Origin of the sequence: Alteromonas nitratireducens, assembly GCF_040812025.1 — a bacterium.
GTDB classification, from domain to species: Bacteria; Pseudomonadota; Gammaproteobacteria; order Enterobacterales; family Alteromonadaceae; genus Alteromonas; species Alteromonas nitratireducens.
Map to the genome: position 1 here is coordinate 1 of NZ_JBFNPK010000010.1, position 115,343 is coordinate 115,343.

The window sequence follows — 115,343 nt, forward strand, 5'->3', positions numbered from 1 at the left end:
GTCTGTCGCGATTTATAATGAGAAAAGGCCGCATCTGGCCCTAAAATACAAAACGCCCGATGAAGTTCACCGGGCGCTTTAAACTGAAATAAGTGTCAACTTATATCAGGACTAGTCACAGTGTGATATCCGGCACCGACCGTGTCGGTGCTGATGCTCAGCGCGTTGCGATTCGCCTCTGGGCACCAACACAAACAAGGCCTTGCAGAAATGCAGGGCCTTTTTTTTCTGCCACCGACAAGTCGGTGCCAGTGCCTGGCGCGTTACAATTCCGCCTCTGGGCACCATTCTTAAAAGCCTCGCATCTGCGGGGCTTTTTTGATTCCAGTGTGATATCCGGCACCGACCGTGTCGGTGCTGATGCTCAGCGCGTTGCGATTCGCCTCTGGGCACCATTCTTAACAGCCTCGCACTTGTGGGGATTTTTGGATTCCGATGTGCTACCCCAATGCACAGGCTGTAATTACCGCCTTTAACAACCATTTGTAGCGGGAAATGTTGTCAAAAACCTTGCCCGGTTTGTAGGAATTATGCTCAACTGTTCGTTGCATTACAGGAGCCATAGGGAGCGTGCATTTTGCTATCGTTGTACCGGCTGAGCGCGGTTTCTTCCCGCGCTTCAGCGCTAATCACTGCAATATTTTCTCTGTTTTCTTTTACCGGCATGGCGGAAACGGCCGATATTGCGGTATTCGATGATCACGAAAAGTATGTCGAAGCGGCGTCAGGCTATGGCGTGTCATGGCAGCTTCTGGCGCTGGCAGCTAAACAGCAGGGGATTGAGCTGCAGACACAGCCGTCCAGTTGGGATGCGGCACTAAAGCGCGTAAAGGCAAAAAAGACAGACCTGGTGTTTGCCGCATTCAAAACGGCCGACCGTGCCGTATGGGCTGCGTTTAGTCTGCCGCTCTACAAAGAAGGCTCTGCTATATTCGCGCGACCGGATAACCCGGTGCAGCGTATTGAAGACATTGATGTACAAACCAGCACAATTGGTGTGTCGTCCGCATCGGTACAGGAAATGCTGGCACAGGAACTCGGCTTTAAGAATATTTATGGCTCGCGCGCCAGAATGCGCCTGTACACCCTGCTACAAAACGAGCGTCTGGACTACCTGCTGTTCGGACAGTCCATTCTGAGCTATTACTGTCTTAACTATACCAAAGAGAAAAACCGTCATTGCATGAAGCAGATTGGCGAGCCTCTCCAGTCGGCCAGAATTCATGTGCTGACCGATAAAACCAATCAGCGTGCGACGCAGTTGCTGGTGCGGTTAAACGCCGGACTGCAGGCCATCAAAAACACGCCTGAGGCGCGTGCTGTGTTTGAACAGTATGGTTTGGATGCGTCTGAACACCAGCAGTGGATAGCCGCACTGGGCGAATAAACCAAAACACAGCAGACCTGTTGCCTGTGATTAGGAGTGTTATCAGGCTGGCAGACACGCTAGACTTGCCTGAAGATTTCTCACTATCATCGTATTTCAGGACAGACCATGGGACAAAGCAGTTGGGTTAACCAGGCCATTAAGAAGATTGAAGCTGACTATAATCGCTCTGCAGACACCCATCTTATTCCTGTCATGTTGCCCGGCACACCGGATATCCAGCTTTACCTGAAAGATGAGTCCACCCATCCGACCGGCAGCCTGAAACATCGTCTGGCCCGTTCACTATTTCTGTACGCACTGTGTAACGGCAATATCCAGCAGGATACCCCGATTATCGAGGCGTCATCAGGCAGTACCGCCATTTCTGAAGCGTATTTTGCTAAGCTGCTGGGACTGCGGTTTATTGCGGTGATCCCACAGGGTACATCGCAGCAAAAGATTGATCAGATCGGGTTTTATGGCGGCGAATGTCACTTCGTTGAAAATGGCAGTATTTATGAGGAAGCCAGTCAGCTGGCGGCAAGTCTGAACGGCCATTATATGGACCAGTTTACGTTTGCTGAGCGGGCCACCGACTGGCGCGGCAACAATAATATTGCCGAGTCCATTTTCATGCAGATGGAAAAAGAGCCTAACCCAGAGCCGGCCTGGATTGTGACCAGCGCAGGCACCGGCGGCACCTCCGCCACGCTGGGACGCTATATCAATTTTAAAGGCTACGCGACAAAGTTGTGTGTTGCCGATCCCTCGCATTCGGTTTTTTACGACTACTATCAGAGCGGCGATAAGTCACTCACTATCAGCACGCCGTCAGCAATAGAAGGTATTGGTCGCCCCAGGGTCGAGCCGTCGTTTGTGCGTTCGGTTATCGATCACATGATGCGGGTGCCGGACGAAGCGGCATTTGCGACCATTGATTTTCTCCAGTCAATCCTTAACCGTAAATGCGGGCCGTCAACCGGCACCAATGTATTCGCCGCGCTGCAGCTGATATCACAAATGCAGGTTGCGGGAGAAACCGGCAGCGTGGTGACGATGATTTGCGATGCCGGTGAGCGCTATCGCGACACCTGTTATAACCCGCAATGGCTGGCCCGTCACCATGACTGTGACGCCATCAGGCAATACCGCGAGCAGCTCTTAGCGTTTTATCAGACAGGCCGGTTTGGTTAAGCCGGCGGGCAGAGGGGTTTACCCCACCAGGTTGCGCCTTCAACAGCTTTGATCACGCTGCCATTGTTAATAAGCAGGGCATCATGACGAAATCCCGTATAACGACCAAACATATTCTGGGTGTTCACAGTTGTACACACCAGATAGCCGTAGTAGATACCATCCAGTTCATTACCTAACCAGTAGCGTGTTGGTTTGTGAATGGCATTGTACTGTGTGGCGTCTTTCTTGCCGGTACTGTCGTCATAAAACGCTTTGACAATCTGTTCGTAGTTTTCCGGGTACGGGCCGTAATCGGCCTGATCAATCTGCTCATTAGTGGGCAGGGTGGTGCAGGCGGTCAGTGCCATCGCCAACACAAAGAACATTACGCGGGTCAGTGACAAATCAAGGCTCCTCTTTTTTGCTGTCTCGCCGGGTACGCCAGATTACGTATCCGGGATTCATTCGTGAGTATAAATCACGGCAACGTAAAATCCCTGTCAGCCTGCTATTCTGATCTTATGCACTGGTGCTTTGTTACAATCATCAGGTGCACGGACAGTCAGAGGTAGCACTATGAAATTCAGAATTTTACTTGCTCTTGTCGGCACCGTACTGCTTTCTCCGGTGCATGCCAATGAGGGATTTTCTCCCACAGCTGCGGGGTGTAAAGGCGTTGCGAAAGAGCTCAAGCGGGTATCTGACGAGATGAGCGCAACCAAATCAAGCATTCAGCGCGAGTGGCTGAAGCGCCAGCATGATGCCCTGAAATCGAAAAGGGATACCTGCCGGGCAAGCGGATTATCTGTCGATTAAGTGATTTGCCAGTGCCGTCAGGCTCGTGACCGACAGTGTTGGCGCGGGCCCGAGCGGATAAGGCATTTTTCCCTCGCGTTCGACAAACGCGGTTAGCATACCCACGGCTGCCGCACCGCACAAATCCCACCCATGTGCCGCTACCATCATTGCGGCTGATGCGTCAGTCTGGTGTTTATTCAACACCCATTGATAGGCTTCAGGAAACGGTTTGAAGAAGCCCGTTTGTTCTACGCTGACTACATCATCAAAATAATCAGTGAGCTTTGCATTACTCAGTTGCAGGCGCAACCCGCTAGCCGACGAGTTGGAGAACGCAATTAGCCTGAAACCTGCTGCTCGTAATGCGCGTAATGCATCAGGGACATCCGGGTGTGGCGGCAAAGACGTCATGGGACCGCTCAACACATCCCTGGCCTGTGCCTCAGATATCGCAACACCCTGTGCATGTGCCACCATTTGAAGCGCGGCTACGCCAATCGTCAAAAAATCATGTTGCTGGTGAGTCACGGTATCGACCATAGAGTGATGGAGCAGCGTTGAAAACCATAGCGGCACCTGTTTTTCATCACCGTTCAGTACACTGGCAATATGCGGTGTCAGGGCGCCAATATCCAGTAGCGTCTCATTAATATCAAAAACAAGGACTTGCGGTACTTTTTTTATCATAGGGGCTGGTCTGACAAACGAACACGTAATGAGTATCGGTGGCGGGGCTGAAATGGATCAGGTTGGCGGATCACTCGGATCAAAGATCCAGATAACACTTAACAACGCAATTTTAGACGTTATACTACGCCCCCGACCTGAGCCCCCTCGCTCGTCCGTGTTTCAGACACGTCAAAATACAAGCTAAAAATTTACCAGACGGAGAAAACCCATGAGCCGAACGTCGCACTTCATGCGATTCGCTGTACCTGCACGCCTGTCTGCGCTAAGCGCAACAATCGCTGCGTTGATGATGCCCGCAGTCACATTCGCCCAGGCCCCTGCAGATGAAGATGCAGCGACGAAAGATGTCGAAAAAGTGCTGGTGACTGCACGTAAGCGCACAGAAAGCATTTATGAAACGCCTACCGCGGTATCTTCTATTGGTGAAGGCCTGATTGAAGACACCAACGTGACTAACCTGGACGATGTAGGCAAATACGTGCCTAACCTAAACATCAGCCGTTACGGCGTGGGTAATACGGGTCATGCCTCTGTTTTCATTCGTGGTATTGGTCTGCAGGACCACATCATTACCACTGATCCCGGTGTCGGTGTGTATCTGGACGGTGTTTATCTGGGCCGTCAGATGGGCGCTAACATGTCGCTGCCAAATATACAGCGCGTAGAAGTACTGCGTGGCCCACAGGGAACGCTGTATGGCCGTAATACCCTGGGTGGTGCGGTTAACATCATCACTAAGCAGCCTGGCGATCAGGATATAGCAACGGTATCAGCTAAAGCCGGTACCCGTGGCCGTCTGGCGACCGATTTGTACGTCAACAGTGACGTCACCGACGACTTCAGCGTTTCTGCATCTGGTTCATTCAAACGCCGTGATGGTGTGGGTGAAGCGGTTAATCTTGAAAACCCTGAAAAAGAAATTGGTGAAGAGCGCGAATACAGCGGCCGTGTTGCCATGAAATATCAGGCGCGCGACGACCTGTCTTTCACTTTCGCGGCAGACTTCGTCGATAACGAGTCAGGCCAGTCACCTTATACCATCGAGTTCACGCCGAATGGTCCGACCGAATTCAGCATTGATAACGGTGAGTTCTATCTGCTGACGCCTGACCTGATTCCTGCTGATCCTGACGATCTTGGCACAACCGTGGCCGGTATTGAGTCAACCTCGTACTCAGGCTGGGGCGCTGCGTTTACAGCACTGTGGTCAGCAAACCGCAATATTGACGTGAAATTCATTGCCAGCAAGCGTTCAAGCGAATACGAAGGTGGCCTGGATGATGATGCGTCTCCGCTGAATCTGTCAGAGTTCCCGGAAACCGGTGAAGCTGACCAGACATCGTATGAGCTGCAGATCAACGGGACCTATGACAAGGTAGATTTTGTTTCTGGTCTGTATTACTTCAATGAAGACGGCAGCACCAATTCAGGTCCGTGGGTATTCAGTCCGTTTAACACCGCAGGTGGCTTCCTGAACGATGGTGTGACGCCAGTGACTGACGTATGTGGCTTCTGTGGCAGCTATGGCTATTTCGACCTGAATCAGGAAACCGATGCCTATGCAATTTACGGTAACCTGTCTTACGCACTGACTGATCGCTTAAATGTGGGCGGTGGCCTGCGTTATTCTCGTGATGAGAAAAAAGCAGATGCGCTGTTCCCGTCATTTGGTGGCGAACGTGCCTACCGCGAGGCAGAATTCAGTGAAGTGACCTGGGATGTGAATGCTGCCTACAAACTGGATAACGACCTTAACGTGTATGCCAGCGTGCAGAAGGGTTATCAGACTGGTGGCTTCCCTCCGCGTCCGTTTGGTGGTGCTGCGCAGTTTGTGTCATTTGACGAAACCACGGCAATTAACTACGAACTGGGTCTGAAAGGCCAGCTGGGCGACCGCGTGTCGTTCATGGCGGCGCTGTTCCATACCCGCTACACCGATCTGGCTCTGCCGTATTCTAACCCGCAGGCGGGTGGCGGCTTCGTGACCATCGTTGAAAACGCAGGTGAATCACGTGCGCAGGGTATTGAGCTGGAAAGCACCATTAACGTGACCGACAACTTTGTGGTCCGTTCTGCGTTTGGTTACCTGGATGCGGAAATCACCGACGTCGATGAGAACGTGGTAGGTATTGGTGAAGGCGATTCACCGGCGCTGACGCCAGAGTGGACCGTGATGATTGCACCAACCTACTACGTAGAACTGTCAAATGGCGGACTGATGTCATTCAGCGCAGACTACTCATACCGCAGTGAAATGCAGGGGCAGTCAACGTACAACCCATACGAGATGATTGACTCACGTGAACTGTTTGGCTTCAACATTTCCTATGAGCCAGCGGCGGGCGACTGGTCGCTGAGCCTGTACGGTAAGAACGTGCTGAACGAAATCTATGATCAGGGCCGTCTGGCTCAGAACGGTTACGTGGGTATTGTTCGCAGTAACGACCGTAGCGAATTTGGCCTGCGCTACACCAAAACCTTCGACCTGTATTAATCTAACGGGTTGATAATAAACAAAAACGGAGGCTATATGCCTCCGTTTTTTTTTGTTTTGATCAGTCTCAAACCGGTGAGATTACTCCCACGAGAACGGGCCGTAATCCGGAAATGTCACGTCCTCACCCCCAAAGAGCATGGCAGTACGAAGCTGGTGAATATCTTTTTGTAACTGCGTTCTGAAGCCTTTCACTTCTTTCCAGGTGTCAATAAACGGGCCCTCGCGCTCGCCGGCTTCGTAGGCTGCCAGCATCGGACCAAGATGCGCATAGCCTGCGTGCAGCCGCGTTATCTGCTTTTCGGTGAAGGCATCAAGTGGTGCGAGCGCCTGGCGTTGCGCTTCACTCAGCGCTTCACCGTGCTTGTCAGCGTGCGCCGTGAAATACGCGGTATAGTCTGTCAGCGGAATGCTGTCAGCACTTCCCCACCTGGCAATACTGTCATAATTTACCAGCGTACCGGTGTCAGGGTCGACAATCAGTACAGTAGGCGTCGCAAAATACGTGGGGTAGCCGAAGCGCGTGGTGACATCGCGGCGATCTTCCAGATAAGCCACATCAACAAACAGGGTCTCATAGTGCGCATTAAGCACGGTTTGCATCGCGGGGGAGGCAAATTTCTCTGCCAGTCCGGTACTGTCATGACACCAGTTTGCGCCAAGCACAATCATGGCGTGGTGGTTGTTCGCCTTCGCGGTGTCCAGCAGGGCATCAATATCCTGCTGCACGGTTGCGCTCGGCTCATAAGATGCGGGCTCAGCAGGCGCAGCTGTTGTGTGCGTGGCGGTACAGCCGGTGATCGACACCAGGGTAATAAAAATCAGAGGCAGAAGCTGTGAAACGTAAACGTTATTTCTCATGAATGGTCAGTGCTATTGTAAGGATAGTCGCCTTACCTTAGCGAAGATGTGCGGCAATTTCACCAGGAAGCTGTAAAATTGCGCACTGACTACTGTGGAATATAAAACTGCCCTAACATACGCTTCAGTTCCCCCGAGGCGCGCATTGTCATCAGCGCCTGGTTTATCTTGTTAAAGGCGCCTTGGTAGTCGGCGTGGCAGGTCACCGCATCTTTTATTGTTAACAAATCCCATTGTTCGTCATAGTTGTGTACCGGTGAGCCCGCTTTCTCATAAGCCAGCAGCGCATCAGGCAGGTAGATAATGGCATGGGTCGCATGGTGGTTCATCACCGCCCTCAGGTTTTCCACTTCACTTTTCACACGGATCACCCCGGCAGCGCGTGCCAGGATGTGTTTGATTTCCTGATTTTCAGGCACACCGCTGACAATGCTGATAGCAAAGTCAGGCTTTACCTCATCTGCGCTGGTTAATACCGGCATTCCCTGTGCTGAAACCAGTTTGGCTTTTGCCACATTAATAGGCACGGACGTCAGCAGGTCATAACGGCTTTCTACTTCGTCAGGAAAGTCGAACGTGTCGATACCCGGGGCATAACAGGCATAGGTTTTGTTCAGAAAACCTCGCTTCGCCCTGCGCATGGGGATCACAAGTAGTTCGAATTCGTCCTGCAGGCCGGTGTCATCAATGACTTTGGACAGAATGTCATAGTAAGCGCCGAAGGATGTCGGAAAATTTTTTTCATCAATCGGGATGGTGTGAAACAGTGAGGTCAGCTCTGCCGCTGCAATCACGTGTTTAGCCGCATGGCCTGGCAGCGCGGTAAACACCATTAAGGTTGTAAGCAGCAGGCTTTTGTAAAACGTCATAGTGTCGTGTGCGAAACGTTATCGTGTCTGTTAACCCTAGCACAGGAATTGAACGCGTTGGGACAAACAGAAATAAAAACGCCCGGCAAAGCCGGGCGACAACACAGGGGTAGTGTGTTTAATAGAACAGGTACGACACGCTCAGTTTCATGCTGCGAGGCATAATATAACGACCGTTTGGTGCATCAGGGTTACGCGGGTCGCCCTCGGTAATACCTTGCTCGTCGGTCACGTTATCTACTGAGAACTGCAGACGCAGTGCATCGGTAGGCTCAACGGTCAGACCGAGGTCGAGCTTCTCGTAGCCCGGCAGTACCACCGTATTTTCGTTGTTCCCAAAACGGTCATCGACGGCAGAGAAGGTCGCGTACACGGTTGAGTACATGCCGCCAGCCATTTCAAATGAATAGCTTGGCGTCATCCGCACCTGCCAGCCTGGCTGACGCTGTGCTTCGTTACCTTCATTCGTCGGGCTTTCGGTAATTTCTGTTTCCTGCAGTGTGGCATTGACCGACAACGAGAAGCCTGAGTCGTGGTCATAACGACCATCCAGCTCAATACCATAGGCTTCGTTAGTCAGGATCTCGGCCGGTGCGCCGGGACGACGAACAAACGTGTCACCTTTAACCTCATTGGTAAATGCGGTAGCAAAGAACTGAATACCGTCATTCATGTATTTATAACCCAGCTCGCCCTGCGTGACTTCTTTGATCAGCGAATTGCCACCGGTGTACGCACCGAAGTTGTCGCGGAAGTCATCAAAGTAAGGCATTTTGTAGCCGCGGTTCATGCGCACGAACACACCACTGTAATCATCCAGTGCGTAGTTCGCCCCCAGCGTCCATGATGTTTTGGTCTCGTCGTAATCAACCGCTTTGGTGATGTTGCCATCGAGGCCTTCATCAACGGTGTAGGTAACTTCATGGTTTTCACGGCGAAGACCCGCGTCAATGCTGAGATCGTCCGTGGCATACCAGGTCGCGGTGGTATAAAGCGCCGTAGTCTGTGCGTCGCCAACCGAGTTGATATCATAGTTCCAGGTACAGCTGTCGGCGTTATCGTTACAATCGATGCCGGTCAGCGCCTCGCCACCCTGCTGCAGAACGTGATACGCCTGGTTACCGATACTCCACCAGTCTTCGGCTTTGGTGGATGCGGTATACAGACCGAATGACACATCGAAGGTATCAAAGCGCTTCGATACCGCAAGGTCATTGGTAAATGACTCAATGTCTTTTAACACTACCCAGCGACCAATTTGCTGAACAGGCGTATTGGCGTCGTACTCTGTGCCGGTGACTGAACCAGTCGCCGTCAGGCCGTTATCTGCTACAGCACCTACGGTAGTCGCGGCCCCTTCCGGTACCAGACCGAAGGTATTGGCTTCACCCTTGGTCAGGTTGAAGCGGTCAATCAGTTTCCAGTCATCGGCCAGGTCCAGCTTCAGGCTACCGCCGCTGACGTGGCCATCCCAGCCACGGCCATTGCCAAAGTCGAAGCTTTCTGTTGTACCGTCCGGGCCATAGGCAATGCTGGCCTGACGGTTCAGCGGACCAATCTGAGTAAAGTTGGCGTCAACACCTTCCACGTTCAGCGGTGTCGGCAGATACCAGGTACCGTGATCATCGGTCTGGCGGGTGTACAGGTTCAGCTCACCACGGTCGAAAATCTTGGTGATATTGACAGTAAACTGGTTACCTTCTTCCGAGTTGAAGCCGGCTTCACGAATACCCTCAGAACTTTTGATGTAGCCACCAACCATGTAATACAAATCATCAGCCAGGGCACCACTTAGCACAAGGTCGACCCGGTTAAGCCCGTAGTCTGACACGGTGTACTTGGCTAGTGCTTCGGTAGACTCACCACCACGCTTCAGGCGGAAGTTGGTTGTCAGGCCTGGTTGGCCGTTACTGACAATCGGGTTTGGACCGCCACGCAGACCTTCTACCATTTCGATGGTTTCATCGATGCGGAACATTTGCGAGTTTTCCAGGAACGACAGAGTGGGGGCCGGATAGATGGGTGAGCCTTCCAGTGAGATGGTCAGAAACGGCGCATCACCACCGCCCGGGAAACCCCGCACAAATACGTTGGCGCCAGACTCACCACCTGAGCTTTCTACCCAGACACCCGGAATGGCTTTAAACAGGTCGGCCGTTGACTTAGGGGCCAGTTTCTCAATGTCGCTGGCATCAATGTTGGTTACCGCAAAGCTGGCGTCGATTTTACGGATGCCCGCGCCGCCCGGGGTACCACTGACAATAATGACTTCCGCGTTTTCGGCCGCTTTTTGCTTGGCAGCCGTGTCGTCATCCTGTGCAACGACATTTCCGGCCAGTGCCATCGACACCGCCGTAGCAAGTAAACCTCTTGAGAACAACGTATTCATGGTGTGCTCCTGACTAAGTTAGGGTTTCGTTGTTAACAGGATGAGCGGTATTGGTTAATTTTTTGTCACTCATCCAGGGAGTGGGAGCAAAAATAGATCGGCTTGCAATCGATTGCAAGGATAAAATGCAATCGATTGCAAAATTTTTATTTCAATCTGTTAATGAGCATTTACAATTGAACAGGCGCGCCGGAATAACCGGACATAATGCACGCGACGATAGGAACCACGCCGCGAAGCAGATATAGTGAAAAGAAAAAGACGATGGCATTACCATGGCAAATAACGAATCCCGGCTGACGCTGGCAAAGCTGGCCGAACTGGCTGGTGTATCGGCCTCGACCGCCTCCCGGGCACTGAAGGATAACCCGCTGATCAAGCAGGAAACCCGTGACCGTGTACAGGCACTGGCACGACAGCATAACTTCAGTATTAACGCTGCAGCCAGCCGGCTGCGCACACGCAAAACACACGTGATTGCAGTTATCCTGAATCTGATCGAGCACACCGAGCAGAGCATTACCGATCCGTTTTTATTAAAAATTGTGGGCGATCTGAACAAAGCCCTCAACGCCCGCGGTTATGAATTGTTGCTATCAAATTCCTTTATGGCCACTGACGACTGGGCAAACTACTTTATCAGCAGTCAGCGAGCTGACGGCATGATTGTGGTGGGGCAGGGCAAGTCGACCGAAAAAATAGATGCTGCAGCCGACGCCGGCGTGCCGCTGGTGGTCTGGGGCGAACCCAAAACGCCGGCCCGTTACCCTATTATTGGCGGCGACAACCTGTTTGGCGGCCACGAAAGTACCTGGTATCTGCTCAATCATGGCTGCAAAAACATTCTCTTTCTGGGCGACCCAGAACATGCTGAGATGCGTCAGCGCCATCAGGGCTACTGCAATGCGCTGAAAGAAAAGGGCATTACCCCTGATCCGTCGCTCACCGCCTCTATCGATATCACCTCAAAAGCCGCATACGACTATATCAACCAGCACATTCGCGAACATGGCCTGAACTTCGACGGTATTGTCTGCGTGAGTGACATGGTGGCGCTGGGCGCCCTGAAGGCGCTAAAAGAGCGCTATGTTGGCATTCCTCAGGATGTCAGCATTATCGGCTATGACGACATTGCGCTGGCCGAACTGATGCATCCGTCACTCACTACCGTGCGCCAGAATACCCAGCAGGCGGCAGAAATGATGGTGAACGAGCTCATCAAACAACTGGATGGCCAGAGCGGCGCCTCGCAGGTTGTCGATACTCAGCTGATTGTTCGCCGTTCAACTGCCGAATAGTACACCGCTGGCGAAATTAACTTTTTCGGCGCTTGACCAGACGAAGCGGAGGTGTGTGGATCCAGGGGACGCCGTGAACCCCTCCATGGGGGCTCCGCCGCCGCATACATGCGGCGGAGGCCCCTGGATCCACACACCTCCACTCCGTCTGGTCGCCCGATAACCTTTAATTGATATTTTGCAAACGATTGCATTTGCTCTGGTTGGTGGCTAGACTCAGCGCATTAGGTTAACGGAGTGTTATAAAGCGCATGTCCAGATTGCTGATTATTGGTGCCATTGCGGCCAGTTATTTTGTGTTTGCCATACTGCTTAACAGTGTGGGCACGGTTATTTTGCAATCCATTACCAGTTTTGAGGTAACCAAGCCGCAGGCCAGTACGCTGGAGGGCTTTAAAGATCTGTCGATTGCGCTGGTGTCATTTCTGGTGGCTTCCTTCATACCGCGTGTCGGGTACAAACTGGCCATGCTCAGCGGGCTGGCGCTGGTTGGCGTGCTGTGTGCGGTTACACCGGGCATTGGTGCATTCTGGACAATGAAACTGCTGTTTGCCGGTGTAGGCACTGCCTTTGCACTGGTTAAAGTCTCGGTGTACGCCATCATTGGTCAGCTTTCTCACGACACACGTTCCCACTCCTCACTGATGAACATCATCGAAGGTATTTTTATGGTCGGCGTGCTGTCCGGCTACTGGGTGTTTGCCGCCTTTATCGATGAAAACAACGCGGCTTCTCTGACCTGGCTGAATGTGTACTACCTGCTGGCCGCGCTGGTCGGCGTGACCTTTCTGCTGGTGTTAGCCGCACCGGTTGATAAACCTGTACGTGCCAAAGGGCAGGCTTCCGGCGAATTCATGGCCATGCTGAAACTGGCGTACCAGCCGCTGGTGCTCATCTTTATTTTGTCGGTGTTTATGTACGTGCTGATCGAACAGGGCATTGGCTCGTGGCTGCCCACCTTTAACCGCGAGGTGCTGGGATTACCGGTCAATGTCAGTATTCAGATGACCAGTATTTTCGCGGTCTCGCTGGCGGTCGGGCGTCTGGCGGCAGGCGGAATTCTGGCGCGCATGCACTGGTATCCGTTTCTGATGATTTGTCTGACGATGATGGCGGCGGTCATCCTGCTAAGCTTACCTTTGGCCGAAAATGTCGAAGGCCAGGCAATTACCTCCTGGCTGGATGCGCCACTGGCCGCTTTCCTGATTCCGCTAATCGGACTGATGATGGCACCGATTTACCCGGTCATTAATTCTGTGATGCTCAGTGCCTTACCAAAAATACAGCATGCGCCAATGACCGGACTGATTGTGGTGTTTTCGGCGCTGGGTGGCACGACCGGCTCTATCATTACCGGCTTTGTGTTTGACGCCATGGGCGGACAGCGGGCGTTTTACCTTTCGCTGCTCCCGATTGCGCTGATTATGGTGACGTTATTTTTCTTTAAACGCACTGCGGCAACAGTGCGCCAACAGGAGGCAGTGTAATGGCGAGGACCACGCAGTCAACGTGGCAGGATGTGCTGGCGTTTTTTGAAAGCAGACTGTTTCGTGATGTGCAGATGGCGAACCTGTTTCCTGACAGTAAAACCTTTGCGGACGCAATTGCCAGCGCACCGTTTGATGTTCTGTGTCAGCGTTATGAGGCGCAGGCCGATGAGCCGGGCTTTTCATTGCAGGCGTTTGTTGATGAATACTTTTCTCTGCCTGCACCGGCAGAAGCCACATCACCGGTAAAGGCTGCCAGTGTTGATGACTATATTCGGGAGATGTGGGACGTGTTACGGCGCGAACCCGACGTACCGCAGTACGACAGTCTGATCCCGCTGCAACACCCGTATCTGGTGCCGGGCGGACGCTTTCGCGAAATTTATTACTGGGACAGCTATTTTACCGCCACCGGTCTGATAGCCGACGGCCACAGCGATGTGGTTATTAGCCTGTTTGAGAACTTTCTCGATATTCAGGCGCAGGTAGGCTGTATCCCCAACGGAAACCGCGCGTACTACCATACCCGCAGTCAGCCGCCGGTGTTGGTGCTGATGTTCGAGCTTATCCGTGACCAGTTAACTGACGCGCAGCGTCAGCGTGCTATAGCAGGGCTCAAAGCAGAGCATGCGTTCTGGATGGATGGCGCGGACAGCACCTCGCATCAGCACCCGGCGGCGCAGCGCGTAGTCAGATTACCCGACGGCAGCCTGTTAAATCGCTACTACGATACCGACCCAACGCCACGGCCTGAATCTTACCGTGAGGATGTGCATGAAATGCAGGGGCTGTCTGACGAGGCGGCACAGCAAAGACTGACTGACATTCGTGCTGCCTGTGAGTCGGGCTGGGATTTCAGCTCGCGCTGGCTGGCCGACCCTCAGATGCTGTCATCCATCCGTACCACGGCACTGGTGCCGGTTGACTTAAACTGCCTGCTTTATCACCTTGAAGTGCGCCTTAGCGAATTAAGTGACGATGCCCGTGAGCGTGACCGTTACCATCACGCTGCGCAGGCTCGTCTGCGTGCCATTAACCATTATCTTTATGACGCCAAACACGGTTTCTATTTTGATTATCATTATCCGAGTGCGTCGCAGACACCTGTTTGGTCGCTGGCTGCGGTAGTGCCGTTATTTACCGGTCTGGCAGATCAGCAGCAGGCTGATGCCGTGGCGGAGCATATCGAAACAAAATTCTTGCAGCCCGGCGGACTGGTAACCACGCTGAATACCACCTCGCAGCAGTGGGATTCACCCAATGGCTGGGCGCCCCTGCAGTGGTTCGCAGCAAAAGGTCTCTCCCGCTATGGTCAGGCGTCACTGGCGAACACCATTGCAACGCGCTGGGTTAATCAGGTTAACGACTATTACACGGCGCACGGTGTGGTGCTGGAAAAATACAATGTGTGCGATCGTCTGGCGCGCGCTGGCGGCGGCGAATATGAAGTACAGCTTGGCTTTGGGTGGACGAACGGGGTATATCGCGCGTTCAGGCAGGGCTTAGCAGCGGTGTAGAAAAGTACGGTCGCAGCAGCGTGGCTGCGACCGGTCAGGTTTACTTGGCTTTACCCTGGTTGGCCACGGCTTCCATCATGGCTTTAATTTTTTCCGGGTCGCCAAGGTACTCCTTGGAGATGGGACGTAAGTCTTTGTCCAGTTCATACACCAGCGGCACGCCGGTTGGAATATTCAGGCTCAGCACTTCGTCTTCAGACATGCCGTCGAGGTATTTCACCAGTGCGCGCAGGCTGTTGCCGTGCGCGGCAATGATAATCTGCTTGCCACTCTGAATGTTCGGGCGGATCACGTCATGCCAGTATGGCAATACCCGTTCAATGGTCAGTTTCAGGCTCTCACCACGCGGCAGAATGGCCGGATCAACGTGGCTGTAGCGAGGGTCGTGGCCCGGGAAGTGTTCCGAGTCTTCGTCTACGAACGGTGGCGGTACGTCAAAGCTACGGCGCCAGATTTTTACCTGCTCATCACCGTGCTTGGCGGCGGTTTCGGCCTTATCCAGCCCGGTCAGGCCACCATAGTGACGCTCGTTCAGACGCCAGTGACGCTCTACCGGCAGATAATGCTGACCCATTTCTTCCAACGCGATGTTCAGGGTTTTAATAGCGCGCAGCAACACTGACGTATACGCCATATCAAACGAGAAGCCTGCCTCTTTTAACAGTTCTCCGGCCATTTTTGCCTGGGCAATGCCCGTCTCTGTTAAATCAACGTCATGCCAGCCGGTGAAGCGGTTTTCTTTATTCCACTGGCTCTCTCCGTGACGAATGAGTACAAGTTTATACATAGTTAAATACCTGTTGGCGTTGGTTAAAGTACAGCGGCTGTTACCGCCGATGAAATCAAGGCAGGTATCATCCTTGATCCTTAGCTAAAAATCCAGCAGCGAAGCCGGTTTACATGCGCTGTTAAACGCCCCTCTCAGACGGCAACTGTGTGAAATTTGAGTGTTTTGTCGGTGTACACTGTTTAGCCAAAGATGAACTTTTTTTCAGTTTTGCGCCGTATAACCCTTACGAACCTGTGGGCAACGCCGTAAGTTCCATCGCCCATGGCAATGACTAACAGCAAAACCAAAGGTGAGCGCGTGAAATATCAATCATTTTCAGAGCTTAACGTCGGTAACAAGGTCTATAAAGCCATTAGTTTCGACACTGTCAGCGGCACTTACCCGCTCGACAGACTGCCTTTCTGTATCAAAATTCTGCTTGAAAACCTGCTTCGTCATGAGCACGAAGAATTTGTCAGCAGCGACGACATAGAGCACATCGCCCGCTGGGATACCAGCGACGACAGTCAGCACGAAATTTCATTCGTGCCTGCCCGGGTTATTCTGCAGGACTTTACCGGTGTCCCGGCCATTGTCGATTTGGCGGCCATGCGTGATGCGGTTAATGCCCTCGGCGGTGACGCCCAGGCGATCAATCCGCTTAATCCCGTAGAACTGGTGATTGACCACTCAGTGATGGTGGATTACTTCGGTGAGGATGACTCGTTTGAGAAAAATACTGATGTAGAAATTGAGCGGAATAAAGAGCGTTATCAGTTTCTTAAGTGGGGGCAATCGAGCTTCGATAACTTTAAAGTGGTGCCGCCAGGTCGCGGTATTGTTCACCAGGTTAACCTGGAGTACCTGGCCCGCTGTGCCTTCACCAAACAGGAAGACGACGGCACCTACGTTTACCCCGATACGCTGGTAGGTACCGATTCTCATACCACCATGATTAATGGTCTGGGGATCCTCGGCTGGGGTGTGGGTGGTATTGAAGCCGAAGCCGCCATGCTTGGCCAGCCTGTGACTATGCTGCTGCCAAAAGTAGTGGGTTTCCGCCTGTCCGGCGAACTGCCTGCCGGAGTAACCGCAACCGACATGGTACTGACCATCACGGAACAACTGCGCAAACACGGCGTGGTGGGTAAGTTTGTTGAATTTTATGGGCCGGGTCTGAAACACCTGACAACAGCAGACCGTGCCACCATTGCCAATATGGCGCCAGAATACGGTGCAACCTGCGGTATCTTCCCGATTGATGACGTAGCACTGGATTATCTGAAACTCACAGGTCGCAGTGATGAGCAGATTGCGCTGGTGGAAGCCTATGCCAAACAGGCCAGCCTGTGGCATGACGATACCTGCAAAGATGCCGAGTATCATGAAACCCTGGAACTCGATCTAAGTAATGTGGTGCCTTCACTGGCCGGACCCAAGCGTCCGCAGGACCGCATTGCCCTTGACCGTGCGGCCGCGGCTTTCAATGAATGGCACAGTTCACAAATTGATGTGACGGTGCTTGATGAAGAAACCAAATTTGTTGCCGAAGGCGGACCGATGCCAGAGGTAAACGAAACCCACGAGTCGTTTGTGGAATTTCAGGGTGAGAAATTTAACCTGAAAGATGGCGCCATTGTGATCGCCGCCATTACCAGTTGTACCAATACCTCGAACCCCTCGGTGCTGGTCGGCGCGGGGCTGGTCGCGAAAAAAGCCGTAGAACTTGGACTTGCACGTAAGCCGTGGGTAAAAACTTCGCTGGCGCCCGGTTCACAGGTGGTCACTCAGTATCTGGAAGACGCCGGTCTGATGGAACCGCTGAAAAAGCTGGGCTTTAATCTGGTGGGGTATGGCTGTACTACCTGTATTGGTAATTCAGGCCCGCTGCCGGATGAGATCAGTGACGCGATTCGCAAAGCGAAGCTGACGGTGACCTCGGTGTTGTCAGGTAACCGCAACTTTGAAGGGCGAATTCATCCGGACGTTGCCGCCAACTACCTGGCGTCTCCGCCACTGGTGGTCGCCTATGCGCTGGCGGGCAACATGAAAGTAGACATTACCAAAGATCCTATCGGCACCGGCAAAGACGGTAACCCGGTCTACTTAAAAGACATCTGGCCGACTGAGGAAGAAATTCAGTCACTGGTGCAGGAATTTGTTTCAGGCGACCTGTTTAAAGAGAAGTATGCCGATGTGTTTAAAGGTAACGATATCTGGAACGCACTGGATGTCAGCGCAACATCGGTATATGACTGGCCATCGTCTACCTACATCAAACATCCGCCGTTCTTTAAGGATATGGGCAAAACGCCTGACCCGGTCGCGGCAATTGAAAACGCGCGCTGTCTGGTGAAGGTGGGCGACTCTATTACCACTGACCACATTTCACCGGCAGGTGCCATTGCCAAAGACAGTCCGGCTGGCGAATACCTGCAGGAGCAGGGCGTGGCACCCGCAGATTTCAACTCGTACGGCTCACGCCGGGGTAACCATGAAGTGATGATGCGGGGCACCTTTGCCAATGTGCGTCTGCAAAACCAGCTCGCACCCGGCACCAAGGGCAGCGCGACAACACATTTCCCCAGCGGGGACAGCATGTCTATTTACCATGCGGCCATGCGCTATAAGGAAGAAGGTGTGCCGGCAGTGGTGATAGGGGGTAAGGAATACGGTACCGGTTCAAGCCGCGACTGGGCAGCAAAAGGCCCTGCGCTAATGGGCGTGCGCGCGGTCATGGCCGAAAGCTATGAGCGTATTCACCGCAGTAACCTGATAGGCATGGGCATTTTGCCATTGCAGTTTAAAGACGGTGACAGCGCTGAGTCGCTCGGCATAAAAGGGGATGAAACCTTTTCCATTGATAAAATTGAGAAGGGACAGAAGGAGGTCGATGTGACGATTACGTCTGATGACGGCAAATCGCAGTCGGTTAGCATGGACATCCGTATCGACACCGCCAACGAGTTTACCTACTTTGAACACGGCGGCATCCTGCATTATGTGGTACGTGAGTACCTCAAAAAAGGCTGATGCGGACTTAAGTACTGACGTAAAGGGGGAGTCGCTCCCCCTTTTCATTCCCCGCCATCCCCTTATTTACACTGCCTGCACGGACAGGTTTTGTTTTTGAAACAAAAAATCGCTACAACAAATCGCGCGGTCTCCTTATAGTAGGAAAAACATGGGCACGTCTGTTCTGTTTGCACTCATTGTTTTGATGCGGACAAAGGCGCAGGCGTCGTTGCTACTGTATATATAAGGGAATGTGTTAATGGAAATAAATCAACTGCTCGATTACCTCCTGTCTTTTCAGACTATCCTGCTGATATTAATCATTATTGGCATTAAGTCGTCGGTAAAATTTGTGCCGCAAAACCGCGCCTGGCTGGTTGAGCGATTCGGTAAGTACACCCGAACGCTGGAGGCGGGGATTAATTTTATTGTGCCGTTTATCGACCGCGTCGCCGCCGATCGTTCACTAAAAGAGCAGGCCGGCGATGTGCCGGAGCAGTCGGTTATCACCAAAGACAACATTACCCTGCTGGTGGACGGCGTACTGTATTTCCGCGTCATTGACCCTTACAAAGCGACCTACGGTGTAGAAGACTATATTTTTGCCGTCACGCAGCTTGCGCAAACCACCATGCGTAGTGAACTGGGTAAAATAGACCTGGATAAAACCTTTGAAGAGCGCGATTCGCTGAATGCCAGTATTGTCAATTCGCTGAATGAAGCTGCAACGCCCTGGGGTGTGCAGGTACTGCGTTACGAGCTCAAAGATATTAAGCCACCGGTCAGCGTACTGGACGCGATGGAACAGCAAATGAAGGCCGAGCGTCTTAAGCGTGCGCAGATCCTGGAGTCTGAAGGTGATAAGCAATCCGCCATTAACCGTGCCGAGGGTGACAAACAAGCGCGCGTGCTGTCGGCCGAAGCGCAGAAACAGGAACAAATTTTAAAAGCCGAGGGTGAGGCGCAGGCCATTACCCGTGTTGCAGAAGCCGAGGCTACGGCACTGGAAACCGTTGGCCGCGCGGCTGCTTCAGCGGAAGGCCAGAAAGCGGTGCAGTTTGATCTGGCTAAAGGTGCTATTGAAGCCAAGCAAAATATTGCCAAAGAATCGTCGGTCGTACTGCTGCCTGACGGTGCCACAGAAATTGGTAATGTGGTTGCCCAGGCCATGACAATCGCAAACACCATTGGAGGTAAGGCAAGCTGATGGAAAATATGCTGAATAGCCTGCCTCACATGATTTTAGGGGTGGGGCTGATCCTGCTGATCATAGAGTTGTTGCTGGGTTTTACCACCATTGTGCTGCTGACACTGGGCTTGTCCTGTTTGATTACGTCAGGGTTAATGTATGCCGGTTTTCTGGACGAAGAATTACTCCACGCCTTTTTGTCGGTGGCTATTCTCGACACCATTCTGATGGTAGTGCTATGGCGACCAATGAAAAACCTGCAGACCGACCGAGCGCCCAATGAAGTAAAATCTGACTGGATAGGCACTACGTTTGATTTGGACGAGGCCGTTGCGCCGGGTCAGCCCGGATCCACCAAGTTCTCAGGCGTTACCTGGAAGGTGAAAGCCAGCACGCCTATCGCGGCCGGTGAAACGGTGTGCATCACCAAGGTGGAAGTAGGCATTCTGCACGTAGAAAAGGCTGGATAAAAGGTCAATTATGCCGGGTTATGCGAAGCTGCCGCCTCAGAGATCGACAATGAATAAAAAGGTGCAGCAGACTAATGTTTGAATTTTACGCGTCACTTATGTCATGCCTGCACAGGTATCGTTTATAGTTAAAAGACCCACTCTTCTTGATGGATGTTGTAAGAGGTAAGGACACTATGAAGCTGTTGTTTTTGGATTGGCTGAGTATCTTATTTTTCTGGGGAACAGCTTTCTTTTTTTGTTTTGTCGGCTCAGAAGTTGGCCTGAAGTATTGGAAAAGAAAGCTGATTATTGGAACGCCATTCTTTGCCTTGTTTGTTTTTTTAGTGCAGGCGTTTGGCGTGCCCCGCTATTTTGTGTATGACCACATTAAACCACTGCCTCTGAATGGTGAGTTGCACTACCCTGCAGTAAAAAATCATATCATTTTCCAGGGTGCGTCATTTAAGGAATATGGTGTCATTAGCAAAGACTTAAAAGATTTCAAAAGTAATGAAAAATATTTTTCTGCGTTTAATGTTGCTCCGTTAGATGAATACCCATCAGTAATTGGCATCAAGAGCTGGGTAAATGAAATTATTCTCGTCAGCTTTTTTGTTTTGTGGTTGATTTTTCTGAACAAGTTACACAACGCAAGTGCAGCCAGTGAACTATACAGGGAAGCACGCAAAAACAGTAGAATCGCGTCCTATCAAAGCTACCTTAATGCGTCCCAACCCATTCGGTTTTTACAGCCAATCAAACGGCGACATGCTAAGCGTGAGTTATTTAAGATCCGACAAATATATTTGCAGTCAATGCAAAGCGTTATCAATATGCTTTTCAGACGTGCAGATGAACTTTCTAAGCCTCTGTTGGCGTATTTGGCCCAACATCTGAATAATCCAAGCACTTACCAGCCAGCACTTGCGGTACAAGCAAAAGTTAGTGACGTAACCACTCAAGAGGAAAAGGAAACCTACCAAAAAAATGTTGATTACGGGCCGGATTACTTTATGCCTGATGACCGTGAAATGAGTGTGGCTTTGACGCAGCGTCTGGTTAAAACTCTGAATCAATTTTTGCCGGAAACGTTCTTTATCGAGGGAACCTCCGCTACAAATACCCCGTTAATCGAGCTGACATGTAATTTAGCATGCAGAAGTTACTCAACCCTTAAAACAGAAGATGGAGAAACAGGTTCACTGTTTCTGTGGTTTGTTAAAGCTGAACCAATACCTAAAAATAATCACTTAATACTTCGGAACCCTACACGCTCTTTTCCTCCTAACGTGGCAAAGGGTAAACAAGACCGGAGCCGGATTTATTGTTCCGCAAAATTGGCGCAGTTGGTGTTGAACGATACGTTGTTTGGCCAAGTCGCCAAAAAAGAGAATGATGAGGTGACCGCGGCGAGCTTTGAAACAAAACTAGCGGAGTTAAAACAACGCCAGAATAACATCTTCGATACCATTATTGACGAATGTAAGTCAGTAGCAAGAGACACGGTATTGGCTGAAGGCGTGAATATGGCAATTAAAAAAAATGAAGTACTGTTTGATAGTTTAATGGCAGATATGCATGTACTGATTGCTGAGCACGCCGACATTTATGCGTCTTTAGTAGCCCAGGAGGCGATCGGAGGCTTATTAGAAAGTGTCGCGGAGGTTGCAGGTGAATAAACTGAAAACACTTGTTATACCGTGTATCGCACTGCTGTTACTTTCTTCATGTTCTAAAAGCGCCAAACTATTTGAAGCGGTAAAAGAGGAGGGTGTGACAACGACTACTGGATGGGGCCTCGACTCATTGCTTCAGCGAATAGATTTTGACTATCTGTTTTCTTTTATGGAAGAAAACCGCGTCCACAGTGTCAGATCGGGCAAGGGAATACAGCTAGAGGTAAAGCAATGGCAAAGTAAAATGACACTGTATATCGAGCCTGTTGATGGCCCGGGTACCAAGCGCCGTGTTTATGAAAAAATTCATATTTTGCCAGGAAACTATGTCATAACCGCAAACATTGGCACAGCATCGTTGCCTGTGTCACTGCAAAAAAATTCCACACTGAATTACTTTAGTCTCGCTGGCGTATTAAAAGCGGATGCGAGCAAAGGCGTGGGACGACTTTCCCTGAACATTAATCCTCATGATGCGCATATCACTATTTACGGGACGCCGCACAAATACCACAAGGGGATGAGGCTGCCTGAAGGCGAATATCGCATAAAAGCAAGTAAGCCAGGGTTTGAGGATATTGTTACCTCGGCGGTTATCACTAAAGATTCACTTACAATGAAAACACTTTCCCTGAGAAAGCGCGAGACTAGTCTGGAAAGGACAGAGCAAGTTACAGATAGTAACAAGGAAGTCATTACGGTCGTTGGTAGTAAAAGTAACCAGAAATTACCTCAGCACACTACAAAGATGGGACAATTGATTATCACTCCAATGCGTGACGATGTCGTGTATGAAGTTGTTGATGAAAAGGGAAAAGTCGTTACATATTCAACCGATCTAGAGTTGCCCGCCGGGACTTATCAGGTTTTTGCGCGGCGGGGTGATGGCGGTTTGATTATAGAAGAAAGTTCGGTTGAGATTATTGAAGGACAAGCACAACGTGTCAGTTTTGATCTCCAGCCTTTGCCATACCAGACTGAACTCGATGTGACTCTAATTTTTAATTTTGATGAGCTGTATAGGGAGCGTGTAGAAATTATATTTACGCCCGAAGACGGTGAAGCTGTCTCTTTTACAGACCGCATGGGAAGACGGGGAATCAAGATAGAGACGACGTTGCTTAATGGAAACTATAAAGGGGAGTTAGTGAGTAGGGCTTATAAGTTCGATTTGGGAACCATTACTGTATCAGAAGGAAAAGCTAATAATTTCGAATTCGTGCCTCGGTAGAGTCTGTTGAGCTTTGTTGTGCACTTTTGCCGCAGCTTTTTACTATTTAGACAAGGCAACGGTTTGCTGATCAAGAGATCAACATTCGTACACTAAGGTCCAGTGGCCTTTACAGTTCAGTGGATACTGATTGGTAAGTAACCTGGATAACAAAGGGGCATGGATTTGCGACGGTGACATTTTTCTTAACTGAACCACATTCCCGTCAAATATACCGTCGCTGCTCAGCCAGCAGCCCTAGCAGCAAAAACGCACTGATAAAGCCCAGACCCTGATACTGCCAGGGAAGAAACGCGATGATGTGGCGAATAAACGGTGCACCGTACAGGGTCATCATTCCGTAGCCAAACGCGCACAGCAGCACAAACAAGGAAACGCGGAGAATAAAATGGCAGGGGGCCAGCACGTTTTTAATGTATTTGTTGATCACATCGCCGTATACCACCAGCAGGGTGGCCATCAGCATCAGGCTCATTTCGCTGTAATACGGCGATAAAATACGGGAAAGTTCGGCAATCACTGAGGTCATGATGAAAACGTCCTACATCAAACGGTGTGGCTGCATCATAACCGCAAAGCCAGGCAGGTCAAAGCTGCGCAATATCACGAGCCAATAAGATAGCTTTGAAAATGCTTATTAATCAGTCTGTTGTATTAATTTTAGCGCGCCGTCCACGTGCACATCACGCTGCGGGAAGGCAATCACAATGCCGGCCTCACGGAACATATCGTCAATCGCGAAGCGCACATTGCTGCGAATGACCCGCAGGTCGCGCTCGGCTGAGGCATTCACCCAGAAGTACACCTCAAAAATCAGCGCATTGTCGCCAAAGTCGTCAAAAATCACCAGAGGCTCAGGGGTGTCCAGAATATCGTCCTGGCTTTTCGCCGCGCGGGTGATCAATTCGGCGACGTTTTTGCAGGGTGAGCCATACGCCACCCCCACTTTTACCGAGGTACGAATTGTTCTGTCGATCAGCGTCCAGTTAATCACAGTGTTTTCCAGCAGTTTGCTGTTTGGAATAAGCATGCTGACACCATCTACGCGCCGAATGCGGGTAGAGCGGGTATTAATAGTTTCAACTGTGCCGCGGTACGATTCCACTTCCAAAAAGTCGCCAATGCGAATAGGCCGTTCCCACATCAGGATCCAGCCCGAAATAAAGTTATTGATAATATTCTGTGCGCCAAAGCCCACACCAATGGCGATGGCACCCGACAGAAACGCAAACGCGGTCAGCGGCACATTCAGCAGGTCAAGCAGTGTGAAAGCCAGAATGGCAAACGCAATAATATAGAAAATGCGTTTAAACAGGTGCACTGTGTCGGCACTGGCACCAGAGCTGCGCAGCCGCTTTGTGGCAAGGTGAGCCAGTTTAATAATGAGCCACCAGCCTGCCAGCAATGCTGCCGGAACGAGCAGGATCTGGCCCAGCGTGAAGTTATGCTCAAACAGGCGAAACAGCGTTTGCGAGAGCACCTCATTAACACTGGCTATCCATTCTGACACGATGATGTTCCTTGGAGGGTTGGTGACATGTTGTCATGATTGATGAAAACGGCGTCGGCATCAACCCTTAATCCGCTTGCCTGAAAAGGCGCTTGCTGGCTACACTAGCGCGCTGTTCGCTTCATCATCAATCGCTTTTTTCAGAAGGAAATGCGTTATTTATGGGTATTCTGGCTGCGCTGGGAACGGCGTTATGCTGGGCCATAGCGGCCCGCTTGTTTCGTGGTACCGGACAGGTTTTTACGCCGCTGGCGATGAATTTCTGGAAAGGCGTTATGTCTATCGCGCTGCTCGTCGTTGTGACGCAGCTGTTTTTACCGGTATTGTCGGTTGAAACCGAAACCCTGTTATGGCTGTTACTCAGTGGCGTGATTGGTATAGGTATTGGCGATACGCTGTTCTTTAAAGCGCTGAATACAATTGGTGACAGTCAGGCAGTACTGGTAACGGAAACGCTCGCACCTATTTTCACGGCACTGCTTGCCATGATTTGGATTGCTGAGTGGATCACCTGGCAGCAATGGATAGGTGTCGCGATCATTCTTTTCTCTGTCGACATGGTGGTAAAAATTCGTAAACGCAGTGCCAGTCATATTGCTGCCTCAACGGGCTATTTGTATGGTGTGGGTGCAGCGGTTTGTCAGGCTGTTGGTGCGGTGATCAGTCGCGATATTTTGTCGGCCGGCCAGGTGGATGCCGCCAATGCTGCGATGTGGCGTTTAATTGGCGGGCTTGCTCTGGTGGCGCTAATCATGCTGGTAACCGGTACCCGCGTTTTGCCGCGCGCGACCGTACCGATAAACAATAAATCGCTGTGGCTTACCTTCACGCTGGCTACCCTGCTTGGCACAACGGCGGCGATTTATCTGCAAATGCTGGCCTTTGCCAATGCTAAGGCGGCCGTAGTACAAACCTTAATTGCTACCAGTGCCATCATGTCGCTTGGCGTGGCCTGGATCATGGGCGAAAAAGCCGGCTGGAAAACCCTATTCTGGTCACTTGCCGCACTTGGCGGTGTCGCCGTGCTGGTGTCAATGGGATCACCGGTGGTTTAACCCGACAAGCAATAAACAGACAATACAATCAGGAGTACATCATGGAAGAACAACAACAGAAGGAGCTGTGGCTTGCTGGTTTTTGGCGCAGGGTCGGAGCGTTTATTCTCGATCTGCTGGTACTGGCGGGCGCTGGGCTTGTGCTTGGCTTCGCGCTTGGCGACGTGTTCGCCGATATGGGCAACTGGGCTAAACTGATTGGTTTTGTCATCTTCCTGGCTTACTTTGGACTGGCAAACAGCCACACGGGAAACGGACAGACCTTCGGTAAAAAAGTACTGAAAATTCAGGTGGTGGACAAACACAATGCCACAATACCTGTGTCCCGTGCCGTTGGCCGCGCCAGTGTGATTGCCGTGCCCTATTTTCTGAACGGACTTCAGGTGCCGAACCTGCCTGATGCGATGGGTAATGTGCTGTCAGTGATCGTCTTTGGCGGGTTACTTTCGATTTTCTATCTGGCCGCATTTAACCGCCGCACGCGCCAGTCACTGCACGATATTGTTAGCGGTACTTACGTAGTGAACGTCGGGACTCAGCCGGTAACACTGCAAGCTGTATGGAAGCCGCACTTTGCTGTTGTCGGCGCACTGCTGGTTGCCTCACTGTTTGCACCGGCCCTGATAATGAATATGGTACCGTCCTCTGCAATCGGTTCGCTTGACCAGCTGTCGGCGACGCAGCAGCGTGTTAATCAGTTCACAGCCATTCGCTACAGTGGCGTTACTGATGGCTCAACGACGGTCAGTTCAGTCAGCAACGGTACCAATACTACCCACTATATCCGGGTTGAGGCTTATCCCTACAATAAGCAGGATGTACAAAATCAAACGCTTGCTGAGCGCATTGCGTTGATGGTGTTTGACAGTGTCGATGCCGCCGTCGAGCGTGATGTCATTCTGGTGCAGCTGATACATGGCTACGATATTGGCATTGCGTCGTCGTGGGTGTCACACCAGTTTAGTTTCTCACCCACACAGCTAAGTCAGATCCGCAATAACATACAATCCCGTGATTAACCGGTTGTTACACTTGTCATGTTAAAAATTTTTGACATTTGATGGCGCGCCGCCTATTCTTCATGTTAAACATTTTTAACATGGTTGGGGTAGGTATGTCTTTTTACGAAAAATCCGCATGGGTCATGATGCTGACGCTGCTGGCAACTGCACTCTGGTATTTCTTTTCTGTCTCGCAGGCGTCAACGGTTGAGGTCATGGCATCGCCATCACTGCTGTCACTGATTGCCGTGGTGGTCGTGCAGGTGGTGGTAATAGCGGTTGCTCATGCAGTTATTGCCATCATGAAGCCGAAAGAGGCCAACCGTGCCTTTGATGAGCGTGAGCAACAGATTGCAGAAAAAGCCGCGCATGCCGCAAGCCTGGTTATGAACGCCGGCGTGGCCATATCGCTGGCAGTCTACCTGGTGTTTTCCAGCGGCGATATGCTGTTTTACAGCGTATTACTCAGCCTGTATGCCGGTGCGCTGATGAATTATGCGGCGCGGGTTTACCTGTACCGCCGGGCTGTATACTAATGCCGAAGCCACTCCCCATTGCGAACCGGGTGCGCGAGTTACGTGAACAGCACGGCAATATGACCCAGTCTGAGCTGGGGGACGCGGTGGGGGTCACCCGTCAGACTGTGGCAGCCATCGAGCAGCGGCGTTATTCCCCCAGCCTCGAAACCGCGTTTCGTATTGCCCGGCTGTTCAGTGTGCGCGTGGACGAGGTGTTTTACTGGGACGAATAAGGCTACCACGGCGCACGCGATTGATTAGTGCTTGTGCAATTGCCCGCCTGTGCGTATAATGCGCGCCCTTACAGCCAACCTAACTTTAGTTCCTTGTCTCTATACAGTCTGGCTGTACTGTCGAGGCTACAACCGTAAGGAGCAATAATGCGTCATTACGAAATCGTTTTTATGGTTCACCCTGATCAGAGTGAACAAGTCCCTGGTATGATCGAGCGTTATACCACTATCCTGAAGCAAGACGGTGGTCAAATTCATCGCCTGGAAGACTGGGGTCGTCGTCAACTGGCCTACCCAATCGAGAAGCTGCACAAAGCACACTATGTTCTGATCAACGCCGAAGCCACGGCTGAAGCGGTTGAAGAGCTGGAAAATGCATTCCGCTTCAACGATGTCATCCTGCGTAATCTGGTAATGCGCACGAAAAACGCGGTAACTGAGCCTTCTCCAATGATGAAAGAAGAGCGTCGTGAGCGTCGTGACGATTCTGCACCACGTGCAGAAAAGAAAACTGAAACCACTGAAGATAACGCATAAGGAGAACTAACATGGCTCGTTTTTTCAGACGTCGTAAGTTCTGCCGTTTCACTGCAGAAGGTGTGACTGAAATCGATTACAAAGATATCGCTACCCTGAAAAACTATGTAACAGAGAGCGGTAAAATCGTCCCTAGCCGTATTACCGGTACCAGTGCGAAGTATCAGCGTCAGCTGTCTTCTGCCATCAAGCGTGCGCGCTTCCTGGCTCTGCTTCCGTACACTGATTCACACAAGTAATTTGGCGAGAAATAAGGGGTAACATCGATGGATATCATCCTGTTAGATAAAATCGCCAATCTTGGCGGCCTGGGCGACCAGGTTTCAGTAAAATCTGGTTTTGCACGTAACTTCCTTTTCCCACAGGGCAAGGCAGTACCTGCAACTAAGTCAAACATCGAAAAGTTTGAAGCACGCCGTGCAGAGCTGGAAGCGAAAATCGCTGAAGCCCTGGCTGCTGCTCAGGCACGCGCTGACAAAATCGCTGAGCTGGGTGAAGTGACTATCGCTGCACCAGCTGGTGACGAAGGTAAGCTGTTCGGTTCTGTAGGTACACGTGACATCGCTGAAGCAATTACTGCTGCGGGTGTTGAAGTGGCCAAAGCAGAAGTTCGTCTGCCTACTGGTACACTGCGTGAAACCGGTGAATACGATATCGATCTGCAACTGCACTCTGACGTTGAAACGTCAGTGAAAGTGATCATCATCGCTGAAGCATAAGTTGCTGATAATGTGAAAAAAGCGCCGTAGGGCGCTTTTTTTATGCCTGTCGGATAATGCGCTCGCATTTATCAACCCATTCCGGGTCAAGCGCACCTATATTGATACCCTGACGGGCAACATCAGGCTGCTTTAAAAACACGCCCCGCATTAACGCGCCGACGGTCAGGCTGTGCTCCGGCCGGCTTATCAGTGCGACAGTGTCACCGTCGCGCAGCACGCCGGTTTGTATCACCCGGTAGTACCAGCCGGTCCGCCCATGCTCACCTAAAAAACGGTCGAGGTTTTTAATGCCATAGCGTTGGGAAATTCTGTTGCATGGCGCGCGCGGCGCGCCAACCTCTACCTGTATTTCTCCCATCTGATAGATATCACCGATATACACATTGGTGTCATCCATGCCCTCAACCAGCAGGTTCTCACCGATGGAGCCTGGCTCAAATGCACCGTCAGGAAAGTTTGCTTTCATTAATGCATAACCGGGGAAACTGTACTGATGCAGCACCTTTTCTTTTCCGCCGTGCAGTTTTTTATTCCCCTGCTCATCTTCATCGGTACCCGCTTCATGCACAGTAAGCGCGGCTACCGGTGATTTAACAATACTGCTGGGGGACTTTCGCGGCCCGAAGGGAACGGGCTTGCCAGCATAAAGAGCATGGATGTTCATGGTGCATCTCCGACAGGGTGGTAGCGATATGATGCCAAGGAGAGGCGACAAGGTAAAAAAGTTTTTTGGCGCTTTAAACCTTAACCACGTACGCTACGACTAACCTATCAAACAAACACACTGGCAGGTCTGGCAACGCCACCCGCCAACGATACTGGAAACCAGCGGATATGGAACAATCGCACAGCACGGTGGTGGATGCAGAAGAGGCATTTACCCGCGCTCGCGAAAATGCACTGATAGAGGCTGTCAAAGCGGGGGATAAAACCGCCTATCATCAGCTCTATAAGGCGCATGTGGGCCGGGTTTATGCGCTCACCTACCGGCTGACCGGTGACAAGGCGCTGGCAGAAGATGCAACCCAGGAAGTGTTTATACAGCTGTGGCGAAAGCTTGACAACTTCACCGGTCAGAGTCGTTTTTCCACCTGGCTGCACAGCGTGACGGCAAATGTGACTGTGAGTTATATGCGCAAGCAGCGTGGCTGGTTTCAACGGATGTTCAATATTGAACATTCTGACGCTGAACATCGCAGCGCTGAATCGGACATGCACAGTATCGATTTAGAGGCGCTGGTGGTCAGGCTGCCAGAGCGGGCAAGAATGGTGTTTGTGCTGCATGCCATTGAGGGCTACCGGCATGAGGATATTGCCAGCATGATGAATATGGCGGTGGGCTCGAGCAAAGCACAGTTTCACCGGGCAAGAAATTTACTGAAAGAGTGGATGGGCAATGACAGCGAAGAAATTTGACGATGAGCTGAATGACAAGCTGAATGCGCTGCCAGAAGAAAAGCAGCCTGAGCGCGACTTGTGGCGGGGCATTGAACTGGCGATAGAGCACGAGCAGGCGCACGCCGGTACAGCCAGGCAGTCATCCAGACCCTGGCTCGCAGTGGCCGCGAGTGTGGCGCTGGTGGCAACAATCAGCTGGTTTGGCTGGCAGCAGTCAGCGCAACAGCGTGGTGGGCAGCTGACCGGTGAAGCACTGGTCATGGCCCTGAGTCAGCAACATGAACAGCAAAAACAGGCACTGCTGGTGGAGTACACCAACACACCGGCGGTGGCTGAAAACTGGCAGCAACAGCTGGATGAACTGGATGACGCCGCTGACGCAATAAAGGCCGCGCTTGAGCAGGATCCGGATAATACCGCACTGCTGCGCATGCTACAGAACGTGTATCAACAACAGATTGCGCTTATTGAGCGAGTGCACGCGCCCAAATGGCAGCAAATTTAACGAGGTAAGAGTAATGAAAACGGTAAATAAGACAGCAGGAAAATACGTGCAGTGGTCACTGGCGCTGCTGACAGGCCTGACCCTGGTAAGCCAGGTGGCTATAGCCGGTGAGCGCGTCGATCAGACACTGGAAACCAGCGACAGCCCGTATGTAGACATTGAACATATGAACGGCAAGGCCAGGATCCTTGGCTGGGAAAAAGAGGAAGTGAAAGTCACCGGGGAGCTTGGTGAACAGACCGACCGCTTTACGTTTGAAAAATCAGATCGTGCGGTAACCATTCATATTGATACCAAGCGCTACAACAGTGACTGGCGCAGTTACAAAAACAGCGACGGCGACAACCTGACCATTTACGTGCCGTACAAGGCGCTGGTCAGCTATACCTCCATCAATGCACGTCTGCAGGTGGAAGACCTGACACACAGCCTGAAAGCCGATGTGGTCAACGGCGACGTCAGCTTAAGTGACGTTAAGGGCAAAGTCAGTGTTGATTCGGTCAATGGTGACATCATGCTTGACGACGTGGCCGGCGACGTGGTGCTGCAAACCGTAAATGGCGCAATTGAAGGAAAGCATATCAGTGAGCAGGGCGGACGGTTTGGCTCGGTGAATGGCGACATCGACATTCGCTCGAACAGTCCCAGGGTATCGGTTGAAACGGTCAACGGTAACCTTAATCTGCAGTTAGGCGATGTTCGTGAACTGGATATTGATACGGTTAATGGTCGTATTAATGCCAGCATGACGCTCGATGCCCGTGGCGATGTCAGAGCGTCCTCGGTAGGAGGCAGCATCACCCTTAACTTCCAGCAGGATGTGTCAGCCCGCTTCGATACGGAAGCGCACGCCGGCGGCCGTATCATTAACAACATCACGGATGACGAAATGGTGAAAGCCAAATATGGCCCGCGCCGCTGGCTGGAGTTTGTTCACAACGGTGGCGAGGCCCGTGTGAATGTGTCTACCGTAAGCGGTCGGATCACGCTGAACAACTAGACAACCGTTAATACAAAAAGCCGGTTCAGATAACCTCTGAACCGGCTTTTTCGTTTCAAGTCATAGTGGTCTTTGATTATGCGCTGACGACTTCAAGCGGACGGTGAAAGCGGGCAGAACAGGTTTGGTTACGCCCTTTTTGCTTGGCCTTGCCGAGCAGCGAATCACACAGGCTGATAACATCTTCCGGCTTTGCGCTGCGACTGACTTCAACAATACCACATGAGAAGCGCAGCACGTCGTTATAGTCCTCCAGCTCGGCAAACTGCTGCGCGGCAAGCACTTCACGTAACTCATTAATTTTAGCCAGTCCGTCTTCCAGCTGACTGCCCGACAGCAGCACAATAAATTCTTCACCACCGTAGCGGCCAATAACGTCTTCGCGGCGCAACTGGTACTTCAGCACCTTGGCAATTCTGGCCAGAACCTTGTCGCCGGTCTGATATCCGTAGCGTTCGTTAATCAGTTTAAAGCGGTCAATGTCTATCAGGGCAACACAGACCATATCGCCGAGTCTGTCCATGTGGGCAATACGCCGGTTGATAGACTGAATGGCAAACCAACGGTTGTCCACACTGGTAAGCTGGTCAACACGCGTAAAGCTTTCCATGCGCTGTTTGTGACGGTACAGACGTACCACTGCAATAATACAAATGAGCGCTACCGTGGTCGAAAACAGCGTGACTACGGTCAGATTCCGGGTTTTAACGGTCTGCATTTCCTGTTGCTTCGACAGAATGGTCAGCTCCCGCTCCTGCAGCTCCTTATCGATGATCGCCGGTGACGTCACGGTCAGGGCAGGCTCCGGCAGCGCATCGTGTGCCTCAAGCAGCCCTTCGTACATGGAGGCAGCCTGCGCTACGTCACCGTTCAGACTGGCGATGGCGGCGCGCGCCTTCTCAAGCCGGTTCTGACGATAATACGGCGGCGTCAGCGGGTCGGCACTTTCCATCTTGGCCAGATAATGGCCGGCCCAGTTGGCTTCGCCACGGGCCATATAAATGTCCTTGAGCACCTCATACACCGGAAACAATGACAGCGACAGTAAGTCACGCTGCTGTTGAGCTGTACTGACGGTATCTTTGGCAATCGTTTCTGCCATGGCTGGCTCGTCAGACGCCAGGTAGGCCCGGCTTAGCAGCGTGCCGGCCTCAACCAGGGTATCCATGTCATTAGTTTCAGCCGCCACACGAAACACCTCGCTGGCAAGTCGCAGGCTCTGGTTCACGTCACCCTGACTAAGGTAAACCCCGGCGCGACACAGCGCGTTGGTCTGCTGCTGACCGGCGAGTGTTAACGCGCGCTCGTACTTCGAACAGTAAAAGATGGCTTTCTCAGCATTACCACTTTGTCGCTGCGCGGTCGCAAGGTCGGCATAGATGGCAGCCTGAGAGTAGTCGTCATTACTCAGGTAGGTAGCAGATTCAGGCGACACGGCCTGCAACAGGCCTGACAGCGTCAGCAGCGCTTTAAACGGATGATTTCGGGCCAGCTGAATGTCAACCACCTCTGCCATGGCCAGACGATAAAGCTTGTCCCAGCCCGCCGTTTTAGCCTGATCCGCCAGCGCTATCATGTCACCTTCGAGGCTGGCCAGTGGCCGGTCTGAAGTGCGCAGACGATACAGCGTATACTCCAGAAAATATTTAGGGTAATCATGCTTCAGCGTCGCCTGATCCGCCGTTGTCAGGGTAAAACGCGAAAACGCCCCAGGGATCGTGCTGATCAGGGTGTTATAGAAATGCTTGCCCAGCGGTGTCTGTGTATCAAACGGTTTGTCAGATAACAGCACGCGTTTGCGGACATCACTGTCGGCATTCAGCAGACGTGTCCTTTCCTGCTCATAATGTTCGGGTGTGTTTGCCAGCGCATCGGGCATAAGCATCATGGCGAACACAGCTAATAATACAACTTTCATCAGAACCACTTCATCGGGGCAGATCTGCCACCGTACAACGTAACGATTAATGACACAAAACTTATCCAATATACGCGTCAGCGTTTTTTCAGAAAAGGTCAGTTGCTGCTAAATTCTCTACATTTTCTGACACCTGAACCTGATCGGCGGAAACGCTGGTTGTTCAAGACCGGATAAATAGCGCATAATGCAGGGTTCTGGTAGCAAGATGGTGATTACAGTGAAAGTCGTTTCTTCACAAGGCGATAAAAATGTTGAGAAGCTGAAGGTTCCGCCTCACAGCATCGAGGCAGAACAGTCTGTGCTGGGCAGTATGCTGATTGACCCGGATACCTGGGACAAGGTGGCAGAAATTGTTTCCGAGCAGGACTTTTATAATCGCTCCCACCAAATCATCTACCGTGCCATTGTTCGCCTGCTGTCTGCCTCTACACCGGTTGACCTCATCACGGTTTCGGAAGAGCTGGAACGCCATGACGAACTGGAAGACGCCGGCGGCTTTGCCTATCTGGGTGAGCTGGCCCGCAACACGCCAAGTTCGGCGAACGTGGTGTCATACGCCAAAATTATCAGTGAACGTGCCATTACCCGCGAACTGATTGGTGTGGCGCACGACATCGCTGAAATTGGCTACAATCCGGAAGGTCGCGACAGCGCCGACATTCTGGATATTGCCGAGAGTAAAGTTTTTGAAATTGCTGAGCGCAGAACCGGGGAAAATGAAGGCCCCCGCGATGTGGAATCGGTGCTGGGCAAGACCATCGATCGTCTGGAAATTCTGCTTAAAACCAACAAGGAAGTAACCGGGGTTTCTACCGGATTTACCGACCTTGATAAGAAAACCAGTGGTTTGCAGCCGTCCGATCTCATCATTGTTGCCGCCCGTCCGTCGATGGGTAAAACCACCTTTGCCATGAACCTGGTAGAGAATGCCATGCTGCTGGAAGAAAAACCGGTGCTGGTGTTCAGTCTGGAGATGCCGTCAGAGCAAATCATGATGCGTATGCTGGCGTCGCTGAGCCGAGTGGATCAGACTAAAATCCGTACTGCACAGCTGGACGACGAAGACTGGGCGCGGATCTCCAACACCATGGCCATGCTCAAAGACAAAGATAACCTGTTTATTGATGATTCATCTGGCCTGACGCCCATGGATGTGCGCTCTCGCGCGAGAAAGCTGGCGCGCGAACGCGGTGGTATCAGCCTGATCATGGTGGATTACCTACAGCTGATGCGTGTGCCCAGTCTGAGCGATAACCGTACCCTGGAAATTGCCGAAATCTCGCGCTCGCTGAAAGCCCTGGCCAAAGAACTTGAAGTGCCGGTAGTTGCCCTGTCGCAGCTAAACCGAAGCCTGGAACAACGTGCCGATAAACGCCCGGTGAACTCCGACCTGCGTGAATCCGGCTCTATCGAGCAGGACGCCGACCTTATCATGTTCATCTACCGTGATGAGGTGTATCACGAGAACAGTGAAGACAAAGGCATCGCCGAAATTATCATTGGTAAGCAGCGTAACGGACCCATCGGCACCTGCCGCCTGACCTTCCAGGGCCAGTTCTCTCGCTTTGATAATTACGCCGGCCCGGCGGTCAGCGACGAGTATTAAGCACGTCGCGTACCGCGTTACGCCGGGTATGACACCCTCCATTTGAAATACGCCGTAACCCATCCATGAGTGGTGGTCTGCGATAGGCAGGGATTATACTTTCGCTTCATCTAAGAAAGTCGTCATTGCGGCGCAGGCCGCAACCTCTCAAAGTCTATGACTAATAGGCTCAAATCAAAGAAGGGTACAAGTCGAACCAAGTTGGGTTAAACTCTGATATCAAACGATTCTTCCATGGCCGGTGCCATTGTTTGAGCCGTTTCTCTCTCAAAATAGCCGATTCCATATCCGAAAACTGCTCAAAATAAACGAGTTTTGTTAAGTTATATCTGGCACTAAACCCTTTTGTTAGTTTATTTTTGTGCTGGTATGTCCGTTTAATAAGATCACTCGTAACCCCAATGTATAACGTTGTGTTGCGACTATTTGTGACGATATAGACTGTTGGCGCTTTCAAACCCAAACTCCATTTGAGTGATGAGCGTTTAGGTTAGGTCATCGAGCTTATTGTATAAAGTGCAGTTTTAGGGCAGGTAGGAGCTTTTCGGAGGTTGCGGCCTGCGCCGCAATGACGGTAGCTTTTCCCGCCACCAGTAGTGGCAGAACTACCTACAAAGCAGCCACTCATCCCAACAAAAAAGGCCGCTCACTGAGCGGCCTTTCTGCTATCGGACAAAACAGGCATTAACGCTGTTCAGGAACCTTCACGGTCTCAGTCACACTGACTGAAATACGACGGTTCACACGATGTGCTTCCGCAGTGTTGCTGGTATCCAGCAGTTGGGTTTCACCGTAGCCAACGGTCTCAAGACGTGACGGGTCAATACCGTAGCGCTGAACCAGCACGTCTTTAAATGCGTCAGCACGGGCTTCAGACAGGGTCATGTTGTAGTCTGCGTTACCTGGTGCAGACGTGTGACCTTCAATGGTTGCCTGCGTGTTGGTGTAACGTGTCATGAAGTCAGCAAACGCCTGAATTTCAGGATCATTAGGCTGTTTCACCACTGAGCTGTTGTTGTCAAACAGCACCCGAAGGGTAATGGAGACTTCTTCTTCGTCGAACATAGTACAGCCCTGCGCGTCAACTTTGTCACCTTTCGGTGTGTCCGCGCACATGTCTTTGCTGTCTTCAACGCCGTCCATGTCGCTGTCTTTCAGTGCACAGCCCATTGCATCCACGGTGGTGCCTGCTGGTGTGCCCGGACATTTGTCAGCCGCATTCAGTACGCCATCACCATCGCTGTCAACCGCACAGCCGGTGGCGTCAACGCGCACACCCATCGGCGTCATTGGACATTTGTCCATGCCATCTTCAACCCCGTCGCGGTCGCTGTCTTTCGGGGCCATCGTAGCCGGAGCAGGTGTGGCGGCAGACTTGCTTCCGCTGGCGCCAAACGGTACCGCAATACCCAGCTTAAACGCATAATCCACAAAGTTGTCGTCGAAGTGATAGTTAGCTGCCAGTTCGGTAATCAGGCGTGCAGACTCACCGAAGCTCCAGTGTTTACCTACACCTACATCAGCGAACGTATAGTTGTCGTCCATGTTCTGATGACGGAATCCGCCAAACATGTACATCACATCTTCAGAGAAGAAGTACATCACATCGGCACCCAGCTCTTTCGCGTGGTCATAATACTCATCGCCGCCCGGGGTCTTGTGCTTCATGTCGATACCGCTGAACTGTGCACGAGCGGCCCAGCTTTGAGTAAAGCGGTAACCGTACTCAATACCCAGGCCCAGGCCCTTGTCAATTTCATTCGGCACGCCTACGTCGCGGTCGCTGTCTGCCCAGTATTTAGTTCCAAATACGCCAATCCACTGCTCATAAGGAGGTGCTTCTGATTCCTGCGCAACGGCAGGTACTGATATCATTGCTGCAGCGAGTGCTGCTAACTTAAATCGCGTGTTCATAAATACATCCTGTTTGTTGTTAGTGTGTTGTGTTGTATCCATAGCCAGCAGACAGCAAAAGCTATGCCATGGTGATACTGTTACCCTGTGCAACCCTGGATGGTGGCAACCAGTTTGCGCTGTCCCCCGTGATCCCTGTGCTCGCCAAGCATAATGCCCTGCCAGGTACCCAACTGCAACTGACCATCCGCGATCGGAATACACACCTGACAGCCGAGCAGACTGGACTTGATATGCGCCGGCATATCATCGGGGCCCTCATAAGTATGCTTAAAATACGGGCTGTCCTCGGGCACATGATGACTGAAGTAGGCTTCCAGGTCCTGTCGTACGGTGGGATCGGCATTTTCGTTTACTGTCAGGCTGGCACTGGTATGTTTTATCCACAGGTGTAGCAGCCCCGCGCTTATCGTGCAAATTTCTGGTAGCGCAGCCTCTATATCACGGGTGATAAGATGAAAGCCCCGGGGAAACGCAGGCAGCGTGAGCTGCCGGCTTATCCATAAACTATTTGTCAAAGCAGATTTCCAGGTGTGCACCGCCGTCGTCGCACATAAACGGTAAAATAATCTTAGGGCCGTCAACCTGATGGCTGATGGTGTGTTGCTTTCCGGAGACAACAATGGGCGTTGCCATGCCGAACTCATAGCCTTTCTCGGCCAGTTCTCGTTTGGCACTGCCGCAAATCATGTTGGTCACTTCGCCGACCATGTCTGCCACTTCGGCGTCCAGCTTGGCAGGACGCTCGCCTACCATGCGCTCCATAATGGTTATGGCCAGGTTTTCATCAAACGTAATCGACATTGAGCCGCGCACATTGGGGCCTACCATACCAATCAGGCCCGACACATCGCCCTTGGCGATGTCGCTTTGCTTGCGCTTCGGCTTACCCGGTGTCAGTTTGGTCTGCGCCATGGTTTCCATCACGTTGAGCAGGCCATTAATAAACGGGTTTACGAAATCAGCATTCATGTGTGTGCTCCTTGACCGCCATATCCTCAGTTTGCTGGCATTCCGCACACAGGCCATGTGCTTCAATGGTTTGTTTGGATACCTTAAATCCGTGCTGATTCGCCTGGTTATCCAGCGTTTCTTTCAGTCCTTCCGACTGTATCTCTGCGACGTCACCGCAACTGTCGCAAATCAGAAACTGTACGGGATGCTTGCATCCAAAATGATAGCACGCCACAAACGCGTTAGTTGATTCAAGCCGATGAATAAAGCCGAAATCCAATAGAAAATCGAGGGCCCGGTATACGGTCGCTGGTTTCGCTCCCGACTCGGTTTCCTTCAGGCTGTCGAGCAATTCATAGGCGCCCATCGGTCCGTGTTTGCTCAGCAGGATCTGGTATACCTTCTCCCGCAGCGGCGTAAACCGGGCATTGCGCTGTTCGCAGTAGGCCCGGGCCTTGTTTATCAGTGTTGCATTATTCATCAACTATCATCACTTCATTATCAGGTGCAGCGTCAGGCCTATTATGCACTGGCGTCAGACAACGTCACTTCATATAAATGACGTACAAGCCGGTCTTCAAGTTCAAAGCGGTCTTCCAGCGTTTCGCCCAGCTTTTCCAGATCAGCGTCAAATGCGGCCGCCTGCTGCGCATCAACCAACTGAGTGTAGCGGTCGTTAAACCCCAGCGCTTCGTCGGTTGTTTTCGCCAGCTGTGGATAAAGCTGCTCTTTCAGCGCTTTGGCTTTGCTGCTGGTCTCCGCCAGCATATCGTAAACTTCAAAGTGTCCGGCTGACAGATAGTCCATCAGCGACTCACAAAAAGCCTCAATGTCAGCAATATCCGGTAATGCGGTGCTTTTTGTGCCGTGCGACATTTCGCTATCGGGTCCCGCCACGCCGGTTACGCCGGCCAGTTCGCAATATTGAATAAGCAACTGCTGGCGCGCTTTCAGCCAGTTATCGACGGTTTCGCTTTTTCCGCCCCATTTACTCTTCACGCTTTCAAGTTGCTTTAACATACTGTCAGGCCTCACTCGCCGCATTCACAGCGTTATACATTGTTTTTTCAGTATAACACCGGGCAGAGTCAGTACAAATGGCACGAACAATCCCGCGCTCACTGTGTTGCAGAAGGTTGCCGCGCGGTTTTGTGGTATGGTAACGGCAACCTCTTAGCAAGCGTCAGGATGTAAGGTAATGATGAGATTAGTGTCCGATCAGCAGTTAGCCGATACGCATGGTCACTGGCTGGTGTTTGTAAAAGATCGGCTGGTCATGGCGCCAGACGCCAGTGCGCTGCCGCACACCGCCTTTGCATCGCTGCCACTAGTGCATGCCTATCGCGCAGACGTGTACGAGTTGCTTGATTTTGAGGGGCAGCCTTACCCCACGCCTTATTATGTGGTTGATATGGGTTCAGAGACACCGGACGAAGGGGAGTGGGACCTCGCGTCGCTGCGTCATATTCTGATGCAGCAGCCAGACGCCGGTTTTGACGTGGTAGGGCGGGCCTGGCAGTACGTCCACTTTTTGCGTACGCACCAGTTTTGCGGACAGTGCGGGGCCAGAACAGAAAAAGTGAAATGGGAAATGGCCGTGCATTGTCATCAGTGCGGACACCGCAGTTACCCCAGAGTCTCACCCTGCGTGATTGTTGCGATTCATGATGGAGAGCGCATCCTGCTGGCGAAAGGGACACGCCATCGTGACCTGAATATTTATTCTACGCTGGCCGGGTTTGTTGAAAGCGGTGAAAGTCTGGAAGCCGCGGTGCACCGTGAAGTCTTCGAAGAAGTCGGCGTCACCCTGTCAGACATAGAGTACTTCGACAGCCAGCCCTGGCCCTTTCCGCATTCACTGATGGTGGGCTTTATCGCTCGCTATAAAGCGGGAGAGATTAAACCAGAAGAGGGCGAAATAGACGATGCCCAGTGGTTTGACATTGATGCATTGCCAAAAGTGCCGCCGCGTCTTTCGATTGCCGGGCAGCTGATTGAAGCCACTATCGCACGCTTAAAACAGGCGTAAAATAAAAAACCCTGCCGAGGGCAGGGCTTAAGCAAGTTTTTGCGTCGGTCCCGTCAACGGGCTTCTTTATTCTTGCTGTTCTATGTTGTAGCAAACACTTACTACCTGTGCAAGTAAAATTTACACACTTTGTTAAAGTAATTTTTACAATCAACCTGATTGACCCGAAAGATTCTGCAACACACGTGTTACCTGATATACTGCCGCCTCGTTGGCCGTCTGGTCTGTATGCCATCTCAGATCGGATAACGCGAATTTATATAACCCATTGATTTAAATAGTTATCGCGCAGCATTACTGGCGCTGCCGCTAGCAGTAGAGGACCACCATGTCACACGCCACCACCGGATCAAACAGACCAGAATTAAAGAATGATCGTTACCTGCGGGCCCTGGCCAAAGAGCCGGTCGACGTAACACCAGTCTGGATGATGCGGCAGGCTGGTCGCTATCTGCCGGAATACAAGGCCACCCGCGCACAGGCCGGTGACTTTATGAGCCTGTGTAAAAATGCCGAACTGGCCTGTGAAGTCACGCTGCAGCCGCTGCGCCGCTACGCGCTTGACGCCGCTATTCTGTTTTCTGACATCCTTACCATTCCGGATGCAATGGGGCTGGGTCTTTACTTTGAGGCAGGCGAAGGTCCACGCTTTAAAAATCCGATCACGTGCAAGGCCGATGTTGAGAAAATCGGCAATCCGGATCCGGAAGGGGAGCTGCAGTACGTAATGAACGCAGTACGTACCATTCGTCGCGAACTGAAAGGTGAGGTGCCGCTGATTGGGTTTTCTGGCAGCCCGTGGACACTGGCAACGTATATGGTTGAAGGTGGCACCAGCAAGGCGTTCACTAAAATTAAGAAAATGGCGTTTGCTGAGCCACAAACCCTGCACCTGTTGCTGGACAAACTGGCTGATGCGGTAATCGATTATCTGAACGCGCAGATTGCCGCCGGTGCACAGTCGGTGATGGTGTTCGATACCTGGGGTGGCGTGTTGTCGCCGCGTGATTACAAGCTGTTTTCGTTGCAGTATATGGAAAAAATTGTCGCTGGTCTGACCCGCGAAAACGACGGGCGTCGTGTGCCAGTCACGCTGTTTACCAAGAACGGCGGGATGTGGCTGGAAGCCATCGCGGCCACTGGCTGTGACGCTGTTGGGCTGGACTGGACCATCAATATTGATGAGGCGCGGGCGCGCGTGGGCGACAAAGTAGCGCTGCAGGGTAATATGGACCCCAGCATGCTGTATGCCTCACCAGAGCGCATTCGTGAAGAAGTGGCCACCATTCTGAAAGGTTACGGCGAGGGCAGCGGCCACGTGTTTAACCTGGGCCATGGGATCCACCTGGATGTACCACCTGAAAACGCCGGGGTGTTTGTAGACGCGGTGCACGAACTGAGTCGTCCGTACCACCGCTAAGCGTCGCGGGGTAACCCTTTTTGTACGGCACGCGTCAGGCGTGCCGTTTTTCTTTGCGCCGGTGTCTCGGTTTCAGTGGCCTGGCCCGCATGTTGTGCCAGTGCCCAGTCGATATGTTCATCAACCAGTGCGCTGACCTTGCCACGCTGCTGCGCCAGTGCGCTGACGGTTTCCTCTGAATATGGGGCATTGCCAAGCGCCACGGCAATATTGCGCTGCCACTTTTCAAAACCAATACGGCGAATTGGCGACCCTTCTGTATGCCTGAGAAAGGTCTGCTCGTCCCAGGCAAACAGTGATGTCAGGGACTGTCCGTGCAGTGCTTCGCGCGGATGAAAATCGGCTTCGTCGGTAACGCTGGCATAGCGGTTCCATGGACAGATCAGCTGACAGTCATCACAGCCGTAAATGCGGTTGCCCATGGCCTTTCGGTACTGCTGTGGAATGCTGCCGTCGTATTCAATGGTCAGGTAAGAGATACACTTGCGCGCGTCCACCGTATAGGGCGCAACAATGGCGCCGGTAGGGCACATCGTCATACAGGCCGTACAGCTGCCACAGCCTTCCTCTACCGGTGTATCTACCGGCAGGGGCAGATTGATAAACAACTCGCCAAGAAAAAACCACGACCCGGCTTCTTTGCTGAGTGTCAGTGAATGCTTGCCGGTCCAGCCCAGTCCCGCTTTTTCTGCCAGCGCATGTTCCAGTACCGGAGCGGAATCAACAAACGGACGGTAGGCTGTTGTCTCAAGTGCTGCGGTAATCTTTTCACCCAGTTGTTTCAGGCGCTTTCGCAGCACTTTGTGATAGTCACGTCCCAGCGCATAACGGCTGATATAGGCGATGTTACGGTCACTTAAATGGCGGGCGAAGGAGGCATCGGGCGGCAGATAATCCATGCGGACACTAATGACACGCAGCGTGCCGGGCACCAGTTCATCGGGGCGGGCGCGTTTCATACCGTGAGTTTCCATATACTGCATGTCACCATGGTACTGGTTGTCGAGCCAGCGCTGCAGATGTGCCTCATGCTGATGCAGATCAATATCACTGATACCAACCTGCTGAAAGCCTAGCGCCTTGCCCCAAGCCTTGATATTGTTGGCTAATTCGCCAAGATCAACAGAACGTAAACTGGACATGTACTCATGTTAAATGATCAACTCGCCGCAAGCTTACCATACAAACTTTATCGCGCCGATCAGGTCCGTGAACACGAGGCCAGAGCGGCCGAATTAAGTGGTTGCGATTTAACCGCCCTGATGCAGCGTGCCGGTAAAGCGGTATTTCGTCACTGCCAGCAGTTGCTGCCGAACACCGACCATTTTCTGGTTGTGGTGGGACAGGGCAACAATGCCGGTGATGGTTATGTGGCGGCGCTGCATGCGAAGCAGGCCGGGAAGCAGGTTACCCTGTGTGCAGTAGAGCCGGAGCGGGTGCTGGAGGGCGACGCGGGCGATGCCCAGCGCGCATGGCGTGATGCCGGCGGCGACATCCAGGCGTTTGACGCCAGTATGCTGACTCAGGCCGGTCTGGTGATAGACGCGCTGCTGGGTACCGGTATCAACAGCGTTATCCGCGCCGAGTTCGCCGATATCATTGACGCCATTAACGACGCTGATATTCCGGTGGTCAGTGTGGACGTGCCCTCCGGGCTCGATGCCAATACCGGACAGTCACTGGGGCGCTGTATTGAAGCCGATGTCACGGTCACCTTTGTCGGTATTAAGCCTGGCCTGACAACCGGCGCAGGCAAACAAAGCTGCGGCCGGCTGGTATTTGAGGATTTGGGCGTTGGCAAGGCATTTCAGTCACTGGCGCGTGCCAGCGCCACACTGCTTGACCTGCCATTATTCCGGCATGGTCTTGGCCCTCGCGATGTCCACAGCCATAAAGGTACCTACGGACGGTTGCTGTGTGTTGGCGGTAACCGTGGTACGGCTGGCGCGATCCGCCTGAGCTCGGAAGCGGCGCTGCGCAGCGGCGCCGGGATGGTGAAGGTGTATGCGCATGAAAGCTCGACCATTCAGGTAAGTGCCGGACGCCCCGAACTGATGGTGACCGACCATGACCTGGAAAAAGCCCTCGACTGGGCAACCTGTGTTGTGATTGGTCCCGGACTGGGCCAGGACAGCTGGGCGCAGGCGGCATTCGAAACCACTCTGAAACACTGTCAGTCGCATAACAAACCGGTGGTGATTGACGCTGATGCACTGAACCTGCTGTGTAAGCAGTCAACCGCCTATACCATTAAAGACGCCATTCTGACACCGCATGCCGGTGAGGCGGCACGTTTGCTCGGCGTATCTGTCGATGACGTCGAAGGCGAGCGGTTCAATTATGCCCGCCAGTGTGCGCAGCGATACCATGCCATTTGTGTACTCAAAGGCGCAGGTACACTGATTGATAACGAAAAAGCGACCTGGGTGTGCCGGCACGGCAACCCCGGTATGGCGACAGCCGGCAGCGGCGACGTGCTTAGCGGTATCCTGGGCGCGCTGATAGCGCAGGGACTCAGCCCGTGCCACGCCGCCCTGTATGGTGTGTCGGTGCATGCAAAAGCCGGCGATGACATTGCCGATCTGTATGGACAACGTGGTATGATTGCGAGCGATTTATACGAAGCAGTACGCGCACTGATTAATCAGTCGCCGCGAGGAACCAATAAGTAGTCACGCATGTCATACCCACATTCAGGCTTTTTTGCCGCCAGTGTAGAAGAAACTCAGCAACTGGCGCAGGATCTTGCGAATGCCGTACGCGAGTGTCTTCCGGCAAGTACGGTGATCTATCTGTCAGGTGATCTTGGTGCCGGTAAGACCACGTTCAGCCGGTATTTTATTCAGGCGCTCGGACATGAGGGCAGTGTAAAGAGTCCGACCTATACGCTGGTTGAGCCTTATGAACTGGACGGGTTGTCGGTGTTCCACTTTGACCTGTACCGGCTTGCCGACCCGGAAGAACTGGAATTTATGGGGATCCGCGATTATTTTACGGCAGACAGCGTCAGCCTTATTGAGTGGGCTGAAAAAGGGGCTGATTGCTTGGCATCCGCAGATTTAGTGATTAGTATAGGTGTAGCCGACAGTGGTCGACAATTCGATATCAGCGCGGGCAGTCATCATGGCGCTGAGCTGCTTCAGCACTGCAGGCGTATATAGAATTGTTGAGCCGTCATCTGTCGGGCAAGATCAGCGATGACAGTACTGGGGCGAAGTATGCTGCGCAAGTGGGTAGGTGTTTTTCTTTTATGTTGGGTGACCCTTCCGGCATTTGCTGCACTGAATAAAATTGACGGCGTGCGGATCTGGCCTTCTCCGGGCAAAACGCGCGTGGTATTGGATCTTAGCGACGCGCCCGAATTTACCTATTTCAGCCTCAAAAATCCGCATCGTCTGGTGGTGGATCTGAGCGATACCCGCGATAACCTCAAACTGAACAACATTGAGAATGACGGTGATTTAATCAAGCGCATCCGTTATTCCACCCCAAAAAACGCGCAGTCAGCGCGAATCGTGATTGAACTGAACCGTGATGTTGACCCCACCCTGTTCGCGATGACGCCAACCGCACCCTATGGCCATCGCCTGGTGATTGACCTAGACGACCCCAACGCGCCTGCGGTGCCACAGGTGGTCATGGATGAAAACACCAACCACCGCGACCGCGATATTATTATTGCAATTGATGCCGGTCACGGTGGCGAAGATCCCGGCTCTATCGGGCCTACCGGTACCTTTGAAAAGCACATTACTCTGAGTATTGCGAAAAAGCTGGAGGCGATGATCAACGCCGAGCGGGGCATGCGTGCGGTCATGACCCGCAGCGGCGATTATTATATTTCACCGAATAAACGTCCTGAGCTGGCGCGTCGTCAGAAAGCCGACCTGCTTATTTCTATTCACGCCGACGCGTTCACCCAGCCGGAACCCCGCGGTGGCTCGGTGTGGGTGTTGTCAACCCGCCGTGCAGATAACGAACTCGGTCGCTGGATGGAACGAACCGAACGCCACTCCGAGCTGCTCGGCGGCGCGGCCGAAGTGATTACCGACAAGGCCAGCGAGCGCTATCTGGCAGAAACCATACTGGGGTTGTCGATGGATCACAGCATGGCGACCAGCTATGACCTGGGCAGTAAGGTTATCGAAGAAATGAAACAGGTAACGTCACTGCACAAGCGGCGTCCACAGGCGGCCAGTCTGGCTGTACTTACTTCACCGGATATTCCGTCTATCCTGGTGGAAGTCGGGTTTATTTCTAATCCTCAGGAAGAAAAAAACCTGAACTGGTCAAAGCACCGTGAGCGACTGGCGGAATCCATGTTTACCGCGATGAAGCGTTATTTCAGACAGATCCCGCCGGATGGCACCTTATGGGCTGCTGAGCGCGATAAAAACCGTCAGCACAAAGTGCGCAGTGGCGAGTCGCTGTCGCTGCTGGCACAACGCTACAATGTCGATGTCAGCCGAATAAAAGAAGTCAATAACCTGACAACTGACGTCGTCAGAATTGGACAGGTGCTGACTATTCCGGGCACCTGAAACCCACACAACAATCAGAACGGACATCCTTTTGGCCATAAAACTGCTTGAGCCGCAACTGGCAAACCAGATTGCCGCAGGCGAGGTTGTTGAACGCCCAGCCTCGGTGGTAAAAGAACTTATAGAAAACAGTATTGATGCCGGCGCCACCCGTATTGAGCTGCAGATTGAAAAGGGCGGGCATAAACGTATCCGCATTACTGACAACGGTGGCGGTATTCCCCATGATGAACTGCAACTGGCGCTAAGCCGCCATGCCACCAGTAAGATATCGAGCCTTGATGATCTCGAAAATATCCTGTCACTGGGTTTTCGGGGCGAAGCACTGGCCAGTATCAGTTCGGTCAGCCGGCTCACCCTGACATCCAAACCTCCCGTGCAGGAACAGGCCTGGCAGGCGCATTGTGAAGGGCGTGATATGGCGGTGAAGATCAATCCCGTTGCCCATCCCGATGGCACCACCATCGATGTCGCTGACCTGTTTTACAACACCCCGGCGCGCCGAAAGTTCCTGCGTACGGAAAAAACCGAGTTTCAGCATATCGAGGAGGTGGTAAAGCGGATTGCGCTGAGTCACCCCGATATCACATTTTTGCTCAGTCACAACGGTAAGCCGGTGAAACGCTACCTGGTGCGTAAAGACGGGTCGCGGGAGGAACGCATTGCGGCGGTCGCCGGTAACCGTTTTATCAGCAACGCTATTTATACCCAGGTCAGCTATGACGGTATCGAACTGGAAGCCTGGCTGGGTAATGAGCAGGTGTTGCGCAGTAGCGCTGACTGTCAGTTTAGTTTTGTGAATGGTCGCGGTATGCGTGACAAGCTGATACTGCATGCCATGCGTCAGGCCTACGAAAGCGTCTGGGGCGTGCTGGAACAGCCCGCCTTTGTGGTATATCTGACCGTACCGCCGCGAGATGTAGATGTAAACGTGCATCCGGCCAAACATGAAGTGCGGTTTCAGCAAAGTCGCCTGGTGCATGACTTTATTGTGAAGGCGGTGGCTGACGCATTAAGTGGTGATACCGCTGACGCCCCCGCTGCGCCGGCACCGCCGGCCCATGACTATATCCGCCCGCTGTCGCCAGCGGGTACACCATCACCATCGCGACCAGCCGTATCCGGGGCGACTACCTCTGGGGCGGGCGGCAGTTTAAGGCACACTGGCTGGCAAGGCCGCGCGTCGCCTGCCGCTGCAGCACACGCTGCTGCACAGTACCAGACACTGATGAGCGCCCCTGACACGGAGCAGCGCCAGGTGGCGTCTCCTCAACCGGTAACATTGTCGATGACGCACAGAATGTACCTGAATGGCGACAGTGCCTGTCTGGTGTCGGTCAGTGATATTGCGTATGACTGGATGCGAAGTCACCTGATGCAGACAACCACGTCACAGCCTTTGCTGATGCCGGTTACTGTGGCGGGCAGCGCACCAGAGCAGGACGTCATCAGTGCGTTTGAGCAGGCGCATATCGGGGTATCTGTGGTCGCAGGCAAAGTCCGGCTTCAGCAGGTGCCTGCCGGCACCCGTCACTGGCCCTGGACATCCTGGTTGGGTGTGTTGCTGGCACGTGCGCCTGACAATGTTGACGCGTTGGTCGGGGCGTTGTGCGAGGGTGCTCTGGACTGGCCTGCGTCCTTGTTACAGGATGTCTGGCACTGGTTTGACCGGGATGGTGAAGCGCAGGCATGGGAACGTGCACAGGAGTCTGGTAAAGTGCGCCCCGTTGACGCATTGATAAGATTTTTTGACCACTAGCATGACCACTGGCACACATCCTGCTCTCACTCCCGTTGCAATCATGGGGCCGACGGCGTCAGGCAAGACCCGTCTGGCGATTGAACTGGCTCAGCTGGCTGACAGTGAAGTGATCAGCGTCGATTCGGCACTGGTGTATCGTGGCATGGACATCGGCACCGCCAAACCGACAGAAAAAGAGATGGCGGGTATACCCCATCATCTCATTGATATTATGGATCCGGCAGAGACTTATTCGGTGACGCAGTTTTGTCAGGATGCGACCGCACTCATCGCGGACATTCAGCAGCGAAATAAGCGTCCGATACTGGTCGGCGGTACAATGATGTATTTTAATGCCTTGATAAATGGAATTTCGCCACTACCTAAGTCGGACGCAACAGTAAGAGAGCAACTGATGCAGGAGGCGGAATCGCGTGGATGGTCTGCATTACACGATGAGCTGTCTCGCATTGACCCGGTCAGTGGTGAGAGGATCCATCCGAATGATCCTCAGCGCCTGATAAGAGCGCTTGAGGTGTTCCGGATTTCGGGAAAAACGCTGACCCACTGGCAGCAACAAGCAGTGAATGCCTGTCCGTATCCGATAGTGCAGTTTGCGATTGCACCAGCGGAGCGTGCTGTGCTGCATCAGCGTATTGTTGAGCGGTTTGACATCATGCTGCGCGATGGCTTTGAGGATGAAGTCAGAAAACTGTACGAGCGAGGTGATCTGCATCCGGATTTACCCGCTATACGATCAGTAGGATACCGGCAGATGTGGCAGTATTTTGAAGGCCAGCTGGACTATGCACAGATGCGGGAGCGCGGCATTATTGCTACCCGTCAGCTTGCCAAACGTCAGATGACCTGGCTGCGAGGCTGGAAGAATGTCACCTGGCTTGACACATTTGCTAAAGATAATTTGACTAAAATTACAGCAAAAGTCACACTTGACGCTGTATAGTATAAAATTGTTGTGTGGTGCGATGAAACAGCGACCCCTGTTTCATACAAATAATAAAAACTAAGGAAATCAGATGGCTAAAGGGCAATCATTACAAGACCCATTTTTAAACGCGTTAAGAAAGGAACGGATCCCGGTATCTATCTACCTTGTTAACGGTATTAAACTTCAGGGACAGGTTGAATCATTTGACCAGTTCGTCATTTTACTGAAGAACACGGTAAGCCAGATGGTTTATAAGCACGCTATTTCAACCGTGGTGCCAGCAAGAGCCATCACCATGCCAACGTCGGGAGAGTCTGAAAATAGTAAAAGTGAATAAACAAAAAGGGTTCGCGCTTGTTTGACCGTTATGAAGCCGGTGAGCAGGCTGTACTTGTTCATGTTAATTTTGCCGATGAAAACAGCAAAGAAGACCTGGCGGAGCTGGAACTGCTGGTTTCCTCTGCCGGTGTCAACGCCGTTGATGTGCTAACAACGTCGCGCAGTGCACCGCATGCAAAGTTTTTTGTCGGTTCAGGAAAAGCGGAAGAAATTGCCGCTGCAGTAAAAGCGCATGATGCGAACGTGGTGATTTTTAATCATTCACTGTCGCCGTCGCAGGAAAGAAATCTTGAATCAGTCTGTAAATGCCGGGTTCTGGACCGCACCGGGCTGATTCTGGATATCTTTGCGCAGCGTGCGCGCACCCATGAAGGTAAACTACAGGTCGAACTGGCTCAGTTGCGCCACATTTCCACACGCCTGATCCGCGGCTGGACTCACCTTGAGCGTCAGAAAGGGGGGATTGGTCTGCGGGGACCTGGTGAAACCCAGCTTGAGACCGACCGTCGACTATTACGCGCCAGAATCAAAGCCATCCTGCGTCGTCTCGAAAAGGTGCAAAAACAGCGTGAGCAGGGAAGACGATCACGGGTACGTGCGGAAATTCCTACTGTGTCGCTGGTGGGTTATACCAATGCGGGTAAATCTACCCTGTTTAATACCGTGACTGAGGCGCATGTTTATGCCGCCGATCAACTGTTTGCGACGCTTGATCCTACGTTAAGAAAAATTGAATTGCAGGATGTCGGGCCTGCCATTCTGGCCGATACGGTTGGTTTTATCAGGCACTTGCCACATGATTTGGTCGCAGCGTTTAAAGCAACCCTGCAGGAAACGCAGGAAGCCGATTTGCTGTTGCACGTGGTAGACATTGCCGACGCTAACTACCTCGACACCATGGATGAAGTAAACGCAGTGCTGGAGGAAATCGAGGCCGATGACATTCAGCAACTGATAATCTGCAATAAGATTGATAAACTTGACGACGTTAGCCCGCGTATAGAAAGAAACGAAGACGGCGTGCCTGTCAGGGTGTGGTTATCAGCACGCACGGGCGAGGGCGTAGAGCTATTGTCCGAAGCGCTGACGGAGTGCCTTGCGAAGAGCATGGTGAATTACACCCTGCGCATCCCGCCGGCACAGAGTCGTCTGCGTGGCGTGCTGTATGAACTGAATTGCATCAGCAGTGAAGCGTATGACAGCGACGGCGACTGGGTTGTCGATGTCAGGATGCCGTCTGCAGACTGGAACCGGTTGGAAAAAAGACTGGACACAGGGCTGTCCCATTTTGTCGTGCGGCATTGACCTAACACGCGCAGTGTCGCACTCTGTCAACAATTACGAATAATCAGTATGGAGTATCAGCATGGCTTGGAATGAGCCTGGTGGCAATAACAACGACCCGTGGAAAAATCGCGGTGGTCGTGATCAGGGTCCGCCGGATCTGGATGATGTGTTTAAGAACCTGTTTGGCAAGTTTGGCAAAATGGGTGGGGGTAACGGTGGCTCAGGTAAGAGTCTGGGCGGCATTGGTGCCGGAATCCTGATCGGCCTGTTGGCAATTATCTGGTTCATCAGTGGTTTTTACACCATCCGAGAGGCCGAGCGGGGCGTTGTGCTGCGTTTCGGCGCGTATCATGAGCAGGTCGAGCCAGGCCTGCGTTGGGCGCCAACCTTTGTGGATAAGGTGATTCCTGTTGACGTGCAGTCCATTCGTGACCAGTCTTCGTCGGGCTCTATGCTGACTGAAGATGAAAACGTGGTGAGCGTACAGATGGAAATGCAGTATCGCGTGGTGGATCCGTTCCGTTGGGTATTTGCAGTAGAAAACCCGGAAATGAGCCTGAGCCAGTCACTGGACAGTGCGATTCGTTACGTGGTGGGACATTCAACCATGGATAACGTACTGACGGATGGCCGTGAAGTTACCCGTCAGCGCGTATGGGAAGAACTGCAGTCAATCATCGAGCCGTACGACATGGGCGTGGCCATCATTGATATGAACTTCCGGGATGCACGTCCGCCTGAGCAGGTAAAAGATGCGTTTGATGACGCCATTGCAGCACAGGAAGACGAGCAGCGTTTCATTCGTGAAGCCGAGGCGTATGCTCGGGAGATTGAGCCGCGTGCACGGGGTCAGGTTAATCGTATGAACGAAGAGGCGCAGGCATATAAAGAGCGAGTGATCCTTGAGGCCCAGGGTGAGGTTGCCCGTTTCCAGGAACTGTTGCCACAGTTTGAGAAAGCGCCGGAAGTTACCCGCAGCCGTATTTATCTGGAGACCATGGAAGAAGTATTTGGTAACACCAGTAAGATTCTGGTCGACAGCAAGAATGGCAACAACATGATGTATCTGCCGCTGGATAAAATCATGGAGCGCCAGCAGTCAACCACAACCAAACAGTCGCGTAACACCCTGGAGGGGTTGCAGGCGCCGGTGCCGGATGAAGGCCAGCGTATCCGCAACAATAACACCGGCAGTCTTCGCGGTAACACCACGAGAGAGGGGAGATAAGCGATGAAAAATCTAGCGATTGCGATCGTTGTCGTGCTAGCCATTCTGGCCTCAGGCTCTCTGTTTGTGGTTCGGGAAGGTGAACGCGCCATTGTTATTCAGTTTGGTAAGGTGCAGCGTGACACGGAAACCGGTGAGACCCGCGTGTTCGAGCCCGGTCTGCATTTTAAGCTGCCATTCATCGATTCCGTGAAGCATCTGGATGCGCGTATTCAGACGCTGGATGACACGCCTGACCGCTTCGTTACCAGTGAGAAAAAGGACCTTATTGTTGACTCGTACGTGAAGTGGCGTATTAACGACTTCGCCCGTTACTACCTGTCAACCGGTGCGAATAAGCTCCAGGCTGAAGCCCTGCTGAAACAGAAGGTGAATAACGGCCTGCGTTCAGAGTTTGGTGCCCGCACCATTTCCCAGATTGTATCGGGTGAGCGTTCTGCCCTGATGAGTCAGGCAATGGAACAGGCTGCGACCTCGTCTGACGAGCTGGGTATCGAAATAGTGGACGTGCGCGTGAAGCAGATTAACCTGCCAACCGAAGTCAGTAACTCGATTTTCCAGCGCATGCGCGCTGAGCGTGCCGCGGTTGCCCGTGAGCACCGTTCTGAAGGTCAGGAGCAGGCTGAGGTAATTCGGGCCGACATCGACGCAAAAGTGACGGTGATGCTGGCCGACGCAGAGCGTAATGCGCGACAGCTTCGCGGTGAAGGGGATGCGCTCGCGGCACAGATCTATGCGGATTCATATTCTAAAAATCCGGAGTTTTTCAGCTTCCTGAGAAGTATGGATGCATATAAAGTCAGTTTTAACAGTAAGCAGGACGTGCTGGTTGTTGAGCCTGATAGTGACTTTTTCCTTTACATGAATAACAGTAAAGGTGCAAAGCGAGGAAACTAACGTTTTCTTCTTAAACAGAAAACCCGGTTTTTAACCGGGTTTTTTATTGCCCGTCAGACGCCGGTGAGGGCCGAATAAGGCGCTGATTTACACAATAAGCAGGCAGCAAAAGTGCCAAAAACGGGCAAAATCCGGTAAACTACGCGGTTCGAAAACGAGAATAATTATAGGCAGCCCTACCGAAACGCTGTCTGCAGTAAAATGACAGAGGGAATGTTTTGACGACAGAAAATACCAAATCGCATCTGGAGCATGTTGAGCAGCCGGAGCAGAACGGGCTGTTTTCCCGCTTCCTGGCAACCGTAGAATGGCTGGGTAACCTGCTGCCGCATCCCGTCACCCTGTTTGCTCTGCTTTCAGTAGGCATTGTGGTGCTAAGTGGTGTGCTGGGTTATTTTGATGTGGCCGTTGCAGATCCGCGTCCTGAAGGCGCAAAAGGCCGGGACGCCGACGGCATGATTGAAGTGGTGTCGCTGATGAGCGCAGAGGGCCTGCAGCGTATTGTTACCGGCCTGGTGACTAACTTTACCGGTTTTGCACCGCTTGGCACAGTGCTGGTTGCGTTGCTGGGGGTATCGGTTGCCGAGCATTCCGGATTACTGTCTGCTGCCATGCGTGCGCTGGTGATGAACGCCTCTAAGCGTGCCGTAACCTTCGCTATTGTGTTTGCCGGTATTATCTCAAATACCGCGTCTGAACTGGGTTATGTGGTACTCATCCCGCTCGCCGCCATGATTTTTCATTCACTCGGTCGCCATCCGCTGGCCGGGCTGGCTGCCGCGTTTGCCGGTGTGTCTGCCGGATACAGTGCAAACCTGTTGCTGGGAACGGTCGACCCGCTGTTGTCAGGGATTACCGAAGCTGCCGCGCACATGATTGACCCGGATTATGTCGTCGGTCCGGAGGTGAACTGGTACTTCATGTTTATCAGCACCTTTGTGATCGCCATTATGGGCGCGATGGTCACCGAAAAAATTGTTGAACCGCGACTGGGTAAATTTGACGAGTCTGAGGCGTCGGTAGAGCTGGAAAAGCAAACCATGGATGCGCCGACAGACAAGGAAAAACGTGCACTCAAATGGGCCGGTATTGCCTTTGCCGCGGTTTGCGCCGTGCTGGCACTGACCATCGTGCCTGAGAATGGCATTCTGCGTCACCCTGAAACCGGTGAAGTAGCAGGCTCTCCATTCCTGCGCGGTATAGTTGCCTTTATCTTTATCAGCTTTGCGATCCCCGGGTTTGTGTATGGCCGTGTTGCCGGCACCATGAAAAATGACCGCGATGTCATCAACGCCATGTCAAAAAGCATGGGGGCGATGGGACTGTATATCACGCTGGTGTTTTTCGCCGCCCAGTTTGTGGCGTTTTTCAAATGGACCAATCTTGGCACCGTACTGGCAGTAAAAGGCGCGGCGGCCTTGCAGGCAACCGGGCTGGATGGCCCGTCGGTGTTCATGTTGTTCATTCTGATGTGCGGTATTGTTAACCTCTCTCTGGGCAGTGCTTCAGCGCAGTGGGCGGTGACGGCGCCTATCTTTGTGCCGATGCTGATGCTGATTGGCTATGCGCCGGAAGTGATTCAGGCGGCGTATCGTATTGGTGACTCGGTGACCAATGTCATCGCACCAATGATGAGCTACTTTGGCCTGATCCTGGCCATGGCAGCGCGGTATAAGAAAGATTTGGGGATGGGTACCCTGATTGCCATGATGCTGCCCTACACCATGGTCTTCATTGTGGGCTGGACCTTGCTGTTCTACTTTTGGGTATTCCTGCTTGGGATGCCGGTTGGACCGGGTGCCGCAACCTATTACCAGCCCTGATCCCTGAGTAAAAAGCCCGGCCAGTTGCCGGGCTTTTTAGTGCCAGTAATTTATGCCCGTTGCGATCAAAATTGTCGCGTGATGGGTATAATGGTTACATTACAACGCATTATCACGTAGTTGACGGTGTCATGAAGTATAAAAGTAACGCAGGTTTCACGCATTCTCAGCCCCGCAAAATGGGGGTGCTGGTCACCAACCTTGGTACGCCTGAAAGTCCTACTGCTGCGGCGTTAAAGCCTTACCTGAAAGAATTCCTCTCGGATCCGCGTGTTGTGGAGGTGCCGCGGGCCATCTGGTGGGCCATTCTGAATCTGATCATTCTGAATGTGCGTCCACGTCGTTCCGCCAAAGCCTATGCCACGGTATGGACCGAAGACGGCTCACCGCTGATGAGCATTACCAAAGCCCAGGCCAGTGCACTGGCCGAGCGGTGTAAAGCGCACTACGGTGACGATGTGGTTGTCGATTTTGCCATGCGTTACGGAAAACCCGCCGTGTCGGATGTGATTGACCGCATGCTGGCGCAGGGGGTCGACAAGCTGGTGGTGTTGCCGCTCTACCCGCAATACTGCGCGTCGACAACAGGGTCGACCTTCGATGCACTGGCGCACGATTTCACGCGCCGCCGCTGGCTGCCGGAACTGCGTTTTGTGTCACATTATCATGACCATCCGGGCTACATTCAGGCTGTGGCAGACAAAATACGTGCCCATTGGGACAAGCATGGTAAGGCCGACAAGCTGATTTTCTCTTACCACGGTATTCCTAAACGCTATCTTCTGAATGGTGACCCGTATCATTGCGAGTGTCACAAGACCTCACGTCTGATTGCAGAAGCGCTGCAGCTGGATGCCAATGACTATATGACCACATTCCAGTCACGCTTTGGCCGCGAAGAGTGGCTTAAACCGTATACCGATGAAACGCTGAAAAGTCTGCCTGGGAATGGTGTGAAGTCGGTGCAAATCTGCTGCCCCGGCTTTTCCGCCGACTGTCTGGAAACAATTGAAGAAATTGGTGAGGAAAACCGCGAGTACTTTATGGAATCCGGTGGTGAGCGCTATGAATACATTCCGGCGCTGAACAGCGACGACGCGCATATTGATGTGCTGTTTGACGTGGTACAAACCAACCTGCACGGCTGGACGCTGGACAAGCAGCATGATCAGCGTGCTGCTTTGGCGCGGGCAATGGGAGCAGATCACTGATGTCAGATGCCGCGTTCACTGCACCGGTTGAGCTGAAAAAGGCCCAGCGCCTTGCTAATCTGCTGGATACGGCGATTACGCTGCCGGTAGTACGGATTAAACTGGGTCTCGACTTTCTGGTGGGACTGATACCGGGCGCCGGTGATGCGGTAATGTTCCTGGTGGCGCTCAGGCTGGTCTGGCTGGGCACAAAGCTGGGCATGCCAAAGGGCCTGCTGGTCAGCATGGTACGCAATGCTCTCATTGACTTTGCGCTGGGTTTTATCCCGGTCATCGGCGACATCGCTGACTTGTTCTTTAAAGCCAACCAGAAAAATGTCCGTATCATGGAAAAGTGGTGGATCAGCAATCACAAAGACAAGGTTGACGCGGCCACCCAGGCCCGGCTGTCTGAATGGCAGGCGTCTCTCGAATCTGAAAGCCAGTAACTCATTGTACGCGGGACTGCTTAAACGCCGTTCCGTGCTCTCCTTCCAAAAACATAATTCAGCACCTGATCTTGTCGGTGATCCTTGTGCTGGCACTTATCGCCAGTAATGAATCAGCATAGGCAAGAGTGATTTGGCTTACCCTGTATTTGCAGTAAGAATAAACAACGACGGTCAGTCACAGGTAAAACCGCAGCCTTGCCAGGTGTATGTCGTCTGAGTTTGCCCCAGAGTAAATCGAAAACGCGGGTTGTTGCGTAGCAATATTACAATTTTTTCATAAGTTACAAGGAGCCCGCTGTCGATGAAAGCCTCAGATTTGTTCGTAAAGGCACTGGAAGCGGAAGATGTTGAGTTTGTTTTTGGGATCCCAGGGGAAGAAAACCTCGACCTGCTCGAGTCGTTAAGAAAATCGTCAATTAAACTGGTGCTGACCCGTCATGAGCAGGGGGCCGGTTTCATGGCGGCCACCTATGGGCGGCTCACCGGCAAGGTGGGGGTGTGCCTGTCTACCCTGGGGCCGGGTGCGACCAACTTGGTTACGCCAGCTGCCTATGCCCAACTGGGGGCGATGCCGATGCTGATGATCACCGGTCAGAAGCCGATTAAAACCAGCAAACAAGGCCGGTTTCAGGTGATTGATGTGGTCGACATGATGCGACCCATTACCAAGTACACTTCGCAGGTTGTCAGTGGCGACCGCATTCCGTCGGTGGTGCGCGAAGCGTTCAGAATTGCCCATGAGGAGCGTCCGGGGGCGACACACATTGAACTGCCGGAAGACATCGCGGCAGAAACCACAACGCAGCCTCTGCTCAAACCGAGCATGGCACGCCGACCCATTGCCGAATACAAGGCGATCAGCGCTGCCATTGAGATGATTGAAAAGGCGGTATCGCCGGTGTTGCTGATTGGTGCGGGGGCTAACCGGAAACTGACGGCCAAGATGCTGCGGGAATTTGTCGACAAGACCGGTATTCCGTTTATCACCACCCAGATGGGGAAAGGCGTGATTAATGAGAATGACACGCGGTTTGTCGGGAATACTGCGCTGTCTGATCATGACTTTGTTCACCGCGCGATCGGCCGCGCTGATCTTATCATCAATGTCGGTCACGACGTGGTCGAGAAGCCGCCGTTCTTCATGCATCACGACGGTCAGCAGGTGATCCACATTAATTTCGATTCCGCCGCTGTCGATCCGGTGTATTTCCCGCAACTGGAAGTGATCGGTGACATTGCCAACAGTATCTGGCAAATCAAGGAAGGGATCACGCCACAGCCTGACTGGAAGCTCGATTTTTACTGCGATATTCATGAAGCCTACGTCGCACACCGGGAGGCGTCCGAACAGGACGACCGTTTTCCTGTGCTGCCGGAACGGTTCGTTCGGGATATCCGCAGCGTGATGCCGGACGATGGCATCGTCACGCTCGATAACGGTATTTATAAAATCTGGTTTGCCCGCAATTACCCGGCCTGCCACCCCAATACCCTGCTGCTGGATAATGCCCTGGCGACTATGGGCGCCGGGCTGCCCTCGGCTATCGCCGCCAAACTGGTTAACCCTACTAAGAAGGTGCTCAGTGTCTGTGGCGACGGTGGATTTATGATGAACAGTCAGGAAATAGAAACCGCTGTCCGGCTAAATCTTGATCTGGTAGTGATTGTGCTGCGTGATGATGCTTACGGCATGATCAAATGGAAGCAGGCCAATATGCAGTTTGATGAATTTGGTCTGGATTATGGTAATCCGGACTTTGTGAAATATGCCCAGAGCTATGGTGCCAGCGGCTGGCGCGTTGACGACACGTCAGTGCTCGCGCCGATGGTAGAAAAATGCCTGAATTCCAAAGGCGTACACATTATTGATTGTCCGGTGGATTACAGCATGAACGATAAAACGCTGAATCACACTATTCGCGAATTAAGTGCAAAATTTAAGGAGTCATCATGTTGAAGGAAAGTTATCCGTACTATCTGGCCAGCGAGCCATGCTCTCCTAACACCGACCTGGCGGTCACTAACAAGTATACCGGTGAGGTGGCAACCCGTGTTGCCATGGCAGATAAAGACGCCATCGATAAGGCCATAGCCGCGGCAGAAGCTGCCCAGCCGGCCATGACGGCCATGCGCCCTTACGAGCGTCAGGCGGTGCTTGAGCATTGTGTTAAACGCTTTCAGGAACGTGCCGACGAACTGGCAAAGGCGCTGTGCATTGAGGCCGGTAAGCCAATTAAAGACGCCAAAGGCGAGGTCGCCCGCCTGATTGATACCTTTAAGATTGCTGCCGAAGAAGCCGTGCGTATTAACGGTGAGGTTATCAATCTGGAAATCTCGGCGCGTGCCAAGGGCTACCAGGGCATGACCAAAAAGGTGCCCATCGGCCCATGCTCGTTTATCTCGCCGTTTAATTTTCCGCTCAACCTGGCCGCGCATAAAGTCGCACCAGCTATTGCAGCAGGCTGCACGTTTGTGCTGAAGCCTGCCTCCATGACGCCGATTGGCGCACTGATTATTGGTGAAGTGCTGGCTGAAACGGATCTGCCCAAAGGGGCTTTCTCTATTCTGCCTTGTCACCGTGATGGCGCTGACCTGTTTACTACCGATGACCGGCTGAAACTGCTTAGCTTTACCGGTTCGCCGGATGTGGGCTGGGCGCTTAAAGCCAAAGCAGGCAAAAAGCCTACTGTGCTGGAATTAGGCGGTAACGCGGCGTGCATTGTTGACGAAGATGCCGATATTGGCGATGCCATTGAGCGCGTTATAGTGGGCGCTTACTATCAGTCAGGACAAAGTTGTATTAGTGTTCAGCGGCTGCTTGTGCATGAAAAAATTTACGATGAATTTAAAACCCGGTATGTCGGGGCGGTAAAAGCGCTGGTCTCAGGCGACCCGTCTGATGAGAACACCTTTATCGGACCGATGATTTCTGAAAACGAAGCCAAGCGTCTTGAAGGCTGGATCCGTGATGCCGAAAAGGCCGGTGGTGTGGTGCTCTGTGGCGGCAGTCGTGACGGGGCCATGCTCCAGGCCACCGTAATGGAAAATGTTCCCGCCGACGCAGAAGCCAGTGCCGAAGAGGCCTTTGGACCACTGTCTATTCTGATGAAGTTCAGCGATTTTGATGAAGCCCTGACTGAGGTGAATAACAGCCGCTTCGGTCTGCAGGCCGGTATCTTCACGCGCGACCTGTATAAAGCAAACCGCGCCTGGGACGTGCTGGATGTGGGTGGTGTTGTGATTGGTGATGTGCCGAGCTGGCGTGTCGATAACATGCCGTACGGCGGCGTGAAAGACTCTGGATTAGGTCGTGAAGGCATTCGTTATGCCATCGAGGATATGACGGAGACCCGCCTGATGGTGATCCGCACGCCACAGTGATACACAACGCCGCCGCAGGGCGGCGTTGCTTTACCAGGTCAGGTTGTCAGTGCATAGTCTTCGAGCACCGACAACGGAATGATATCCAGCGCTTTTTCATGGGTGGCTTCCAAATCAACCAGCGGTGCAACGCCTGCGTGGTAGGCCTGAAGCCAGCGTGCAGCGCATACACACCAGCGGTCACCGGGTTGTAGCCCGGGAAACGCCATTTCTGGTCTGGGAGTGACAAGATCATTTCCGGCTTCCAGTGAATAATGTAAGAATGCGTCGTCCACCCGCGCACACACGCTGTGGTTGCCAATATCCGATGGCGGCACATAACAAAAGCCTTCACGGGTGAAGCCGGTATTACCGCAGCACAGCTTGAGCGGTCTGCCATACACATTTTTCTCGTTTGCCATGACGGCCTCCGTACTGAACTAATGGGTGTGCAAATGAGTAAGTAATTACAGCATGGCGGCTGATCAAAGGCGCGTCAACTTAACCAGAGAGAGTGAAAGAAGCAGGGTATGCTGGATAAAAGTGAACTGACGGCAAACGTGGCCAGTGACAATTTATCACAGGAAGAAATAGCCCGGTTTGATGCCATGGCCAACGAGTGGTGGGATCCGAACGGACGCTATGAAACCGCGCTGGCATTTAATCAGGCGCGGATTGATGTGATGGTCAGGCAATTGTGTGACCACTTCATGCGTAAGCCGTCTGAGCACTGCCTGAAAGGCCTGTCGATACTGGACGTTGGCAGCGGTGGCGGCCTGGTCAGTGAAAATCTGGCATTGTTTGGTGCCAAAGTGACCGGCATTGATGCCAGTGGCGTCAGTGTTGAGGTAGCCCGTCGCCACGCCGCAAGTACCGGCGTCAACGTGACCTACCGCCATGCCCTGTCTGGCGATCTGGCGCGTGAAAAGCGCCAGTTTGATGTGGTTATTAATGCTGAGGTGGTGGAGCACGTGCCGGACCAGCAGTTGCTGATAAAAGAATGTGCCGACATGGTAAGACCCGGTGGCATGCTGATTCTGGCAACCCTTAACCGCACTCTGCGAAGTTTTGTCATTGCCATTGTCGGCGCAGAGTATGTCATGCGTTATTTGCCGGTCGGTACCCATGACTGGGCTAAGTTTGTGAAACCCTCAGAGCTGGCTGACTGGACAGGGCCGGATCTGGAACTGGTGCATGAAACCGGCATGCGTATGAACCCGTTTAACGGCACCTGGCATACCTGTCGCAGCACTGCCGTTAACTATCTGCAGTGTTACGCCAAAGACGACTGACCTCTGCATCTATTCACCACGCTGATAGATACGCGTTGGCGCGTTTGATTTGCTAAGTCATTACCGCGCCATTAGTCTATTTTAAGTACAACCCTACACTTAAACGGACCGTCACCATGAAAATATATGAGACCAAAACGGCACCTAATCCTCGTCGTGTGCGCATGTTCCTGGCCGAAAAAGGGATCCCAATGGAATATGTGCAGGTGGATATTCAGAAAGGCGAAAACCTGACAGCAGAAATGCGCGCGAAAAACCCGCTTGGCAAGGTGCCCATTCTGGAACTGGATGACGGCACCTGTATTGCCGAAACCGATGCGATTTGTACGTATTTTGAGGCACTGCAGCCTGAACCGCCGTTAATGGGAACGTCCCCGCTGGAAAAAGCTACCATCGCGATGTGGCAGCGCCAGGTAGAAATGGCCCTGATGCTGCAAATTGGTATGTGTTTCCAGCACACCACCGGGTACTTTAAAGACCGCATGAAGCCCATCAAAGAATACGGGGAAGAAGCAGGCATTAATGCCGCAAAGTACCTGAATATTCTTGAGCGTCGGCTGGAACTGAATGAGTACATCGCCGGCGATGCGTTTTCTATTGCCGACATCACTGCGCTGTGTGCTATTGATTTTGGCCGTGTGGTGAATATTCGCCTGCAGGATAAGCATACCAACCTGAAAGAGTGGTACGCACGTGTTTCATCCAGAGCGAGTGCTAAAGCCTGATGATTGACCTCTACACAGCAGCGACACCCAACGGCTGGAAGGCATCGGTGGCGCTTGAGGAGATGGCGTTGCCGTATGAGGTGCACGCCGTGAACCTGATGAAAGGGGAACAGAAAACGCCCGCGTTTCTGGCCATGAACCCCAATGGCCGGATACCAGTGATCTGCGACCGTGACGAAGACAATCTGGTGGTCTTCGAGTCGGGCGCCATCATGATTTATCTGGCCGAAAAGTCGGGTAAGTTTCTTCCCTCAGAGCGGAAAAAGCGTAGCCAGGTACTACAGTGGCTGATGTTTCAGATGGGGGGCGTGGGACCGATGATGGGGCAGGCTAATGTGTTTTATCGCTACCTGGAAGAAAAAATCCCAATTGCGATTGATCGTTATCAGAACGAAGTCCGGCGCTTGTTTGAGGTACTTGATGGTCATCTCGCCGACAAAGCGTTTCTGGCCAACGACGACTACAGCATTGCAGATATGGCCAACTGGTGCTGGGTGCGCACGTACGAATGGTCAGGCGTCAGCATTGAGGGACTGGATCATCTGCGTCGCTGGAAGAACAGCATTGAAGCACGCCCGGCAGCGCGCCGCGGCGTTGAAGTACCCAATAAGATAGACAAGGAAGCCCTGATCAAAGGCGCGAAAAACGTGGTGACACGGTAAATTCGCCCACGGGATATCACGGCAGGGCGCTACAGCAGCCAGGCGTAGGAATACTTCATAAACAGCGATTGCCTGTCGCGCGTCAGGCCGTTGATGGTGTCGTTTGAGAACGCATTATCGTTATAGCCAACGAAAAAGCGCGTCAGTGGGTTTACCATGTACGAATACACCAGTTGGGTGCCGACATTTCGCTCGTGCTCCTCGACGCTGAATGCGTAGTTTTTCTGGTTGCGCCGGATGTCAGAATAAATCACAGCAAGGCGGATAAACTGTTGTGCATCAAACTGATAACTGAGCCGCAGGTCGGTCAGGTTGGCCTTAAAGACAGACAGACCATCCGCATCAAGCTGATTGTATGAGTGGTCAACCGACAGCTTGGCATGCAGTCCTGCATTCAGCACAACGGACGACTCTATCAGCAACTGATCGCCTAACCGGTTGTTGGCAAAATCAATGCGATCACCGGTTCTGACAAAGCCCGAGAAAAAGACGGTTTGCGCGGGTTGTGCCTCAGCGTAAAGCTGTACCTGCTGCTCTGTGAAACGGGTTGTGTTGCCATCAATACTGAGTATGCTGTTATCCTCACGCAGGCCTACGCGGTCACGTTTTACCCACTGCAATTCGGCGAAAGACTGATAGTCTGCATTTATCTGAAGCTGCGCCTGCACCTCCCGTTCTATCAGTTCGCCACGCTGATTGTGCGTGATATCCCAGTCGCCGCTGAATTCCAGTCGGTTCCACCAGGACGTTTCGTTCCACCAGACGTAACCGCCCCCTACCACGCTTTTTGACCTGTCCACAACCGATTCAAAACCGAGGTCGGCACGGAATCCGCGATCACGGTGAGTATGGCTGGCTGTCATAAACCAGTCCCGCTCGATATGCTGATAGTCGAAGCGGGCGAGGGTGCCTGTAAATGTGCCGTCGTAGTCAACGCGTAATGCCGACTCTGTCCGGTCACTGCGATTGATACAGCGGTTATCACAAAACTGATTAACGAGATCTTCCGGGTATTCTGTTTCTGAAAACAGGAACTGGGCTCTGATGACATCAGCATCTGATAATTGGTAGCGGGTATCTGCTCCCGTGACATAATTGTGGTAATTATCCGCGTTGCGTGCGGTAAGAATTGCCCCCACAGACAGGGTGTCGGACATATCGTAGCGATAGCGCGCAGCGGTATTAAATGACTCCGTCGGAAGCTCTGCGATTTGTGAACTGAGGTTGCCGGGGACCAGAAAGCGTGTGTATTTATCATTTGATGCAAGCAGGCCAAAAGAATGTTTATTCATTCGGCCAGTGATTTTTGCGCCGACATCCGGCTCGCCAATATTACGGGTGTAGACGATGTCCGAGGGCGTGCTGAAGTAGTCTGCATTTTCGAGAAAGAACTGGCGGCGCTCGGGAAAAAATAAGGCAAACGGGTTGTTAATGCCAAGCTGCCCGGCGTCGGCCTCAACCTGGGAAAAGTCGGGATTAACAGTAGCCTGGAATAAAATATCGGAGGATATACCCCAGTTAATATCTACGCCGGCCTGATACATATCGTCTGATTGCCACTGCGGGTTATCGCCAGGGTCACGGGAACGGTTAACCGCGGTAACCAGTGTTGGAACAATGGCAATGTTTTTGCCCTGTTTCGCCTTTTCAAATCCCTCAATGTCGCCCATCTGGCAGAGCACACACGCGTTATTTCTGTCTACGGGCATATTCGAAAGCCGGTAGACAATGTCGCGCGGGTAAAACCGAACAAACTCTGCGCGCCACTGTTTCTGACCATCGGTATCATCAAAGTTCATAATGCGGAAAGGAAGCGCCATTTCTACGCGATAGCCATCATCGACAATTTTTCCTGCCGACGACCAGATGGCGTTCCAGCTGGCACTTTCACTCCGGGTCAGCTCATTTTCGATAGAGTCTGTCTGAATGCCATGCGGATTAACAAAATACTGGTAGGCGAGACGACTGTTGCCGAATGTATCCAGTTTGACGCCAACCAGATCATCACCCCAGATATCGTCGCGGTCGCGGTAGAAAGCTCGAATCGCCGACGGGTCATGGTCCTTTGCGTCAAACGCAATATAGAGGGTATTGCCATTTTCAAAAATGCGGGCCGTGGTTTTCACCGGCGCTGACGTATTTTCGAAGGGACGGGTGACAACGGTGAGCTCCACTACGCGTGCGCTTGCCCATTGAGGCTCGTCAAAGTTACCGTCAATGGTGATCTTGGGCCCTTCATCAATAAACGGGATGGTAACCGGTTGTGAAGAGGAGAAGCCCGATTGGGAGCCGGACTGACTGGCCAGGGCCATTTGTGGAAAACACATCAGTAACACGAAAAATCTGATATACGGCATTTTTACTACACTTCACAACACGTCAAAAAAACGTGCCGATAGTAGCTATCAATAAAATGCTTACAATATTTTTACGTTAATATCACGAAACCATGCGTTAGGCTGATTAAGCAGTCGGCGCAGCCTGCCAGCACGACAGACCAGATTAAACTTGATTCTTAAACGATTAAGTCTAGACTGAATTGCTGTAAAAAGTACGTAAAACCTGTTCCGAACAGCGGTTTGTGAGGTGAATGATGAAACTTGTATGCGTTGGTGAAGTGCTGATAGATATGCTGGCAGGTCCTGCTGATGAACAGGCGAAGCCGCCGGTATTGTCGCCATTCCAGCCGCATGCTGGTGGCGCGCCCGCCAATGTGGCGGTTGCTGTTGCTAAGCTGGGCGGGCAAAGTGCGCTGGTGTCACACGTTGGCGATGATACCTTTGGCCACTATCTGATTAACATGCTGAATTACTATCAGGTAGACACCACCCACGTGACAATATCGCCTGTTGCCAAAACTGCGCTGGCATTCGTTAGTCTGGACAGCGACGGTGAACGCTCATTCGACTTTTACCTGGACAATGCTGCACACACGCTGCTGGGACCGGAACTTACCGGACAGGTCACGCCTGGCCATGACGATATTGTGCACTTTTGCTCGGGCGCGGTGTCCACATCGCTGCTTAAGGACGGGTTAATGGCATTGTTAGCACAGGCACGCGAAAGCGGCGCTCTGGTGTCGCTGGATATCAATTTCCGCCCTGCATTTTGGGATTCGCCAGCGCGGGCGGCTACAGAAATAAACCGTGTTGTTTCCCATGTCGACATTGTCAAAACCAGCCTCGAAGAGCTGCACGCATTGTATGGTGAGGACGGTTCAGAGGGCCGTATCCGTCAATGGTTGAGTGGCGGTGTCGCCGTCGTGCTGCTAACCGACGGAGCCAACCCTGTGCGGGTTATCACAGCGGTGACAGACCTGTCTGTGCCTGCGCCTGCAACGACAGTTAAAGACACGACCGCCGCGGGAGATGCCTTCATCGGTGGCTTTTTGTCGGTGGTAGCCGACCACGCGGCGACCGGAGACGCCGCGCGCGAGTGGCTGCAGTCACAGGATAACCTGGCCATGGCGACCCATTTTGCGGCCCGGTGTGGTGCGCATGCCGTCAGCCAGTATGGCGCGTTTACTGCGCTGCCCACTGCGGGCGACGTGAAGTGACACACAAGGGCTGGCGGACGTGTATGTTTACAACGCAGGTGAGCAATTTGCGCGTGTGAGCAGTATAATTGAACTCGGGTCGGTACACTGCCGGCCTGAATGCACGACGCAACGAACGGATTACCTATGGATATAGATCCGCTGACTCAACTCAGTATGGCGCTGTCTAAGCCTTCTCTGTCGGAGAGTGGACGACTGAAAATGATTTGCCTGGCAGTGACCAATGTCATTCCGAAAGCAAACCGTGTCAGTCTGTGGCAGTTTGATGAGTCGAAAACCAAAATCACCTGTATTGCCATGATGCAGGATCAGACATTTACCACCCCTGAGGGATTTTCACTCCATCGTGAGGATTACAGGGATTATTTTGACGCTATCTTACGCAATGAGTCGATCAGTGCGTCGGATGCCAGAACACATCCGGCAACGCGCTGCTTTAATACCAGCTATTTTGAGCCGGAAAATATCTATTCTCTGCTCGATTACATCTTCAGCCACGACTTCCTGCCATTTGGCATTATCTGCTGTGAACGAACCGGTACGCCTGCCCGTTGGGATGACACTGACGTAGCGAATCTCAGGCGGGTAGCCCGCATTACCTCGATGTTTTCATGAGAGCAGGGGCTGGCAAGCCCCTGCTGTGATTTAGTCATGCAGATGTGAATAAATAACCCGCAGGGTTTTTAGCAGGTTCTGCTTGGCGATTGGCCAGAATATCGAAATGTTGTCGAAATTATTCGACTCGTAATCCGCCTGGATCCGCGCTGCCGTGTCGTTCAATGGTTCGGACGGCAGGGTTTTAATAATGCGTACCAGCTTTTTACTGCCGGTCAGGATCCGTCCGTTACTGTCAGCCGCCACGGCCTCGTCAATTTCATCGATGGCCGATGACAGCGAGTCCATGAGTAACGTCAGCGACTGGGCCAGTGAACCCACCTGTTCGTTTTTCTGCAGGTAAGGCAGCAGATCAAACCAGACATTAGCATCCGCCGGTAACGGCAGCTTGGCAAACTCAGGGACCGGGCGATCCGGCGTCTCAGAGGCATTCTCTTTCTGTATTTCGGCTTTCTGGGCATCAACCAGTGCCTGTTCCTGCTCGGCCAGACGGCTTTCGCTGTCTTTGAGCTTTGACTGCGCCTGTTGCAGTGCTTTCTCTTTGCTGTCGAGCTGAGATTTGCTCTGGTTCAGTTCATTTTCCAGTTTTTTCAGTTGCTCATTGAGCTCCGTCTGACTGTTGTCCTGCTGGCTGAGCGACGCTTTGGTCTGCGCGTATTCTTTTTCCACCGCCGCCAGTTTTTCAGCCAGCGCTTTTTGCTTCGACTCCAGATCGCTGATGCTCTGCTCACGCGCCTTCAGTGCGTTTTGCTGCGCCTTAACCTGCGACTGTAGCTTCGACTCCTGCTCTTCCTGCTGCGCCAGGCGTTGTTTCAGTTCATCCGCCTGCTCACGGGCGGCATTCAGCTCGGCCTGCAGTTTCTGTTCTTCGCTCTGGGTCTGGGATACTTTGCTTTCAGCCTGGGTCAGTGCCTGTTTGCTTTGCTCCAGCTGTGACTGCATTGAGGTATTCTGGGTTTGGGCCTGTTTCAGCGCCTCCTGCAATTGTTTCTTCTGCGCCTCAATTTCTTCATGATGTTTGCGCCACTGTTCATCACTGCCGCTCATCATTTCTTTTTGTTTGGCCGCGCGCTGTGCAACGTCAGACAGTTCAGACTTCAGTTGCTCAAGCATTGCCTGTTGTTCCTGTCTGGCCAGACGTTCGTCCTCCATCTGCTTCTGTCTGGCTTCCAGTTCTTTTCTGGCGTCTTCAAGCTGCTGCTGCTTGGCTTCCAGTTCGTTCGCCAGGCGGCTTTGTTCTTCTGCGCGCTGCTTGTCACTGGCAGACATGGCCTGCTGCTGCTCTTGCGCACGTTTTTCCATTGTGGCCATTTCGCTCTGCAGTTTTTCAAGCAGTGCCTGCTGTTCCTGACGGGCCTGCTTTTCGGCATCCATTTGCTGCTGGCGGGACTCGAGCTCGTGGCGGGTTTCTTCAAGCTGCTTCTGACGTGCAGCGAGCTCCCGCTCCAGTGCATCCTGCTCGGCCTGACGCGCGCGGTCCGCTTCTTCTATGGCTTTTTGCTGTTCGGCTGACTTGGCTTCCATGGTTGCCAGTTCTGACTTGAGCTTTTCGAAAATCGCCTGTTGACGGGCTTTTTCTGCTTTCTCGGATTCGGTCTGCTGCTTGGCGTCCTGCAGGAAGTGTTCGGTCTCCTGAAGCTGCTTCTGCTTGGCCTGCAAATCTTCCTGCAGTCTGGCGTGCTCCTGACGCCGCTCTTCGCTGATCTGTGCCAGTTTCTGCTGGTTGGCTTCGGCTTCTTCGCGGGCAGACTGCATCTCCTGCTGCAGGCGTTCAAGAATGGACTGTTGTCTGGCTTTTTCGGCTGCCGCTTCCTCATTCTGTCGGATGGCCGCCTCGAGATTACGCGCCGTGTCACTCAGTTGCTGCTGTTTGGCCTGAAGTGCTTCCTGCAGTCTTGCCTGCTCTTCACGACGCTCAGCGTCAATGCGGGCCATTTCTTCCTGCTGGGCTTTGGCTTTCGCTTCCGCTTCCTGCATTTCCTGCTGAAGCTGATTGAGTACACTTTGCTGGTGCTCTTTTTCCTGTTTGTCTTTCTCGGCCTGTGCACGAATTTCTGCCAGTGCCGATTCGGTGTCGCTCAACTGGGACTGTTTGGCTTCGAGCTCCTGTTGCAGTTGCTTCGCATAGGCTTCCATGTCGCCTTTTTCCTGTTGCGACATTTTTTCCAGCATCTGCATTTCGTGCTGCAAGTGCTCGATGTTGCGTGCCTTGGCGGCCAGTTCGGCCTCGGCGGCCTGGCAGGCCAGCTCAATTTCACGCTTCTGACGCTGCGCTTCCTCGCTGGCTTTACGCTGGTTGATTAGCTGTTCACGCAGTTTGTCCGACGCTTCACTGGAGCTGGTGAGCTGCGACTGCAGCGTTTTGATTTGTCCGCTGACATCAGACAGTTGTTTGTCTTTTTCGCCAATCGAGTTCTTCAGTTCACTGATTTGTGACAGATACTGCTGCGCTTCCTGTTGCTGCTGGTCACGCGCCTGCTTAAGACGCTCGGTCTCTTTCTTACTTTCGTCAAGTTGCGCCTGGGCCTGTCGGTATTGTTTCTCACTGTACTGCAGGGCGTCGGCAATCTGGTTGCGCTGTTTCTCAAGACGACCGACCTTGGCACTGGACTGCTCAAGCTGCGACTCCAGCTCGGCATTCACTTTCTGGCTCTGGGCCAGCAGCGATTTATTACGGGCATAGTCATCCTGCAGGCTGGCCAGGTGCGCGGTGATATCCTTATGCGCCTGCTGTAAGTCATAAATGGTGTCCATTTTGGCCGACAGGTCCTCTTCGGCTTCTGACAGTTTTTGTTCGGTGGTAGCCAGCGTTTCTTCGGTCTTCGCCAGGGTTGCTGACTGCTGTTCCAGTTTGCTCTGGCTGGTGGCCAGCAGTTGTTGTTTCTCCTCGACCTCCCGCTCAGCAGCCTCACGCAGTTGAATCGCTTCCATGCGCGCCGCATTCGCCTGTTCAACCGCACGCAAATCTACCCAGATACAAATGATCGACTGAAGCTCGCCATTGCGCAGAACCGGTATCAGCGTGAGTTCGCAGGGCAACTGCTCACCACGCAGGGTGTGTTGCCAGGTGAAGGTCTGTACCTGGCCCTGGGCACGTGCCGTATTCAGCTTTTCGGTCAGGGTATTGCAGTTGTCCTGGCTGCCATTTAACTGCATATGATCCGGACTCTTACCCAGCAGTTCATCCTCGTCCCGCAGGCCAAAGAACGCACACGCGGCAGAGTTGAGGTGGGTGAAACCGTCGTCTTCCAGAATACCCACCGGTACGCTGGCGTATTTGATCAGACGTTCGAAGCGGTTGTTGAGGTAATCCTGCTCTTCCCGTCCGCCAATCCAGCACACAAACTCCTGTGGGATTTCGCTGATTTTACTGGCGTAAAGTGTCGCCGATACGGGTTTGGCCGATCCTTTCAGGCTGGCAGGCAACTCTGCAAACTGATCATGGCGGTGTAATTTTTTCGCCGCGCGACCAGCCTGGTCGGGCTGACTGAATAAATCATAGAAGGTACGGTTTTGCAGATCATCGGCCGACAGGCCAAGCTGACGCGTTACGGTGTGATTCACTTCTTTGATGACATCATCACCGTCGAACACTACCACGCCCATCGGAGCGCGATCGATAAACGACGCCAGCCGACTGACAGCGTGGTCGCGCTCTTTTTCCAGTGTGACTTGCGGTGTGAGATCCTCTGCAATCACCAGCATGCCGGTACGCTCACCTTCTTCGTACAGCGCCTGTAGGTTCATCCGCACGGTCTTTTCAATATCATCACCCACATTCAGCGTGACAACCTGCTGCTTGGGCATACTGGTCTCAAGATTAAGGTGCAGATTCTTAATGGCGTCGTTAAAACAACTGACCTCGGTAACAGGCTTTCCTTTCACCCGCATTGGGTCGGTCGCGAAGACCGCAGAGAAGTGACGGTTGCAGTCTTTAATTTTAAGATCCGCGTCAAGCACATACCAGGCATGTGGCAGCATCCCGGTTAGCGACTGAAAGCGCTTCTGATGACGACTGGCCTCGGTGGCATGCTCGGTTTCCTGTAAACGGCTGACAACGGCAACGTGCACCAGAGGCTCTGATTCTGCCGTATGTGCGGCGAGGTGGGCTGACAGTGTGACCGGGATAGGCTTTTTCTTGCCGTTAAGCGTTGCATCAATTCGATTATCGTTGCCTTCCAGCGCTTGCCTGACAAGCTGCTCTACGGCAATTCTGTCGGCATCAATAAACAGATCCGGGAGGCTCTCGAGTGAAGATGCCTGCGCGCTGACCCAGTCAGACAGGGTGCTGTTAATCGCCACGCTGCCATCACCGCCGTTAATCCGGATAAGACCGGTGCGCGGGGAATCCCAGAGCTGGCTCAGGTGTTGCCGCAGGGCATCAGCGTTATCCAGGGCGTGGATAAAGCCGTCAATATCCTCAAGAATAACCTGGCCTGCACAGCCGGTCAGCTCTGGCATCTTGGGTAACACTCTCAAACGGTAATGGCGGTCGCGGGACGGGAGCCTGCACTCTAATGTCTGTTCACGCGCACCGTCGAGGGCGGCGGTCAGGGCTGTTTCGATTGCATCCGGCAACGTGCTGGTGATTGGCTGGCCGGGCAGCATTTCCTGCTTTTTACCCAGTAAATAAGCCGCCGTGCGGTTGGCATAGACAATCTGCCGGTCTTCGTCATACAGAATGACACCGGTGCTCAGGCTGTCCATTTGCGCCTGTAGCCTTGCCTGATCTGCCTGCTGGTTGGCGAGTTTGCGGATATTGCGTTTGGCTGACAGGGTTTTTGCAATAAACAGAATAATAAACAGACCGGCAATGCCACACAGGCCGTAAAACACGATCATGAAGGTAGCGGCAGGTAACGCCTGGACCTGGTCCGTAATGGCCCATGCACTGGCCGGCATAATAAGACTGAGCACGAGAAGAAGAAACGTTATCGGCGCTGATAATCCGGAGGACACCCTCATAACACATCCATTTTTTTGAAACCCAAACCAAAATAATAGTCTACGACAGATGCACGGCTATGTTTTTGTTAAATTTTTAGTCCACGTCTTAACTTTCATACCCATTATTTTGGGGCGTCTTCTATCAAAGACTTCAGCGTATCAAGCGTATCGGCTTCTGCAGCAGGTTTATCCCAGCGGATCCGGTGGATACGGGGAAACCGCAGGGCGACCCCCGACTTGTGGCGTCGTGAAGGGTGAACGGCATCAAACGCCACCTCGACAACCAGTGCTTTTTGTACCTCGCGTACCGGTCCAAACCGCCCTACAGCATGCTTTCTTACCCAGTTGTCCAGTTGTTTCAGCTCGTCATCGGTGAACCCTGAATAGGCTTTGCCGACGGGCAGAAGAGTATCGTTCTGCCACGCACCAAAGGTAAAGTCAGAATAATAGCTGGAACGGTTACCGTGCCCGCGCTGTGCATACATGATGACGGCATCAATCGTCAGCGGATCACGTTTCCATTTATACCACAGCCCTTTGGGGCGTCCGGGCAGATACCGGCTGGCGCGCTTTTTCAGCATCAGACCTTCTACGGCGGTATTGTCTGACGCCGCCTGATGCAGTGTTCTGAGTTCCCCGATGGTGGTGGCCGCCAGCGTGGCAGACAAATGAAGCTGAGGGAGCGTGTTAGTCGCAAACCACTGTTCCATCTTCTGCCTGCGAACGGCGAGTACTTCAGTGTCAAGCGCCTCACCATCCAGTGACAGCGCATCGTATACCATCATGCCCGCGGGTTTTTCCTGCATCAGCCGGGCCGACGGCTTTTTCTTGTTGAGTCGCTGCTGAAGAGCATTAAAGGTATCCACCGTCCTGCCATGCATGATCAGCAATTCACCGTCGATCACCATAGGAGTATCAATGCCATCGAGTAAGTCGGGAAACGCCTGACTGATGTCATCGCCGGTGCGGGAAAACAGCGCTTTTCCCTGTTCGGTGACCACCAGTTGTACACGAATCCCGTCGTATTTGTATTCGATTTGCCAGTCATCCGGTATCAGGGTGTCGAGTGTCTCATCATCCAGTGGGTGTGACAGCATCACCGGATGAAAGGTGACGCGACCGCTGATATCCGGTTTAGGGCCTTTGTTTTCCAGCCAGGCGAGCAGTTCAGTGTAGGGCGGCGAGACGCCATGCCAGAGCATCTCGATATCGTTGATGTCCTTATTGCCGTAATCAGCCAGAACCTGTTTGACCGAACGGGCTGAGAGGCCGACCCGCAATCCGCGGGTACCCAGCTTGATGAGGGCCCACCGCTGTGACGCTGTCATGCTGTCCAGATAGCCGGCCAGCAGCGGACTCACCTGTTGGCGGCTGGCGTGAGTAAAGCGGCTGACCACCTCGCCGAGGGTGGGTAACGCGACGGGGTTTTCAGGGCTGTCAGGCCACAAATGCGCCACCGTTTCACTCATCTCACCGACGTAGTCGTAACTCATGGCAAACAACGCCTCGTCGGTGCGTTCCAGCATCAGTTTTTTCACTGTATTGCGCTTGAAGAAATCGAAACGCAACGTGCCGGCAAGCGCGGCGATAGCCCAACCGCGATCAGGGTCCGGCGTGGAGGCCAGATAGTGGCGCAGAATGGCCGCCTTGGCATTGGTGCTGCTGGTAAAATACAGCTGCTCTAATAAGTCGCTGAACGCCTTCATCAGCCGCTTTCGTCCTCATTTTCGTACCCGATAAGCGAGAGCGCACGGGCGTTAAATCCCATTTTCTGAGCCTGATAAACCAGTGCGTCCTCTCTGCCGTGCGTCACCCAGACTTCGGGGGCATTCACCTCTTCCAGCGTGCGCAGCAGTTCCGGCCAGTCACAGTGATCAGAAATGATCAGTGGCAGTTCGGCATTACGCTGACGGGCGCGGGCGCGGATCTGCATCCAGCCGGACGCCATCACGGTGCGCACATCCGGCAGCGAACGTGACCAGCGATCAGCAAGGGCTGACGGCGGCGCCAGCACAATTTCGCCGCGAAGCTGTTGTTTATCCCTGACGTCACTGACCGGAATAAGCGGGCCCAGCGCAATACCATGGCGTTGATATAACTGGCACAGGTTTATCAGTGCACCATGCAGATAAATGGGGTTGTGGTAGCCGGCATCGCGCAGCCCGAGTATGACACGCTGGCACTTGCCCAGCGCGTAGGTGCCGACCAGATGACAGCGGTCCGGGAAGACACTGAGCGAATGCAGCAGCTTGGCAATTTCTGTGGCGAGCGGCGGATGAGTAAACACCGGCAGGCCAAACGTGGCCTCGGTGATAAACACATCACAGGGAACGGGCTCAAACGGCAGGCAGGTAGGGTCGTCGCGGCGTTTATAGTCGCCTGACACCACCAGTCGCTTACCCCGGTATTCCAGCACCACCTGACAGGAGCCAAGAATATGACCGGCGGGGACCAGGCTCAGCCAGACAGGATCGTCGGCTGAGCCGAGTTGTTTCGGCTGCCGGTAGGGCAACGCGATCGTGTGCCTTGCCATGTCCTGCCCGTAGCGGGTGCGCATAATCTCCAGCGTGGGCGGGCTGGCAATAACACAGTCGTGGCCTGGCCGGGCATGATCGGCATGACCATGCGTCACCACGGCCGTCGACACCGGTTCGAGCGGATCGATGTACACGTCAGCCGGCTGACAATACAGCCCCTTATCATTCACAGTCATCCAGTGGCGCGGATGCAACGTATAGCTCCTGTTAATAGTACTGTGGCTGGTATACGTGCTATTTGCGGATTTAGGTTGATTCAGGCTGCGAGTCGCGTTTCCGACAATTGGCAAGCAGTGCTTTCCCCTTGTCTTGCATCGTATATCGAAAACGTCAGAAGAAAATTATGTCATCAGAATTGCCAGAGGTTTTTCAGCGCTGGTTTGAACAAAAGGGATGGAAAGTCAGGGGTTATCAGCGCGAGATGTTGTCGCTGGCGTCAGACCGTGACGATGTGTTGCTGATTGCGCCGACCGGGGCAGGTAAGACCCTGTCAGGTTTTCTGCCGTCGCTGGTGGACTTGTATCACGCGCCGCAGGACGGCCTGCATACCGTGTATATCTCACCGCTTAAGGCGCTGACGCAGGATATTCATCGTAATCTGCTTAACCCGATTGAAGAGATGGGGCTGTCGGTAAGCGCAGAAACCCGTACCGGCGACACGCCATCCCACAAGCGTCAGCGCCAGCGAAAAAAACCGCCTAATTTATTGCTGACCACCCCGGAGTCGCTGATGCTGATGCTCAGTTACGCCGATGCAGACACACTGTTTGGTCGGGTTAAACGCATCATTATTGATGAAACCCACAGCCTGACCGGCAATAAGCGCGGCGACTTCCTGTCGCTCGCCATGGCCCACCTCAATGCGCTGGCACCCACCCATCAGCGTATTGGTTTGTCAGCGACGGTAGCGTATCCCGATTCCGTTGCCGCCTGGCTTGGTCGCACCGGTGAGCCCGCACGCATTTGTCAGGTAGCCGAAGCGGTGAAGCCGCGCATCGCCATGCTGAAAAGCGACAATCGCATGCCATTTGGCGGCTTTATGGCGCGCTATGCGATTGACGATATTTACCAGACCATTCGCAGTGCCGGCACAACGCTGGTGTTTGTTAATACCCGCGCACAGTCGGAAATGCTGTTTCAGATGTTGTGGGAGGCGAATACAGACGCCCTGCCCATTGCGCTGTATCACGGATCGCTGAGCAAAGAGCAGCGGCGTAAAACGGAAAGCATGATGGCCAGCGGCCTGCTGCGTGCAATCGTCTGTACATCGGCACTGGAGTTAGGCATTGACTGGGGCAGTGTCGATAAAGTGATTCAGGTGGGTGCACCCAAAGGCGTCAGTCGCCTGTTGCAGCGGATAGGGCGTGCCAATCACCGGTTTGATGAGCCGAGTGACGCGTTACTGGTTCCGGCAAACCGCTTTGAGGCATTGGAATGTCAGGCGGCGATGGATGCCATTGAGGCCGGCAAGCTTGATGGAGAAAAACCGCAGCCGGGTGCGCTCGATATTCTGCCGCAGTTTATTCTGAATTGCTTGTGCAGCGCGCCGGCAAGCCGCGACGCGGTATATAACATGGTGTTGGATGCGCCGCCCTATCAGGGCGTTGAGCGGACGGAGTTTGACAAGCTGTGGCAGTTTACCCGTGACGGCGGCAACGCATTGCGCGCGTATGAACGATACCATCGTCTGGTTGAAGAAAATGGCGTGTTTAAACCGGCCAACCGCCGGGTGATCCAGCGCCACCGGCAGAACATCGGCACGATTGTTGAAGCCGGGCGCCTCAAGGTAAAACGCATCCGCCGCGGTAATCAGGGTAAAATTATTGGAGAGGTAGAGGAGTATTTCGCACAGCAGCTCACCCCGGGTGACACCTTTTTGTTTGCCGGGGAGGTGCTGGAGTTCGAGGCAATCCGCGATATGCAGCTGCATGCGCGTCCCGGCAAGGGGAAAGAGCCCAAGGTGCCAAGTTATGTTGGTGGACAGATGCCACTGTCAACGTTCCTGGCGGATGGCGTGCGCGATATTCTGGCGACACCGCAGCGCTGGAACGGGCTGCCGCCTCAGGTCAGAGAATGGCTGGATCTGCAGTCGGCGTTTTCACGCATTCCTCAGCCCGGCGAGGTGCTGGTGGAACAGTTCCCTTACAGACAGGCCAATTACACCCTGTATTACACGTTTGAGGGGCGCAAAGCGAACCAGACGCTGGGCATGCTGTTAACCCGCCGGATGGAAAAAATGGGGCTGAAACCGCTGAGTTTCAGCGTGACAGACTATGGCTTGTCGGTGTGCGCACTAAACCAGATAAGTGACGCGCAACTGGATCGCCTGTTCCAGCCAGACATTCTGGGTGATGAACTGGAAGACTGGATGCTGCAGGCGCCGATGCTAAAGCGCTCCTTTCGTCAGGTTGCGGTGGTCAGCGGACTGACCGAACAACGTTATCACAGCAGTCAGAAAACCATGAAGCAGGTCACCTTCTCGACTGACTTAATTTACGATACCCTGCGCGAGCATGATCCTGACCATGTGTTACTGAGCGTGGCACGGGCTGATGCAGAGCGTGAGCTACTGGACCTGCGGCGCCTGGCAGATCTTCTGATCCGCTTTGTTGGCAAAACCACATTGGTTGATCTGGACCGCGTTTCGCCGATGGCTATTCCGATTGTGCTGGATGTCCGAAGCGAGCAGGTCAAAGGGGCCGGGGCCCATGCGTTGATTGAACAGGCCATGCTGTATGATGAGGCACAGCATATGATGGATGAGGTAAGGGCGTACTTAAGTGGCGGTCACTGAACACTGGGTTGCAAGTCAGCATCAGAATCACAACATTGCGTTCGCACGATTTGCCGGTGAAGCCTGGCTGCTTGACGGACGGGGTGTTGCCTACTGGCCCAAAACAGACACGCTGGTGGTGTCAGATCTGCATTTTGAAAAGGGCAGTTATCTGTACAGTCGTGGTAACCCGCTGCCTGCACTGGATACAGTGGCAACAATTAAAAGGTTGAGTCAGATAGTAAGTGATTACCAACCAAGTCGGGTGATAAGCCTCGGCGACAGCTTTCATGACCGCCAGAGCGTGGCGCGTATGAATGAGAGCGATAAAACGCGCCTGTTTTCACTCATTAACAGTGTGCCTGACTGGGTGTGGGTAGAAGGCAACCATGATCCTGAACTGCCTGAGATCCTCCCCGGTTCTGCCTGCCATTCACTGAAGGACAGCCATCTGACTTTTCGCCATGAGCCTGCACAAAGTGAGGCGGTGCAGATCATCGGCCACTATCATCCCAAAACGATGAAGCAACTGGCACGGCGTCGTTTCTCAGGCAAATGTTTTGTGCTGACGCCGTCACTGATGATAATGCCGGCATTTGGCCAGTATACCGGCGGCCTCAGTGTTGACGATGAAGTGCTGCTGGCGCTGGCGCCTGCCACAAATCGCCAGTGCTATTTGGTGTACGATGGCCGGGTTGTGAAATGCTGACTACTGGTGCAATTATCGGCTTTCACGTAAACCCGGCGTAGGAAAACAGGGGGCTGTGACACATCGTATGGAAACAGGTTCGCAGCAGGTTATTACTGGTTGCGCGTTTCCTAATACCGGGTTCTTTATCAGATAGTTAAATAATACTGCAATGGTGCCGAAGACCACGATAGCGAAGAGTAACGTTGAAATAAACGACAGTTCATTATTAGTTTGCTGTTCGATAGTTTGAAAGCACATCAGATGTTCCTCACAGGTTAAGTTGACCCTGGAAGTATTGGCTTTTTAACGCGCCCCCACCTGAACGAAATCCGAAATCTTCATGAAATTAAAAGACGTTGCATAACTGCCTGACTTTAATTGAAAAATTAATAATTATTTCAGGTTTTATTCAGGTTTTAGCCGGTTAAAAAAGTGAGCATTACCAGTGATAGGGATCGCTGGTCCCGTGATACTCCAACCGTTAAAACCAAAAAAAGGAATACCTTAAATGAAAAAGTATTTAGCCCCGGTAATGCTCATTACGATGTCATTCTGCACATTTACTTCTGCCAGTGCCGAAAATAAACAACATACCAAGCGTGAAAATGCAGAGTATGTTGCGGTTGCTCACTACCAGGTCGAACCAGGGAATCGTGAAGAAGCAAAAAAGCTGATTAAAGACTATTTTATGCCTGCGACAAAAAAAGCCGAGAATCCGTTGCCGACGGTTTATTTTATGATGACAGGTGATCAGTCGGTTATGTTGGTGTATCCACTGACACTGGGCCCCGGTGAGCTTGCATACACTGAAACCTGGGAAGATAAAAAGTTCATACAGGCACTGAGCGAGTTAGCCGGGGGGGACAAAGAAGCTCAGGCAAAACTGAAACGATTTGGCGAACTGTTCAGGTTAAAGGCAATGAATCTGGGTTACACCGATACATCACTATGAAGGGACAGTAATCAGTTAGCGAGGCTCTGACGCTGGCCGGACTGAGGTCGTCATAATCATAAAAAATTGAAATAACTGTTGGTATTTATTAAGTTTATAAAACTGACACCTTTCATTCTTTTTTGTATATGGACGTACCGGTTCAGCCAGTGCAAATAGGCGCGCTGCAGATTGATCCTGCCACCAACAGCGTGCGCTGGCAGCGCAACAATGTAAAGCTGACACCTAAGGTGATGGAGGTGCTCATGGTGCTGGTAATCGCCAATGAAGCGGTTATCAGCAGGGATGAGCTTCTTGATACCGTCTGGACTGGTCGTGTTGGTGCTGATGAGAGCCTGACGCGCGCGATATCTGACATTCGAAAAATACTCAAGTCGCTTCACTCTGATGCAGCGAAAGCACTTGTCACCATACCTAAACGAGGCTATCAGCTTAAGACATCAGTGCTCAGGCAAACCTTTGACGGTGAACCTGACCGCCCGCCTGCAGAAATGGCTGTCCGCCCCCACCTTTCTTATAAACGTGGCGCAGCAATCGTGTTAGCTATGATTGTTGCCATTGTCGTTGGGATAGCATTGCTGTCTGACGGTAAGGCAAACACGTCAAAGCCGGCAATTGCGGTAATGCCGTTTGTATCCTTGGGGGATGAGGCTCGAACCGGCTTTCTGGGACAGGGGATTGCAGAAGATATCCTCAATCAACTCACCCGTTCTGACGGACTGACTGTTATTTCACGAACCTCGTCTTTTGCCTTGGCAGAACGCAAGTTAACCTCGCAGGAGCAGGCCGAACTGTTGCATGCTGACTATTTACTTGAGGGCAGTGTCAGAAAAAGTGGAGAACTATTGCGTATTACTACACAACTGGTAGACGCGGAAAGTGGTACCAACGTGTGGTCTGCAAGCTATGAAAAGCCGTTAGCGAATGTGTTTTCAATTCAGAATGAAGTCAGTGCGTCAATCAGTCGCGCGCTCAGCCTGAATACGCGGCCAGACGATGATTATAATTCCAAAGCGATGACGACGAATGTCGCGGCTTACGAGCTTTTCATAAAAGCCCGTGAACTGGCGTATCAGCGCAACACGGTTTCACTTCGACAGGCCGCGGGACTACTGGAACAGGCACTGTTGCTGGACGATACATTTCATTTGGCCAGAGCGCAGCTGTTTATTATCTATGAGCTCGCTGTTGTTTATGGCGGTTTCGATGCAGAAACCATCAATGCCGAACGAGAGCGACTCTTTGTTGAATTACTTACCGCGCCCGACTTTCCGCTGAAAAAGGTAGTGCTGGCCCAGCACGCAAGGGAAAACGGGCAGATCGCACTCTCTAATTCGCTACTCCAAGCCGCTTTTAATGAAGCGCCAGCTGAGCCGTATATTCAAAATTATGCCATGCGCTATGCGCGCGAGACGATGTCAGCTAAACAGGTACTTGCAGAGCGCATTAAGTTGCTCAAAGTCAACCCGTTAGGTTTGGCGAATATGGCGAATATTATCATGCTTGCAAACCAGGTTGGTGACGACACGCTGGTGGATGAGACACTCGCCAGAATGGTCGAAGTAGACCAGAACAGCATGCTGACCATCGGCGTGAAAATGACAAAGTATTACAGCATTGAGCGCAATCCGTTCAGGGCGATTCAGATACTGGATGCTTATTCCGGCCCGGAGAGCGCGCGGCTTAACTCCCTTAAACTTTCCATGCTGATTGTTAGCGGGCAGCATGATGCTGCGCTAAGTCTCGCAGAGCGCTTGCTGATATCAGGTATGTATATCAGAGAGACCCTGACCCATGTGCTGGGTATTCTGGTGGATCAAATGGAGAAGGGGCGCTTGTCGACATCACAGGAAGAAGCGCTGCGTAATTTGCCTTTTCCTGAGGGGGTTCAGGAAGAGATTGTGGCAATTCTGGCAATGCAGCGTGGCGATGTCTCGGCATTTGAACAGTTATATGGTGTAAACGGAGAAATTACGCTGGCACGTTTCGAAGACATGCTTGATACCCTCGATGATAGTCAGGTGCTTTATGCTGCGATTAAGCACCGCGAGGGCGACCATCGTTACCTGGCACGCATGCTGAAACTCGCTGTTGTTATTGAAATGCCTTGTGAAGATATCACGGTAAAAACGCCATCGCTGTTTTGCATACCCAAGCTCAATGGCATGGAAAGAAATACGGATGCGCTTTTTGATTTTTATAAACGCTCGCTCAACTCACTGCACTTTCAAAACCCTGGTCTTGAATATTTTATGAAAACGTCGCCACTTTACTATGGTGCCGACCAGCATCCTGATTTCGAAGAAAGTGCAGATGCATTCTTAAACGAAACATTTATGCGCTGGCGGGAAATCGGCGATGGCCGTGGTGTCGCCGGTCTGGAAGGTTCATTGCATGGCCAATAGTACTCAGCAGGTTCGTGTTAATAATAAGATACTAACGGACAAACAAATCCGTGATGTTGTTACCCCTTATGAATTTGGCGTGTCTGACCACCTGATTGGTACCGCGTTGGCCAGACCGCTGCGCCGTGGTGTGGCGCTGCTGATTGACCTGTTTTTGGTGGTGATGCTAACGGAACTGCCCTCTATCTTGCTGGCCGCGTTGTGCGTTGTATTCTTCTGGCGTGCCGGTAAACGAAAAGAAACCCCACGCTTTGCCTGGCTGCGTAAACTCATGAAGGTTATCGCTGCAATCATTTTGTTTGGTGTGCTTACCGCGCTGTTTACTGGCGTGAACGAATTTAACAGCGGCGGTGGGTTTGATGATGACGACAGTGAGAAAATACTGACCGGTACGCAGGGTATTGAACTGGCAGCGACCATGCTGGCCATGACCGCACAAATGGACGATCTGCAGGACGATATCTCACAGCAGCGCTGTACGCCGTATGACTGCTGGGATAAATATGTCGCGCAGTTCACCAGTGATATCGAAGATACCTATATACCGCCGGATCTTGCGAATGAAATGGCCGGAAAACTGCGTGACAGAATGCAGGAAACCCTCACCGCCGAGCAGGCGGATACGCTGATTGCGCAGCTAAAGGCGGCAGCAGAAAAAGGCTATAACAGTAAGAAGATAAAGGAAGAAACGGGGACTGCGCCTGCCGCAGACGAGCAGGACAAAGACTGGTTGAGCGTGCCACGCAATGACGAAGGCGATCCCAGCCTGCTGGCCTGGGTGCGCGGCCTGCTGGAAGACTTAGGCATAGGATTCGGCTGGGCAGCGCTCTACTTTACGGCGCTGACCTATTGGATGCACGGACAGACTCCGGGTAAGAAATTGCTTGGCATTAAGGTTATCAAACTGGATGGTTCAACCATGACGCTGTGGGAAAGTTTTGAGCGTTATGGTGGTTACGGTGCCGGCATCGCTACCGGTCTGCTTGGCTTTCTGCAGATATTCTGGGAGCCCAACCGTCAGGCTATTCACGACAAAATTTCAGAAACTCTGGTCATTCACCTGGGGCTCAATAAAGTTGATGTTCGCGCTGTGATGGCCAGTAACGCAGAGGACGCTGCTGACGCGCCCGATTATAAGGTTTAGCTGACGGGCCGGCGGGCCCGTCAAATACTGCAGATCATCCCGGCTTTTGTGCCGCCTGCTGAATCAGTGCCGCATAAAACTGGATCGCGCTGAGATAATCAGCCACCGGTATTTGCTCGTTCACCCCGTGGAATTGTTTCAGTGTGGTGGGGTTCAGTTTCACCATCATAAACCGGTAAATACTGTTCGACATGCCGGTAAAATGTTTTGCATCGGTGCCGCCCTGCACCAGGTAAGGCGCAACCAGCACATCACTGTCCATGCTGCGGATCGTCTGTTCGATTAACTGGTAGCCCATGCTGTCGGTGTTAGACACGTCACTGGCTTCATTGGCCATATAAGCCTCAACCTGAACACGGGGATCATCAACCACCTGACGTACATGCGTAACCAGTTGGTCGATAGTCATGCCGGGCATCAGCCGGTAATTCACTACGCCAATTGCCTGAGTGGGAAGAATGTTCGATTTGGAACTTCCCTGCATCATGGTCGCGGCGGTGGTGGTGCGAATACTGGCCGCTGAGCTGGGTTTTTTAAGCATCGCGTCTTCAATGACCGGTGATAGCAACCATAAATTTGCCATTGCCAGACGGGTCGAAAAATCAGTGTAGTAGCCAATCTTATCGAAGGTTTTTTCAATAAACTGAAAGTCTGTCGGTAACTGGTTATTCTCCAGTTTCACAACAGCCTGACTGAGGATACCCACGGCGGTATGGTCAGGTGGTTGGGAAGAATGACCGCCATCGTCATTAACGGTAAGACGGATATTTGCATAGCCTTTTTCGGCAATGCCCACAACGGCAACAGTCTGGTCTGTGCCAACCATCAGACCGTCGGTCAGCGCGCCGCCTTCATCCAGAATAAATGCGAATTCGGTGTTTTGTTTCGCAAACCATTCGGCAATTCGGGCCGCCCCCTCGTTGCCGCCAATTTCCTCGTCATGACCAAAGGCGAAATACAGCGTGCGCTGTGGCGCAAGGCCCTGAGACAGCAGGTTTTCCATTGCTTCTAACAACGCGAAAACGGTGATCTTGTCATCCAGTGTACCGCGGCCCCAGATGATGTCGTTGGAAATTTCGCCGCTGAATGGCGGATGTGTCCACTGCTCCCGGGTTGCCTCATCAACCGGTACCACATCCATATGGCCCATGAACAGGGCGGGCTTCAGGCTGCTGTCACTGCCGGGTAGCTGGTAAACCAGGCTGTAGTCGTTAATTACGGTTTTCGTCATGGCCTCATGCACCCGCGGAAACGCCGATGCGATGTGTGCATGCAGGGCCAGGAACGCGTCCTTATCGAACTTGTCCGGGTCTTCATAGGAAATGGTCGGTATGCGTATCGCCTGGGCGAAACGGGTGACTGCCGCGTCTTTATCCAGCGCCAGCGGGGGCGTATTTGCGCTGACCACAACCTGATTGTCGCTGAAGGCAGTTTCAGCCCGGAATATCAGTACAAGAACAACAGCAATAAGGGCAACCAGTAAACCCAGGACAATTTTTTTCATTCGATGCTTCCAACAAGCCATGTTGTATTATCAGACCGTCGAAAATAGCACTGCGCAGGGGTTGAGTACAGCCACGCTGATAATTTGATGTGTCTGTGACCCGTCACGGTTTTGGTTTATCCACGTGCATTGTTGCGTTATCGTCACATTGAGTAGTTGAAAGGAGCAGGGATATGCTGACATCCGCGATAAAAGGTATTTTTGCCGTCACTATCAGCACTTACTTTTGGAGCCTGTTGTTCACACTGTTTTTCCGCTTTCCGGTGCCATTTGGAGGCTATACAGGCCCATGGGAAGAAGGTGCAGCCACTGTGAGCAGCGCGCTGTCAGATGCCACAATGGCGTTTCTTTTTTACTTTGTCTTGGGCGGCTTTTTACTGGTACTGCCTGTTGGCGTGCTGGTAGGCGTGTTTGTTGAAAAGGACTTCGCCAGTGCATCGCCCAGAATACGGCACAGAAACTATGCTTTGATGGGGGGTATCATTGGCTTCTGCATGGTATTGGTACTGAGTGTGCTGGACCTGCTGATTGGACCCTGGTAATTGTGATGGCAAGAAATCAGTTGGCTTCACTATGTCAGACTTTCGTGGCTCTGATGCGAGTTAGTGATTTTTTTTGAGATGCATAGCAATACAAGATAAACGCGTCAAGAGAGTGAAATACTCGCTTTTATATAGTGTTAGAGACAGCGTTGTACGTTTTGCCTTCATTGAAGTGACAAAATTTCTGCGACGGCTGTGAGCGAATTGCGGAAGTAGTAATTTAGTTAGATTAACGCCGGCTTTCACTCCACTAAAGCCACCCATCGTTTCCTGTACAAATTTGAATCAATTCAATCCTCACAGTAATTTTAGGAGATAGATTTCTGCACATGTTGTGCTAGAGCATGAGGGGGAAAGGTCAGAGTGATGATTTAGATTCGCATAAATGATGCGATGACCTTCGGAGAAGTTGCTTTAGAACAGTCCGTCTCTCAAAAAGCGAGGCCGTAATTAATAGAACCGACGTTCCGTTGGTTTTCCAATTCTGATTGATTATCTCAGAGTACCGTAGGCCACCTATCGTTTTAAATGGTTAAAACTGGAACGGTACGTTAGAAATCACTGCTTTTTTAGCGTTGATTCGAATTGCCCAACAGATATATTATATGCCGCGATTTATTGTTCTAGGGAATTGAACCAATGAAGAAAATATTGATCACTACCAGCGTTATTTTCGGTATCACTGCTTTAACTGGTTGTAAACAAACTGCACCTGTAGTTGAACAGCCAATTACCAATGCACCTTCGGTACAGTACAAAGTTCCTGCAGATATGAATTTTGATCTGTCATTTAACAGCTTTAACAGATGTCTCAAGCGGAGTGACGACGGAAGTTGTTTCCGATCTGATAGACTGACAGTAAACAAAGCATCCGGCGAGCTTGTTGTTAGACGCGAGATCTCAGAGCCATTCACTGGCGCACAAACTCAATACAAAATACGCGAGAAAATTACTCGCAGCGGCGACATCAACACCATCACTTATCAACCAATGACGGTACTGAAAAAAGATGGCGGCTTGCTGTTACCCATCCCTGCACCTGATCTCGACATCGCTGATTATCTGTCAACCACACAGTTTACATACAAATTTGAAGTTGACTCACAATATCCTTCTGATTCAGTGAAAGCGAACTTTGATCGTCTGATGAACAAAACCAGTGACAGCTTCCGTTTCTACGGTGCTGAAACCACCTCATCTACTCTGAAGCTTCAGGACTCGTATATGTACGATCTTGGCGATGCGTTTTCAGTCATTCTGGTGGAATCATTCCCGTATCGAAATGGCTCGAAAGTGGTGGTTAATGTCATCATCGAGACCAAACAAACCCCCAATGGCGTCATCGATGTTGAGAAACTGCTTAATCAAGTGAAATCCAAAGTTAATGAAACGGTAAATGCATAACTTTTACCTAACGCTCTATCCTACGATCAGCCCAGCATTGCTGGGCTTTTCATTTTCAGTTTTTAACATTGGCAGTATGTGCGCACATGTTAAATTAAACGATACAGTAGAAGCATCAAAAGGGTTCTACCCCGTTTTCACGGACGGTTTAATAAAGACGTAATCTTCTTGTCTTGATTAGCAAGTCTACGTCGCATTCTCGGATTATGGAACCGTTCAACGTAATCGAATATATCTGCTCTGGCCTCATCCCTTGTTCGGTATTGTCTATAGTTGATGCGCTCTCTTTTCAGTACACCGAAGAAGCCTTCACAGGCAGCATTGTCTGCACAGTGGCCTACCGCACTCATACTACTGGTAAATTGCTTTCCGCGATCAAAGTGCCGTACCACGTTACTCTGCCCCTGGCGCTGCCATACCGCTATCTCAACAGCACGCATTACCATGTGTCTGTCCTGACGATGATGCAGTGACCACCCGACAATCAGCTTGCTGAACAGGTCGAGCACCACACACAGGAACAATTTCCCTTCCTGCGTTTTAGCTTCAGTGATGTCAGTGACCCACTTCGTTTCTGGCTCGTGCGCGGTAAAATTGCGCTCAAGGTGATTGGTTAACCCAGCAGGGTGCACGGAACTTCGTTTTGCGCCCCGGCCTTTTTTACGTGGCCAGCCATAAATGACGTTCGTAGCCATGAGTCGCAATACGATTTAAACTGGCTCTAATACCTTCACCTTGCAAGTCTTCATGCATGTGCGGCGCACCAATAATACCGCCGCTATCATCATGAATTTCTCGCACATGCTCTAGCAGTTGTGCGTTAGCTTTATCACGCGTACTTGGCTGGCGAGTTGCCCATGCATAATAACCACTGGGTGACACCTTCAAGCAGCGGCACATCATGCGAACAGGAAAGTTGTCGCGGCATCGCGATATCGCCTGATATCCTACGGTAACTCTTTGGCGAAGAACATTGCCGCTTCTCGCAAAAAAATCGCGTTCCTTTTTGACTTTAGCCAGTTCGCGCTTGAGCCGGGCAACCTCTTCATCGCGAGGCGTACCTTGGCCTTTAAATGCCTGGTCTTTTATTTGTTCAGCTTCACGCTTCCAGCGATTTAACAGGTTTGGATTAATACCAATATCCAATGCTATCTGACGACAGCTCACACCGGGTTTTTGAGCCAAAGCAACGGCTTCGCGTTTAAACTATGGGGAATACTTTCTTCGTTTGGTCATAGACACTCCTTCTAGGCACAGTATGCCTCTATATGGATGTGTCCGTAAAATCTGGGTAGAACTCAATTGAGTCAATATCTTACAAACACCAGATGTCTAGGATTTTCCTTAAACTTAGTTGACCAATATCACTTTTACGGCTTTCGATGCAAATAACTTATAGTCTCTTGTTTTTAGTCTTTTCTTGCCAAACAACACCATCAAAAACTGAATGTCTGAAATACGTACAAAGTGATCGTTAAGCCGCTGATTTACGATGGGCTCCAAATGGCACAACCTGAAGAGCTAAACCAAAAATCTGAACGTCTGTTCCTTGTCTATAGCGGACATATTTGACCAAGTAGGTATATGTCTTATAAAGATTTTTGGGTAACGGACAGCATTATTCATCGTATAGGTATGAAGAATTAATCGGGTTAACCTCTTAAAAACAAAAAAGCCGCTCCACGAATGCGGAACGGCTTGAGTTGGCTTACTCTGAGTTTTTAAATCAATCGCGCCAGCGCTTGGTCAGCTCATCATAGGCGTCAATTCGGCGGTCACGGAAATAAGGCCAGATACGCTTGACCTGTTCGGTGCGCTCCATGTCCAGTTCTACCGCCAGCGTCTGTTCTTTGTCGCTGTCGGCAATAGCCAGAATTTCACCCTGTGGGCCGGCGATAAAACTTTGCCCCCAGAACTGAATACCTGCATCCCCTTCGGTTGGTGACGGCTCGAAACCGGTACGGTTCGCCACAATCACAGGCACTGAGTTGGCAACGGCATGCGCACGCTGAATAGTTTGCCATGCATCATGCTGGCGCTGCTGCTCATCGCGGGTGTCGTTGGGATCCCAGCCAATCGCAGTAGGGTAAAACAGCAGATCTGCGCCGGCCATCGCCATCAGGCGCGCCGCTTCCGGGTACCACTGATCCCAGCAAACCAGTACCCCCAGTTTACCGACACTGGTCTGAATGGGCTCAAACCCCATGTCGCCTGGCGTGAAATAAAACTTCTCGTAAAAGCCCGGATCATCCGGGATATGCATTTTGCGGTACTTGCCGGCAATTTCACGGCTGCGATCAAACACCACCGCGGTGTTGTGATAAAGCCCTGAACCGCGTTTTTCAAACAGCGAGGTGACCAGCACAATGTTGTGTTTCTCTGCCAGTTCGCCAAAGAATGCGGTGGCCGGCCCCGGGATGGTTTCAGCCAGATCAAACGCATTGGTGTCTTCGTTCTGACAGAAATACAGCGTGCTGTGCAGCTCCTGCAGCAGGATACATTCACAGCCCTGGTCTGCCAGTTCAGCCACGCGTTTGGCGCTGTTTGCCCAGTTAGTGGCTTTGTCGTTGCTGGCTACGGCCTGTTGTACCAGACCAACTTTAAGCGTTGTCGGTCGCATAAACGGTTACTCCTTGATCAAGGGCGTTAAGAATGTCTGTTTTTAAGGTATTAACCGGCACCTGCATGGAAATGCAGTGCAGGCTGCCGTACTGGCGCACCAGTACCGAACAGTCAACGGGTTCAACCGTGAAATCCGGATAGGCCTGCTGCACCGTGCGCAGTGCCTCAGCATCCTCAGGCTGACCGTAAACAGGCACCAGTACGGCCTGATTACAAATCAGATAATTAGCGTAGGACGCCGGTAAACGGTCGCCCTCATCATTTTCAATCAGTGGCAGCGGCAAGTGATACTGTGTGTGGTCGGGCAGTTTATCTTTACATTCCTCACACAGTGCCGTCAGCCCCGGGTAATGGCTGTCGGTAGGGCGGTTATCTGCTGCCTGAATGACCAGACCTTTGTCGGGCGTGAAACGCACCAGGGTGTCGATGTGACCGTCGGTATCATCGCCCTCCAGATGTCCGTTCTCAAGGATGGTAACGGTACGACAGCCGAGCATATCGCGAAACACGTCGCGGTAGTCATCAAGCGTCATTTGCCCATTACGTTTGGGGTTCAGCAGACACTGAGCAGTGGACAGCAGGTGACCATCGGCATCAATTTCAAGTGCACCGCCCTCGGCAACAACCGGACTGGTTTTCAGGGGCAACTGACACATGGCAGCCAGATAGCGCTGGTTAACCTGATTGTCCTCACGCGCATCAAACTTTTCGCCCCATCCGTTAAAACGAAACTCTACCGGCGTACCGGTATCGCCAGGATGACTGGCGTCAGCGCAGGTCAGAAACCCATAATCGCGCATCCAGGTGTCGTTAAACGATGCGGGAACCAGCAGTACGCGGGCATCCGTGTTCAGACGTGACTGCACGTCACTGAGATCGTCAGGGGAGCACAGCAGGATAACCCCTGCGTTATGACGGTTGATAGCTGCAATCACATCCAGGTAGGTCGCTCTGGCTTCCTCCAGCCAGGGCGCCCAGTCAGTGTTGGCATGTGGCCAGGCCAGCAGCACCGCGTCAATGTCGGTCCATTCTGGCAGCAGGGCACGGGGTGTTTGCATGATGACTCTCAAATTAACTAAAAGGCTAAGTATAACGGCGACCGCACAGGGAGTTAAATAAAATAACGGTGTAAACGCCCTGATATCAGTCGCCGGGTTCGCCGCGCAGCCTAGGCGTTTTTCAGGTGTCGGCCACCATTCAGATGCAGGGTCTGCCCGGTGACATAGCGGCTGTTAAAAATATAATCTACCGCCTCTACCACTTCGGCTGCGCCCGGGCCGGGCCTGAGCAAAAACTTGTCATTGGCACGGCGTCGATAGTCGTCGCTGTCATGTTCGTTAAACATCACCAGTGACGGCGCAATGCTGTTCACCTTAACGGTCGGTGACAGAGCGCGCGCAAACGACAGCGTCAGATTATGCAGGGCCGCTTTGCTGGCTGCATAGGCAATGTGCTTCTCGCTGCCAGTGTCTTGCACGTAGTCGGTCATGTGAATGATATCTGCGGCTCCGCCATGCGAGGTCAGGTTGGTTGCCAGGGCTTTGTTAATGCAGTAGGGCGCGGTGGCATGGATCAGCATCATGCGGTTAAACCGGTCGCTGTCTGCCTCATCTGTCGATTCGGGTGCCCAGTCTGAGGCATTGTGAATGATGCCGCGCAGTTCACCACACACACTGCGAATATCATCGATTGCTCGATCAATAGACGCCTGAGTGCTAAAATCGGCGGGTATAGTTGTTGCGCCACGTTGTTGTAATTCGTCAACCGACTCGCGTCGTGTGCGATAAGTCACCACAACAGGGTAGCCCTTGTCCAGCAGGTAGGAGGCTACTGCCAGTCCAAGCCGCTGAGTAGCGCCGGTAATGAGTACAGGTAATGTCAAAAGTCACTCCGTTTTTGCTTTACTGTTACGTACTGTCGTCACGAAAAGTTGGCCTGGGTGAAATTTTTTTAATGACTGGCCAGTCTGACAACTAATCTTATACGCGAGTTTGTTACGTATAAGCGAAAAAACAAGTAGTTATTACGGAATCATTCAATGTTAGCAAAAGAAGCAGTACTGGTACGCGACGCACTGGATCACGCCATCTCTGACGAGGCTATGCGGGTCAGAAATGCGCTGGAAGCCAACGGGCTGGAAACGCCTATGGTCGAGACAGGGCTGACTGACGAGCAGAAGCGCAAGCGAATTGAAGCCTCAATGCGCGACATCATTACTACACTTGGGCTGGATCTGTCTGACGACAGTCTGATGGACACCCCCAAACGTATTGCCAAAATGTACGTTGACGAAGTGTTTTCCGGACTCGATTACCGTAATTTTCCGAAAATCACGCAAATCGAAAACAAAATGCAGCTCAACCAGCCTGTGCAGGTTTCTGACATCAGTCTTACCAGCACCTGCGAGCATCATTTTGTGACTATCGATGGAACGGCAACCGTGTCGTATATTCCTAAGGATACCGTGATTGGCTTGTCCAAGCTGAACCGTCTGGTTGGCTTTTTTGCGCAGCGCCCTCAGGTTCAGGAGCGCCTTACCCAGCAGGTGCTGGTGGCGATTCAGACGCTGGCGAATACAGACGATGTGGCGGTCACTATCAACGCCACGCATTATTGTGTGAAGGCCAGAGGGATCCGCGATACCAACTCTTACACACGCACTACGGCGCTGGGCGGCCAGTTTTTAACTGACAAAGAACTGCGCCGGGAGTTTTTCGCTTCCCGTCAGAACTAAGGTTATCAAACCAGACGTGGCTACCTGACAGCCACGTCGTCTTCATCCGCCACTGAGACAATCAGATTTATATCGTCATTCATGCCGGTCGCAGGCACCAGAGCAAGTCTGGTACTGCATTGTGAACAATGCACCAGATGTTCCTGGTACATGTCTTTAAGCTGGGTAGAGTAAATAAGATTAATCTGCCCACAGTGCGGGCAAAGGTATTCAAGTGGCTCAATCGCATTCATCGGTACGGCGTTCCTTTTTTAACTGAAGCGTCCCGCCCTCCGATGGCGCGAAACAAGCATGGCTTCCTGTTAAAAAAGTATAGAGCAGTGAAAATGATTTTGTGCAAAAATTAACCAGTTTATTGGCGCTGATTTGTTTTGCATCAAGTTAGGTGGTGGGGTTATGCCACCGACGTGATGCCGGTGGCAATCAGAGTTAGCCGACGAGTAGCCACAGTTGCTGAAGCGGACGTAGTGTGAGCACGGCTTCGTTACCGCTTAATGCGGCATCGTTTAGCAGGTCGCGGCAGGGACGATGCCCTATAGCATTCAGTATTTCTCCCTGAAGCTGTTGTACATGGTCATTAAAGTTACAGATAACCAGCAACTGCTGGCCGTTATCGTGCTCGCGCAAATAGGCGAAGCAGTGGTCGTCACCGGTCGACAAAATCGTTGTGCTCGCCACACCGAATACCGGATGCTGTTTGCGAATGGACAGCATGTTTTGTAAACCATGAAAAACACGCCGCTGTGAGCGCTCAGTCAGGCTCAGACCGGTGTCGTCATCGGCCAGTGCCATGCTGATATGGTCGGGTGTCACGGCAATCCGGTTTACCCATCGGTCATCATGGCGCTTGCTGTCATCGTTACGGTAGGAATAATCGTTTAACAGTGCCAGTTCGTCACTGGAATAAATCAGTGGAATGCCGCCAATACTGAAGGTAATGCCGTAGAGCAGTAGCATACGGTCAATCGCCGTATCAATGGCACTGTTATCCTGGCGGGTCAGTGCGTCCTCCAGTCCGCAGAGTGACGCCAGTGAGCCACAAACCCGGCAGTCACCGTTAGACGGATTTTCAGCAAACGGCACGCCATGGGCAAAACTGCCATCAAACCGCCCGGTATAAAACTGATTCAGGAAGAAGCGGTGATCGTAACCGTTAATACCCAGTTCTCCGGCGACGGCATCATCGAAGGTCCAGCCAATATCGTCATGGCAACGCACGTAATTGACCCAGGTAGTATCGTCAGGAATGGTAAAACTTTTCTGCATTGAACGGGTAAGCAAACGGGTTTTGCGGGTTGCCAGACTGTTCCACAGCAGTGCCATCAGTAGCGGGTTATACGACAACTGACACTCGTCGTGGTGCACGTATTTAATGACTTCGTCAGGGTGCACAATGGCTTCTGATTTAAATACCACCGCAGGGGCGACAATTTGCAGACAGCAATTGAAGGCCTGGATCAGGGTATGCGCTTTGGGCTGGTTCTCGCAGTTGGTGCCAAGCTCTTTCCAGATGAATGCCAGCGCATCAAGACGCAGACCAGCACAGCCCAGATTAGCCAGAAACAGCATTTCAGACGTGATGGCATTAAATACGGCAGGGTTGCTGTAATTTAAGTCCCACTGAAAGCTGTTAAACGTGGTCCACACCCATTTGTCCATGGTCTCGTTGTAGGTAAAACTGCCGCGACGTACCTGAGGAAAAATTTCCCTTAGGGTTTTTTCGTACTCGTCCGGCTGCGTGCGATCGTCAAACAGATAGTAGTAATTCTGATAGGTCGGGTCACCGGCCAGTGCTGCTTTTGCCCACGCATGTTCATCAGAGGTATGGTTGAAAACGAAATCAAGCACCAGGTTGATGCCGGCTTTTTCAAGTGCTTCCGCCAGTCGCTTCAGATCGGCGGTGGTGCCGAGTTTTGGATTTACTTTGCGGTAATCTGATACAGCATACCCACCATCACTATCGCCTTTGGGAGCGTCATACAGCGGCATCAGGTGCAGGTAAGTAATTCCCAGCGCTTTAAAATAGGGGATCCGATCATGCAGGTCGTTCAGTGTCGGCCCCATCAAATCAACATAGCAGGCCATGCCAACCTGTTTCTCGTCACGAAACCACAAGGGCGCGTCCAGCTTCTCCTGATCCTGACGCTTGAGCGACGCCTTACGGTTTTTGATGCCGTCCCGCAGCACACAAACCAGCTGCTCAAGATGCCAGTGACAGTCGTACTGGTGGCCGTAAACCTGTAGATATTTTTCGAACAGCGACGGGAAATGCGCATCCAGCCGGCGTCGGAAAAGTGCGGCATCTTTTTTGGTCAGACCGGATAAATCCACAGACCCGAGGATCCGGTTAAGGCACACAGTACTGTCAGCAGAATAATTCATGATGGCTCCCGTCAACGATGTCCCGTGATGGTGTTTATGCTTTCCGGCGTCAGAGGCGTCCGTTATTCGCGTCATAAACAGGTTTACAGGATTTTTAAATTCTGTTAATTATTTTATCTTAAACGATTAAGAGTTTTGCGCCAACCTGATTTTAAAAAATCTGACAGGCCGGTTTTAACAGGCGTGCAGGCAAAGGTTACAGGTGTGTGCGCCATCAATGTGTGATAACAAGGTGTTTACATTACGCGGAGTAGTGTGTCGCACAACACGATCATTATGGGGTGACTGAGCGTTGCGGTCATCAACTGAAAAAGGGCCCGTTATGTCTGAACCACTCAACAATACCCGCATTATTCGCTGGCTGACCTATCTGATGTTTATGATGTTCGCAATGACGTCTGACTCCGTCGGCGAGATCATAAAAGAAGTGAAAGTGGCCTTTTCGGTGACCAATGCCCAGGCCAGTCTGATGCATTCATTGCCGATGCTGGGGATTGCGTTGTCAGGGCTTTTCCTTGGGTTTCTGGCCGACAAGCTGGGCCGAAAGCCGACTATAATCATTGGGTTAGCAGTATTCGGACTGGCCTGTTACAGCTTTTTGATGGCCAATGATTTTGTGTTTATTGTCAGCCTGATGACGCTGTCAGGCATTGCGGTGGGGATTTTTAAAACCGGTGCGCTGGCGCTGATTGGTGATATTTCTACCTCAACCCGTCAGCACACCTCGACCATGAACGGCGCAGAGGCATTTTTTGGTGTTGGTGCCATCATTGGTCCGCTGATTGTTGCGTACCTTATACATCAGGGCGTGGCCTGGCAGTGGCTGTATGTGATTGCCGGCGGCGTTTGCACGCTGCTGATTATTGTTGCCCTTGCGGTGCGATACCCCAGTTACGCCAAAAGTCATCACAATGATATGGAAAACGTGTCATTGCTGAAAAGTCTGCGTCTGGTGAAAAACCCGTATGCACTTGGCTTTTCAGTGGGGGCGTTTTTATACGTTGCTGCAGAAAGTGCCATTTATGTGTGGATGCCGAGTTACCTGGTGTGTGATGCCAGCACGGTGCGGGCAACCTATGATTGCTATAGTCAGGTCCTCACACAAACGCTGGCCATCTACTCGGTCACTGCGTTTTTTATACTGCGCGCTGCCGGGCGGTTTGTTGGGATCTGGATGATGGCCCACTTTAACTGGGCACTGGTGCTGATGCTGTTCAGTGGCGCCATCGTGGTGTGTTTCACACTAGGCCTGGTCGGCGGTAAACAGGTTGCCCTGTTTTTGTTCCCGCTAACCGGTATTTTCATGTCGGTGATTTACCCGACGTTCAATTCAAAAGGGATCAGCTGTTTCCCTAAACATCAGCATGGCAGCGTTGCCGGCGTGATCCTGTTTTTCACTGCGGCGGGAGCGGCAGCAGGGCCGTTTATCATGGGGCTGGTCAGCGACGCCATGGGCGGGGATGCGAAATATGGCTTTATGGTGGCGACCGTGTTTGCCTCAGTGCTGTTTTTAGGGCTGGTATACAACTATTTTGCAAATCCAACAGACGCGAGGCTGCGTGAGGTTGAGGCGTCGGAATACCAGTAAGCCAGACTGTCAGGCAACTTCATAGAGCTCTAAGGGCAGGCCATCCGGGTCCTGAAAAAACGTAAAACGCCGTTGTGTGTAGGGATCAATCCGGATGTCCTCACAGGTAACGCCCTTCGCCGCCAGCCAGGCCACGGCCTGATCAATGTCCTGTACGGCAAAGGCGAGGTGACGAAGACCTTGTGCTTCCGGCCGTGAGGGACGGGCCGGCGCATCCACAAACGAAAACAGCTCCAGCTGACTGCCGTCCGGCAGCGCGAGATCACATTTATATGAATCGCGTGCTGCCCGGTAATTTTCATCCAGAACCGGCAGTTCCAGCGTCTCTGCATAGAAGGTTTTACTGCGCGCGTAATCGCTGCAGATAATGGCAACATGATGCACACGCGTTAGCAACGTCATTATGGCACCTCGTTGCCACGGGCAGTTTCCAGCAGCAGATACCAATGCTCACGATGCAATGACACCGACATGGCCTGTGCGCAGGCGGCAAGTCGTTTCGGGCTGGTGGTGCCCAGTACCGGCTGGATGCCGGCGGGATGGCGCATCAGCCAGGCAATAACAATGGCTTCGGGCGTCACACCGTAGTCAGCAGCGAGCTGTTTAACCGTATGTGCGGTACGTTCATCCTCAACACTGTGTGTGCCGGCACCCGTAAAACGGCCCTGTGCCAGCGATCCCCAGGCCTGCAGCGTCACCTTGTTCATCATGCAGTATTCCAGTGTGCCGGGCGCATAGCCCATGCTACGGTTATACTCGCTGTTAGTAGTGATACCGTCTTCCAGCCAGTCGCGAAAGGCCAGACTCATCTCCAACTGATTGGCAATAACAGGCGTGTTCAGCGCAGACTGCAGATAGGCAATCTGATGACCATGCATATTGGAAACGCCAAGATGCTTTATCTTACCGGCTTGTTGTAATGCCGCGATGGTGTTGGCAACCTCATCCAGCTCCATCAGTGGGTCGGGGCGATGCAGTAACAGGATATCCAGTTGTTCTGTGCCCAGGCGCTTAAGGCTGCCTTCGACAGACTGCGTTATCCACTGTGACGAAAAGTCGTATCGCTTTGGTCCAAGTTCGTCTTCAAAGCGTATCGCACATTTAGACTGAATAATCATCCTGTCGCGCAGGTCGGGTGCCTCGCTGAGCGCTTGTCCGAAGGCTTTTTCGGCTTTGCCTAAGGTGTAGATGTCGGCGTGATCAAAAACCGTGATGCCGAGGTCAAGCGCGGTGTCGATAAGTGTGCGGGCCTGGTATACATGGTCGGTGTTAACCGGCTGCTGGTCCCATTGACCGCCAAGTCCCATACACCCGTAGACAAGTCGGCTTGCTGATGGAAAATAGTCTTTCATAATGCACCATGTCTGAATCAAAGGTTCAGTTTATCATGCTGATGGATGACTGCGACAGGATGGCGCTAACGACGAGACAGTTCAATGAATCAGGATTATACCAAAGCGGTGGCATACCGCCTCAATGACGTAGAATGGGAAGCGTCCCCCGCTGCCGGGGTATGGCGCAAGAAGCTCGACCGTGAACACGCCGAGTCGGGCAGGGCGACCTCTGTGGTTCGCTACGATCCCGGCTCTTCCTTTAACACCCATGTACATGATAAAGGCGAAGAAATACTGGTGCTCGACGGCGTATTCTCCGACGAGTCCGGGGATTATTCTGGCGGCTGGTATTTCAGAAATCCGCCTGGCTCCTCGCATGCGCCCTCGTCGGAAGGGGGCTGCCTGTTATTTGTGAAGCTTTGCCACTTTCAGTCAGGGGATAATGCTCACGTTGCCACGGCGATTGGCGACGGTGACTGGGTGCAGGAAGGCGATGCCATGTGCCGCACGCTGCATCAGTTTGACAATGAACAGACGCGCATCTGTAAACTGCCACCGCACACTTCATTGTCGGTCCCGGTGACCCAGGGGCGTGAAGTGCTGGTTGCCGACGGCGCGGTAACCTGGCAAAACGCGCATTATCCCTCACTAAGCTGGCTGAGACTGCCGTCTGAGGACTCATCCGTCATTACCTCAGGCGAAAACGGCGCATTATTGCTGGTAAAAACCGGCCACTTTTCACACCTGGAGAACGCATAAATGACCAAGAGGTTTTCACTCACCGTCGTGCTGGGCTTTTCGTTACTTTTCTTAAGCGCCTGTACCGGCACCCCTGATCGCATTGAACCGGTGCGTAACTTTGAACTTAACCGCTACCTCGGTGAATGGTATGAGATTGCCCGATTGGATCATCCGTTCGAGCGCGGGCTGTCAAAAATAACCGCTAATTACAGTCTGCGTGATGATGGTGGCGTAAAGGTGATTAATCGTGGTTACAACACGGAAGAGGGGCAGTGGGACACCGCCGAGGGGAAAGCGTATTTTGTCGGCGAAGATGATGTGGGGCATCTGAAAGTGTCCTTTTTTGGGCCGTTTTATGCGAGCTATGTGGTAATGGAACTGGATAAAGACAATTATCGTTATTCCATGGTGACCGGCCCGGATCGCGACTACCTGTGGATCCTTTCCCGCACACCGACCCTCGATGAGGCAACATTACAGCGGCTGGTAGGGATAGCGCGTGACGCTGGCTACCCGGTTGATGAGCTGATATACGTCAACCAGCAATAGTATTCCATTGGCGCGCAGGGGGGCCCTGTGCGCTGTCTTTGGACCGGTACAGATAATCTCATTCGGTCCGCGTTGTGAGTGCCAAGCTTATCCCCTAAGTGATATACTTATCAGGTTGTTAAGTAATAGCGAACAGGTTAGACAATGCAAACACTGACGATTCGAACCCCTGATGACTGGCATTTACATTTTCGTGACGGCGATATGCTGCCTGAAACCGTTCCGGCCACGGCACGCTGCTTTGCCCGCGCGATTGCCATGCCGAATCTGGTTCCGCCAGTTACCAATGCGGCGATGGCCATGGCATACCGCGAGCGGATCCTGGCGGCACGTCCAGCCGGCAGTACGTTCGAACCACTGGTGACCCTGTATCTGACCAATGACACTACCCCTGAGGATATTTTTGAGGCAAAGCGCCAGGGTGTGGTTGCCAGTAAACTTTATCCGGCGGGTGCGACCACGAACTCTGACGCCGCTGTGTCGGGGATTGAGTCACTGTATCCTGTTTTCGAAGCGATGCAGGAAGCGGGTATGTTGCTGCTGATCCATGGCGAGGTAACAGACAACCATATTGATATCTTTGACCGCGAAAAAGTGTTCATTGACACCCATATGGAGCCAATCGCTGACACCTTCTCTGACCTGAAAATGGTGTTCGAGCATATCACTACGGCTGATGCGGTGGAGTTTGTGAAAAGCCGGGACGACAAAGTCGGCGCGACCATTACCCCGCAGCATTTGCTGTTAAATCGTAACGACATGCTTGTTGGCGGTATTCGCCCTCACAACTACTGCCTGCCCGTGTTGAAGCGTAATGTGCATCAGCAGGCGCTGCGTGAAGTGGTTGCCAGTGGCAACAAGAAATTCTTCCTGGGGACAGATTCAGCCCCCCATGCTAAACATAAAAAAGAAAATGCCTGTGGCTGTGCGGGTTGCTACAGTGCGTGGAGTGCGATTGAACTGTATGCCCAGGTATTTGAAGATCTGGGTGTGCTGGACAAGCTGGAAAACTTTGCCAGCAACTTTGGGGCTGACTTTTACGGTTTGCCACGCAATCAAAGCACAATCACACTGGTTAAGTCACCTTGGATGGTGCCAGAACAGGTAACACTGGCTGACGGTACGGAAATGGTTCCTTTCTATGCAGGTCAGACACTTCAATGGAAGTTACAAAGCGCGTTCGACAACGCCTGATATTTTTCTGCCTTTTTTGCGTTGGCCTGGCACAGATTGCGTTATCGTGGTCTGTTCGGGCTGACGAGCCCCTGACCATTGTTGTTACGCCTCAGCTTTCCGGAAAAGACGATGACAATCAGCCTGGTTTCGAGGCAAGTATTGCTGCAGGTGTCGTAAAGGAAGCCGGCTTACCCGTATATATCGAGGAAGTGCCCTCAGCCCGGCAATTATTAATGCTGGAAAAAGGGGAAAAAATCCTCGCCTCTGCCCTGGTCAGAACCCCGGAGCGTGAACAGCAGTATTACTGGATCACGCCGATGAGCAGCAACCCTATTACGCTGTTTGCCAAAAACTCCCATCCTATTGCCCGCAAGCCATCTCCGTCGTTTTCCGACGTTGAAACGGTCAGTGCAATACGGGGAGGATACCGGGAGTCAGTTCTGACCGAACTGGGGAAAACCGTGATGGGCGTGACAAGCTGGCGTCAGGCGGTGGAAGCCGTGCTGCACGACAGAGTGGATGCGGTGTTTTTCTCCCGGACCGGCCTGTCGGTGGTCTGTAAGGAAAACAAGCTCGACTGTTCGGCCCTGACGCCAGTATTAACCTGGGGGGAAACCACAACGTATCTGGTCATGCCCAGAAAGCCCGAATACGCCGCGCTGGCTGAGCAGCTCACCGCTGCCGCCGACCGTTTCAAGCAGACCGAAACATATCGGAATGCCCTTGATAAAACCATCGAAAAGCTTGCGCGGTATGGGGTGTCAGCCGTTCGCGAGCAGGGTGTATTGCGGTTTGTCAGCCCGACTGATCTGCTGGCACAGGATTTATGGGTGCTGGCCGACCAGGTACCGTTTTTCAGTGAGCAGGCATCCGATGGCACGGTAACGGGGTATGCGGCAGAACTGGTGAAAGCCATTCTGAATGAGGCGGGCATTGAAAAGCCAATATTGTCCACACCGTGGGAGCGGATTGTCCGTGAGTCGTCAAAGCCTAACCTGTTAGCTTTTTCTGTTGCCCGCACCCCGGAACGCGAGTCGCTGTATTACTGGATAACGCCGATTACACGTAACATGCATGCCCTGTATGGCATTAACGGGCAGCGCTATGTGTCGCTCAACGCGGTGCCACGCGAGGCCAGAATTGGCGTACTGGCAGGCGACTACCGTGAGGCTGTGGCGAAGGAGGCGGGATTTGATGTGACGGCCTTCGACAGCTGGGAGGCGGCGACGCTGGCCATGTTGAACGGTGAGATTGATTATGTATTTGGCTCTCGCGGCGGCGTGACGACAGCATGCCGGTCTTTGATAGCAGACTGCTCTGATGTCATGCTGGTTGCTGAGTACCGCATCATTTCTCTGTATCTGGTGCTCTCGCGGAATGGTACGGAACCCCTGTTGGCCAAAGTGCTTCAGGATGCTGCCGACAGGGTGAAGCATTCTGCGGCATTTGCACAATGGTCTGCCTCCTGGAGCGAGAAGCTGTGGCGGGCTAACGGACTTACACACCACATTAAGGATGGCGTCATTCAGTTATGGCGCGAAAATGAGTAGTTATGACTGAGTTTTCTTCACTGGCTTTACGCCCTGAAATTGCCGATGCGCTTGCGGCGCACAACATTCTGCAGCTTTCCCCTATCCAACAGGCCTCTTTACCGCTCGCACTCGAAGGACGTGATATTCAGGGGCAGGCGCAGACAGGCAGTGGTAAAACACTGTGTTTCGTGCTGCCCATTTTGCAACGGCTGGATCCCACACGGCTGACACCACAGGCGGTTATCCTGTGTCCAACACGTGAACTGGCTGCCCAGGTAGCAGACCAGTGTCGTATGGCAGCCAGCCAGATCCCGAACGTGAAAGTGCTGATGCTGTGTGGTGGTACGCCAATGGGGCCGGATATCAAGTCGCTCCGGCATGGCTGTCACATTGTGGTTGGAACGCCGGGCCGGGTGCTGGCGCATCTTGAAAAAAGGCGTTTGTCGCTGAGTGATGTGACCGTGCGGGTTCTCGATGAAGCCGACCGCATGCTGGACATGGGCTTTGCCGAAGACGTCGATATGATCCTGTCGGCCACACCACGCTCGGCGCAAACGCTGTTCTTTTCGGCAACATTTCCTGCCCCTCTGCTTGCCATTGCCGGACGTTATCAGCAGAAGCCTGAGTACGTGAAAGTGGAGGTGGCGACAGCGGCACCCGATATTGACGAGAAGGTTTACACGGTGTTGCCGCATGTCCGCGAGCAGGCACTGAAAGCGGTGCTTACCCACTATCAGCCAGCCAGTACCATCGTTTTTTGCAACACCCGAAAACAGGTTGCTGATGTTGTCGCTTATCTTCAGGCAGAAGGCTTTACTGCCGCGGGATTGCAGGGTGATATGGAGCAGCGCGAGCGAAATCAGGTGATTGCACAGTTTGCGCTTAAGGCACTACCCGTATTGGTCGCCACGGACGTGGCTGCTCGCGGGCTGGATATTGACGATGTCGAATGCGTGGTGAATTACAGTCTGAGTGAGGACACCGACACGCATACTCACCGGATTGGCCGGACGGCCAGGGCCGGGGCGTCCGGGCTGGCCGTATCGTTGGTCAGCGATGAGGATATGCCGGCGCTTGCCAGACTGGAAATTGCCCGTGGACAGGACTTACCTAAGAAAGGGGCACAAAGTTTACGCTTTCACCGAAACCGGATCGTGCAGCCTGAGTATAATGCGCTATTACTTAATGCAGGCAAAAAGCAAAAATTGCGTCCCGGTGACATTCTTGGGGCGCTGACCCAGGAAGCTGGTATTCCCGGCGAGGATATCGGCAAAATTATGGTGCGGGCCGATCATGCCCTGGTGGCTGTGAAAGTGCGCAGTGTGAAACGCGCGCTCGGGCAATTCCGTGATGGCAAAATAAAAGGCAAGCGGATTAAGGCACGAAAACTCAAATAAAGGGAGAGCAATCCATGGGTGGTGAGACCGAACTGGTAACCTTGTTAGCGCAGCTTCATCCAGAAATGGATGAGGCAGAGTATACGTTTGTGTGTGTCAGTGATCTGGACACCGCAACGCCGGTGCTTGATAAGGTACGTGGCCTGTTTGTCGAGAAAGAAGGGATTTCACTGATCGTGCCGACAGAGGTGGCATCGTCACAGCAATGGGAAGCGACCGGGTCGTTTCGTTGTATTACCTGTAATGTCCATTCCAGCCTGGAAGCCGTGGGGATGACCGCAGCAATCTCTGCGGCGCTTACCGCAACCGGCATCAGTGCAAATGTGGTTGCCGCGTATTACCATGACCATCTGTTTGTGCCTACAGAACAGGCAGAAGACGCGCTGAGTGCATTACGCAGGCTCAGCGCGGGACAGGTTAAATCCTGATTTACCAGATCTTAACGCGTTGTTCCGGTGGCAGGTACAGCGCGTCGTCCTTCTCCACGTTAAACGCTTCATAGAATGCCGGCACGTTTCTTACCGACCCGTTCGCCCGGAAATGTGCGGGTGAATGTGAGTCCGTGGCAATACGGCTGCGCAACGCCTCATCACGGTATTTCGTTGCCCACACCTGACCAAAGCCGATGAATACCCGCTGATCGCCGGTAAAGCCATCCAGTACCGGCGCGGCTTCACCATTCAGTGACATATGATACGCCTTAAGGGCAATGCTGATGCCGCCAAGATCACCAATGTTCTCGCCCAGCGTATATTCACCGTTAACAAACAGACCCGGCAGTGCCTCAAACTCATCGTACTGACCAACCAACTGGGCTGTACGTGCTTTAAACTCGCTCAGATCCTGTTCTGTCCACCAGTTGCGCAGTACGCCGTCACCGTCAAACGTCGATCCGGAATCGTCAAAGCCGTGACCAATCTCGTGACCGATAACCGCACCAATTCCCCCATAGTTAACCGCATCATCAGCATTCATGTCGAAGAACGGGGGCTGCAAAATAGCCGCCGGGAATACGATTTCGTTCATGGTGGGGTTGTAGTACGCATTAACGGTCTGCGGTGTCATCGACCACTCGTGAGTCCAGACCGGGCCGCCCTGCTTCTCAAGCATTTCTTCATAAACTACATCGGCTGACCGCTTCAGGTTTCCAAACAGATCTTTGGCATCAACGGTAAGGGCAGAGTAGTCTTTCCACTGGTCAGGATAACCAATTTTCACAGTAAACTTAGACAGCTTGTCCAGCGCCTGTGCTTTGGTTTCGTCAGTCATCCAGTCGAGGTTCTGGATACTGTCTTTGTAGGCCAGCAGCAGGTTGTCTACCAGTTCTGTCATGCGGGCTTTGGCTTCTGGCGGGAAGTGTTCTTTCACGTACACTTTTCCAATCACTTCACCGACATGGTTGTTAACCACATCGACAGCACGGCGCCAGTGTTCGCGCTGTTCTTCAACGCCTTGCAGGACCTTGCTGTAGAACGCAAAGTTCGCTTCATCAAAGTCGGCCGACAGGCGGGTTGCGCTGGCATTCACCAGGTTCCATTTCAGGAAAGTTTTCCAGTCTTCCAGAGACGTGTCGGTGATCAGTGTGTCGAGGTTGCCCATGAAATCGGTTTGCAAAAACACCAGGCTGTCGAGGTCGCTAAGCTGCGCTTCGGTCAGAAAGGCATTCCAGTCAAACTGTGGCATGTGTGTGCTGAGATCCGAAACTGCCACTTTATTGTAGTTGGTCGCCCAGTCACGGGTTTTCTCTTTCTTCATGTGTAAGTCGGCAATGCGCGTTTCCAGCGCCATCAGCATGGCTGCCTTGTCAGCCGGCGCGTCCATGCCCGCCAGGCTCAGCATGGTTTCAATGTGTTTGACATACGCATCACGAATTTTCTGTGAGGCTTCATCGTCATTGAAATAGTAATCGCGCTCAGGCAGACCAAGACCACTCTGCCAGGTATAAATCATATACTCTTTGGGTGATTTAAAGTCAGGAACCTGGCCAATGGCAAACGGCGCGCCAAAGCCATAGCGGTTGGCGTAGGCAAAATAGGTTGCCAGATCACTGTAATCCTCAATGGCTTCAATTTTTGCCAGCTCTGGCGCCAGTGGTGCACTGCCAAGCGCATTGCGGGTTTCCATGTCCATGTAGGCTTTGTAAAAGTCACCCACTTTCTGTTCATCAGAGCCTGCTGCAAAATCGCCTTCTGCTGAGGTACGAATGATTTCCATCACGTCTTCCTGTGAGGCATCACGCAGGATAGTAAACGCACCATAGCTGGACTTGTCCGCAGGGATAGTGGTTTTTTCCAGCCACTTACCGTTGACGTAGGTAAAAAAGTCGTCGCCCGGATCGACACTGGTATCCATGTTGTCTTTCATGATCCCGGATGACAGTGATTTGACTTCTTTTTCCTGTGCGACAGGTGCAGCAGGGGCCTGAGTGTCAGATGACGGGGCAGGGTTACAGCCGGCAAGCGCAAACGCAATAGCCAGACCAATGGCAGTTTTTTTCATAATCATTCCTGTGTTACCTGATTGCGCGTAGGGCGCGCGAAATTCTTATTCCGGCACAGAGGAAAACGCCGCTGTGCGCCGGGTCTGGCACAGCATGAAGGATGCGATGGCAGACATTTAGCGATGGATAATTGCACGAGGTGTGAGCGAAGACAACGCAGGACAAGCCAAATGACACAGGTTGTAACAACTTAATCGCCCCTTCCCAGCGTCAGTAAGCCTGTTATAGTGGATTAAACCATCATCAAAAGGACAACGAAATGAGTGCAACCGCAACGGCATTAGCAGGGTACATAGTCTGGACCATCTTACTGATATTTCTGATGATTGCGTATCGCGCCAAGCTGGTGGTGAGCGACAAACACAGTGTGGTGTTTAAGCCGGACGGCACTGATGCTGACAGCCTGTGTTATCGCATCACCCGTGCTCACGCCAATTGTGTCGAGAGTGCGGTATTTGTCGTCGGCACGCTGGTATTGTCACTGGCTGTCGGTGCGCAGTCTGTCACTGATCCGCTGGCGATGTGGCTGTTATACGCACGCCTGTTCCAGTCAGTCATTCACATGATCTCAGGCGCAACCTGGGCAATTGGCTTGCGTGGTCTGGCGTTTTTCGTACAACTGGTTATCTGTGGCTACTGGCTGATTGAGCTGCTGACAGGAGTCGCAAAATGAATGAAGGGTTTTGCGCGGTGTCTACCTGCGACTATGCAGACGCGCTTGGTCGCGAGCAGTTTATGGATTTTGGTATCAGCGGCGTATGGCGGGCGGTGCCGCGCATTGCCGGGCCGGCTTATACGGTAAAATGCGAAGCCGGCGATCATCTGATGCTGCATGCCGCTATTTACCGTGCCAGCCCCGGCGATATTATCGTTGTCGAGGCGGACAGCACCTATGCGCTGGCGGGAGGCAATGTCTGTGCAATTGCACAGCGTCGCGGTATCAAAGGGTTTGTGCTGGACGGCACACTGCGTGACGTAGGCGAAGTCAGGGACATGCAGTTTCCGGTCTATGCGCGCGGACATATTCCCAAACCCGGCGCCAAGAAACGCCTGTCGCCGCTGAACGAACCGATCACCTGCGGCGGTGTGACAGTTAACCCCGGCGACATTATTGTGGCTGACGAGGAAGGTATTGCGGTGCTGCCAAAAGACTTTGCCGATGAAGCGCTGCGCATTGCTAAAGCACGCGCAGAGAAAGACGCATCAATGACACTGGATGAATGGGAAGCCGATCATAAGGCCAAGGTCGATGCGGCACTGGCGAAACTCGGCTGGCAGGCATAATCCGAAGAACAACGCCAACAGCGAGAATACAGTGGGGCTTACCGCCCCACGATACACTGTCTTACTCTGTCGCATAATCCATATCGACCGCAATGACCTGCCCATTTTGAAAAATTTCAATTTTCATGTCATCGAAACTGGGAGCGCGATCTCTCGGTGGGGTCCCACTCGCACCCCAACCATCCGTAGGGATGTAGTTTTTTCCCATAGAGAATTTGCCGTCCTCATCCAGGTCATGCCATACAGAAACGGCATAGACACCCGGCTCAACTTCTAAGTCAACAGTGACAGACTCTTCGTTTAATTCGCGCAATATCACACCTGCATTGGCACTGCTGGTTCTTATTTTATTCGCATCCTGAACAGACACATACAGAGGGGCATGGCCCGTTTTCACGCCATTAAGTGCTACCTGAAACGTCACTTTGTCTGTTGCTGCAGCGGTAACCGAAAATACTGATGGCAGTGTCAGCGCAAGTACTGAGATTATTTTTTTCATGAGAGATTCCTTAGTAAAGTTGTTTTTCTTGCAGTTTAGTTTGAAAATCAAACTGTTTTTAGATTGAAACCTAAATTGGTTTGTAATGCAAACTAAATTGCATGTAAAATGTGAAAAAATATTTCGGAGCCCAGATATGGCAACCAGTAACCATAAACTTATCAGTGACTTAGATTTTGCAGCCAAGCTTGCAAAGGACGCGGCACACAGTCCTTTACTGGGCGGCGTGTTTTTTCTCATCTGGAGTAGTCTGCTTGTGCCTACGCTGTTGCTGCACGGCGCCGCAAAGGCAGAGTTATTTCCTCTGACAGGAAAAGGGCTAAGCCTGGTATGGTTAGGCTACGGCGTGCTTGGTGGTCTGCTGTCCATGCTGGCGGCAAAACGCAAACGCGAAAAAAGTGGTGTGAACTCGTTTGTAAACCGGCTTTCCGCTATATCGGGTAAAACGCTTGGGCTCCTCGTTGGCGTATATGCGTTGGCAGTTTTTACTGCGGTGGTCGGTGGCATTCTCGATCCAGAGGCTTACAATCTCATACTGCCGTTTGCCTTTGGAATTGAAGCGCTGCATTTACATATTTTAGGCAGCTTGAGTAATAAGAAGTACCTGAGTCTGGCTGCGCTGGGATGTGGTGTAGCGATGATCGTTACCCTGCTATTAAACAATCATGTCACGATGTACTTTTTGGCTGCACTAGCCGTCGCGCTTTGCATGGCGCTTCCGGGTTATATTGAACTTAAAGAAGAGCGAAATGAGAATGAATAAGCAGCCGGAGATAGATGAAGTCATACACGGGCGGTTGCGTCTTGGTGTAATGGCATATCTGTCAGCCGTCAATCCAGCCAGCTTTGGCGAGCTGATTGAAAAAACGGGAGCGACAAATGGGAATTTATCCACCCACCTCGGAAAACTGGAAGCAGCCGGCTACGTAAAGCAGGAGAAGGGATATAAAGGAAAACGGCCTCAAACCCTTGTACATCTCACGGATGAGGGACGTGCAGCCTGGATAGATTACCTTGAGGCCATGAAGATTCTGTTGGGTGATAGTCAGGAATGAATGTCAGCGTAATAGCGTGCTCTGACATGTCTGGTGCAGCCTGCTATTTCCGACTGTCAGGTAAGCGGGTCGGAGGAAGTTTATCGTCTTTTGACTCATCAATGGCGTCATTCTGCAGGGCTTTCTCGCGCTTTCTGTCTTTTTCCTGAAGCTTCTTCTGATACACGTAGCGTGATTCCAGGCCCGGCGATATGTAGCAGGTAACCAGTGCTGCACAATTGAAAAACACGGTGGCCACGGCCGCTACCTCAAGGGCATGCACGCCCGCGGCCAGTCCCACGCTGATGGCGGTAAGTATAAACAGCGCATCGAACGTGTCCTGCAACGCCCGCCTGAAACGTACCCCGGCAACAATCCCCGCCAGACTGAACGCCAGTGCTAGCGAGTGCTGAACCACCATGACTACGCCAGCCACAACAGCGGGCAGCACCAGAATTGTTTCAGGAATGGAGTGGTCGAATTCGTCGCCCTCATGGGTCGCGTTATATACCCAGGACACTGGGATCATCAGACCGATGGTGCAGAACAGGGCCGTGGCCAGCGTGATCATGCCCGCAACCCAGCCGGTGGCGGCGTTGGCTTCATTCGCCTTGAGCAGGGTTTCGCTGGACTTGCTGGCGATGACGCTAAATTCAGACAGCCCGCCGACCGGCAGAGCGGCGATGAGGTCGGGATTAAACCAAAAAAGCAACAGGCCGGCGGCAACGAGACTGCCGTAATAAAGTACAACGTGCGTCATGGTATGCACAAGATTGCGTCTATACTGACGGTAGTCAGCATCAATATAGCCAGACGAAGGTTCATCCATAGACGCGGTGCTTACATGACGGGGCGTACTTTGAAGATGGGAGAAAAAAACAAGGTTGTCAAACCTGTGAAAACCTCGGCTAAAGTCGCGCTGGGCCTGTGGCTTTTTGCCTGGTGTATATGGATGTTGCTTCACGCAGTTGACAGTCATGCAGCGGTCAGTCCCGGCGATCCACCCCGGCCATTATTTCGTTCGGATGACATTGTTGATATTGACCTCATCGTTCCGGAATTACGCAAATTAACCATGCTGGCGCCGAAAAGTGTTGAGCCAAGGTCAATGCAACTGCGCTTTCAGCATCAGGGAGAAACCTACCTTGTCGACGGGCTGGTGCAGGCCAGAGGGAATTCCCGACGGGACCCTTCTGTATGCAGTTTTCCGCCACTTCGGCTACTGTTTGAGAAAAAGCTAAAACACGTCCCGCTATTTAAAGGTCACAAGAAAATTAAGCTGGTTACACACTGTCAGCGCAGAAGCCTGTTTGAGCAGCTGATGTTACGGGAGTATGCGGCTTATAAACTAATGAATGAAATTTCTCCGGTCAGTTTACGGGTCAGGCCGGTACGTATTCGCTACCACACCGACCCTGACAAGTCGCCGTCGCTGGTCAAGCTGGGTTTTTTTATTGAAGACATTGATGATCTCGCGAAGCGACACGGTCTCAGGGAGTTTGATACAACACGTGTCACTGCCACGCAGCTTGAGAAAGACGCCACCATGCAATTTGCGTTGTTCCAGTATCTGATAGCCAACCTGGATTATTCACCAACCCTGCCGAAAGAGGGCGACAGCTGTTGTCATAACGTAAAGCTTCTGCTGCCTTACCGTTTTATGCAGGCTAAACCCGACAGTGTGGTGCCGGTTGCCTATGACTTCGACTATTCGGGATTTGTTGATGCGCCTTACGCAATCAACCCAGCCGGTATTCCCCTATCTACCCGGGTGTATCGTGGTGTGTGCGCTCATCATGAATCGGTGGAGGCCTACCGGGCGGACATTCTGGCTATCAGAGACCGGCTTTTTGCGGTCATTGACGCGGTGCCTGAAACCACAGAAAAGAACCGCAGGGTAATGCGGGAGTTTTTAACAACATCATTGTCGCTGCTTGCCAGTCCGGACTTCACGGAAAAAATGAACAAATTTTGTGTTAGTTGAGTTTGTCCGGATCGACAGCCGGCGTATCGGTATCAGGCTGCGCCAGTCGCTGCAGATACCGCTTCAGCATGGCATTGTCGGGATCCAGACTCAGCACCTGCTGTAAATAATTGTCCTCGCTTTCACCGGCTGAGGGGAGCGGGACCCGAACCCCATTGTGCACCGCCGTAAACTGGTCGCCATCAATTTCAAGAAACGCACAGGGGCCGCCGTAATAGCTGGCCAGCCCCACATCCACGCCAATCACAGCATTGTTAAAGCGCGGGATGATAGCCCCGGCGACCGGCGTATGTCCCATAATAATATGATCTGCCTGTAGTCGTTGCAGTGTGTCGTTAATGCGTTCCTGTTCAGCGGTATCTGTTTGCACATTCAGCATGTGTCCGCGATACCACAGGGGACCGTCCGGATCATTGAGTAAATCCGACAGCATGGCCTTTTCACGCGTTGCCAGCTCACTGTGAACCCACTGATTGAGTTCGGTCACCGTGAAGTTTTGCGTTGTCGGGCCCATACCGCCGTGCACAAACAGCAGCCTGCCCAGTTTGAGCACCGCCGGGTTGGCGATGGCCCAGGCGCCATACTCGCCTTTGGGTGACCATGCCTGCATATACTCGACATAGCCGGGGGGAAACTGTTGCTCCAGGCCCTGCCGGTAGTCGCTGGCGTTAAAATCAGGCCAGCTGTCCTCTGGCTGGGTGTTTTTGATGTGGTCAATGTACACAGACAGATATTGTTGCTGCCGGCGTTGGGAGCGCCGGTCAACAAAAGCACGGTATTCACCCGGGTGAACATAGCGTGTATCTGCCGCAACCAGCATGGCTTCATGGTTACCAAGCAGGGTAAACACATTCCCACCTTTTCGCCTTGCCATGGGTTTTAACCCTCGCAGCAGGTCTATGACTTTGCGACTGTCCGGCCCCCGGTCAACAATATCCCCTACCTGGACCAGCGTGGCATTCTCACCAGTCCAGCGTAAGCGGCTGTTAACCAGTCCTGCCTGCTCGAGCACACAGGTGAAGCGGTCATAGTCACCGTGGACATCGCCAACGACAACAATTTTGCCCGCAGGGTCATAGGTCGCGCTGTCAGCCATTGCCGAACATACTGACAACAGGCTGATGACAGCCAGCCACAAGAGTCTCAATGCTACATTCCTGATGAAGGGGATGAAGTTAAGTATAGATAGACTTATTGGTTATGAATAATCCGATGTTGGCCTGGTGCGTAACTATCTCTGTTCCCGGCATTCGGCTATCATACAGGCCCTTGTGAGAGGGCGAGTGCCGCCTGTTTTTCTCTATTTTTTCGGAGCGTTATGTTTTCTTTTTTTGAACGACTGACCCAGCCTTTTCCTGCGGATGCACCGACGGAGCCGCCGAAGGGCCTGGTCGCATTCTGTCGCTATTACACCCAGGGCATGTGGAAAATCATTGCCTGTGTGTCATTGCTCAGTGCCATTGTTGCGGTGCTGGAAGTGGCCCTGTTCGGCTTTTTAGGTCAGTTGGTTGACTGGTTCGCACAGGCCGACCGGGCGACATTTTTACAGGATGAAGCAGATACCCTGTGGCTCATGGGAGCGGTAGTGCTGCTGTTTATTCCGGGTTTTATTCTGCTGCGTTCGCTGTTCAGTCGCCAGTCGCTGATGGGCAACTACCCCATGCGGATCCGCTGGCAGGCCCATCGTTATGTGCTGGGGCAGAGCCTGACATTTTTCCACGATGAGTTTGCCGGGCGGGTAGCCACCAAGGTCATGCAAACCGCGCTGTCGGTGCGTGAGACGGTCACCAAGCTGCTCGATCTGATGGTGTACATCAGTGTGTACTTTGTGTCGATGGTGGTGCTGGTATTCAGCACAGACTGGCGCCTGGCGATGCCGTTGATTATCTGGTTTTTTGTGTACGTGTTTATTCTGCGTATTCTGGTACCCAGGCTGAAGAATGTCTCGCAGCGCCAGGCAGATGCCCGCTCAGTCATGACCGGGCGTATTGTGGACAGCTACACCAATATCACTACTGTGAAGCTGTTTTCACACAGTAAACGCGAGGCGGACTATGCGCGCGAAAGCATGGATGGTTTTTTGCAGACCGTTTACCCGCAGATGCGTCTGGTTACGGTGCTGGAGTTTTGTGTGGAGATGGCCAATGCCATTTTGATCTTCTCCGTGGGTGCCCTGTCGGTGTTTCTGTGGCTGGAAAATATCGTCACGCCGGGTGACATTGCCGTGGCGGTCAGTCTGTGTCTGCGTCTGAACGGCATGTCACACTGGATCATGTGGGAAGTGACCGCACTGTTTGAAAACCTGGGTACGGTGCAGGATGGTATTAACACACTGTCGAAGCCGGTGAGCGTAAAAGATAAGCCGGATGCTACGCCGCTGGAAGTGAAAGGCGGTGAAGTGCGTTTCGATAACGTCAATTTTGCCTATCAGGGCGCCAATAACAAACCTATTCAGGTGTTTGATAACCTGAATCTGACGGTAAAGCCCGGCGAGAAAGTGGGGCTGGTGGGACGCTCCGGTGCGGGTAAGTCGACGCTGGTTAACCTGCTGATGCGCTTTTACGACATCGACAGTGGTGAAATCCGCATAGACGGGCAGTCGATTGATCACGTGCCGCAGGAAACCCTGCGCGAAAAAATCAGCATGGTGACGCAGGACACCTCACTGATGCACCGTTCAGTGCGCGACAATATTTTGTACGGACGTACTGACGCCACCGAAGAGGCAATGATCAATGCGGCGAAACAGGCCGAGGCTCACGACTTCATATTGTCACTGACCGACAGTGAGGGCCGCACGGGCTATGACGCCCACGTAGGAGAACGCGGTGTGAAACTCTCGGGCGGCCAGCGCCAGCGCATAGCAATTGCACGGGTATTACTGAAAGATGCGCCTTTACTGGTTCTGGATGAAGCGACATCGGCACTGGACTCAGAGGTAGAGGCTGCTATTCAGGCCTGCCTGGAACGCGTGATGGAAAATAAAACCGTGATTGCCATTGCGCACCGTTTATCGACCATTGCGAAAATGGACCGCCTGCTGGTGCTGGATAAAGGCAAAATTGTTGAGGCCGGCACCCATTCAGAGCTGCTGGCGCACAACGGTATCTACGCGCGCCTGTGGGCACATCAGACCGGTGGCTTTATTGGCGTGGACTGAGGTCGGGTTCAGCCCTCGCCAGTTTCCCGGTAACGCATTGCCGGTGTGTTAGCGTGCCGCCGGCTTCACAAAGCGCATAACAAACCTATCTGTTTGGCCCCGAATCGCCGGGTCGAACACCGACAGGGTATGGTCGTCCGTCGGGTTACTTTGCACACCAATTTCGCCATCGAAGCGTAAACCGCTTCTGAGCAACTGCTGTTTAGCAAAAGCGGCATCTATCCGGTGTAAAGACTGACTATCTTTATCTTTTCGTCCGGCGGCAGATTTATGGTCGCTGACGATCAACACGCCACCCGGCTTCAGCGCCGAGGCAATCTGCGCAATAAACCCGTCGGTATCGATGGCTGGCCAGTTATTCTCCGGGTCGCTGTAAAACAGGTCGTGGTAGGTCATCATCAGCAGCGCAACATCAGCGCTATCGGGCGTAAGCTCCATATCATCAGGGCTGGTAACGCGGTAGGCGACATTCGGCAGGCGCGTTGCCATCTGACGGGCTGCCAGCCCTTTTTGTGCATAGCGGTCATAGGGCGGGTTATTGATAAGCTCGACGTGTCCGTTTGGGCCGACGGCTTTGGCAAATACCTCGGAAAAATAACCGCCACCACCAAATACATCTATCACCGTCATACCAGGCTGTACGCCTGAGAATGCCACGATATCCAGTGGATGCTCGGCGACATCACGCGCTTTGTCCTGTTCACTGCGATCGGCGTAATCCAGCAGTGTCTCCTGTGCACCGGCCTGTAATGTAACTATGCAGGTCAGCGCGGCAACAATTTGTCGAAGGTTAAACATGATGGTGTCCTCTGTGACTCAAAATTCAGCATAGAAGCAGTGATGATTGCCAACAACGTGAAAGATGTAACAAAACTGGTCTCTGCGTCAGTTCATAATCCGGTACGAAATAGTAATGTTTCTATTGTGCAATTTTGCACGTTATCGAGAAGGAATTTGTCATGATCGAATTAAAAGAAGATGAGTGTGAGGCGGTGTCTGGAGGCGGACTGGAAATTCATTGCTGCTCATTAGATATCGGAATCGTAACAATTAAGTGGGATGCTTTTGTTATCAATACCGGAGCAGGGATGTCGATGAATTATAGCGACAACCTTCGCTCCGCCTACAACCGGCTATAGAATCTATGGCAGCGCTGATCGCTTTCTCAGTATTGTTGTTGATCTACATAACAACAAGCTGTGTCAGTATCCGCGCTGCCATTTATGGATATCGTCAATGTGGTAACTCCCTCTTGGCGAGTCATTTATTATTTTTGATGTTAACGGTGTTGGTTAGCTTTTTTGCACCGGTTACAAAACATCTGCTTACAGATCATGGCTACCTGACGTTGTTTTTGCTTGGGTTTAATGAAGAGATGATGAAAGGAATTAGCCTGCTGCTTTTTTGTGGTTCGTGGTTAAAACGAGCACAGATGAGTAAGCAACTGATTCAGCCTGCAATTTGGTCACTAGCGTTACTAATCGCGCTGTTAGAAACAACGCAATTATTAGCTGAGCCATTGCTTTCTTCCTTTTTCTATCTGTCTGACCCAATGGTTATGTCTGAAGGCGATTACAAGCTCCCGGTTGTGCAATATTTCTCAACGACGGGGCTATATTTTTTATCGTCAGCTGTTATTACCCGAATAGCTATACATTTTTTTCTTTGCTGGTTGTATGTCTGGTACTGGACGGGTGGACAAAAACAATGGGCATTAATGGTTGCAGTGGTTCACGGGGTGATCAATGTAGTCATGTTACAGATTGCACTAAACACACCGACCCCAGCGATGCACATTATGCTGATGGGTTGCGCGTACATGCTTATTGGCGGATTGCTCGGAATATGGGTTGTGAGTTTAAGAAAGAAGTCAAAGCAACTGTCAAACTTCGTTAAGCATCCTGCACAAGTACTAAAATACTGTCCCGAAAAAGGTGAATAAAAGCGACAAAAGCAATCGAAGGTACCAGCACCTCAACAACGCCATAAAGCGCTTGTATCTGAAAGGTGGTTAAGTATAATACGCGTCCCTCCCTTGCGATACCGCACTTTCCTTCAAGAAAAGACGCACATAATCACAAGGGTAGTGTAAGTATAGCCTGATGGCTGATACCACAGGGGTGTAGTTCGAATTGGTAGAACAGCGGTCTCCAAAACCGATGGTTGGGGGTTCGAGTCCCTCCACCCCTGCCAGATTTAGCGTTCACGCGAAGGTGTGAAACGAACATTGCAGTAAGTGCTAGGATCGTGACATGAGCGAAAAAACCGAAAATCAGTCCAACGCAATGGACATGTTGAAATGGCTGGTCGTCTTTGCCCTGTTGGCAGGGCTGGTAACGGCGAACACCGTATATGGCGAAGTGTCAGTGCTTTACCGCGCGCTGGTTGCGGTGGTCGTGGTGGCTGTCGCAGCGTTTATCGCAGCAACCACAGTGAAAGGCAGCACGTTCCTGAATTTTGCCAAAGAGTCTCGCATTGAAGTGCGCAAGGTCGTGTGGCCTACGCGTCAGGAAGCCAACCAGACGACCCTGATTGTTCTGGCTGCGACCCTGGTGATGGCACTGATCCTGTGGGGGATTGACGGTATTCTGGTACGCTTTGTTGGATTTGTTACAGGAATAGGAGCATAACGTATGTCTGAAGAAAATAAGAAAAGATGGTACGTGGTTCAGGCCTATTCACAGTACGAGTCACGCGTAAAGAAAACCCTGCTTGAATACATCAAGATGCACGGCATGGAAGACTACTTCGGTCAGGTACTGGTACCGACCGAAGAAGTGGTAGAAATGCGTGCGGGCCAGAAGCGTAAGTCAGAGCGTAAGTTCTATCCGGGTTACGTTCTGGTTGAAATGGAAATGAACGAAGATTCGTGGCACCTGGTGAAAAGCGTACCGCGCGTACTGGGTTTCATCGGTGGTACGTCTGACCGTCCAATGCCGATTTCTCAGAAAGAAGCAGACGCTATCCTGAACCGTCTTGAAGAGTCGGTGGACAAGCCAAAGCCAAAAACGCTGTTCGAGCCGGGCGAAGTGGTACGTGTTATCGACGGTCCGTTTGCAGATTTCAACGGTGTGGTCGAAGAAGTCGACTACGAAAAGAGCCGCGTAAAAGTGTCGGTACTGATCTTTGGTCGTTCTACACCGGTCGAACTGGAGTTCGGTCAGGTCGAGAAAGGCTAAGCAGGCCAGCTTCACAGTTACAAAAAAGAGCGCATTGGCGCTCTTTTTTATTGCCTGTGCCAACGCCTGAGTTTCGCTACCACAGCAAGGCCAGCGCCTGCGATAAAAAAACAGACGGCGAACAGGCTGACATCCACCAGAGCGACCGGCAACTCAACCCGGAATGGATTACTGACAAGCGGGATGCCCAGTGTCTTCGCAGTCAACCTGGACAGACCGTAGGCCAGCAGCGTATGACAGACCCACTGTGTCAGGCTACAGGAGCGGATCACGGTAGCCATCCGGATTAAACTCGACGGTCCAGCCGCCAGCGCCGCCCTGTACCCAGGCCGCGTAGCTGTCCATGGCCTTGCTGGCAAAATAGGAAAGGGTGAAGCTGACAAGCCAGCCTCCGCCAACCTGATGACATTCTTCATGGGTTAATTCAGTCATGGTATTCATGATGTTCTTCCTTTATCAATCAGTGAAATGAAGTGCACGGTTATCGTG

General features: G+C 52.3%; 106 protein-coding genes, 1 tRNA gene and 1 pseudogene. 70 read left to right on the plus strand and 38 right to left on the minus strand.

Annotated features, from left to right (window positions below):
- Window positions 1-577: 577 nt before the first annotated feature.
- Window positions 578-1,387, plus strand: a complete 810-nt coding sequence (locus AB1N33_RS10085) for a substrate-binding periplasmic protein (protein WP_411271425.1) — start codon at window positions 578-580, stop codon at window positions 1,385-1,387.
- Window positions 1,388-1,495: 108 nt separating this feature from the next.
- Window positions 1,496-2,563, plus strand: coding sequence for a PLP-dependent cysteine synthase family protein (locus tag AB1N33_RS10090; RefSeq protein WP_411271426.1), 1,068 nt, complete (start codon window positions 1,496-1,498; stop codon window positions 2,561-2,563).
- On the opposite strand, the gene AB1N33_RS10095 is transcribed toward AB1N33_RS10090, so the two are convergent.
- Complete coding sequence (locus AB1N33_RS10095; RefSeq protein ID WP_411271427.1) at window positions 2,560-2,949, minus strand: hypothetical protein; 390 nt, start codon at window positions 2,947-2,949, stop codon at window positions 2,560-2,562. The genes AB1N33_RS10090 and AB1N33_RS10095 overlap by 4 nt on opposite strands.
- A gap of 172 nt (window positions 2,950-3,121) precedes the next feature.
- Here AB1N33_RS10095 and AB1N33_RS10100 point away from each other — a divergent pair, with 172 nt between their 5' ends.
- A complete protein-coding gene (locus AB1N33_RS10100; protein WP_411271428.1) occupies window positions 3,122-3,361 on the plus strand; it encodes a hypothetical protein in 240 nt (79 codons plus the stop codon).
- Here AB1N33_RS10100 and AB1N33_RS10105 read toward each other — a convergent pair.
- Window positions 3,347-4,030 carry a haloacid dehalogenase type II gene (locus AB1N33_RS10105; RefSeq protein ID WP_411271429.1) on the minus strand — a complete coding sequence of 228 codons (684 nt, stop codon included), beginning with the start codon at window positions 4,028-4,030 and terminating at the stop codon, window positions 3,347-3,349. The genes AB1N33_RS10100 and AB1N33_RS10105 overlap by 15 nt on opposite strands.
- A 211-nt stretch (window positions 4,031-4,241) precedes the next feature.
- On the opposite strand from AB1N33_RS10105, the gene AB1N33_RS10110 reads away from it, so the two are divergent.
- The gene (locus AB1N33_RS10110; RefSeq protein WP_411271430.1) at window positions 4,242-6,527 is read left to right on the plus strand and encodes a TonB-dependent receptor; all 2,286 of its coding nucleotides are present in this window, start codon (window positions 4,242-4,244) and stop codon (window positions 6,525-6,527) included.
- 81 nt (window positions 6,528-6,608) lie between these two features.
- Here AB1N33_RS10110 and AB1N33_RS10115 read toward each other — a convergent pair whose 3' ends face one another.
- The 3 genes from AB1N33_RS10115 to AB1N33_RS10125 all read right to left on the minus strand — a co-directional run bounded on the left by AB1N33_RS10115 (window position 6,609) and on the right by AB1N33_RS10125 (window position 10,646).
- Window positions 6,609-7,388, minus strand: a complete 780-nt coding sequence (locus AB1N33_RS10115; protein WP_411271431.1) for a thioredoxin family protein — start codon at window positions 7,386-7,388, stop codon at window positions 6,609-6,611.
- A gap of 89 nt (window positions 7,389-7,477) precedes the next feature.
- Window positions 7,478-8,257: a transporter substrate-binding domain-containing protein gene (locus AB1N33_RS10120; protein ID WP_411271432.1), complete on the minus strand. Its 780-nt coding sequence runs from the start codon at window positions 8,255-8,257 to the stop codon at window positions 7,478-7,480.
- Between the two features lie 118 nt (window positions 8,258-8,375).
- Complete coding sequence (locus AB1N33_RS10125) at window positions 8,376-10,646, minus strand: TonB-dependent receptor (RefSeq protein ID WP_411271433.1); 2,271 nt, start codon at window positions 10,644-10,646, stop codon at window positions 8,376-8,378.
- A gap of 275 nt (window positions 10,647-10,921) precedes the next feature.
- Here AB1N33_RS10125 and AB1N33_RS10130 point away from each other — a divergent pair, with 275 nt between their 5' ends.
- The 3 genes from AB1N33_RS10130 to AB1N33_RS10140 all read left to right on the plus strand — a co-directional run bounded on the left by AB1N33_RS10130 (window position 10,922) and on the right by AB1N33_RS10140 (window position 14,948).
- Window positions 10,922-11,944: a LacI family DNA-binding transcriptional regulator gene (locus tag AB1N33_RS10130; RefSeq protein ID WP_411271434.1), complete on the plus strand. Its 1,023-nt coding sequence runs from the start codon at window positions 10,922-10,924 to the stop codon at window positions 11,942-11,944.
- 251 nt (window positions 11,945-12,195) lie between these two features.
- Window positions 12,196-13,431 carry an MFS transporter gene (locus AB1N33_RS10135; RefSeq protein WP_411271435.1) on the plus strand — a complete coding sequence of 412 codons (1,236 nt, stop codon included), beginning with the start codon at window positions 12,196-12,198 and terminating at the stop codon, window positions 13,429-13,431.
- A complete protein-coding gene (locus AB1N33_RS10140) occupies window positions 13,431-14,948 on the plus strand; it encodes a trehalase family glycosidase (RefSeq protein ID WP_411271436.1) in 1,518 nt (505 codons plus the stop codon). Before AB1N33_RS10135 ends, AB1N33_RS10140 begins: the two co-directional genes overlap by 1 nt.
- Window positions 14,949-14,988: 40 nt before the next feature.
- On the opposite strand, the gene gpmA is transcribed toward AB1N33_RS10140, so the two are convergent.
- Complete coding sequence (gpmA, locus tag AB1N33_RS10145; protein ID WP_411271437.1) at window positions 14,989-15,735, minus strand: 2,3-diphosphoglycerate-dependent phosphoglycerate mutase; 747 nt, start codon at window positions 15,733-15,735, stop codon at window positions 14,989-14,991.
- Window positions 15,736-16,035: 300 nt separating this feature from the next.
- Here gpmA and acnA point away from each other — a divergent pair, with 300 nt between their 5' ends.
- The 5 genes from acnA (at window position 16,036) to AB1N33_RS10170 (ending at window position 23,280) form a co-directional block, all read left to right on the plus strand.
- Entirely contained in the window at window positions 16,036-18,750 is a 2,715-nt protein-coding gene (gene acnA, locus AB1N33_RS10150) for an aconitate hydratase AcnA (RefSeq protein ID WP_411271438.1), read from the plus strand.
- Between the two features lie 241 nt (window positions 18,751-18,991).
- On the plus strand, window positions 18,992-19,939 hold the full coding sequence (locus tag AB1N33_RS10155) for an SPFH domain-containing protein (RefSeq protein ID WP_411271439.1): 948 nt from the start codon (window positions 18,992-18,994) through the stop codon (window positions 19,937-19,939).
- On the plus strand, window positions 19,939-20,391 hold the full coding sequence (locus AB1N33_RS10160) for an NfeD family protein (RefSeq protein WP_411271440.1): 453 nt from the start codon (window positions 19,939-19,941) through the stop codon (window positions 20,389-20,391). The genes AB1N33_RS10155 and AB1N33_RS10160 overlap by 1 nt, the downstream gene beginning before the upstream one ends.
- A gap of 176 nt (window positions 20,392-20,567) precedes the next feature.
- A complete protein-coding gene (locus tag AB1N33_RS10165) occupies window positions 20,568-22,052 on the plus strand; it encodes a hypothetical protein (RefSeq protein WP_411271441.1) in 1,485 nt (494 codons plus the stop codon).
- Window positions 22,045-23,280, plus strand: a complete 1,236-nt coding sequence (locus AB1N33_RS10170) for a peptidase associated/transthyretin-like domain-containing protein (RefSeq protein WP_411271442.1) — start codon at window positions 22,045-22,047, stop codon at window positions 23,278-23,280. Before AB1N33_RS10165 ends, AB1N33_RS10170 begins: the two co-directional genes overlap by 8 nt.
- A gap of 205 nt (window positions 23,281-23,485) precedes the next feature.
- Here the strand turns inward: AB1N33_RS10170 and AB1N33_RS10175 are convergent, their stop codons facing one another.
- Both AB1N33_RS10175 and AB1N33_RS10180 read right to left on the minus strand, forming a co-directional pair.
- The gene (locus tag AB1N33_RS10175) at window positions 23,486-23,809 is read right to left on the minus strand and encodes a DUF3392 family protein (RefSeq protein WP_411271443.1); all 324 of its coding nucleotides are present in this window, start codon (window positions 23,807-23,809) and stop codon (window positions 23,486-23,488) included.
- 108 nt (window positions 23,810-23,917) lie between these two features.
- Window positions 23,918-24,790 (minus strand): mechanosensitive ion channel family protein, encoded by an 873-nt coding sequence (locus AB1N33_RS10180; RefSeq protein WP_411271444.1) that lies wholly within the window; start codon window positions 24,788-24,790, stop codon window positions 23,918-23,920.
- 161 nt (window positions 24,791-24,951) lie between these two features.
- Between AB1N33_RS10180 and AB1N33_RS10185 the strand changes: the two genes are divergently transcribed.
- The 7 genes from AB1N33_RS10185 (at window position 24,952) to rplI (ending at window position 28,853) form a co-directional block, all read left to right on the plus strand.
- On the plus strand, window positions 24,952-25,845 hold the full coding sequence (locus AB1N33_RS10185; protein WP_411271445.1) for a DMT family transporter: 894 nt from the start codon (window positions 24,952-24,954) through the stop codon (window positions 25,843-25,845).
- A gap of 41 nt (window positions 25,846-25,886) precedes the next feature.
- Complete coding sequence (locus AB1N33_RS10190; protein WP_411271446.1) at window positions 25,887-26,864, plus strand: RDD family protein; 978 nt, start codon at window positions 25,887-25,889, stop codon at window positions 26,862-26,864.
- 95 nt (window positions 26,865-26,959) lie between these two features.
- On the plus strand, window positions 26,960-27,382 hold the full coding sequence (locus tag AB1N33_RS10195; RefSeq protein WP_411271447.1) for a DUF2178 domain-containing protein: 423 nt from the start codon (window positions 26,960-26,962) through the stop codon (window positions 27,380-27,382).
- Window positions 27,382-27,597, plus strand: a complete 216-nt coding sequence (locus AB1N33_RS10200; RefSeq protein ID WP_411271448.1) for a helix-turn-helix transcriptional regulator — start codon at window positions 27,382-27,384, stop codon at window positions 27,595-27,597. Before AB1N33_RS10195 ends, AB1N33_RS10200 begins: the two co-directional genes overlap by 1 nt.
- A 147-nt stretch (window positions 27,598-27,744) precedes the next feature.
- Window positions 27,745-28,134: a 30S ribosomal protein S6 gene (gene rpsF, locus AB1N33_RS10205; RefSeq protein ID WP_411271449.1), complete on the plus strand. Its 390-nt coding sequence runs from the start codon at window positions 27,745-27,747 to the stop codon at window positions 28,132-28,134.
- 11 nt (window positions 28,135-28,145) lie between these two features.
- Entirely contained in the window at window positions 28,146-28,373 is a 228-nt protein-coding gene (gene rpsR / locus AB1N33_RS10210) for a 30S ribosomal protein S18 (RefSeq protein WP_189405279.1), read from the plus strand.
- Between the two features lie 27 nt (window positions 28,374-28,400).
- Window positions 28,401-28,853 carry a 50S ribosomal protein L9 gene (rplI, locus tag AB1N33_RS10215; RefSeq protein WP_411271450.1) on the plus strand — a complete coding sequence of 151 codons (453 nt, stop codon included), beginning with the start codon at window positions 28,401-28,403 and terminating at the stop codon, window positions 28,851-28,853.
- 40 nt (window positions 28,854-28,893) lie between these two features.
- Here the strand turns inward: rplI and AB1N33_RS10220 are convergent, their stop codons facing one another.
- A complete protein-coding gene (locus AB1N33_RS10220; RefSeq protein WP_411271451.1) occupies window positions 28,894-29,520 on the minus strand; it encodes an MOSC domain-containing protein in 627 nt (208 codons plus the stop codon).
- A 170-nt stretch (window positions 29,521-29,690) separates the two neighbouring features.
- Here AB1N33_RS10220 and AB1N33_RS10225 point away from each other — a divergent pair, with 170 nt between their 5' ends.
- Genes AB1N33_RS10225 through AB1N33_RS10235 form a run of 3 tightly spaced genes read left to right on the plus strand, consistent with a single transcriptional unit; the run spans window position 29,691 to window position 31,759 of the window.
- On the plus strand, window positions 29,691-30,272 hold the full coding sequence (locus AB1N33_RS10225) for an RNA polymerase sigma factor (RefSeq protein WP_411271452.1): 582 nt from the start codon (window positions 29,691-29,693) through the stop codon (window positions 30,270-30,272).
- Window positions 30,253-30,759 (plus strand): hypothetical protein, encoded by a 507-nt coding sequence (locus AB1N33_RS10230; protein ID WP_411271453.1) that lies wholly within the window; start codon window positions 30,253-30,255, stop codon window positions 30,757-30,759. Before AB1N33_RS10225 ends, AB1N33_RS10230 begins: the two co-directional genes overlap by 20 nt.
- Window positions 30,760-30,772: 13 nt before the next feature.
- Entirely contained in the window at window positions 30,773-31,759 is a 987-nt protein-coding gene (locus AB1N33_RS10235) for a DUF4097 family beta strand repeat-containing protein (protein ID WP_411271454.1), read from the plus strand.
- Between the two features lie 76 nt (window positions 31,760-31,835).
- Here AB1N33_RS10235 and AB1N33_RS10240 read toward each other — a convergent pair whose 3' ends face one another.
- Window positions 31,836-33,677: a diguanylate cyclase gene (locus AB1N33_RS10240; RefSeq protein ID WP_411271455.1), complete on the minus strand. Its 1,842-nt coding sequence runs from the start codon at window positions 33,675-33,677 to the stop codon at window positions 31,836-31,838.
- Window positions 33,678-33,885: 208 nt separating this feature from the next.
- On the opposite strand from AB1N33_RS10240, the gene dnaB reads away from it, so the two are divergent.
- Window positions 33,886-35,286, plus strand: coding sequence for a replicative DNA helicase (gene dnaB, locus AB1N33_RS10245; protein WP_411271534.1), 1,401 nt, complete (start codon window positions 33,886-33,888; stop codon window positions 35,284-35,286).
- A gap of 169 nt (window positions 35,287-35,455) precedes the next feature.
- On the opposite strand, the gene AB1N33_RS10250 is transcribed toward dnaB, so the two are convergent.
- The 6 genes from AB1N33_RS10250 to rsd all read right to left on the minus strand — a co-directional run bounded on the left by AB1N33_RS10250 (window position 35,456) and on the right by rsd (window position 39,174).
- The gene (locus AB1N33_RS10250; protein ID WP_411271456.1) at window positions 35,456-35,749 is read right to left on the minus strand and encodes a GIY-YIG nuclease family protein; all 294 of its coding nucleotides are present in this window, start codon (window positions 35,747-35,749) and stop codon (window positions 35,456-35,458) included.
- A 221-nt stretch (window positions 35,750-35,970) separates the two neighbouring features.
- Window positions 35,971-37,200 carry an OmpA family protein gene (locus AB1N33_RS10255; protein ID WP_411271457.1) on the minus strand — a complete coding sequence of 410 codons (1,230 nt, stop codon included), beginning with the start codon at window positions 37,198-37,200 and terminating at the stop codon, window positions 35,971-35,973.
- Between the two features lie 80 nt (window positions 37,201-37,280).
- On the minus strand, window positions 37,281-37,718 hold the full coding sequence (locus tag AB1N33_RS10260; RefSeq protein WP_411271458.1) for a secondary thiamine-phosphate synthase enzyme YjbQ: 438 nt from the start codon (window positions 37,716-37,718) through the stop codon (window positions 37,281-37,283).
- Window positions 37,708-38,172 (minus strand): chemotaxis protein CheX, encoded by a 465-nt coding sequence (locus AB1N33_RS10265; protein ID WP_411271459.1) that lies wholly within the window; start codon window positions 38,170-38,172, stop codon window positions 37,708-37,710. The genes AB1N33_RS10260 and AB1N33_RS10265 overlap by 11 nt, the downstream gene beginning before the upstream one ends.
- On the minus strand, window positions 38,162-38,635 hold the full coding sequence (locus AB1N33_RS10270; RefSeq protein WP_411271460.1) for a transcriptional repressor: 474 nt from the start codon (window positions 38,633-38,635) through the stop codon (window positions 38,162-38,164). The genes AB1N33_RS10265 and AB1N33_RS10270 overlap by 11 nt, the downstream gene beginning before the upstream one ends.
- Window positions 38,636-38,676: 41 nt before the next feature.
- Window positions 38,677-39,174, minus strand: a complete 498-nt coding sequence (gene rsd, locus AB1N33_RS10275) for a sigma D regulator (RefSeq protein WP_411271461.1) — start codon at window positions 39,172-39,174, stop codon at window positions 38,677-38,679.
- Between the two features lie 178 nt (window positions 39,175-39,352).
- Between rsd and nudC the strand changes: the two genes are divergently transcribed.
- Window positions 39,353-40,183 carry an NAD(+) diphosphatase gene (gene nudC, locus AB1N33_RS10280; RefSeq protein WP_411271462.1) on the plus strand — a complete coding sequence of 277 codons (831 nt, stop codon included), beginning with the start codon at window positions 39,353-39,355 and terminating at the stop codon, window positions 40,181-40,183.
- Between the two features lie 328 nt (window positions 40,184-40,511).
- A complete protein-coding gene (hemE, locus tag AB1N33_RS10285; RefSeq protein WP_411271463.1) occupies window positions 40,512-41,603 on the plus strand; it encodes a uroporphyrinogen decarboxylase in 1,092 nt (363 codons plus the stop codon).
- Here hemE and queG read toward each other — a convergent pair.
- On the minus strand, window positions 41,600-42,745 hold the full coding sequence (gene queG / locus AB1N33_RS10290) for a tRNA epoxyqueuosine(34) reductase QueG (RefSeq protein ID WP_411271464.1): 1,146 nt from the start codon (window positions 42,743-42,745) through the stop codon (window positions 41,600-41,602). The genes hemE and queG overlap by 4 nt on opposite strands.
- A 6-nt stretch (window positions 42,746-42,751) precedes the next feature.
- On the opposite strand from queG, the gene AB1N33_RS10295 reads away from it, so the two are divergent.
- The 14 genes from AB1N33_RS10295 (at window position 42,752) to AB1N33_RS10360 (ending at window position 59,431) form a co-directional block, all read left to right on the plus strand.
- A complete protein-coding gene (locus AB1N33_RS10295) occupies window positions 42,752-44,275 on the plus strand; it encodes an NAD(P)H-hydrate dehydratase (RefSeq protein ID WP_411271465.1) in 1,524 nt (507 codons plus the stop codon).
- Window positions 44,276-44,281: 6 nt separating this feature from the next.
- Window positions 44,282-44,764: a tRNA (adenosine(37)-N6)-threonylcarbamoyltransferase complex ATPase subunit type 1 TsaE gene (gene tsaE, locus AB1N33_RS10300; RefSeq protein WP_411271466.1), complete on the plus strand. Its 483-nt coding sequence runs from the start codon at window positions 44,282-44,284 to the stop codon at window positions 44,762-44,764.
- A gap of 57 nt (window positions 44,765-44,821) precedes the next feature.
- Window positions 44,822-46,144, plus strand: coding sequence for an N-acetylmuramoyl-L-alanine amidase (locus AB1N33_RS10305; RefSeq protein WP_411271535.1), 1,323 nt, complete (start codon window positions 44,822-44,824; stop codon window positions 46,142-46,144).
- A 31-nt stretch (window positions 46,145-46,175) separates the two neighbouring features.
- Entirely contained in the window at window positions 46,176-47,903 is a 1,728-nt protein-coding gene (gene mutL, locus AB1N33_RS10310; RefSeq protein ID WP_411271467.1) for a DNA mismatch repair endonuclease MutL, read from the plus strand.
- A gap of 1 nt (window position 47,904) precedes the next feature.
- Entirely contained in the window at window positions 47,905-48,849 is a 945-nt protein-coding gene (miaA, locus tag AB1N33_RS10315) for a tRNA (adenosine(37)-N6)-dimethylallyltransferase MiaA (RefSeq protein WP_411271468.1), read from the plus strand.
- Between the two features lie 73 nt (window positions 48,850-48,922).
- Window positions 48,923-49,171, plus strand: a complete 249-nt coding sequence (gene hfq / locus AB1N33_RS10320) for an RNA chaperone Hfq (protein ID WP_411271469.1) — start codon at window positions 48,923-48,925, stop codon at window positions 49,169-49,171.
- 17 nt (window positions 49,172-49,188) lie between these two features.
- Window positions 49,189-50,478, plus strand: coding sequence for a ribosome rescue GTPase HflX (gene hflX / locus AB1N33_RS10325; RefSeq protein WP_411271470.1), 1,290 nt, complete (start codon window positions 49,189-49,191; stop codon window positions 50,476-50,478).
- Window positions 50,479-50,539: 61 nt separating this feature from the next.
- Window positions 50,540-51,688 carry an FtsH protease activity modulator HflK gene (gene hflK / locus AB1N33_RS10330; RefSeq protein WP_411271471.1) on the plus strand — a complete coding sequence of 383 codons (1,149 nt, stop codon included), beginning with the start codon at window positions 50,540-50,542 and terminating at the stop codon, window positions 51,686-51,688.
- 3 nt (window positions 51,689-51,691) lie between these two features.
- On the plus strand, window positions 51,692-52,585 hold the full coding sequence (hflC, locus tag AB1N33_RS10335) for a protease modulator HflC (protein WP_411271472.1): 894 nt from the start codon (window positions 51,692-51,694) through the stop codon (window positions 52,583-52,585).
- Window positions 52,586-52,803: 218 nt separating this feature from the next.
- Window positions 52,804-54,408: an AbgT family transporter gene (locus AB1N33_RS10340; RefSeq protein WP_411271473.1), complete on the plus strand. Its 1,605-nt coding sequence runs from the start codon at window positions 52,804-52,806 to the stop codon at window positions 54,406-54,408.
- Window positions 54,409-54,539: 131 nt separating this feature from the next.
- Entirely contained in the window at window positions 54,540-55,619 is a 1,080-nt protein-coding gene (hemH, locus tag AB1N33_RS10345) for a ferrochelatase (protein ID WP_411271474.1), read from the plus strand.
- Window positions 55,619-56,047: a DUF4112 domain-containing protein gene (locus AB1N33_RS10350; protein WP_411271475.1), complete on the plus strand. Its 429-nt coding sequence runs from the start codon at window positions 55,619-55,621 to the stop codon at window positions 56,045-56,047. The genes hemH and AB1N33_RS10350 overlap by 1 nt, the downstream gene beginning before the upstream one ends.
- 304 nt (window positions 56,048-56,351) lie before the next feature.
- Window positions 56,352-58,007 carry an acetolactate synthase large subunit gene (locus tag AB1N33_RS10355; RefSeq protein WP_411271476.1) on the plus strand — a complete coding sequence of 552 codons (1,656 nt, stop codon included), beginning with the start codon at window positions 56,352-56,354 and terminating at the stop codon, window positions 58,005-58,007.
- Window positions 58,001-59,431, plus strand: coding sequence for an aldehyde dehydrogenase family protein (locus AB1N33_RS10360; protein WP_411271477.1), 1,431 nt, complete (start codon window positions 58,001-58,003; stop codon window positions 59,429-59,431). Before AB1N33_RS10355 ends, AB1N33_RS10360 begins: the two co-directional genes overlap by 7 nt.
- A gap of 38 nt (window positions 59,432-59,469) precedes the next feature.
- Here the strand turns inward: AB1N33_RS10360 and AB1N33_RS10365 are convergent, their stop codons facing one another.
- Window positions 59,470-59,832, minus strand: coding sequence for a DUF2237 family protein (locus AB1N33_RS10365; protein WP_411271478.1), 363 nt, complete (start codon window positions 59,830-59,832; stop codon window positions 59,470-59,472).
- Window positions 59,833-59,940: 108 nt separating this feature from the next.
- Here AB1N33_RS10365 and ubiG point away from each other — a divergent pair, with 108 nt between their 5' ends.
- The 3 genes from ubiG (at window position 59,941) to AB1N33_RS10380 (ending at window position 62,089) form a co-directional block, all read left to right on the plus strand.
- Window positions 59,941-60,702: a bifunctional 2-polyprenyl-6-hydroxyphenol methylase/3-demethylubiquinol 3-O-methyltransferase UbiG gene (ubiG, locus tag AB1N33_RS10370; protein WP_411271479.1), complete on the plus strand. Its 762-nt coding sequence runs from the start codon at window positions 59,941-59,943 to the stop codon at window positions 60,700-60,702.
- A 116-nt stretch (window positions 60,703-60,818) separates the two neighbouring features.
- The gene (locus tag AB1N33_RS10375; RefSeq protein WP_411271480.1) at window positions 60,819-61,427 is read left to right on the plus strand and encodes a glutathione S-transferase family protein; all 609 of its coding nucleotides are present in this window, start codon (window positions 60,819-60,821) and stop codon (window positions 61,425-61,427) included.
- Complete coding sequence (locus AB1N33_RS10380; protein WP_411271481.1) at window positions 61,427-62,089, plus strand: glutathione S-transferase family protein; 663 nt, start codon at window positions 61,427-61,429, stop codon at window positions 62,087-62,089. The genes AB1N33_RS10375 and AB1N33_RS10380 overlap by 1 nt, the downstream gene beginning before the upstream one ends.
- A gap of 29 nt (window positions 62,090-62,118) precedes the next feature.
- Here the strand turns inward: AB1N33_RS10380 and AB1N33_RS10385 are convergent, their stop codons facing one another.
- Window positions 62,119-64,446 (minus strand): carbohydrate binding family 9 domain-containing protein, encoded by a 2,328-nt coding sequence (locus tag AB1N33_RS10385; RefSeq protein WP_411271482.1) that lies wholly within the window; start codon window positions 64,444-64,446, stop codon window positions 62,119-62,121.
- Between the two features lie 233 nt (window positions 64,447-64,679).
- Here AB1N33_RS10385 and AB1N33_RS10390 point away from each other — a divergent pair, with 233 nt between their 5' ends.
- Window positions 64,680-65,645: a carbohydrate kinase family protein gene (locus AB1N33_RS10390; protein WP_411271483.1), complete on the plus strand. Its 966-nt coding sequence runs from the start codon at window positions 64,680-64,682 to the stop codon at window positions 65,643-65,645.
- 126 nt (window positions 65,646-65,771) lie between these two features.
- Complete coding sequence (locus tag AB1N33_RS10395) at window positions 65,772-66,260, plus strand: GAF domain-containing protein (protein ID WP_411271484.1); 489 nt, start codon at window positions 65,772-65,774, stop codon at window positions 66,258-66,260.
- A 30-nt stretch (window positions 66,261-66,290) separates the two neighbouring features.
- On the opposite strand, the gene AB1N33_RS10400 is transcribed toward AB1N33_RS10395, so the two are convergent.
- The 3 genes from AB1N33_RS10400 to AB1N33_RS10410 form a co-directional block, all read right to left on the minus strand.
- The gene (locus AB1N33_RS10400) at window positions 66,291-71,162 is read right to left on the minus strand and encodes a PAS domain-containing protein (protein ID WP_411271485.1); all 4,872 of its coding nucleotides are present in this window, start codon (window positions 71,160-71,162) and stop codon (window positions 66,291-66,293) included.
- Between the two features lie 167 nt (window positions 71,163-71,329).
- Window positions 71,330-72,913 (minus strand): cisplatin damage response ATP-dependent DNA ligase, encoded by a 1,584-nt coding sequence (locus tag AB1N33_RS10405; RefSeq protein ID WP_411271486.1) that lies wholly within the window; start codon window positions 72,911-72,913, stop codon window positions 71,330-71,332.
- On the minus strand, window positions 72,913-73,920 hold the full coding sequence (locus AB1N33_RS10410) for a ligase-associated DNA damage response exonuclease (protein ID WP_411271487.1): 1,008 nt from the start codon (window positions 73,918-73,920) through the stop codon (window positions 72,913-72,915). Before AB1N33_RS10410 ends, AB1N33_RS10405 begins: the two co-directional genes overlap by 1 nt.
- Before the next feature lie 167 nt (window positions 73,921-74,087).
- Between AB1N33_RS10410 and AB1N33_RS10415 the strand changes: the two genes are divergently transcribed.
- The 5 genes from AB1N33_RS10415 (at window position 74,088) to AB1N33_RS10435 (ending at window position 81,709) form a co-directional block, all read left to right on the plus strand.
- Window positions 74,088-76,538 carry a ligase-associated DNA damage response DEXH box helicase gene (locus tag AB1N33_RS10415; protein ID WP_411271488.1) on the plus strand — a complete coding sequence of 817 codons (2,451 nt, stop codon included), beginning with the start codon at window positions 74,088-74,090 and terminating at the stop codon, window positions 76,536-76,538.
- A complete protein-coding gene (gene pdeM, locus AB1N33_RS10420; RefSeq protein ID WP_411271489.1) occupies window positions 76,525-77,226 on the plus strand; it encodes a ligase-associated DNA damage response endonuclease PdeM in 702 nt (233 codons plus the stop codon). The genes AB1N33_RS10415 and pdeM overlap by 14 nt, the downstream gene beginning before the upstream one ends.
- A 490-nt stretch (window positions 77,227-77,716) precedes the next feature.
- Window positions 77,717-78,160 (plus strand): hypothetical protein, encoded by a 444-nt coding sequence (locus tag AB1N33_RS10425; RefSeq protein WP_411271490.1) that lies wholly within the window; start codon window positions 77,717-77,719, stop codon window positions 78,158-78,160.
- A gap of 149 nt (window positions 78,161-78,309) precedes the next feature.
- A complete protein-coding gene (locus AB1N33_RS10430; RefSeq protein ID WP_411271491.1) occupies window positions 78,310-80,565 on the plus strand; it encodes a winged helix-turn-helix domain-containing protein in 2,256 nt (751 codons plus the stop codon).
- Window positions 80,555-81,709 (plus strand): RDD family protein, encoded by a 1,155-nt coding sequence (locus AB1N33_RS10435; RefSeq protein WP_411271492.1) that lies wholly within the window; start codon window positions 80,555-80,557, stop codon window positions 81,707-81,709. Before AB1N33_RS10430 ends, AB1N33_RS10435 begins: the two co-directional genes overlap by 11 nt.
- Before the next feature lie 34 nt (window positions 81,710-81,743).
- On the opposite strand, the gene AB1N33_RS10440 is transcribed toward AB1N33_RS10435, so the two are convergent.
- Window positions 81,744-83,213 carry a M20 family peptidase gene (locus tag AB1N33_RS10440; protein WP_411271493.1) on the minus strand — a complete coding sequence of 490 codons (1,470 nt, stop codon included), beginning with the start codon at window positions 83,211-83,213 and terminating at the stop codon, window positions 81,744-81,746.
- 173 nt (window positions 83,214-83,386) lie between these two features.
- Between AB1N33_RS10440 and AB1N33_RS10445 the strand changes: the two genes are divergently transcribed.
- Both AB1N33_RS10445 and AB1N33_RS10450 read left to right on the plus strand, forming a co-directional pair.
- Window positions 83,387-83,755, plus strand: coding sequence for a hypothetical protein (locus tag AB1N33_RS10445; protein WP_411271494.1), 369 nt, complete (start codon window positions 83,387-83,389; stop codon window positions 83,753-83,755).
- 639 nt (window positions 83,756-84,394) lie between these two features.
- A complete protein-coding gene (locus AB1N33_RS10450; RefSeq protein ID WP_411271495.1) occupies window positions 84,395-85,159 on the plus strand; it encodes a hypothetical protein in 765 nt (254 codons plus the stop codon).
- A 126-nt stretch (window positions 85,160-85,285) separates the two neighbouring features.
- Here the strand turns inward: AB1N33_RS10450 and AB1N33_RS10455 are convergent.
- The 4 genes and pseudogenes from AB1N33_RS10455 to folM all read right to left on the minus strand — a co-directional run bounded on the left by AB1N33_RS10455 (window position 85,286) and on the right by folM (window position 89,663).
- Window positions 85,286-86,344: pseudogene (locus AB1N33_RS10455) on the minus strand (IS3 family transposase).
- A 541-nt stretch (window positions 86,345-86,885) separates the two neighbouring features.
- Entirely contained in the window at window positions 86,886-87,779 is an 894-nt protein-coding gene (locus AB1N33_RS10460) for a carbon-nitrogen hydrolase (RefSeq protein ID WP_411271496.1), read from the minus strand.
- Window positions 87,760-88,839: an agmatine deiminase family protein gene (locus tag AB1N33_RS10465; RefSeq protein WP_411271497.1), complete on the minus strand. Its 1,080-nt coding sequence runs from the start codon at window positions 88,837-88,839 to the stop codon at window positions 87,760-87,762. The genes AB1N33_RS10460 and AB1N33_RS10465 overlap by 20 nt, the downstream gene beginning before the upstream one ends.
- Before the next feature lie 110 nt (window positions 88,840-88,949).
- Window positions 88,950-89,663, minus strand: coding sequence for a dihydromonapterin reductase (folM, locus tag AB1N33_RS10470; RefSeq protein ID WP_411271498.1), 714 nt, complete (start codon window positions 89,661-89,663; stop codon window positions 88,950-88,952).
- A 156-nt stretch (window positions 89,664-89,819) separates the two neighbouring features.
- Here folM and folE point away from each other — a divergent pair, with 156 nt between their 5' ends.
- Window positions 89,820-90,515 (plus strand): GTP cyclohydrolase I FolE, encoded by a 696-nt coding sequence (gene folE / locus AB1N33_RS10475; RefSeq protein WP_411271499.1) that lies wholly within the window; start codon window positions 89,820-89,822, stop codon window positions 90,513-90,515.
- Between the two features lie 20 nt (window positions 90,516-90,535).
- On the opposite strand, the gene AB1N33_RS10480 is transcribed toward folE, so the two are convergent.
- Together AB1N33_RS10480 and AB1N33_RS10485 are read right to left on the minus strand one after the other, a co-directional pair.
- The gene (locus AB1N33_RS10480; RefSeq protein ID WP_411271500.1) at window positions 90,536-90,748 is read right to left on the minus strand and encodes a hypothetical protein; all 213 of its coding nucleotides are present in this window, start codon (window positions 90,746-90,748) and stop codon (window positions 90,536-90,538) included.
- Between the two features lie 196 nt (window positions 90,749-90,944).
- Window positions 90,945-92,897 (minus strand): amylosucrase, encoded by a 1,953-nt coding sequence (locus AB1N33_RS10485; protein ID WP_411271501.1) that lies wholly within the window; start codon window positions 92,895-92,897, stop codon window positions 90,945-90,947.
- A gap of 373 nt (window positions 92,898-93,270) precedes the next feature.
- Between AB1N33_RS10485 and AB1N33_RS10490 the strand changes: the two genes are divergently transcribed.
- Window positions 93,271-94,485 (plus strand): MFS transporter, encoded by a 1,215-nt coding sequence (locus tag AB1N33_RS10490; RefSeq protein ID WP_411271536.1) that lies wholly within the window; start codon window positions 93,271-93,273, stop codon window positions 94,483-94,485.
- A gap of 9 nt (window positions 94,486-94,494) precedes the next feature.
- Here the strand turns inward: AB1N33_RS10490 and gloA2 are convergent, their stop codons facing one another.
- Window positions 94,495-94,881 (minus strand): SMU1112c/YaeR family gloxylase I-like metalloprotein, encoded by a 387-nt coding sequence (gene gloA2 / locus AB1N33_RS10495; RefSeq protein WP_411271537.1) that lies wholly within the window; start codon window positions 94,879-94,881, stop codon window positions 94,495-94,497.
- 5 nt (window positions 94,882-94,886) lie between these two features.
- Entirely contained in the window at window positions 94,887-95,837 is a 951-nt protein-coding gene (locus AB1N33_RS10500; RefSeq protein WP_411271502.1) for an aldo/keto reductase, read from the minus strand.
- Window positions 95,838-95,921: 84 nt separating this feature from the next.
- Between AB1N33_RS10500 and AB1N33_RS10505 the strand changes: the two genes are divergently transcribed.
- The 6 genes from AB1N33_RS10505 to AB1N33_RS10530 all read left to right on the plus strand — a co-directional run bounded on the left by AB1N33_RS10505 (window position 95,922) and on the right by AB1N33_RS10530 (window position 101,642).
- On the plus strand, window positions 95,922-96,578 hold the full coding sequence (locus AB1N33_RS10505) for a cupin domain-containing protein (RefSeq protein WP_411271503.1): 657 nt from the start codon (window positions 95,922-95,924) through the stop codon (window positions 96,576-96,578).
- Window positions 96,579-97,109: a lipocalin family protein gene (locus AB1N33_RS10510; protein WP_411271504.1), complete on the plus strand. Its 531-nt coding sequence runs from the start codon at window positions 96,579-96,581 to the stop codon at window positions 97,107-97,109.
- A gap of 144 nt (window positions 97,110-97,253) precedes the next feature.
- Complete coding sequence (gene pyrC, locus AB1N33_RS10515; protein ID WP_411271505.1) at window positions 97,254-98,303, plus strand: dihydroorotase; 1,050 nt, start codon at window positions 97,254-97,256, stop codon at window positions 98,301-98,303.
- Window positions 98,270-99,835, plus strand: a complete 1,566-nt coding sequence (locus AB1N33_RS10520) for a substrate-binding periplasmic protein (RefSeq protein ID WP_411271506.1) — start codon at window positions 98,270-98,272, stop codon at window positions 99,833-99,835. Before pyrC ends, AB1N33_RS10520 begins: the two co-directional genes overlap by 34 nt.
- Before the next feature lie 2 nt (window positions 99,836-99,837).
- Window positions 99,838-101,214, plus strand: a complete 1,377-nt coding sequence (gene dbpA, locus AB1N33_RS10525; protein ID WP_411271507.1) for an ATP-dependent RNA helicase DbpA — start codon at window positions 99,838-99,840, stop codon at window positions 101,212-101,214.
- Between the two features lie 14 nt (window positions 101,215-101,228).
- Entirely contained in the window at window positions 101,229-101,642 is a 414-nt protein-coding gene (locus tag AB1N33_RS10530) for an ACT domain-containing protein (protein WP_411271508.1), read from the plus strand.
- Between the two features lies 1 nt (window position 101,643).
- Here the strand turns inward: AB1N33_RS10530 and AB1N33_RS10535 are convergent, their stop codons facing one another.
- Window positions 101,644-103,713: a M13 family metallopeptidase gene (locus tag AB1N33_RS10535; protein WP_411271509.1), complete on the minus strand. Its 2,070-nt coding sequence runs from the start codon at window positions 103,711-103,713 to the stop codon at window positions 101,644-101,646.
- Window positions 103,714-103,973: 260 nt separating this feature from the next.
- Here AB1N33_RS10535 and AB1N33_RS10540 point away from each other — a divergent pair, with 260 nt between their 5' ends.
- Window positions 103,974-104,387: an MAPEG family protein gene (locus tag AB1N33_RS10540; RefSeq protein ID WP_411271510.1), complete on the plus strand. Its 414-nt coding sequence runs from the start codon at window positions 103,974-103,976 to the stop codon at window positions 104,385-104,387.
- Window positions 104,384-104,998: an RraA family protein gene (locus AB1N33_RS10545; RefSeq protein WP_411271511.1), complete on the plus strand. Its 615-nt coding sequence runs from the start codon at window positions 104,384-104,386 to the stop codon at window positions 104,996-104,998. Before AB1N33_RS10540 ends, AB1N33_RS10545 begins: the two co-directional genes overlap by 4 nt.
- 61 nt (window positions 104,999-105,059) lie before the next feature.
- Here AB1N33_RS10545 and AB1N33_RS10550 read toward each other — a convergent pair whose 3' ends face one another.
- A complete protein-coding gene (locus tag AB1N33_RS10550; protein WP_411271512.1) occupies window positions 105,060-105,497 on the minus strand; it encodes a DUF2141 domain-containing protein in 438 nt (145 codons plus the stop codon).
- Window positions 105,498-105,633: 136 nt separating this feature from the next.
- Between AB1N33_RS10550 and AB1N33_RS10555 the strand changes: the two genes are divergently transcribed.
- Entirely contained in the window at window positions 105,634-106,260 is a 627-nt protein-coding gene (locus AB1N33_RS10555) for a hypothetical protein (protein ID WP_411271513.1), read from the plus strand.
- Window positions 106,253-106,552 carry a winged helix-turn-helix domain-containing protein gene (locus AB1N33_RS10560; RefSeq protein WP_411271514.1) on the plus strand — a complete coding sequence of 100 codons (300 nt, stop codon included), beginning with the start codon at window positions 106,253-106,255 and terminating at the stop codon, window positions 106,550-106,552. Before AB1N33_RS10555 ends, AB1N33_RS10560 begins: the two co-directional genes overlap by 8 nt.
- 43 nt (window positions 106,553-106,595) lie before the next feature.
- On the opposite strand, the gene AB1N33_RS10565 is transcribed toward AB1N33_RS10560, so the two are convergent.
- Window positions 106,596-107,360 carry a DUF4956 domain-containing protein gene (locus tag AB1N33_RS10565; RefSeq protein ID WP_411271515.1) on the minus strand — a complete coding sequence of 255 codons (765 nt, stop codon included), beginning with the start codon at window positions 107,358-107,360 and terminating at the stop codon, window positions 106,596-106,598.
- Between the two features lie 66 nt (window positions 107,361-107,426).
- On the opposite strand from AB1N33_RS10565, the gene AB1N33_RS10570 reads away from it, so the two are divergent.
- On the plus strand, window positions 107,427-108,515 hold the full coding sequence (locus tag AB1N33_RS10570; protein ID WP_411271516.1) for a CotH family protein: 1,089 nt from the start codon (window positions 107,427-107,429) through the stop codon (window positions 108,513-108,515).
- On the opposite strand, the gene AB1N33_RS10575 is transcribed toward AB1N33_RS10570, so the two are convergent.
- Window positions 108,508-109,662 carry a metallophosphoesterase gene (locus AB1N33_RS10575; RefSeq protein ID WP_411271517.1) on the minus strand — a complete coding sequence of 385 codons (1,155 nt, stop codon included), beginning with the start codon at window positions 109,660-109,662 and terminating at the stop codon, window positions 108,508-108,510. The genes AB1N33_RS10570 and AB1N33_RS10575 overlap by 8 nt on opposite strands.
- 171 nt (window positions 109,663-109,833) lie before the next feature.
- Between AB1N33_RS10575 and AB1N33_RS10580 the strand changes: the two genes are divergently transcribed.
- Window positions 109,834-111,675 (plus strand): ABC transporter ATP-binding protein, encoded by a 1,842-nt coding sequence (locus AB1N33_RS10580; protein ID WP_411271518.1) that lies wholly within the window; start codon window positions 109,834-109,836, stop codon window positions 111,673-111,675.
- A gap of 48 nt (window positions 111,676-111,723) precedes the next feature.
- Here the strand turns inward: AB1N33_RS10580 and AB1N33_RS10585 are convergent, their stop codons facing one another.
- The gene (locus tag AB1N33_RS10585; protein WP_411271519.1) at window positions 111,724-112,473 is read right to left on the minus strand and encodes a class I SAM-dependent methyltransferase; all 750 of its coding nucleotides are present in this window, start codon (window positions 112,471-112,473) and stop codon (window positions 111,724-111,726) included.
- Window positions 112,474-112,634: 161 nt separating this feature from the next.
- Here AB1N33_RS10585 and AB1N33_RS10590 point away from each other — a divergent pair, with 161 nt between their 5' ends.
- The 5 genes from AB1N33_RS10590 to nusG all read left to right on the plus strand — a co-directional run bounded on the left by AB1N33_RS10590 (window position 112,635) and on the right by nusG (window position 114,854).
- A complete protein-coding gene (locus tag AB1N33_RS10590; RefSeq protein ID WP_411271520.1) occupies window positions 112,635-112,814 on the plus strand; it encodes a hypothetical protein in 180 nt (59 codons plus the stop codon).
- A 5-nt stretch (window positions 112,815-112,819) separates the two neighbouring features.
- Window positions 112,820-113,617, plus strand: coding sequence for a hypothetical protein (locus AB1N33_RS10595; RefSeq protein ID WP_411271521.1), 798 nt, complete (start codon window positions 112,820-112,822; stop codon window positions 113,615-113,617).
- A gap of 174 nt (window positions 113,618-113,791) precedes the next feature.
- Window positions 113,792-113,868: transfer RNA gene (locus AB1N33_RS10600), tRNA-Trp, on the plus strand.
- Window positions 113,869-113,927: 59 nt separating this feature from the next.
- On the plus strand, window positions 113,928-114,305 hold the full coding sequence (secE, locus tag AB1N33_RS10605) for a preprotein translocase subunit SecE (protein ID WP_411271522.1): 378 nt from the start codon (window positions 113,928-113,930) through the stop codon (window positions 114,303-114,305).
- Between the two features lie 3 nt (window positions 114,306-114,308).
- Window positions 114,309-114,854: a transcription termination/antitermination protein NusG gene (gene nusG, locus AB1N33_RS10610; RefSeq protein ID WP_411271523.1), complete on the plus strand. Its 546-nt coding sequence runs from the start codon at window positions 114,309-114,311 to the stop codon at window positions 114,852-114,854.
- Between the two features lie 47 nt (window positions 114,855-114,901).
- On the opposite strand, the gene AB1N33_RS10615 is transcribed toward nusG, so the two are convergent.
- Both AB1N33_RS10615 and AB1N33_RS10620 read right to left on the minus strand, forming a co-directional pair.
- On the minus strand, window positions 114,902-115,126 hold the full coding sequence (locus AB1N33_RS10615; RefSeq protein WP_411271524.1) for a hypothetical protein: 225 nt from the start codon (window positions 115,124-115,126) through the stop codon (window positions 114,902-114,904).
- On the minus strand, window positions 115,110-115,295 hold the full coding sequence (locus AB1N33_RS10620) for a hypothetical protein (protein WP_411271525.1): 186 nt from the start codon (window positions 115,293-115,295) through the stop codon (window positions 115,110-115,112). Before AB1N33_RS10620 ends, AB1N33_RS10615 begins: the two co-directional genes overlap by 17 nt.
- Between the last annotated feature and the right edge of the window lie 48 nt (window positions 115,296-115,343).

What these genes read in the sequence shown, in the direction of transcription:
- AB1N33_RS10090 (WP_411271426.1), top strand. Translation starts at nt 1,496, where the DNA reads ATGGGACAAAGCAGTTGGGTTAACCAGGCCATTAAGAAGATTGAAGCT.
- AB1N33_RS10100 (WP_411271428.1), top strand. Translation starts at nt 3,122, where the DNA reads ATGAAATTCAGAATTTTACTTGCTCTTGTCGGCACCGTACTGCTTTCT.
- AB1N33_RS10105 (WP_411271429.1), bottom strand. Translation starts at nt 4,030, where the DNA reads ATGATAAAAAAAGTACCGCAAGTCCTTGTTTTTGATATTAATGAGACG.
- AB1N33_RS10110 (WP_411271430.1), top strand. Translation starts at nt 4,242, where the DNA reads ATGAGCCGAACGTCGCACTTCATGCGATTCGCTGTACCTGCACGCCTG.
- AB1N33_RS10115 (WP_411271431.1), bottom strand. Translation starts at nt 7,388, where the DNA reads ATGAGAAATAACGTTTACGTTTCACAGCTTCTGCCTCTGATTTTTATT.
- AB1N33_RS10120 (WP_411271432.1), bottom strand. Translation starts at nt 8,257, where the DNA reads ATGACGTTTTACAAAAGCCTGCTGCTTACAACCTTAATGGTGTTTACC.
- AB1N33_RS10125 (WP_411271433.1), bottom strand. Translation starts at nt 10,646, where the DNA reads ATGAATACGTTGTTCTCAAGAGGTTTACTTGCTACGGCGGTGTCGATG.
- AB1N33_RS10130 (WP_411271434.1), top strand. Translation starts at nt 10,922, where the DNA reads ATGGCAAATAACGAATCCCGGCTGACGCTGGCAAAGCTGGCCGAACTG.
- AB1N33_RS10135 (WP_411271435.1), top strand. Translation starts at nt 12,196, where the DNA reads ATGTCCAGATTGCTGATTATTGGTGCCATTGCGGCCAGTTATTTTGTG.
- AB1N33_RS10140 (WP_411271436.1), top strand. Translation starts at nt 13,431, where the DNA reads ATGGCGAGGACCACGCAGTCAACGTGGCAGGATGTGCTGGCGTTTTTT.
- gpmA (WP_411271437.1), bottom strand. Translation starts at nt 15,735, where the DNA reads ATGTATAAACTTGTACTCATTCGTCACGGAGAGAGCCAGTGGAATAAA.
- AB1N33_RS10155 (WP_411271439.1), top strand. Translation starts at nt 18,992, where the DNA reads ATGGAAATAAATCAACTGCTCGATTACCTCCTGTCTTTTCAGACTATC.
- AB1N33_RS10160 (WP_411271440.1), top strand. Translation starts at nt 19,939, where the DNA reads ATGGAAAATATGCTGAATAGCCTGCCTCACATGATTTTAGGGGTGGGG.
- AB1N33_RS10165 (WP_411271441.1), top strand. Translation starts at nt 20,568, where the DNA reads ATGAAGCTGTTGTTTTTGGATTGGCTGAGTATCTTATTTTTCTGGGGA.
- AB1N33_RS10175 (WP_411271443.1), bottom strand. Translation starts at nt 23,809, where the DNA reads ATGACCTCAGTGATTGCCGAACTTTCCCGTATTTTATCGCCGTATTAC.
- AB1N33_RS10185 (WP_411271445.1), top strand. Translation starts at nt 24,952, where the DNA reads ATGGGTATTCTGGCTGCGCTGGGAACGGCGTTATGCTGGGCCATAGCG.
- AB1N33_RS10190 (WP_411271446.1), top strand. Translation starts at nt 25,887, where the DNA reads ATGGAAGAACAACAACAGAAGGAGCTGTGGCTTGCTGGTTTTTGGCGC.
- AB1N33_RS10195 (WP_411271447.1), top strand. Translation starts at nt 26,960, where the DNA reads ATGTCTTTTTACGAAAAATCCGCATGGGTCATGATGCTGACGCTGCTG.
- AB1N33_RS10200 (WP_411271448.1), top strand. Translation starts at nt 27,382, where the DNA reads ATGCCGAAGCCACTCCCCATTGCGAACCGGGTGCGCGAGTTACGTGAA.
- rpsF (WP_411271449.1), top strand. Translation starts at nt 27,745, where the DNA reads ATGCGTCATTACGAAATCGTTTTTATGGTTCACCCTGATCAGAGTGAA.
- rpsR (WP_189405279.1), top strand. Translation starts at nt 28,146, where the DNA reads ATGGCTCGTTTTTTCAGACGTCGTAAGTTCTGCCGTTTCACTGCAGAA.
- rplI (WP_411271450.1), top strand. Translation starts at nt 28,401, where the DNA reads ATGGATATCATCCTGTTAGATAAAATCGCCAATCTTGGCGGCCTGGGC.
- AB1N33_RS10220 (WP_411271451.1), bottom strand. Translation starts at nt 29,520, where the DNA reads ATGAACATCCATGCTCTTTATGCTGGCAAGCCCGTTCCCTTCGGGCCG.
- AB1N33_RS10225 (WP_411271452.1), top strand. Translation starts at nt 29,691, where the DNA reads ATGGAACAATCGCACAGCACGGTGGTGGATGCAGAAGAGGCATTTACC.
- AB1N33_RS10230 (WP_411271453.1), top strand. Translation starts at nt 30,253, where the DNA reads ATGACAGCGAAGAAATTTGACGATGAGCTGAATGACAAGCTGAATGCG.
- AB1N33_RS10235 (WP_411271454.1), top strand. Translation starts at nt 30,773, where the DNA reads ATGAAAACGGTAAATAAGACAGCAGGAAAATACGTGCAGTGGTCACTG.
- AB1N33_RS10240 (WP_411271455.1), bottom strand. Translation starts at nt 33,677, where the DNA reads ATGAAAGTTGTATTATTAGCTGTGTTCGCCATGATGCTTATGCCCGAT.
- dnaB (WP_411271534.1), top strand. Translation starts at nt 33,886, where the DNA reads ATGGTGATTACAGTGAAAGTCGTTTCTTCACAAGGCGATAAAAATGTT.
- AB1N33_RS10255 (WP_411271457.1), bottom strand. Translation starts at nt 37,200, where the DNA reads ATGAACACGCGATTTAAGTTAGCAGCACTCGCTGCAGCAATGATATCA.
- AB1N33_RS10265 (WP_411271459.1), bottom strand. Translation starts at nt 38,172, where the DNA reads ATGAATGCTGATTTCGTAAACCCGTTTATTAATGGCCTGCTCAACGTG.
- AB1N33_RS10270 (WP_411271460.1), bottom strand. Translation starts at nt 38,635, where the DNA reads ATGAATAATGCAACACTGATAAACAAGGCCCGGGCCTACTGCGAACAG.
- rsd (WP_411271461.1), bottom strand. Translation starts at nt 39,174, where the DNA reads ATGTTAAAGCAACTTGAAAGCGTGAAGAGTAAATGGGGCGGAAAAAGC.
- nudC (WP_411271462.1), top strand. Translation starts at nt 39,353, where the DNA reads ATGATGAGATTAGTGTCCGATCAGCAGTTAGCCGATACGCATGGTCAC.
- hemE (WP_411271463.1), top strand. Translation starts at nt 40,512, where the DNA reads ATGTCACACGCCACCACCGGATCAAACAGACCAGAATTAAAGAATGAT.
- queG (WP_411271464.1), bottom strand. Translation starts at nt 42,745, where the DNA reads ATGTCCAGTTTACGTTCTGTTGATCTTGGCGAATTAGCCAACAATATC.
- AB1N33_RS10295 (WP_411271465.1), top strand. Translation starts at nt 42,752, where the DNA reads ATGTTAAATGATCAACTCGCCGCAAGCTTACCATACAAACTTTATCGC.
- tsaE (WP_411271466.1), top strand. Translation starts at nt 44,282, where the DNA reads ATGTCATACCCACATTCAGGCTTTTTTGCCGCCAGTGTAGAAGAAACT.
- AB1N33_RS10305 (WP_411271535.1), top strand. Translation starts at nt 44,822, where the DNA reads ATGCTGCGCAAGTGGGTAGGTGTTTTTCTTTTATGTTGGGTGACCCTT.
- miaA (WP_411271468.1), top strand. Translation starts at nt 47,905, where the DNA reads ATGACCACTGGCACACATCCTGCTCTCACTCCCGTTGCAATCATGGGG.
- hfq (WP_411271469.1), top strand. Translation starts at nt 48,923, where the DNA reads ATGGCTAAAGGGCAATCATTACAAGACCCATTTTTAAACGCGTTAAGA.
- hflK (WP_411271471.1), top strand. Translation starts at nt 50,540, where the DNA reads ATGGCTTGGAATGAGCCTGGTGGCAATAACAACGACCCGTGGAAAAAT.
- hflC (WP_411271472.1), top strand. Translation starts at nt 51,692, where the DNA reads ATGAAAAATCTAGCGATTGCGATCGTTGTCGTGCTAGCCATTCTGGCC.
- hemH (WP_411271474.1), top strand. Translation starts at nt 54,540, where the DNA reads ATGAAGTATAAAAGTAACGCAGGTTTCACGCATTCTCAGCCCCGCAAA.
- AB1N33_RS10350 (WP_411271475.1), top strand. Translation starts at nt 55,619, where the DNA reads ATGTCAGATGCCGCGTTCACTGCACCGGTTGAGCTGAAAAAGGCCCAG.
- AB1N33_RS10355 (WP_411271476.1), top strand. Translation starts at nt 56,352, where the DNA reads ATGAAAGCCTCAGATTTGTTCGTAAAGGCACTGGAAGCGGAAGATGTT.
- AB1N33_RS10360 (WP_411271477.1), top strand. Translation starts at nt 58,001, where the DNA reads ATGTTGAAGGAAAGTTATCCGTACTATCTGGCCAGCGAGCCATGCTCT.
- AB1N33_RS10365 (WP_411271478.1), bottom strand. Translation starts at nt 59,832, where the DNA reads ATGGCAAACGAGAAAAATGTGTATGGCAGACCGCTCAAGCTGTGCTGC.
- ubiG (WP_411271479.1), top strand. Translation starts at nt 59,941, where the DNA reads ATGCTGGATAAAAGTGAACTGACGGCAAACGTGGCCAGTGACAATTTA.
- AB1N33_RS10375 (WP_411271480.1), top strand. Translation starts at nt 60,819, where the DNA reads ATGAAAATATATGAGACCAAAACGGCACCTAATCCTCGTCGTGTGCGC.
- AB1N33_RS10380 (WP_411271481.1), top strand. Translation starts at nt 61,427, where the DNA reads ATGATTGACCTCTACACAGCAGCGACACCCAACGGCTGGAAGGCATCG.
- AB1N33_RS10385 (WP_411271482.1), bottom strand. Translation starts at nt 64,446, where the DNA reads ATGCCGTATATCAGATTTTTCGTGTTACTGATGTGTTTTCCACAAATG.
- AB1N33_RS10390 (WP_411271483.1), top strand. Translation starts at nt 64,680, where the DNA reads ATGATGAAACTTGTATGCGTTGGTGAAGTGCTGATAGATATGCTGGCA.
- AB1N33_RS10395 (WP_411271484.1), top strand. Translation starts at nt 65,772, where the DNA reads ATGGATATAGATCCGCTGACTCAACTCAGTATGGCGCTGTCTAAGCCT.
- AB1N33_RS10400 (WP_411271485.1), bottom strand. Translation starts at nt 71,162, where the DNA reads ATGCCGGCCAGTGCATGGGCCATTACGGACCAGGTCCAGGCGTTACCT.
- AB1N33_RS10405 (WP_411271486.1), bottom strand. Translation starts at nt 72,913, where the DNA reads ATGAAGGCGTTCAGCGACTTATTAGAGCAGCTGTATTTTACCAGCAGC.
- AB1N33_RS10410 (WP_411271487.1), bottom strand. Translation starts at nt 73,920, where the DNA reads ATGACTGTGAATGATAAGGGGCTGTATTGTCAGCCGGCTGACGTGTAC.
- AB1N33_RS10415 (WP_411271488.1), top strand. Translation starts at nt 74,088, where the DNA reads ATGTCATCAGAATTGCCAGAGGTTTTTCAGCGCTGGTTTGAACAAAAG.
- AB1N33_RS10425 (WP_411271490.1), top strand. Translation starts at nt 77,717, where the DNA reads ATGAAAAAGTATTTAGCCCCGGTAATGCTCATTACGATGTCATTCTGC.
- AB1N33_RS10435 (WP_411271492.1), top strand. Translation starts at nt 80,555, where the DNA reads ATGGCCAATAGTACTCAGCAGGTTCGTGTTAATAATAAGATACTAACG.
- AB1N33_RS10440 (WP_411271493.1), bottom strand. Translation starts at nt 83,213, where the DNA reads ATGAAAAAAATTGTCCTGGGTTTACTGGTTGCCCTTATTGCTGTTGTT.
- AB1N33_RS10445 (WP_411271494.1), top strand. Translation starts at nt 83,387, where the DNA reads ATGCTGACATCCGCGATAAAAGGTATTTTTGCCGTCACTATCAGCACT.
- AB1N33_RS10450 (WP_411271495.1), top strand. Translation starts at nt 84,395, where the DNA reads ATGAAGAAAATATTGATCACTACCAGCGTTATTTTCGGTATCACTGCT.
- AB1N33_RS10460 (WP_411271496.1), bottom strand. Translation starts at nt 87,779, where the DNA reads ATGCGACCGACAACGCTTAAAGTTGGTCTGGTACAACAGGCCGTAGCC.
- AB1N33_RS10465 (WP_411271497.1), bottom strand. Translation starts at nt 88,839, where the DNA reads ATGCAAACACCCCGTGCCCTGCTGCCAGAATGGACCGACATTGACGCG.
- folE (WP_411271499.1), top strand. Translation starts at nt 89,820, where the DNA reads ATGTTAGCAAAAGAAGCAGTACTGGTACGCGACGCACTGGATCACGCC.
- AB1N33_RS10480 (WP_411271500.1), bottom strand. Translation starts at nt 90,748, where the DNA reads ATGAATGCGATTGAGCCACTTGAATACCTTTGCCCGCACTGTGGGCAG.
- AB1N33_RS10485 (WP_411271501.1), bottom strand. Translation starts at nt 92,897, where the DNA reads ATGAATTATTCTGCTGACAGTACTGTGTGCCTTAACCGGATCCTCGGG.
- AB1N33_RS10490 (WP_411271536.1), top strand. Translation starts at nt 93,271, where the DNA reads ATGTTTATGATGTTCGCAATGACGTCTGACTCCGTCGGCGAGATCATA.
- AB1N33_RS10500 (WP_411271502.1), bottom strand. Translation starts at nt 95,837, where the DNA reads ATGAAAGACTATTTTCCATCAGCAAGCCGACTTGTCTACGGGTGTATG.
- AB1N33_RS10505 (WP_411271503.1), top strand. Translation starts at nt 95,922, where the DNA reads ATGAATCAGGATTATACCAAAGCGGTGGCATACCGCCTCAATGACGTA.
- AB1N33_RS10510 (WP_411271504.1), top strand. Translation starts at nt 96,579, where the DNA reads ATGACCAAGAGGTTTTCACTCACCGTCGTGCTGGGCTTTTCGTTACTT.
- pyrC (WP_411271505.1), top strand. Translation starts at nt 97,254, where the DNA reads ATGCAAACACTGACGATTCGAACCCCTGATGACTGGCATTTACATTTT.
- AB1N33_RS10520 (WP_411271506.1), top strand. Translation starts at nt 98,270, where the DNA reads ATGGAAGTTACAAAGCGCGTTCGACAACGCCTGATATTTTTCTGCCTT.
- dbpA (WP_411271507.1), top strand. Translation starts at nt 99,838, where the DNA reads ATGACTGAGTTTTCTTCACTGGCTTTACGCCCTGAAATTGCCGATGCG.
- AB1N33_RS10530 (WP_411271508.1), top strand. Translation starts at nt 101,229, where the DNA reads ATGGGTGGTGAGACCGAACTGGTAACCTTGTTAGCGCAGCTTCATCCA.
- AB1N33_RS10535 (WP_411271509.1), bottom strand. Translation starts at nt 103,713, where the DNA reads ATGAAAAAAACTGCCATTGGTCTGGCTATTGCGTTTGCGCTTGCCGGC.
- AB1N33_RS10540 (WP_411271510.1), top strand. Translation starts at nt 103,974, where the DNA reads ATGAGTGCAACCGCAACGGCATTAGCAGGGTACATAGTCTGGACCATC.
- AB1N33_RS10545 (WP_411271511.1), top strand. Translation starts at nt 104,384, where the DNA reads ATGAATGAAGGGTTTTGCGCGGTGTCTACCTGCGACTATGCAGACGCG.
- AB1N33_RS10550 (WP_411271512.1), bottom strand. Translation starts at nt 105,497, where the DNA reads ATGAAAAAAATAATCTCAGTACTTGCGCTGACACTGCCATCAGTATTT.
- AB1N33_RS10555 (WP_411271513.1), top strand. Translation starts at nt 105,634, where the DNA reads ATGGCAACCAGTAACCATAAACTTATCAGTGACTTAGATTTTGCAGCC.
- AB1N33_RS10560 (WP_411271514.1), top strand. Translation starts at nt 106,253, where the DNA reads ATGAATAAGCAGCCGGAGATAGATGAAGTCATACACGGGCGGTTGCGT.
- AB1N33_RS10565 (WP_411271515.1), bottom strand. Translation starts at nt 107,360, where the DNA reads ATGGATGAACCTTCGTCTGGCTATATTGATGCTGACTACCGTCAGTAT.
- AB1N33_RS10580 (WP_411271518.1), top strand. Translation starts at nt 109,834, where the DNA reads ATGTTTTCTTTTTTTGAACGACTGACCCAGCCTTTTCCTGCGGATGCA.
- AB1N33_RS10585 (WP_411271519.1), bottom strand. Translation starts at nt 112,473, where the DNA reads ATGTTTAACCTTCGACAAATTGTTGCCGCGCTGACCTGCATAGTTACA.
- AB1N33_RS10590 (WP_411271520.1), top strand. Translation starts at nt 112,635, where the DNA reads ATGATCGAATTAAAAGAAGATGAGTGTGAGGCGGTGTCTGGAGGCGGA.
- AB1N33_RS10595 (WP_411271521.1), top strand. Translation starts at nt 112,820, where the DNA reads ATGGCAGCGCTGATCGCTTTCTCAGTATTGTTGTTGATCTACATAACA.
- secE (WP_411271522.1), top strand. Translation starts at nt 113,928, where the DNA reads ATGAGCGAAAAAACCGAAAATCAGTCCAACGCAATGGACATGTTGAAA.
- nusG (WP_411271523.1), top strand. Translation starts at nt 114,309, where the DNA reads ATGTCTGAAGAAAATAAGAAAAGATGGTACGTGGTTCAGGCCTATTCA.
- AB1N33_RS10620 (WP_411271525.1), bottom strand. Translation starts at nt 115,295, where the DNA reads ATGAATACCATGACTGAATTAACCCATGAAGAATGTCATCAGGTTGGC.